We start from the raw sequence: 110400 nt of genomic DNA, 5'->3' as shown, positions 1-110400 counted from the left end.
TCAGTCGGCAAATTCTTCGGGCTCGCCGGCATCCGTGCGGGCTTCGTGCTCGCGTGTCCCGACCAGATCGTCGCGCTGCGCGACATGCTCGGCGCATGGACGGTCGGCGGCCCTGCCCGCCACGCGGTCGCCGCGGCATTCGCCGATCGCGCCTGGCAGGCCGCCGCCCGCGAACGGCTCGCGGCCGACGGCGAGCGGCTGGCCGCCCTGCTGCGCGCGCACGGCTTCGCGGTTCGCGCGACGCCGCTCTTCAGCTGGACCGACGACCCGCGCGCCGCGGCACTGCATGCGGCACTCGCGACACGCGGGGTCTGGACGCGGCACTTCCCGGCACCGTCGAGCGTGCGCGTCGGCATGCCGGGTAGCGAAGCGGAATGGCAGCGGCTCGGCGACGCGCTCGCGCACTGCGTGCCGACGCTGCGACAGGAGTCAGCATGAGTCCGCGCATGTGCATGTTCCACCGTCTGATGCCGGTCGCGATGCTGACCGCCCTTGCTTACGCGCCGCTCGTCCACGCCGACGTCACGACGCGCGACGACGCCGGCAATGCCGTTACGCTGCCGGCGCCCGCGCAGCGCGTGATCAGCCTCGCGCCTCATGCGACCGAGATGGTCTACGCGGCCGGCGGCGGAAAGAAGCTCGTCGGCACCGTCACGTACAGCGACTATCCGCCCGCCGCGCAAGCGATACCGCGCGTCGGCGACAACAAGGCGCTCGACCTCGAGCGGATCGCCGCGCTGAAGCCCGACCTGATCGTCGTCTGGCGGCATGGCAACGCCGAGCGGCAGACCGACGCGCTGCGCGCGCTGCACATCCCGCTGTTCTTCAGTGAGCCGAAGCATCTCGACGACGTATCGTCGTCGCTGCACCGGCTCGGCACGCTGCTCGGCACGCAACCGGCGGCCGATGCGGCCGCAGCCGCCTTTACGCGCGACATCGCGGCGCTGCGCACGCGTTACGCCACGCGCGCCCCCGTCACGATGTTCTTCCAGGTCTGGGATCGGCCGCTGATGACGCTCAATGGCACGCACCTGATCAACGAAGTGATCGAGCTGTGCGGCGGCCGCAACGTGTTCGCGTCGCTCAAGCCGCTCGTGCCGACCGTTACCGACGAGGCCGTGCTCGCGGCGAATCCGGAGGCGATCGTGACGACCAGTGCGGGCGCGTCGCGGACGGAAGAACCGCTGCCGAGCCTGGCGCGGTGGCGTACGTGGCCCGCGCTGACGGCCGTGGCGCGCAGCAACCTGTTCGCGATCGACGGCGACCTGCTGACGCGGCCGTCACCGCGGATCGCGCAGGGCGCGGCCGCGCTGTGCAAGGATCTCGATACCGCGCGGGCGCGGCGGCCGGCGCGCTGATTGCCGGCAACTTGCGCGCTCGTCGCGCGCGCACCTGCGCCCGATGCGTCCGCTATCCGAGACGGATTGACCGCGCGCCGCGTCGTTAGCCTGCAAACGTCCGCACGCCTATTCGTCCCAGTGCACCACTTCCCACGTTCGCGCAGCGGCATCCGCACGCAGCCAGACGACACCACCTGTCGGCACCGGCCGCGACAACAGCGTATCGAGCGGTACGCCCAGTACATGCGATGCAAACGCGCGGATCACGCCTGCATGCGTGACCGCCCATTGCGGCCGGTCGAACTGCGCCACTGCATCGGCCCGCCGTGCGACCCGCGCGGCAAACCGTGCAACGCTTTCGCCGCCATGCGCGCACGCATGCATCAGGTCGGCCGCCCACGCATCGAGCGCCGCGCGATCGATATCGTCCCAGCGCCGCATTTCCCACGCGCCGAAATCCATTTCCTGCCAGTCCGCATCGCGCTGCAGCGGCACGTCGCATGCGTGCGCGAGCCGCTCGGCAACCGACGCACAGCGCGTCAGCGGGCTCGTCCAGACCTGTTCGGGAAGCGGTGCGCAGAGTGCCGACAGATGTGCGCGCACGGCCTGCGCGCCGGCGTCGGCCGACGCGGCGAGCGGCACGTCGCTGCGTCCGTAGCAGATGCCCGGCTCGATGCCGACGGCCGGATGACGGATCAGGACGACGTCCATCCGAGCACCACGAGGTAGATCGCCAGTTCGCACAGTTGCTGCGCGAAGCCGAGACAGTCGCCCGTATAACCGCCGATCCGCTTCACGAAATAGCGGGCGGCACACGCGCGCACGAGCGCGAGCACCACGCATGCGACGATCCCCATGCGCCAGTCGGGCCAGAACAGCCAGGGCAACCCGAATAGCGCGGCGACGCACGCCGCGCGTGCGCCCATCCGTTGCGCGACCGGTTTCGCCTTGCCTTCGGGCCGCACGTAGTCGAGCGTCATCAGCAAGCTCACGGCCGCCGCGCGGCTCGCCGCGTGCGCGGCGATCATCGTCCACGCGGCACGCAACGGCAGCATGGACGCAAGCGCCTGCCATTTCAGTCCAAGCGAGATCACGAGCGCGACTGCGCCGAACGTGCCGATCCGCGAGTCGTGCATGATGCGCAGCACGTCGTCGCGCGTATAGGCGCCGCCGAACGCGTCGCAACTGTCGGCCAGGCCGTCCTCGTGAAAGGCGCCCGTTGCGAGCAGCGTGGCGGCCATCGACAGCCCGACCGCGATCGATGCGGGCAGCGCGCGCAGCGCAACGAGATACACGAGCGCGCCCCATGCGCCGACGCATGCGCCGACGAGCGGAAAATAACGCGCGGCCTGGTCGAGATCGCCGGCCGCGTAGCCGATCGCGCGCGGCACGGGCACGCGCGTGAAGTAGCCGAGCGCGACGAAGAAGTAGCGCAGCTCGGCCCGCACGCCGCGCGTGCGATCAGGCGTCACGATTGTCGACGCCGGCGGATTCGAAGCTCGCCATCTCCGTGAGAAACGCAGCCGCCGCACGCACGAGCGGCAGCGCGAGCGCCGCGCCGGTGCCTTCGCCGAGCCGCAGGTCGAGCGCGAGCAGCGGCTTCGCGCCGAAATGCTCGAGCATGCGCCGGTGCCCGGCCTCGTGCGACGTATGCGAGAACACGCAGTAGTCGCGCACGCCGGGCACGATGCGCTCGGCGACGAGCAGCGCGGCCGTCGCGATGAAGCCGTCGACGAGGATCGTCATCCGCGCACTCGCGGCCGCGAGATACGCGCCCGTCATCATCGCGATCTCGAAACCGCCGAACGTTGCGAGCACGTCGAGCGGCGCAATCGCGTGCGAGTGCCTGACGAGCGCACGGCCGAGCACTGCGCGCTTGTGCGCGAGGCCCTGGTCGTCGAGGCCCGTGCCGCGCCCGACGCAGGCGTCGACCGGCACGCTGAGCAGGCGGCTCATCAGGCACGCGGCCGACGACGTGTTCGCGATCCCCATCTCGCCGAAGCCGATCACGTTCGTGCCGAGCGACGCATGCAGGCGCACGCGCGCCGCGCCGGCCGCGAGTGCCGTCATTGCCTCGTCGCGCGTCATCGCCGGCTCCGCCGCGAAGTTGCGCGTGCCGCGCGCGACCGGCAGCGACACCAGCCGGTCGGACAGCGGCAACGGCGACGCGACGCCCGCATCGACGATCTCGAGCGTGCACTGCGCGACGCCCGAGAATGCGTTGATCGCCGCACCGCCGGCGAGGAAGTTCGCGACCATCTGTGCGGTCACCGCTTGCGGATAAGGACTCACGCCCTCGGCGGCAATCCCGTGATCGCCGGCAAACACGATCATCACGGGACGCTGCACGACCGGCCGCTCGGTGTGCTGGATCAGGCCGATCTGCAGCGCGATCGCCTCAAGCTGGCCGAGGCTGCCGGGCGGCTTGGTCTTGTGGTCGATCACGTGCTGCAGGCGCTTGCGCAGCACATCGTCGAGCGGCGCGATCGCGGGCGGGAAGGGGGTCGGGGTCGTCATCGAAAAGCCGTGTCGTTGGCGCGGCGTGCGTCGCGCATCGGAAAAGAAAAGGTCATTGTCGCTCGGGCCACGCCGGCAGCAGCGCATCGCGGCCGTTCTCGCGGATCAGCACCAGCGGATAACCGAACGCATCGCTCGCGCGCTCGGGCGTCAACACATCGTGCACGGGGCCGGCCCACGCGTGGCCGCGGCCGTCGAGCAACAGCGCATGCGTCGCGAAACGCCGCGCGAGATTCAGATCATGGCACGAGAACAGCACCGTGCGCGGGCCCGCGTCGAGCCATGCGGTCAGCGCGGTCAGGCAATCGATCTGGTGATGCAGGTCGAGATGCGCGAGCGGCTCGTCGAGCAGCATCAACGGCGCATCCTGGCACAGCGTCGCGGCCAGCGCGACGCGCTGGCGCTCGCCGCCCGACAGCGACAGCACGTCGCGCGACGCAAGCGCGGCCAGGTCGAATGTCGCCAGCGCGTCGCGCGCGGCTGCGCGGTCGCCATCACGCTCCCAGCCCCAGCCGCCGAGATAGGGAAAGCGGTTGAGCAGCACCGTGTCGAACACGGTCGCGCTGAATGCGTCGTGCAGTTGCTGCGGCATCAGCGCGCGGCGCTGCGCGAGCTGCTCGGGCGGCCATGCGGCAAGCGCCCGGCCGTCGATCTCGACCCGTCCGCCAGCCGGCGGCTGCAGCCCCGCGAGGGTCGCAAGCAGCGTCGTCTTGCCCGCGCCATTTGGCCCGGCGACGCACCAGATCTCGCCGGGACGGAACGCCCGCGTAAAACCGTCGAGCAGCGTGCGCGCGCCGGCCTTCAGCGTCAGGTCGACGGCCGCGTAGTTCATGTCGCCGGCAGTGGCGTGCAGTGCGGCCCCTGTCATCGCATCGGCCTCCTCAACAACATCCACAGAAACACCGGCACGCCGATCAACGCGGTCATCACGCCGACCGGCAGCTGCGCGGGCGCGATCGCGGTGCGTGCCAGCAGATCGGCGGCCATCACGCCGCCGCCGCCCGCAAGTATCGCGGCCGGCAGCAGCATCCGCTGGTCGTTGCCGAAGGCGAGCCGCAGTGCATGCGGCACGACGAGCCCGACGAAGCCGATCGTGCCGGCCGTCGTCACCGCGGCCGCGGCGGCCAGTGACGCAACGAGATAGATCCGCACGCGCAGGCGCGCAACGGGCACGCCGAGCGCGAGCGCGGTCGCATCGCCGCGCAGCAGCACGTTCAGTTGCGGCGCGGCCGGCAGCGCGACGCATGCGGCCAGCAACAGCGCGCCCCATGCGAACCACGGCGCCGTCACGCCGTTCAGGTCGCCCGTCAGCCAGAAGATGATCCCGCGCAACCGTGCATCGGGCGCGAGCGACAGCAGCAGCGTGACGAGCGCGCCCCACCCCGCCGCGATCACGACGCCCGTGAGCAGCAGCCGCGGCGACGCGTCGCGAGACTCGCCGCGCCACAGCTCGCGGCGTGCGAGACCGAGCACGAGCGCGACCGACACGAGCGAGCCGGCGAACGCCGATGCATCGACGAGCCACCACGCGCCGCCCGCGATCATCGCGACGAGCGCAAAGCCGGCCGCGCCGCCCGACACGCCGAGCACGTAGGGTTCCGCGAGCGGATTGCGCAACAGCACCTGCAGCAGCGCGCCGGCCAGCGCAAGCAGTGCGCCGCACGCGAAGCCCGCGAGCGCACGCGGCAGGCGCAGCGTGCGGACGATGTCGGCGAACAGCGCGTCGCCGCCATGCGGCACGAGCGACGCGAGCGCCTGCCATGGCGACATCGGCACGCTGCCGATCGACAGCGACGCGACGAACAGCAGCGCGACCGCCACGGCCAGCGCGGCCCAGATCGCGGTGGCGCGCGCGGCGCTCATGCCGCGCACGCCACCGCACACGACGTGCGGCGCGCTCGCTTGCGGCTGCCGGCCGGTCGTGACTCGAGCGTCGCGCGGACGATTGGGGTCAGCATCGAAGAAGATTCCGTGAAGCATTGCGCGCCCCGCTTCCCCGCAGGCCGCGCGTCACGAAGCCCGTGCGGGCTCCCCGTCTCGGCCGGTATCCGGGCTGGCGGCGGTCCGGCTCGCCTTCCCGCGCGATGACGCGCAGTGGCCCGCGCCTGCATGCGAAACCTGCACGCGAAACGCGCCCGAGCCGGCCTGCGTCATCGGACGCGGCCGCTTACCGTTGCGGGGGCAGCGCAGGTTGGCGGGCTTCCGGCGCCCGCGCCCTGCTTCCCGTTTAACCGCGCGTTCCACGCGCGAGCACCGAGGCGGCGCCAGTTTAGGAGCCGGTCGCGCGAGCGTCAAGGAAGCGTCCGGACACGCACGAGACGTGCTGATTCGCGGCAAGAAGCAGGGGTGTTACGACTGGAAACGTTACAGATGTCGGATTGCGCGTTATTCCGCGCTAAAATGCTGGGTCTTTAGAGGACGCAGCAAATGCTCAACGAACTCGAAACCCTATCTCAAAATATTGGCCGTCTGATTTCGCTGAACAAGCGCTATCACTCGGAACGGCTCGCGCTCGAGGAGCAGGTCGCGCAATTGCGCGCGGATGCGGACGCAGTCCGCACGGAACTCGCGCAACTGCGCGACGAACGCAATGCACTTGCGGCCGAGCGTGACACGCTGTCGGCAAAGATCGACGACGCCCAGGTGAAACTGAACGCGATTCTCGAAAAGCTGCCGCGCTCGAAAAGCGTGGAGCAAGCCGACAACCAGCTCGACCTGCTGGATGCGCAGGCGCGTACGGATGGCGATGACGCGGCCAGCCACGGAGAACATGCATGAGCACCAAGCAGATCGAAGTCTCGATTCTCGGTCAGGCCTATCGGCTCGCCTGTTCGGCCGAGACCGAAGCGGCGCTGCTCGAAGCGGTCGCGCGCGTCGACGCCGAAATGTCGAAAATCCGCTCGAACAGCTCGGTACGCGGCACCGATCGCATCGCCGTGATGGCGGCGCTGTCGCTGGCGTCCGAATTGCTGCGGCTGCAAACGAGCGTGCGGCACGGTGAAGCATTTCCGGCGGAGGAAATCCGTCGTACAATGCACCAGATGAACGAACAACTCGGCGCGGTGCTCGCACAGCACGAGACGCAGTAACGTTTGATCGATGCGTCGATTCCCCTTGATCTCGGCGATCAACGGTGGTCAAATTGGCGCAACGAAACACAGTTCAGTCAGCTTCCCTGCCTGGTTCGCCAAGGTCATATATTCCTTGAACCAATGCCATGTGCACGGTTGCGGAAATTTGTAGCACGGGCGCGCGCGTCACTCTGTCTGATGTACCCGAAGTGCTGCTAACTGCGACCAATTCTGAACCTCAGGTTCAGGATGCCGGCCTAGCGGCCAAGGCGGGGGCCTATCCAACGGCATCGGGCGAAGCCCGGTGCCGTTTTCTTTTGTAGCAGCCTCTTTCTGCGTCGATCACGATCCATGCAATACTGGCTGATGAAGTCCGAACCGGACGAAGCAAGCATCGACGATCTCGCCAACGCACCGCAGCGCTCGCTGCCGTGGACCGGCGTGCGCAATTATCAGGCGCGCAATTTCATGCGCGACACGATGAAGATCGGCGACGGCGTGCTGTTCTATCACTCGAGCTGCCCCGAGCCGGGCATCGCGGGGCTTGCCGAAGTGTCGTCGACGCCCTACCCCGATCCCACGCAGTTCGATCCGAAAAGCCCCTATTACGACCCGAAGTCGACTCGGGAAGCGCCGCGCTGGCTGCTCGTCGACGTGCGCTACGTAAAAAAATCGCCGCTCGTGCCGCTTGCCGCGCTGCGCGAACACGACGAACTCGCCGACATGCGCGTGCTCGCACGCGGCAATCGGCTGTCGATCACGCCCGTCACGCGCACCGAATGGCGATTCATCACCGAAAAGCTGATGAAGTAGGCGCACGCCAAAGGTCAAATCTGGTCAGTCCGCGCCGCCGCCACGGAACTCGCGGCACTTTCGCGCAGCCTAAGCAACCGCTGTCGGCCGATCGGGCCGGCTGTCGTTTTTTTCGTCGCGCGGGTCGCCCGCGTCGTGCGCGCGCAATCCGCGTGCACGCCCTCGCACAAGGAGTCCAACAATGACCAAGAAATCCGCACTCGCGCTGTCGCTCGCCCTTGCCGCCGCCGTTCCCGTCGCGCTGACGCTCGCGTCGTCCACCGCGCACGCGCAAACAGCCAACCCGCACTTTCCGGAGCCGGCAGGCGTGCTGTCGCTGTCGTCGCAAGCCAGCGCCGACGTGCCGCAGGACATCATCCACATCACGCTGTTCTACGAGCAGCAGGCCAAGGATCCGGGCAGCCTCACCGCGCAGTTGAACCAGCGTGCCGACGCAGCCCTGTCGCAGGCGAAGGGCGTATCGGGCGTCACAGCGCACACGGGCGCATTCTCCGTCTATCCGAGCACCGATCGCGACGGCAAGATCTCCGCATGGCGCGGCCGCACCGAGGTCGCACTCGAATCGCGCGATTTCGCGGCGGCGTCGAAGCTTGCGGGCCAGTTGTCGAACCTGATGCAGGTCGCGAACGTCGAGTTCTCGCTGTCGCCTGAAGCGCAGCGCGCGGCCGAGCAGAAGCTCACGACCGAGGCGATCAAGTCGTTCCGCGCCCGCGCGGACGAAGCCGCGAAGGCATTCGGTTACGGCAGCTACACGATCCGCGACGTGAACGTCGGCGGCGGCCGCAACGTGCAGCCGTACCCGCGCATGATGGCGATGGCCGCGGCACCGATGGACAGCGCGAAGATGAGCGCACCGATCGCGGTCGAAGGCGGCAAGGCCACCGTGTCGGTCACCGTCAACGGCTCGGTGCAGATGAAGTAACGCACAGCACGCGGCAGTCCGAAATGAAAAACGCCGGCCCTCGGGCCGGCGTTTTTCATGTGCGTGCGTGTTGTCGATGCAAACGTCGATGCACGCGCCAATCGCGCGTGCATCGGCATCGCATCATGCAGCGGCATGCGCCGCGCGGCGGCGATACGCCCAGACCATCAGCGCGATGCCCCCGAGGATCATCGGCAGCGACAGCCACTGCCCCATCGACAGGCCGAGCGCAAGCAGGCCGAGGAAGTCGTCGGGCTCGCGCGCGAACTCGACCGTGAAGCGTGCGAGGCCGTAGCCGATCAGGAACAGCGCGGAAATGGCCCCCATCGGCCGCGACTTGCGCGAGAAGAAGAACAGCGCGAAGAACAGCACGATGCCTTCGAGCGCGATTTCATAGAGCTGCGACGGATGGCGCGGCAGCATCTGGTATTGCATGAACACGTCGGCGAGATGCCATTTCTCGACGAGCTCCGGATGCTTCGGCAACCATGCCGCATCGTCGCGCATCGCACCCGGGAACAGCATCGCCCACGGTGCGGCCGGATCGGTCACGCGGCCCCACAGTTCACCGTTGATGAAGTTGCCGAGCCGCCCGGCCGCGAGCCCCGTCGGCACCATCGGCGCGACGAAATCGGTGACCTGCAGCCAGTGGCGCTTGCGCTGCCACGCGAACAGCACCATCGCGAGCGTCACGCCGAGGAAGCCGCCGTGAAACGACATGCCGCCTTCCCACACCTTGAACACGTCGAGCGGATGCGAGAAGTAGAAATCGGCCTTATAGAACAGCACATAGCCGAGCCGGCCGCCGAGCACGGTGCCGAGCACGCCGTAGAACATCATGTCGTCGATGTCCTTTGCGGTCCAGCCCTGCGCCGCGACGTGCGGCAGCTTCAGGCGGATCCGGCCGACGACGATCGCCGCGATGAAGCCGACGAGATACATGAGCCCGTACCAGCGCACGGCCAGCGGCCCGAGATGGATCGCAACGGGGTCGAAATTCGGGTGAATGATCATGGATTAGCGAAGAAGTTTTCGAATGCGGTACGGCCGTCGCAAACGCGCAGCACCGCGCTTTGGACGGCACCGGCGCGTCATCGTTCACGTCACGTGGCGAGGCCCTGCGCGCGCACGACGTCGATGAAGCCGGCCAGCACGGGGCTCACGTCGCCGGTGCGCCACACGAGGCCCGTCTCGACGACCGGCGCGTGACCGGCGAGCGGCCGGTAGACCACGCCGGTGCGCCGCAGGTTACGCAGCGATTGCGGCACCAGTGCGACGCCCATGCCGGCCGACACGAGGCTGACGATCGTCTGCATCTGGATCGCCTCCTGGCCGATGCGCGGGGTTTCCCCCGCCGCGCCGTAGCAGCCCGTAATGATGTCATAAAAGCCGGGCGCCAAACGACGCGGAAAGATCACGAGCGGCAACGCGGCGACCTCCGCGAGACGGACGGGCTCGTCCTCGGGCGCGTCGCTCATCGCGGCCGGCATCGCGATCACCAGCGGCTCGCGCACGACGGGCAGGTACGACAGCCCGGCCGCGTGGCGCGGCGGCACGGGCGGAATGACGAGCCCCGCGTCGATGCGGCCGGCGACGAGTTCGTCGATCTGCACGTCGCTCGTCGCCTCCGCAAGTTGCAGCCGCACCTGCGGATAGCGCGCGCCGAACGCGCGCAGCAGCGCAGGCAGCAGCCCGTAATCGGCGGTCGACACGAACGAGAGCGACAGCGAGCCGGCTTCGCCGCGCGCGAGCCGGCGCGCAAGCGGCGGCAACGCATCGGCGGATGCCAGCAGCCGGCGCACGTCGGGCAACAGCGCGGCCCCGACCGCCGTCAGCGCCACCGAGCGCTTGGTGCGCACGAACAGCGCGACGCCGAGCGCGTCCTCGAGCGCGCGAATCGCCTGCGACAGCGGCGGCTGCGTCATCGACAGGCGCTCGGCCGCGCGACCGAAATGGCGCTCGTCGGCGACGGTCGCGAAATAGCGCCACTGGCGCAGGTCGGGAGTCGGATCGGCCATGCCTCTCTCATTCGCAAAACGACTTAATAATCGACAAATAATATATTGGACATCCCAATCCGGAAACTCCATTCTTGATTGATCCGAACCGGCACGCCGCTCACCGGCACTGCCCAGACAACGATGGAGTCCCCCATGGCTTACAACCGTCGCTCGAAGCACATCACGCAAGGCGTGGCACGTTCGCCGAACCGCTCGATGTATTACGCACTCGGCTACCAGAAGGACGATTTCGACAAGCCGATGGTCGGCATCGCCAACGGCCATTCGACGATCACGCCGTGCAATTCCGGCCTGCAGCGCCTGTCGGACGCGGCCGTCGCGGCCGTAAAGGCGGCCGGCGCGAACCCGCAGATCTTCGGCACGCCGACGATTTCGGACGGCATGTCGATGGGCACCGAAGGCATGAAGTACTCGCTCGTGTCGCGCGAAGTGATCGCCGACTGCATCGAGACCTGCGTGCAGGGTCAATGGATGGACGGCGTGGTGGTCGTCGGCGGCTGCGACAAGAACATGCCGGGCGGGATGATCGCGCTCGCGCGCCTGAACGTGCCGGGCATCTACGTGTACGGCGGCACGATCCGCCCCGGCAACTGGAAAGGCCGGGACCTGACGATCGTGTCGTCGTTCGAGGCCGTCGGCGAATTCACCGCGGGCCGGATGTCGCAGGAGGATTTCGAAGGCGTCGAGCAGAACGCATGCCCGACGTCGGGTTCGTGCGGCGGGATGTACACCGCGAACACGATGAGTTCGTCGTTCGAGGCGCTCGGGATGTCGCTGCTGTACTCGTCGACGATGGCGAACCCCGACCAGGAGAAGGTCGATTCGGCCGCCGAATCGGCGCGCGTGCTCGTCGAAGCCGTGAAGCGCGACCTGAAGCCGCGCGACATCATCACGAAGGAATCGATCGAAAACGCGGTATCGGTGATCATGGCGACCGGCGGCTCGACCAATGCGGTGCTGCACTATCTCGCGATCGCGCACGCGGCCGAGGTCGACTGGACGATCGACGACTTCGAGCGCATCCGCAAGCGCGTGCCCGTGATCTGCGACCTGAAGCCGTCGGGGAAGTATGTCGCGACCGACCTGCATCGGGCCGGCGGGATTCCGCAGGTGCTGAAGATCCTGCTCGACGCGGGGCTGCTGCACGGCGACTGCATGACCATCACCGGCCGCACGATCGGCGACGAACTGAAGGACGTGCCGAGCGCGCCGCGCGCAGACCAGGACGTAATCTTCCCGATCGACCGCGCGCTGTACAAGGAAGGCCACCTTGCCATCCTGAAAGGCAATCTCGCGGAAGACGGCGCGGTCGCGAAGATCACCGGCCTGAAGAACCCGGTGATCACGGGCCCGGCACGCGTGTTCGACGACGAGCAGAGCGCGATGGATGCGATTCTCGGCGACCGGATCCGCGCAGGCGACATCCTCGTGCTGCGCTACCTCGGCCCGAAGGGCGGCCCCGGCATGCCGGAAATGCTCGCGCCGACGTCCGCGATCATCGGCAAGGGGCTCGGCGAATCGGTCGGCTTCATCACGGACGGCCGCTTCTCGGGCGGGACCTGGGGCATGGTGGTCGGCCACGTCGCGCCCGAGGCGTTCGTCGGCGGCACGATCGCGCTCGTGCAGGAAGGCGACTCGATCACGATCGACGCGCACCGGTTGATGCTGCAACTGAACGTCGACGACGCGGAACTCTCGCGCCGCCGCGCCGCATGGCAACAGCCGGCGCCGCGCTACACGCGCGGTGTGCTCGCGAAATTCGCCGCGCTGGCCCGGCCGGCAGACAAGGGCGCCGTCACGGGTTGACGCGGGCGCATCACAACATGCGACCCCGATAAACATGGCCGCCGGGGGAACGCGCAAAACGCGCTTTCCCTTTGCTTTTATAATGCGCGGACCATGTAGCCGGCCGTCCCCGCCGGCGGAGAACCGCATGAAACACACGATATTGCGCGCCCTGCTCGCCACGCTGCTGATCGGCAGCGGGGCGGCGGCGCGCGCCGACCAGGCCGACGGGCTCGCGCTTGCCCAGCGCAAGAACTGCATGGCCTGCCACGCGATCGGCAAGCCGCTGATGGGCCCGTCGTTCCACGACATCGCCGGCAAGTATGCGCCGCGCGGCGACGCCGTCGATTACCTTGCCCAGTCGATCGTGAAAGGCAGTGTCGGCGTATGGGGCAGCGTGCCGATGCCCGCCAATACCCAATTGACGAACACCGAAGCCCACACGCTCGCGCAATGGGTGCTGTCGGTGCGCTGAACCCGACGCCATGGACGGGGATAGCCGCCATGCCGAGCCGCACCGACAGACGGGCCTGCCCCGGCTGACCCTCGCCTCGCCGGCAGTTTCACCGGCACTTGCTGTAACCGCACTCCGCTTTTCGCCGGAACGCTCGCGCGCTCAACCGGAATGACCGGCGCGACGGCGTGCGATCTCTTCGTCGACCGCGTCGCGGACCCAGTCCATCACTTCGGTTTCCAGCGCCAGCGCCACTTCGCGCGTGATCTGGCCGACCAGCCAGGCTGAATGCTCGTGCAGCGCGTCGCGGCAGCGGGCCTCGATGGCGTCGCGCCCTTCCCCGGTCAGGTAGTTCGTCAGGCGATTGCGCAGACGCTCGGCGATGTGCTGTGCATCTTCCGGCGTCAGCCCGGCTGCGGCCTGCGCATCCGGTTGCGGCGCGGCGGCCGGTACGACGGCCTCGGGCATGTGCGCTTCACGCGCGTGCCCGGCTGCCTCATGCGCCATCGCGGCAAACGCATGCTGCGGCACATCGTCGTCGGCCAGCGACGAGCGCAGCGGCGCACTCATTGCCGCCGAGTCTTCGGCGACCACGTGCTCCGCGGCACCGGGTTCGGCCGGTGCGTCGGTCTCGCCCATCGCCGCCGCGGCAGCCGTCGCCACATCGCCCGGCAGTTCGACCGCCGGCACGTGCGGCGTCGGCACGGGCTCGACCACGACGCAATCGGGGTCAAGTTCACTTTGCGCTGAATCGGCCGGCGCCGCACCTGCGGTGTGCGGTGCGACCACGTCGGTGAGCACTGGAATCGGCGCGCCGGCGTGCGGCTGCGGTGCATCGGGCGCGGGCGAACGCGCCGGCACCGGCTTGCCCGGCACCAGCACGTCGGTCAGCGTCGGAATCGAGGATGAATCGGCTTCTGTCACGGGAACACTCCGTCGACGGTGGCGGCTAGCTGCCCTGCTTGTAGTTGTTCAGCGCGTATCCGCGATCGCGGTAGAACCGGTAGCGGTCGCGGCCCGCGGCGAGTTCGTCCGGCGCGTTGCCGACCACTTCGAGCAGGCGCTCGAAGCGGGCGAACTGCGCGGGCACGGCCGCGCCGAGGTTCAGCAGCACATGATGATGCGGTGCGCGGTCGAGATCCGCGGCCAGCACGATCGGCGTGGCGGCTGCGTGCTCGCTGTCGACACCGCAATGCGGGATGAAATCGAGCGGCGAAAACGTCCAGAGCTGCTCGTCGAGCGCGCGCAGGCGCGCGGGCTCGGCGAGCACGACGACCGGCTGCCCGGCCTGGTAGGCCTTGCGCAGCAGCCGGCACGCGTACGCGAGCGAATCGCCGACGTTCGAGTGGAAATCGATCCGCGTCATTGCCCGCGTACCCGCAGCGTCGTCAACACCGCCATCACTGGCCGGCGCGGTCGATCAGGAACTGCGCGAGCAACGGCACCGGACGGCCCGTCGCGCCCTTCGCCGCACCACCCTTCCATGCGGTGCCCGCGATGTCGAGGTGGGCCCACGGATAGTTCTCGGTGAAACGCGACAGGAAGCATGCGGCCGTCACGGCGCCGGCCGGGCGCCCGCCGATGTTCGCGAGATCCGCGAAGTTCGACTTCAGCTGATCCTGGTACTCGTCGTCGAGCGGCATGCGCCATGCCGGATCGTTCGCCTCGCGCGACGCGTCGAGCAGTTCGCCCGCGAGCGCGTCGTTCGTCGAGAACAGGCCGCTGTTGTGGCCGCCCAGCGCGATCACGCACGCGCCCGTCAGCGTTGCCACGTCGATCACCGCGGCCGGCTTGAAGCGCTCGGCATAGGTAAGCGCGTCGCACAGGATCAGGCGGCCTTCGGCGTCGGTGTTCAGCACCTCGATCGTCAGGCCCTTCATGCTGGTGACGATGTCGCCCGGCTTCGTCGCGTTGCCGCCCGGCATGTTCTCGCAGGTCGGCACGATCGCGACGACGTTGATCTTCAGGCCCATCTCCGCGACCGCACGCATCGTGCCGAGCACGGAACCGGCGCCGCACATGTCGTACTTCATCTCGTCCATGCCCTCGCCCGGCTTCAGCGAGATGCCGCCCGTGTCGAACGTGATGCCCTTGCCGACCAGCACGACCGGCGCGACCTTCGCGGCGGCGCCCTGGTAGTGCAGCACGATGAACTGCGGCGGCTCGACCGACGCGCGCGCGACCGACAGGAACGAGCCCATCTTCAGCGCCTGGATCTGCTTGAGCCCGAGCACTTCCGCCTTCAGGCCCCAATCCTTCGCGATCTTCTTCGCGGTATTGCCGAGGTAGGTCGGCGTGCAGACGTTGCCGGGCAGGTTGCCGAGGTCGCGGGTGAGATCCATCCCGTTCGCGAGCGCGACGGCCTGCTTGACCGCGACCTTCGCGGCCTTTTCGTCGGACGGATCGACGCTGAACACGACGCGCTTGAGCGTGTGCGACGCCGGTTCCGGCTTGCTCTTCATCTGCGTGAAGCGGTAGGTCTCGTTGCGCAGCGCGAGAATCGCCGCGCGCACGCCCCAGTCGGAGCTGCGCTCGTCGACCGGCAGCTGCGCGAGCGTGAACGTGACCTGGACGACCTTGGTCGCCAGCAGCGCGCGCCACGCGGCCGTGACCGCATCGTTATAGGCTTTCTGATTGAAAGCATCCTGCTTGCCGAGGCCGACGAGCAGCACGCGCGACGCGCCGATGCCCGACACTTCGTGCAGGAACAGCGTCTTGCCGCGCTTGCCGTCCATGTCGCCGGCCTTCACCACGCGCGAAATCAGCCCCTTGGTAGCCGTGTCGATGTCGAGCGCCGCGCCCGAAAGGGTCTGCGCCTCGAAGATGCCGAGCACGATGCAGTCGGACTTCCCGGTCAGGAACCCCTTCGCCTCGCCTTTGCTCCAATCACAGCCTTTTATGCTAAAGTCCATCGCGCTTGTCCTCGGATAAAATCTGGGCTAAGGATGAAAGCCGCAATTATCCGCTATTTTTCCCGTGGCGGCGCGAGCGCTCCTCCACGCGTGCGCAGCCTCCCGCCCTCTTCTCATCAAGAATGATCTTCGAACGCTCCCTCCAGCGCGAGCTTGCGTATACGGCTGGCGCCGTGTTCATGGTGCTGCTCACGATCATGCTCACGACGATGATGATCCGCATCGTCGGCTACGCCGCGTCCGGTGAAATCGATCCGCGGGACGTCCTCGTGCTGATCGGCCTCACCGTGATCGGCTACCTCGCCGTGATGCTCGTCGTTACGCTGTTCGTGTCGATCCTGTTCGTGCTGACCCGGTGGTACCGGGACTCCGAAATGGTCGTGTGGCTGGCGTCGGGCGTGAGCCTCACGCGCCTCATCAAGCCGATCGGCGTGTTTGCCGCGCCGATCGTGCTGCTGATCGCCTTCTTCGCGTTCGTCGGCTGGCCGTGGTCGAACCAGCAGAGCAAGATGATCAAGGCGCGCTTCCAGCAGCGCGACGAGATCTCGCTGCTCGCGCCGGGCCAGTTCCGCGAGTCGGCCTCGAACCACCGCGTGTTCTTCATCGAGAAGATGACGCCCGACCAGAGCAAGGTGCAGAACGTGTTCGTGACCTCGACCGAAAACGGCAAGGTCAACGTGGTCGTGTCGCAGACGGGGCACACGGAAACGCGCGACGGCAGCCGCTTCGTCGTCCTGGAGGACGGCCGCCGCTACGACGGCACGCCCGGCCAGCCGAACTTCAAGATCATGGAGTTCGAGCGCTACGGCGTGAAGATCACGAGCACCCCGGTCACCAACGTGCCGACCACCAACAGCACGCCGACGCCGGACCTGCTGCGCAACCCGACGCGCGACAACCTTGCGGAATTCGCGTGGCGCGCGGGGCTGCCGCTGATCGCGATCAACCTGATCGTGCTCGGCATCCCGCTGTCGTACCAGAACCCGCGCCGCAGCCGCACGATCAACCTGGTGATGGCCGTGCTGATCTACCTCACGTACTCGAACCTGCTGAACGTGGTGCAGTCGCAGATCGAGCAGGGCAAGCTGTCGTTCGGCGTCGGCCTGGTCGGCCTGCATCTGGTCGTCGCGGCGATCGTCGCCGTGATCTTCTGGTTGCGCGTGCGCAATCGTCCGCTGTTTACACGCGCGCTGTTCGGCCGCTCGGGAGCATGATCGATGCGGCTCTATGAAAAGTACTTCGCGCGACAGATCTACGTCACGTTCGTCTTCATCCTGTTCGCGTTCTCGGGCCTGTTCTTCTTCTTCGACCTGATCAGCGAACTGAACTCGGTCGGGCACGGCAACTACAAGTTCGGCTACGCGGTGCTGCGCGTCGCGCTGCAGACGCCGTCGCGCTTCTACGAAATCATCCCGGTCGCCGCACTGATCAGTGCGATCTACGTGTTCGCGCAGATGGCCGCGAACTCGGAATTCACGATCTTCCGCGTGTCGGGCCTCGCGACCAACCAGGCGTTGCGCTCGCTGTTGAAGATCGGCGTGCCGCTCGTGATCGTCACCTACCTGATCGGCGAATTCGTCGGCCCGTACGCCGACCAGCTGTCCGAACGCGTGCGGCTGCAGGCGCTCGGCGCGTCGGTGTCGTCGAACTTCCAGTCGGGCGTGTGGGTGAAGGACACGCTCGCGGCCCGCGAAAACGGCGAGCAGGTCACGCGCTTCGTCAACGTCGGCAGCCTGTCGCCCGATTCGACGATCAGCAACGTGCGCATCTACGAATTCGATTCGAAATTCCAGCTGCGGAACGTGCGGATCGCGCAAACGGGCCGCTACGAGCCGCCCGGCCACTGGCTGCTGAAGGGGGTCACCGAGACCGAGCTGACGCCGATCAAGCCGATCAGCGGCGAGCCGGCCGACGCGCTGAACCCCGTGTACCGGTCGCAACAGGTCTCGCTGCCCGAATACCGGCTGCGTTCGGACCTGACGCCGCAGATCCTGTCGGTGCTGCTCGTGTCGCCGGAGCGCATGTCGATCATCAACCTGTTCCGCTACATCCAGCACTTGCGCGAGAACCAGCAGGACACGCAGCGCTACGACATCGCGCTGTGGCGCAAGCTGCTGTATCCGTTCGCGGTGTTCGTGATGCTCGTGCTGTCGCTGCCGTTCGCGTACCTGCACACGCGTGCGGGCGTGGTCGGCGTGAAGGTGTTCGGCGGCATCATGCTCGGCATGAGCTTCCAGCTCCTCAATACGCTGTTCTCGCACATCGGCACGCTGAACACGTGGCCCGCGCCGCTCACCGCGGCAACGCCGGGCCTGATCTATCTCGCGCTCGGCCTGTTCGCGCTCAAGTGGGTCGACCGGCACTGAGCGCCGCGTCATGACGGAGGCTTCGACATGAGTTCGCACGGCATCGTCCTGTTCGGCCACGGCGCCCGCGACCCGCGCTGGGCCGAGCCGTTCGAGCGGCTCGCCGCGCGGCTGCGCGGCGCCCCCTCCCCCGCAGCCCACGTGTCGCTCGCGTTCCTCGAACTGATGACGCCGTCGCTCGGTGACGCGGTCGCCGCGCAGGTCGCGGCCGGCTGCTCGCACATCACCGTGGTGCCCGTGTTCTTCGGCCAGGGCGGCCATGTCCGCCGCGACCTGCCGCAGCTCGTCGACGCCTGCCGCGCCGCGCATCCCGGTGTCGAGATCCGCTGCGCGACAGCCGTCGGCGAAGACGACGGCGTGCTCGACGCGGTCGCGCGCTACTGCATCGACCAGATCGGCGACGACGCGTAAATCACGCTGTCACGGCCCCCAAAGAAAAAGCGCCGGCTTCCGCCAGCGCTTTTTTCGTTTGGGACTCCAGCCGGAATCCGCTCAGGCGGCATTGCGCAGCGGATCGCCCGCCTTTGCCTGCCCGGCACGCTCGGCGAACGCATCGCCGATCATCAACAGGCTCGGCTCCGCGGGATCGAGCCACGCCTGCGCGTCGCCCGCCGCCATCTGCGCGAGCGTCAGCGTCAGCGTGCGCTCGCGCGCGGTGCTGCACGCTTCGACGATCGCCACCGGCGTCGCCGGCGCGCGGCCCGCGTCGATCAGCTCCTGCGCGATGCCGGGCGCGCTGTCGCGGCCCATGTAGTAGACGATCGAATCGGCGCGCGCGGCTTCGCGGATCTCGTCGCTGCCCGGCGCGCGGCTGTGCGTCGCAAACGCAACGCTGCGCGACACGCCGCGCAACGTCAGCGAGCGCTTCAGCGTCGCCGCGCCGGCCAGCGCCGCGGTGATGCCCGGCACCACCTCGTAGTCGATGCCGGCCGCTTCCAGTGCACGCATTTCCTCTTCAGCGCGACCGAACAGCATCGGGTCGCCGCCCTTCAGCCGCACGACGCACGCGTGCTCGCGCGCCGCATCGACGATCTGCTTGTTGATGAAGTGCTGCGCGGTCGAGCGCTGCCCGCAGCGCTTGCCGACCGCGATCCGGCGCGCATTCGGCGCGTAGTCGAGCATCGCGGGCTCGACGAGCGCGTCGTGCAGCACGACGTCCGCCTGCCCGAGCAGCCGCGCGCCGCGCACCGTGATGAGGTCGGCCGCACCCGGCCCTGCTCCGATCAGATACACCTTGCCCATGTTTGTCGCTTCGCCTGGTTCCTGCTACGGCGGCGTCCGGCCCGCGCCGCCGTGAGACGGCGCGGCTCGCCGGTTATGCCGAGAATGCCCGGATCATGCCCGCGGCGACCGTGTGATGCGTCGCCTCGTCGATCAGCACGAACGCACCGGTGCCCGGATGCGCGTCGTACGTATCGCAGACGATCGGCTTTTGCAGCGTCAGCGCGACGCGGCCGATGTCGTTCATCTTCAGCTCGTGACGGTCGGTCGCGTGCGACAGCGTATGCACGTCGAGCACCTGCTTGACGCCACCGATCTTCGCGAACACCGTGCTGGTGGTCTGCTTCAGCAGGTACTTGCGCTGCAGCGACAGCGGCATCTCGTCGAACCAGCACAGATCGGCCTCGAGCTTCTTCGCCGGTGCGACCGGCTCGGCCGACGTGACGAACATGTCGCCGCGCGACACGTCGACGTCTTCCGCGAGGCGGATCGTCACGGCCTGGCCCGCGAATGCGTGCGGGACGGACGCGGTGCCGCCCGGCACCGGCGCGACGATCTCGGCGACCGTCGCCGTGCGGTTCGACGGCAGCACGACGATCTCGTCGCCGACCTTCACTTCGCCCGATTCGATACGGCCCATGTAGCCGCGGAAATCGTCGGCCGAACTGCCGTCCTGGCGCGCGACCCACTGCACCGGGAAGCGCAGCGCGTCATGCGCCTGCGTCTCGACCGGCAGCGATTCGAGCACGTCGAGCAGCGGCTCGCCCGCGTACCACGGCATGCGCTCGCTCGCGCCGACGATGTTGTCGCCCTTCAGCGCCGACACCGGCACGAAGCGCACGTCGCTCAGGCCGAGCTGCTTCGCGAGCGTGACGTAAGCGTCGCGGATCTCGTTGAAGCGCGCCTCGCTGTAGTCGACGAGGTCCATCTTGTTGATCGCGACGATCACGTGCTGCAGCGCGAGCAGCTTGACGATCGCGCTGTGGCGCTTGGTCTGCGGCAGCAGGTCCGCGACACCGTTCTCGATCGTCACGCGCGTCGCGTCGATCAGGATGATCGCCGCGTGCGCGGTCGATGCGCCCGTCACCATGTTGCGCGTGTACTGTTCGTGGCCCGGCGTATCGGCGATGATGAACTTGCGCTTCGCGGTCGCGAAGTAGCGGTACGCGACGTCGATCGTGATGCCCTGCTCGCGCTCGGCTTCGAGACCGTCGGTCAGCAGCGCGAGATCGAGCTCGTCGCCGACCGTGCGCTTGTTCTTCGCGCGCGACAGCGCGGACAGCTGGTCGGACAGCACGGCCTTGCTGTCGTACAGCAGGCGGCCGATCAGCGTGCTCTTGCCATCGTCGACGCTGCCCGCGGTGATGAAGCGCAGCACGCCGAGGTCTTCGTTGTTCTCGATGATGCTCATGATGTGAATGTCCTCGTGTGCTTCAGAAATAACCTTGCTTCTTGCGCTGTTCCATCGCGGCTTCGGACGCCTGGTCGTCCATCCGGGTCGCGCCGCGCTCGGTGATCTCGGTCACCGCCGTCTCGGCGATGATCTTCTCGACGTCGTCCGCGTCGCTCTCGACGGGGCACGTGCAGGAAATGTCGCCGACCGTGCGGAAGCGCACCTGCGCAAGCTCGCTCGTCTCGCCGTCGCGCATCGGCGTGAGCGGCGTGACGGGCACGAGCAGCCCGTTGCGGCGCACGATCTCGCGCTGGTGCGCGTAATAGATCGACGGCAGTTCGAGGTTCTCGCGCGCGATGTACTGCCACACGTCGAGTTCCGTCCAGTTCGAGATCGGGAACACGCGCAGGTGCTCGCCCTTGTGCAGGCGGGCGTTGTACAGGCTCCACAGTTCCGGGCGCTGCGCCTTCGGATCCCACTGGCCGAATTCGTCACGGAACGAGAAGATGCGTTCCTTCGCACGCGCCTTCTCTTCGTCGCGGCGCGCGCCGCCGATCAGCGCCGTGTAACCGTGCTGCTCGATCGTCTCGAGCAGCGTGACGGCCTGCGCGGCATTGCGCGAATCGGTTTCGCGGCGCAGCACGACCGTGCCGCGCTCGATCGAATCCTCGACGTGGCCGACGACCAGCTCGGCACCCAGCGCTTTCGCGCGGCGATCGCGGAAGTCGATCACTTCTTCATAGTTGTGGCCCGTGTCGATGTGCACGAGCGGGAACGGCAGCGTCGTCTTGCGGTTCGCGCCGAGGCCGAATGCCTTCAGTGCCAGATGCAGCACGACGACCGAATCCTTGCCGCCCGAGAACAACAGCGCCGGCTTGCTGCATTCGGCGACCAGTTCGCGCAGGATGTGGATCGACTCGGCTTCGAGCCAGTCGAGGTGGCCCATGCGGTTGTCGACACCGGCGGGCGGGGCAAAGGCGGATTGCTCGAGCGTCGTGCTCATGATTTCAGTCCTTCTCTTCTGGGTTCGTGCCGCCTGCTGTCGCGGGCGGCGCAATATTCAGTTTCTTGTCGGGCTTTCAGTGCGTGGTGCCGGCAACGGCTTCCACGGGAATCGGCGTGATCGTCGTGACGTGCAGCCCGCATTCCTTCGTATCGCGCGACTCCCACCACCAGCGGCCCGCGCGGCTGTCCTCGCCGGGGCGGATCGCCCGCGTACACGGCTCGCAGCCGATGCTCGGGTAGCCGCGCGCATGCAGCGGGTTCACCGGCACGTCAAACGCCTTAAGGTACGCCCACACGTCGCTTTCAGTCCAGTCGGCGAGCGGATTGTACTTCGCGATCCCGCGCGCTTCGTCCTGTTCTTCCTCGTGCAGCTCGGCACGCGTGACCGACTGCTCGCGGCGCTGGCCCGTGACCCACGCGCCGACGTCCGACAGCGCGCGGTTCAGCGGCTCGACCTTGCGGATGTGGCAGCACGACTTGCGCAGCTCGACGCTCTCGTAGAACGCGTTCAGGCCGTGCTCGGCGACGTACTGGTCGACCGCATCCTGCCGCGGATGGAACTGCTCGATCTCGTAGCCGTAGCGCTCGCGCACGCGATCGATCATGCCGAGCGTTTCCGCATGCAGGCGGCCCGTGTTCAGCGAGAAGATGCCGATTCGCACCCCCTTCGACAGGATCGCGTGCGTCAGCAGCATGTCTTCCGCCGCGAGGCTGCTCGCGAACTTCACCTTCTCGTGACGGGCGCCGATCTGCGCGAGCAGCGCGTCGAGGCGCTCGACCTTCGCGGCGAGTTCCGGCGTCAGCGCGGTGGCGGTCGCGGTGCTCATGCGCCCACCTTCGCTTCGGGCGCCGCGGCGCGGCGGCGGAACAGCGGTTCGGGCTGGTCGAACGCGCCCTGGTAACGCTGCGTGAATTCCGTGAACGCATTCAGCGCGTCGTGGATGTCCTTGTCGGCGCGCACCGCGAATGCGTCGAAGCCGCAACGCGACATGTACAGCAACTGGTCGCGCAGCACGTCGCCGATCGCGCGCAGTTCGCCCGTCCAGCCGTGGCGCTCGCGCAGCAGGCGCGCGATGCTGTAGCCGCGGCCGTCCGCGAAGCGCGGGAACTCGACGGCGACCAGCGAAATCGCGCCGAAATCGGCCACGAGGTCGGCCGGCTCGCTGTCCGGTGCGAGCCACACGCCGAGCTCGTCCTTCGTCTTCGCGGCGACGAGCGCCGCGCGCTCGGCCTGCCACAACGCGAACGGCACCAGCACCTTGCCGGCCGGCAACGCGTCGACCGCGGGCAGTGCGCCGTCTTCCGCCGCGCGCACGACCTGCCATGCATCGTCGATCACTGCGCGGTTCTTGATAATCGAAGCCATCTGCTAATTCCTTCTACCCGGTTGGTTACGCGTTCACTGCCTGGCGCGCCGCATACACGCGCTCCTTGAACGGCGCGATGCCGATGCGGTCGTACGTGTCGACGAAGCGCTCGCCGTCCACGCGCGATCCGACGAACGTGTCGATCAGCTTCGCGATCACGTCGGGCACTTCTTCCGCCGAGAACGACGGCCCGATCACGCGACCGAGGCGCGCGCCGTTCCGGCCCGTGCCCTGCTCGCCGCCGAGCGACACCTGGTACCACTCGGCACCGTCCTTGTCGACGCCGAGGATGCCGATGTTGCCGACGTGGTGGTGACCGCACGAGTTCATGCAACCGGAAATGTTCAGCGACAGGTCGCCGAGGTCGTACACATAGTCGAGATCGTCGAAACGCTGCTGGATCGCCAGCGCGATCGGGATCGACTTCGCGTTCGCGAGCGAGCAGAAGTCGCCGCCCGGGCACGCGATGATGTCGGTCAGCAAGCCGATGTTCGGCGTCGCGAAACCGGCTGCCTTCGCCTTTTCCCACACCGCGAACAGATCGCGCTTCTTCACGTTCGCGAGAATCAGGTTCTGCTCGTGCGACACGCGCAGCTCGCCGAACGAGTATGCGTCGGCCCAGTCGGCCACCAGCTCCATCTGCTGGTCGGTCGCATCGCCCGGCGCGACGCGGTGATCCTTCAACGACAGCGTGACGGCTGCATAGCCGGCCACCTTGTGCGGCGCGACGTTACGCTCGACCCAGCGCGCGAACGCCTTGTTCTCGAGCAGGTGCTGTTCGAACGATGCATCGGTATCGGCCAGCTTCTCGTAGACGGGCGGCTGGAAGTACTGCGACACGCGATCGACTTCCGCCTGCGTGAGCGTCGACGGGCCGTCCTTCAGGTGCTGCCACTCTTCCTCGACCTGCTGCGCGAACTTCGCGGGCGACAGCGCCTTCACGAGGATCTTGATGCGCGCCTTGTACAGGTTGTCGCGGCGGCCGTAGCGGTTGTACACGCGCAGCACGGCTTCGCAGTAGGTGAGCAGGTGCTGCCACGGCAGGTCTTCCTTGATCACCGCACCGATGATCGGGGTACGGCCGAGGCCGCCGCCCGCGAGGATGCTCGCGACCACTTCGCCCTGCGCGTTCTTCTTCAGGTACACGCCGAGGTCGTGGATCTGCACGGCCGCGCGGTCGTCCTTCGAGCCCGACACCGCGATCTTGAACTTGCGCGGCAGCCACGCGAATTCGGGATGGAACGTCGACCACTGACGCAGGATTTCCGACCACGGACGCGGATCGATCTCTTCGTCCTGGGCGACGCCCGCGAACTGGTCGGCCGTGATGTTGCGGATGCAGTTGCCCGACGTCTGGATGCCGTGCATCTGCACCGACGCGAGCTTCGCGAGGATCTCGGGCGTGTCTTCCAGCTCGATCCAGTTGAACTGGATGTTCGAGCGGGTCGAGAAGTGACCGTAGCCGCGGTCGTGTTCGCGGGCGATGCGCGCCAGCATCCGGAGCTGGTCGCTGCGCAGGTTGCCGTAAGGAATCGCGATGCGGTGCATGTACGCGTGACGCTGCATGTAGAGGCCGTTCTGCAGGCGCAGCGGACGGAACTCCTCTTCGCTCAACTCGCCCGACAGCCGGCGGCGCACCTGATCGCGGTACTGCGCGACACGCTCGTCGACGATCGTCTGGTCGTATTGGTCGTACTGATACATTCGGGGACCCCAGGGTTTTCGTGGTGACTGCGCGACGTCCTAGCCACGTCGCGCCCGAATCTCCGTTCCGCCGTCACGGCCACCATCCGCTGCCGGGTGGATTGCTAATGACGAAAACAGATATCCATATTTGAAAAACTCCGGTGAATCGTAATAAACTCGCCTTATATTTCAAACGACTAAAAAATTCTGTTGATATGCGGAAGGGTTATAAATGAACCTGCACCAATTTCGCTTCGTGCGCGAGGCCGTCCGGCAGAATTTCAATCTCACCGAGGCCGCCAAGGCGCTCTACACGTCGCAACCGGGGGTATCGAAGGCGATCATCGAGCTCGAGGACGAGCTGGGCGTCGAGATCTTCACGCGGCACGGCAAGCGCGTGCGCTCGCTCACGGAGCCCGGCAGGATCATCCTCGCGTCGGTCGAGCGGATTCTTCAGGAGGTTGAAAGCCTGAAAAGGGTCGGAAAAGATTATGCGGCACAGGATCAGGGCAACCTGACCATCGCCGCGACCCACACGCAGGCCCGCTACTCGCTGCCGGCCGCGATCGCCGAATTCAAGAAGCGCTTCCCGAAGGTGCACCTGTCGATCCTGCAGGGCAGCCCGACGCAGGTCGCCGAGATGGTGATCCACGACCAGGCCGATCTCGCGATCGCGACCGAGGCGATCTCCGACTACAAGGAACTCGTGTCGCTGCCCTGCTTCCAGTGGCACCACGCGGCCGTTGTACCGGCCGACCATCCGCTGCTCGAACGCAAGCCGGTCACGCTCGACGATCTCGCGCAGTATCCGCTGATCACGTATGACGATGCGTTCGCGGGCCGCAAGAAGATCAACCATGCGTTCGCGCTGCGCGGGCTGTCGCCGGACATCGTGCTCGAGGCGATCGACGCCGATGTGATCAAGACCTACGTCGAACTCGGCCTCGGCGTTGGCATCATGGCCGACATCGCGTTCAATCCCGAACGCGATCGCAACCTGCGGCTGATCCCGGTCGGCCACCTGTTCGGCAGCAACGTGACGCGCGTCGCGCTCAAGCAGGGTGCCTACCTGCGCGGCTATGTGTATACGCTCGTCGAACTGCTGTCGCCGACGCTGAACCGCAAGCTGATCGAACAGGCGCTCAAGGGCGAATCCGAATCGTACGAACTCTGAGCGGCATGTATAAACACGGGGGCGCACATCGCGCCCCTTTTTACTGTCCGACGGAGAATTCCGCATGACGCTTCCCGCCCTGTTGCGCTGCGCCGCCGGCGCCGCCCTCGTGCTGGCCTGCGCGGCCGCGCATGCCGACCTGAAGGTCGGCGTCGACCTGTCGTCGACCGGCCCGGCCGCCGCGATCGGCATCACGAGCAAGAACGCAATCCTGATGTGGCCGAAGACGATCGCCGGGCAACCGGTGCAGGTGACGGTGCTCGACGATGCGTCCGACCCGGGCACCGCGGTGCGCAACATCCGCAAGCTGGTCGACGAGGATCACGTCGACGTCGTGGTCGGGCCGAACATCACGCCGGCCGCCCTCGCGGCGCTCGATGCGGTGGCCGCCGGGCAGACGCCGATGATCACGCTGGTCGGCTCCGGCGCGATCGTCGAGCCGCAGGAAGGCGCGCGAACCTGGGCGTTCAAGATGGCGCAGAGCGACCGCGCGATGGCCGACGTGATGACGCGCTATATGGCGAACCACGGCGTGAAGACGGTCGGCTTCATCGGCTTCGCGGACAGCTACGGCGACAGCTGGCTGAACGAGTTCACGCGCTTCGCGGACCTGCGCAAGATCCGCGTGGTCGCGACCGAGCGCTTCAACCGCACCGACGCGAGCGTCACGGGCCAGGCGCTGAAGCTGATCGCGGCGAAGCCCGACGCGATTCTGGTCGCGGGCTCCGGCACGCCGGCCGTGCTGCCGCAGCGCACGCTGATCGAGCGCGGCTACAAGGGCCCGGTCTACCAGACGCACGGGATTGCGACGCCGGAATTCATCAAGCTCGGCGGCAAGGACGTCGACGGGACGCTGTTCCCGACCCAGCCGGTGGTCGTCGCGCGCACGCTGCCGGCCGATCATCCGGCCCGCCAGGCCGCGCTCGCGTTCGTCGACGCGTATGAGGCGAAGTACGGCGCCGGCACGGTCACGCAGTTCGCGGGCGACGCGGCGGGCGTCTACCCGCGCCTCGCCGACGCGGTCGGCCGCGCGCTGAAGGCCGCCCAGCCTGGCACACCCGCGTTCCGCGCGGCGCTGCGGCGCGAGCTGGAACGCGCGCACGAGCTCGTCGTGCCGAACGGCGTCGTCAACACGAGCGACAAGGATCATGTGGGGCTCGATCAGCGCGCGAGCGTGATGGGGATCGTCAAGCAGGGCCGGTTCGTCTACCTGAGCCAGTGACGTGTGCGCCGGACAACCGGGCAGCTTGCCCGGCGGCGGGATTTCGGACATAATCCGCGTTTCGCCGCGCACAATCGCATGCGCGGCCACGATCAAGCCCAGGTGGTGAAATTGGTAGACGCAGGGGACTCAAAATCCCCCGCCGCAAGGCGTGCCGGTTCGATTCCGGCCCTGGGCACCAGCATTCTCGCAGCGCAACGCGCTGCGCCTCCCGAAACCCGCGCAAGCTCGCCGCTTCGCGGGTTTTTTGTTTTTGCCGCGCGCGCCGCAACGCGTACCCCCGCGCAACAGTCCAAGCATCATGAGGATGCGCGGCACGGAGGCACGCCATGTCCATGCGCACGATTTCATCTCCGCTCTGCCGCCGCGCGCTCGCCGTGGCGCTGTCGCTCATGCTGGGCAGCTGCGACGTCCTGACCGCGCCGCCGGTGCCTGACTGGCCGGGCCCGCACGCGCCCTACCCGTTCCCGGACAGCATTCCGCATCGCACCGAATGAACGCGCGGGAGCGCCGCCCGCCGCTGTGCCTGGTCACTCAGGCCATCAACGCCCGCACGAAGTCGAGAAACACGCGCACCTTCGCGGAAACGAGATTGGACGCGTGGTGATATGCATAGAGCGGAAACGTTTCGTCCGCCCATTCCGGCAACAGCAGCACCAGCCGCCCGTCGGCAAGGATGTCGCGCGCATAGAGTTCCAGCAACTGCGCGATCCCCGCGCCGCCCAGGCACGCACCGAGCAGCATGCCCGTGTCGTTGACCATCAGCCGGCCGGCGGCATCGAACGGCACGACCTCCTTGCCGCGATGGAATTCCCATTCGAACGGCCGCCCCGTCACCGGATCGCGGATCAGCACGCAGCGATGCCCGTTCGCGAGATCCAGCGGGTGCCGCGGTTCGCCATGACGCGCGACATACGTCGCCGACGCGCAGGTGAGCACACGCGTTTCCAGCAGCAGCCGCGCACGGTATGACGACGGTTCGGGGATACCGAACCGCACCGCCACGTCGAACCCGTCGGCGACGAGGTCGCCCATCCGGTCGCGCACGCTCACCTCGACGGACAGGTCGGGAAAGCGGTCGAGGAATTCCGCCATCTTCGGCGCGAGCACGTAGTGGCCGAAAGTCGCGTCGACGTTGACGCGCAGCCGCCCCCTGACGCGCGCCTTCGACTGGCCGGCGTCGATCGCCGCGTCCTCGATGCCGGCCAGCAGCGGCGCGACCGCTTCATAGAAGCGCCGCCCTTCGTCGGTCAGCGTGATCGCGCGCGCCGTGCGGTTGAAGATCCGGATGCCGACGCGCTCCTCCAGCCGGGCGACCGCACGGCTCACCGCCGGTTGCGTCAACCCCATCGCCTCGCCGGCGCGCGCGAAGGTGCCGGCCTCGATCACCGCCGAGAGCACGCCGATACCGCTCAAAAGCCTGCTGTCGAATGCCATGAGACATACTTTCAGTCATTCTTGATCTGATCATTATTCATTATTTTTATTGACCGAGGAAGCCTACATTAGTCCTGTCGCCGGATCGCACGGCACTCGCGAATCAAGGAGCAGGACATGAGCACATCGGAACAGGTCGCCCTCGTCACGGGCTCGTCGCGCGGCATCGGCGCGGAAATCGCCCGCCGTCTGGCGCGCGACGGCTTCAAGGTCGTCGTGAACTATGCCGGCGGCGCCGGCCCGGCCCGGGAAGTGGTCGACTCGATCGTCGCCGACGGCGGCACAGCCGTCGCGGTACAGGCGGACGTCGTCGATCCCGCGGCCGTGGCCGCCCTGTTCGACGCGGCCGAGCAGGCATTCGGCCGTATCGACGTGGTCGTCAACAGCGCGGGCGTGATGAAGCTCGCCCCCCTCGCCGAGTTCGACGACGCGGCGTTCGACCAGACCGTCGCGATCAACCTGAAGGGAGCGTTCAACGTCAGCCGCGAGGCGGCGAAGCGCGTGCGCGACGGCGGCCGCATCGTCAACCTGACATCGAGCGTGATCGGCATGCGCCTGCCGACCTACGGCGTGTACATCGCGACCAAGGCGGCCGTCGAAGGCATGACGCAGGTGCTCGCGCAGGAGATGCGCGGCCGCGGCATCAGCGTGAACGCCGTCGCGCCAGGGCCGGTGGCAACCGAACTGTTCCTGCAGGGCAAGAGCGCCGAACACGTCGACCGGATGGCGAAGATGAATCCGCTGGAGCGGCTCGGCCAGCCCGCGGACATCGCCAGCGTCGTCGCGTTCCTCGCCGGCCCCGACGGCACGTGGGTCAACGGTCAGGTCTTGCGCGCCAACGGCGGCATGTGCTGACGGGCCGCCGGCCGCATCCCCCTCCTACCGGAGATCGATCATGAAGGAAGTCATTCTCGTCACGGGCGCGTCCAGCGGCTTCGGCCTGCTGACGGCCCAGGCGCTTGCCCGCGCCGGCCATACCGTCTACGCGTCGATGCGCGAAAGCACCGGCCGCAACGCGCCGCGCGTCGCCGCCATCGCAGCCTACGCGCAGGAACACGGCGTCGACCTGCGCACCGTCGAGCTCGACGTCGGCGACGGCACGTCGGTCAGCGCCGCCATCGATCGCGTGATCGCGGACAACGGCCGCCTCGACGTTATCGTCCACAACGCCGGCCACATGGTGTTCGGCCCGGCCGAAGCGTTCGCGCCCGAGCAGATCGCCCAGCTCTACGACATCAACGTCGTATCGACCCAGCGCGTCAACCGCGCGGCGCTGCCGCACCTGCGCCGCCAGGGCCGCGGCCTGCTCGTCTGGGTGTCGTCGTCGTCCGCGCGCGGCGGTACGCCGCCGTTCCTCGCCCCATACTTTGCCGCGAAGGCCGCGATGGATTCGCTCGCGGTGTCCTATGCGGCCGAACTCGCCCGCTGGGGCATCGAGACGTCGATCGTCGTGCCGGGCGCCTTCACCCAGGGCACGAATCACTTCGCCCACGCAGGCAAGCCGGCCGATGCGGCCGTACAGGCCGCGTACGAAGATGGCCCCTATGCGGGCGTCGCGGAGCAGGCACTGCAGGGCCTCGCCGCGCTCGAACCGGCGGACGCCGATGCCGGCACCGTCGCAACGGCGATTGCCGACATCGTCGCCGCGCCAGCCGGCAAGCGCCCGTACCGCGTGTTCGTCGATCCGTCGCAGGATGGCGCGGAAGAAGTGTTCCGCGTCGGCGACCGCATTCGCCGCGAGATGTTCAGGAACATCGGCCTCGCCGACCTGCTCGCGGCCCGCGTCGGCAGTTGATCCGCCGCGCGCCGGACACGCCGGCGCGCATCAGCCTGGCTCGCAGAACCCGAGGATCGCGTCGACGACCGCCGCCGGCGCCTCGCGCTGCGGAAAGTGGCCGACGCCATCCAGCACCTGCCGCGCGTAGCGCCCCGCAAAGAACCGCTCGCGCCCGGCCGAACTGTCCGGATGATTGCAGGTGTCCGCGCCGCCATGCAGCACGAGCGTCGGCAGCGCCAGCACCGGCGCGGGGTTCAGCCGCGCATCGTCGTCCGCATAGGCCCGCGTGCCTGGTGCGAATCCCCACCGATGCCGGTACGAACGCAGCACGACGTCGATCCAGTCGGGCCCGTCGAACGCCGCGGCGGCCGCGTCGAAATCGCTGTCGCGATACCAGCCCGGCGGCGACCACGTGTCCCACATCAAGCGGGCAAACGCGCGGCGATCGTCGCGCAACGCGTGCTCGCCGCGCGGCGTCGCCATGAACCAGTGATACCAGTAGTTGCGCGCCTGCTGCAGCGACAGCGGCTGACCGGGATCGTTGGTGCCGTACCCGACCGACAGCATCACGAGATGCGATGCGGCGCCATCGCGCAGCCCGCACGCGTTCGCGGCCGCCCGCGCGCCCCAGTCATGCCCGACCAGCACGGGCCGCTCGATGCCAAGGGCCTCGACGAAGTCGAGCAGGTCGCGTCCGAGGGCCGCGAGCTGGCCGCTGCGCGGCACGGATGGATCGCGAAAGCGGGTCGGCGCAAAACCGCGCAGCGCGGGCGCGAGCACCCGGTAGCCGCGCGCGGCGAGCGCCGCCGCCACGGCGTCCCAGCCGACCGGGCTGTCCGGCCAACCGTGCAGCAGCACGGCCACGCGCTCGCCGCGCGGGTTCCATTCGAGATAGGCAATGTCGAGCGACGCGGTCGTCGCATGCGCATAGGTCGTCATCGTGCACTCCGTTGGGTCGATCCGAGTGCACGATGGTAGGCCGGCATTTCATCACGATTCACGGAGTATCATTGCCAATTCTTCGAGTATTGCGTTGAGTTGATCCATGGAACCGCTGACCGATCCCGCATCGACCTCGCTCGACATCACGCTGCTGCGTACCTTCCTCGAAGTCGTCGACAGCCGCGGGTTCGCGCCGGCCGCGGAACGGCTCGCGCTGACGCCGTCCGCCGTCAGCGGTCACATCAAGCGGCTCGAACAGGCGGCCGGCACGGTGCTGCTCGCGCGCACGACCCGCCGCATCGCACTCACGCCGGCCGGCGATACGCTGTATGCGTACGCGCGCAACATCGTCGACATGGAGCGCGAAGTGCGCGCGAGGCTGCGCGGCGCACCGGCGCACGGGCGGCTGCGGGTCGGCGCGTCGGAGGATTTCGCGGGCGCGTGGCTGCCGCACGTGCTGCGCACGTTTCGCGACCGCCACCCGCGCACGTCGATCGAGCTGAAGGTCGGGATCACCGCGTCGCTGCTGCGCGAGCAGACGCTCGGCCGGCTCGACGTCGTGTTCGGCAAGCAATGCCGGCAGGTCGATACGCCGGGCGAACTGCTGTGGGAAGAACCGCTCGTGTGGGCGTTCGCGTCGGATCGCACGCTCGAAGCGAGCGGCGACGTGCCGCTCGCGCTGTTTCCGCAGCCGTGCGTCTATCGCGAAGCCGCCGTCGCGGCGCTCGCCGCTGCGCTACGGCCGTTTCGCGTGCTGTTCGAGAGCAGCAGCATGGCCGGCTGCGTGTCGGCCGCGCTCGCGGGCTTCGCGGTCACCGCGCTGGCGCGCAGCCAGCTGCGCGACGGCCTGCGCGAATGCGGGCCGCAGGACGGCCTGCCGGCGCTGCCGGCCGCGCGCTTCTACGCGTTCGCGGCGAAACCGGATGGCGCCGGCGCGGCGTTGATCGATGCGGTGCGGGACACCGGGCGCAGCCGGCAGTTCGCGGCGCTGCCCCGTTGAATCAGGCGCGACGGCGCGTGACGCAAACCGCTCGTGCCAGTCAGTCGCCCTCAGCGCCCTCCGCGCCTCTCGTCAGCGCGCTCGCCATCAGTTCCCCGAACCACTCGATGAACGCATTGAGCCGGCGCGAACGATGGCGCCGGTGCGGGTACACGGCCGACACGTCCATCGGCGCGGCGCGGTGGCCGGGCATCACGTCGACGAGTGCGCCGCTGTCGAGCAGATGCTCGACGTCGAAGCGCGGAATCTGGATCAGCCCCATCCCTGCGATGCAGCTGGCGATATAGGTTTCGGCGTTGTTGACGATCACGCGGCTCGGCAGCGCGAGCGTGTGCCTCTCACCGTCCGCGCAGTATTCCCAGTCGAGCTCGCGCCCAGTCGTCGGCGACGCATAGCCGATCGCCCAGTGTCCGTGCGCGAGCGCATCCGGATGCTCGGGCACGCCGCATTCGCGCAGGTAGCCGGGGCTCGCGCAGTTGATCAGCGTGAACTGGCCGAGCGGCCGCACGACGAGGCTGCTGTCCGCGAGCCGCCCGACGCGAATCGCACAATCGACGCCCTCCTGCACCAGGTCGATCGACCGATCGGTCGAGCCGAGCGACAGTTGCAGCTTCGGGTACCGGCGAAACAGCGACGGCAGCGCGGGCGCCACCATGCGGCGCGCGATCCGGCTCGGCACGTCGACGTTGAGCCGGCCGATCACGTCGCGGTCGCGGCGGCGGAACAGGCGGTCGAGTTCGTCGGCCTCCGCGAGCAGGCGTCGGCCGCGTTCGAGCAGTAGCGCGCCGTCGGCAGTCAGCTGCACCTGGCGCGTCGTGCGGTGCAAGAGGCGCGTGCCGAGCCCCGTCTCGAGCTGCTGGACGGCCGCCGACACGGTCGCGCGCGGCACGTCGAGCGCATGCGCGGCCTTGATGAAGCTGCCCATCTCGGCAACCTGCAGGAAGATTCTGACCTGATCCAGCTTGTCCATCGGCAGGGAACATAGGTTCGGACGATCGCCGCCGCCGGCCGCCGCGCGTCGCGGCAAGATCCGGCGGCACAGAGAAAACGGGCGCGCAGCCGCGAGGCCATGCGCCCGTCCATTGTCCACGCAAACGAGCCACTGCAGTGCGCCGCGCGGCCCGTTGCCGGTCGGTTACTTGGTCGTATAGCCGCCGTTGATCAGGATCGTCTGGCCGGTGATCCACCAGCCGTCGGTCACGAGATGGCGGATGAACGGCACGACATCCTCGATGTCGGTCAGGCCCGTCTTGCTGAACGGCGACAGCGCGGCCGCCGTCTTGTGATACGCGACCGCATCGGCGCCCTCGGCCGGGTAAAAGAACGGCGTGTCCATCGGGCCCGGCCCGACGGCCGTCACCGAGATCCCGCGTGCGCCGTATTCCTTCGACGCCGCGCGCGTGAAATGCTCGACGGGCGCCTTCGACCCTTCGTACGCCGCATAGAACGGCGTGAACGCGCCGAGCAGCGACGTCACGAGCGTGACGAGCTTGCCGTGATCCTCGAGGTGCCGCCCCGCTTCCTTGATGAAGAAGAACGCCGACTTGCTGTTGACCGCAAACATCTCGTCGTATTCGGCTTCGCTGATCTCGGTGAACGGCTTCTTCAGCACCTTGCCGACCGTGTTGATCGCAATGTCGATCTTGCCGAAGCGCTGCTTCGCGTCGTCGAACAGCTTCTCGACCGCGGCGGCCGTCGTCAGGTCGCCCTGGAACGTGGCAGCTTCCGCGCCGGCCGCGCGCACCGCGGCGGCCGTCTCCTCGGCCTGCGCCTGCGACGCCGCGCTGTTGTAGTGAATCGCCACCGCTTTCGCGCCGTGGCCCGCCAGATCCCGCGCGATCAGGCCGCCGAGATTCTTTGCGCCGCCTGCGATCAGGACGACCTTGTCTGCGAGCGTATGAGTTGCCACGGTTGACTCCTTTTCTCGTTGAACGAAGCTTGGAGTGTAGGCACGCGCGACGCACCGGTCAGCCGGTCGCGGCTGGATGGATTATCCAGAGAAACGATCCAATCGGAGCCGGGCAATGCAGCCTGCCGCACCGACAACCACGCCGGAATCTGCGATCGATTGCGTGAATGCCGCCCGGCTCAGCGCGCGTACAGCGCCGCGTCGATCTTGCCGAGCAGCCATTGCATGCCGGCCAGGTGCTGCTGGTCGTGGCTGCACAGGTAGTGGACAAGCCCGCGCATGGTCAGCGAGCCGTAGCCGTCGAACTCCCCGGTACGCGCGAACTGCTCGGGTGTGAGGCGCGACACGAGGTCCAGCGTCTCGCGCCGCGCTTCGCGGATCGCCGCGAGCACGTCGGATGCATACGCGTCGTTGTAGCGGCGCTCGATCGCGAGTGCGTCGCCATCGATCGACTCGAGCAGCGGCCGGTCCTCGTCGAGCATCCGCCGCAGCCGCACGTGATAGCCGTCGATCTCGATGTCGCGCACGTGGCAGAGCTGCCCAAGCGGCGAGAAGTGCTCGCTCGGGATCCCGGCCCAGTCATCGGGCGTCCAGCGCGCGTAGCCGTCGGGTACGGCCGCGAAATGGGCTTCGAGCAGACGGGGGAAATCGGCGAGTGCGTCGAGCGTCGTCGGATTCATGCGGGACTCCCTGTCGGATAGAGGCTGCGGCAGCCCTGGCACGGGCCTGCCGCAGCCGTTGCGTCACTTCACGCTGAAGCCGTACGCGCCCTGCGTGCGGTGCCCGTCGGCCGCGACGGCCACCCATTTCACCGTATAGGCACCCGTGCCGACCGCCGTGAGCGGTACCGTCATCCGCTTGCGGTTCGACGCGTCGATGCGCGCACGGCCGTCCGACACCGTCTTGCCCGCGCCGTCGACGACGACAATCGAGCTGAACGCCGGCTCCAGCGGCTCGGTGAAGTCGATCGCGACGGCGGCCGGTGCAGCGGCCACCGCCGCGCCGGCCGCCGGGTCGCTCTTCGCGAGATGCGCATGCGCGAACGCGGCCGACGAGACAGTCGCGGCGAGGACGACGGCGGCAGCCTTGCGGCCGAACGGGAACGAAGCGAAAGGCATGGACTTTCCGTGAAGAATGAACGGGCGCCGCGCCCCGCGCGGCGTACCGGCAGCTTACCAGCGCATGCGGGTTCATGCCGGCCGCGCGCCATCGCTTGATAGAATGCGCGCGCTATGGATCTCGAAAGCATTCTCTACACCCAGGGCTTCGGCTCGCGCCGCCAGTGCCGCGGCCTGATCGAAGCGGGCCGCGTCACCGTGGCGGGCGCCTGCGCGACCGACCCCGACGCCGCGTTCGACACCGACGGCCTCGTGTTCTCGGTCGACGATACGGCGTGGCCGTTCCACGCGCACGCCTATCTCGCACTCAACAAGCCGGCCGGCTACGAGTGTTCGCGCGATCCGCAACACCATGCGAGCATATTCAGCCTGCTGCCCGCACCGCTCGTCGCGCGCGGCGTGCAGTGCGTCGGACGGCTCGACCAGGACACGACGGGCCTGCTGCTGCTGTCCGACGACGGCCAGTTCGTGCACGCGTACACGTCGCCGAAGCGCAAGGTGCCGAAGACCTACGTGGCGACCGTGCGCCACCCGCTCGACGACATACAACTGCACGCGCTGCGCACCGGTGTACAGCTCCACGGCGAGCCGAAGCCGATCGCAGCGGTCGCGGCCGACGCACGCGACGGGCACTCGCTCGCGCTGACCGTCCTCGAAGGCAAGTATCACCAGGTCAAGCGCATGGTCGCGGCGGTGAGCAATCGCGTCGAAGCGCTGCATCGCGAAAGCATCGGCGGCTTCATGCTGCCGGGCGATCTCGCACCCGGCGCATGGCGGTGGCTCGACGACGCCGACCTGTCAGCACTGCGCAATCCCGTCAAAACCCTGTAAGGGAAAATCCGCACGACCGTTCGACGCGCGGCCGCATCTCGGCCGCAGATTCCCCCGCTATACTGAAATCACAAGCTGTACGAGCAGCGATGCAGGGGAGACATCATGAACATCAACCATTCTTTCGAACTGTCGTCCGTGATGATCGCGTTCGCGGTCGTCGGTGTCATCGTGATCGGCGGGCTGCTGGCCGCGATGCACATGAAGCACAAATACCATCCGAACCTGATTGGCGCGCTGATCGGCGCGCTGCTGTGCTTCCTGCTGATCGAGGCGTTACCGGCGCTGACCTGACGCGCTGCCCGGCGCGAGCGTTTGAAGGAAATCGTCTACGGTCGGATACCGCAACGTCACGCACAATTCGGCCTTGAGCCGTGCGTTGGACAGGCGTCGCGACTCGCGCATGAACGACAGCAGCGTCGGTTCGAGTTGGCGCTCGGCGTCCGCGCGGCTGACGCGTGGCGGCTTCGGCAGGCCGAGCACCTGCGCGACCCGGTCGAAATACTCCCCCATCCGCAGTTCGCTGTCGTCCGACGCGTGCACGGCGCGCGCCGGCTTGCCGCGTTCGGCCGCGCGGCGCAGGATCGCCGCGAGATCGTCCGCGTGGATGTGGTTCGTGTAGACGTCGTCGGCCGGTTCGAGCGCCGGTGTGCCGCGCTCGAGCCGCGCGACCGGCAGACGGTTCGCCGCGTAGATGCCCGGAATGCGCACGATGCGCGCGGACAGCACGCCGCGCACCGTCGCCGCGCGCAGTTGCCGCTCGGCCGACACGCGCCGGAACGCGCGCGGATTCGCGGGGCGCAGCGGGTGCGTTTCGTCGATGCGTGCGCCGCCGCAATCGCCGTATACGCCCGTCGTACTGGCGTAGACGAGCCTCGGCGCGCGAAGGCCGTCGGGTACAATACGCGCTGCCCGAACGGGCGCGCCGGCCTGTCGGGCAGCGGTGCGCAGCGTTCGGAGCCGGCCGACCGCCGGTGCCGGCGGCACCGGTGGCCGTCGCGCAGGCACGGTCGTTGCGGCAATCAGCGCACGCGTGCGGCGGTCGTCGCGGCCGTCGGACTGCGGCGGCGCGAGATGCAGGATCGTGCGGGCCAGACCCGCGAGGCGGCCGAGCGTCGCGCGGCGATCGAGGTCGCCGACGATCGGCGTCGCGCCCGCGGCACGCAGTTCGTCGCGGCGGGCCGGGTGGCTCGTCAGCGCGAAGATCCGCAGGTTGCGGCGCGTGTCGCGCCATTGCGCGATGCAGCGCATGCCGACGTCGCCGCAGCCGACGATCAGTGCGCGCGGCCGGCGCAGGATTCGAGTCGCGATCATGTTGGTTGCGAAATCAGTAGCCACCGCTGCGCGACGCGCAACGGGCTTGCATTGTAGCTGCCGTGCTCGACATGCACGGTCCCCACATTTTGTTCTAGTTTGGTTCTATGGCATTCAACGTCACTCTCAAGCAAAGCGGCCGGCAATTCCAGGTCGAGTCGGACGAAACCGTGCTGGCGGCCGCGCTGCGCCAGAACGTCCACCTGCCGTACGGCTGCAAGAACGGCGCGTGCGGCTCCTGCAAGGGCCAGATCGTGTCGGGCCAGATCGAACAGGGCCCGCACGCCGCGTCGGCACTGTCCAACGACGAGCGCACGCGCGGCCTCGCGCTGCTGTGCTGCTCCAAGGCGCAGTGCGATCTCGAGATCGACGTGCGCGAGATCGCCGGCGTCGACGGCGTGCAGGTCAAGAAGCTGCCGTGCCGGATCGCCGCGCTCGAACGCAAGGCCGACGACGTCATGGTCGTGAAGCTGCAGCTGCCCGCCAACGAACGCCTGCAGTATCTCGCGGGCCAGTACGTCGAGTTCATCCTGAAGGACGGCTCGCGCCGCAGCTACTCGATGGCGAACGCGCCGCACGAGGAAGGCCCGGTCGAGCTGCACATCCGCCACATGCCGGGCGGCAAGTTCACCGACCACGTGTTCGGCGCGATGAAGGAGCGCGACATCCTGCGCTTCGAAGGCCCGCTCGGCACCTTCTTCCTGCGCGAGGATTCCGACAAGCCGATCGTCCTGCTCGCATCGGGCACGGGCTTCGCGCCGATCAAGGCGATCATCGAGCACGTGAAGCACACGGGCATCGCGCGCCCGATGACGCTCTACTGGGGCGCGCGCCGCAAGAAGGACATCTACCTCGGCGAGCTCGCCGAGCAGTGGGCGCGCGAGATCCCGAATTTCAAGTACGTGCCGGTGCTCTCGGAGCCGGACGCCGGCGACCAGTGGACGGGCCGCACGGGCTTCGTCCATCGCGCGGTGATCGAGGACCTGCCCGATCTGTCGGGCCACCAGGTGTACGCCTGCGGCGCGCCGGTGATGGTCGAATCCGCGCAGCGCGACTTCACGCAGCACCACGCGCTGCCGGCCGACGAGTTCTACGCGGACTCGTTCACGAGCGCCGCCGATCTCGCGCATCCGGTCTGACACCCCGCACCCGCATCCCGCGCTGCGCACCGCGATGTCACATCCGTGGCATCGCGGCGGTTTACAGTGGGGCGCGGGATGCCTTATGCTTGCGCACATGAACTGCTTCCTGTCCGCCCTTCGACGTCGCCGCTCGCCGCTCCGCCCGGATGCCGCCGGCTCGTCACGGACTCGCGCGTAACCCCCGCACTGCTTCACCGGTTACGCACAAGCTGTTCGAACCCACCAGCCACGGCCTTCCGTGGCTTTTTTATTGCCTGTTTCCCTTTCAACGTCCGCTGGAGTCTGCTGCCATGCCCCTGAACGATTATCCGATCGACTCGCTGATGTACATCACGAACCGCCCCGACATCGTGTTTACGCACGGCAAGGGTTCGTGGCTCTACGATCACACGGGCAAGCGCTATCTGGACTTCATCCAGGGCTGGGCGGTCAACAGCCTCGGCCACTGCAACGACGGCATCGTCGAAGCGCTGAAGACGCAGGCGGAAAAACTGCTGAACCCGTCGCCCGCGTTCTACAACGAACCGATGGCGAAGCTCGCGGGCCTGCTCACGCAGCACAGCGTGTTCGACAAGGTGTTCTTCACGAACAGCGGCGCGGAGGCGAACGAAGGCGCGATCAAGCTCGCGCGCAAGTGGGGCCGCAAGTTCAAGAACGGTGCGTACGAGATCATCACGTTCGACCACAGCTTCCACGGCCGCACGCTCGCGACGATGTCGGCCAGCGGCAAGCCGGGCTGGGACACGATCTACGCGCCGCAGGTGCCGGGCTTCCCGAAGGCCGAGCTGAACGACATCAACTCGGTCGAGAAGCTGATCAACGACAAGACCGTCGCGGTGATGCTCGAGCCGATCCAGGGTGAAGGCGGCGTGATTCCGGCGACGCGCGAATTCATGCAGGCGCTGCGCGCGCTGACGAAGCAGCACAACCTGCTGCTGATCGTCGACGAAGTGCAAAGCGGCTGCGGCCGCGCGGGCACGCTGTTCGCGTACGAGCTGTCCGGCATCGAGCCGGACGTCATGACGCTCGCGAAAGGCATCGGCGGCGGCGCCCCGCTCGGCGCGCTGCTGTCGAAGGCCGAGGTCGCGGTGTTCGAGGCCGGCGACCAGGGCGGCACGTACAACGGCAACCCGCTGATGACGGCGGTCGGCTATTCGGTGATCTCGCAGCTCGTCGCGCCGGGCTTCCTCGAAGGCGTGCGTGCGCGCAGCGAATACCTGAAGCGCAGGCTGCTCGAGCTGTCGGAGGAGCGTGGCTTCGAAGGCGAACGCGGCGAAGGCCTGCTGCGCGCGCTGCTGCTCGGCAAGGACATCGGCCCGCAGATCGTCGAGAAGGCGCGCGACATGCAGCCCGACGGCCTGCTGCTGAACGCCGCGCGGCCGAACCTGCTGCGCTTCATGCCCGCACTGAACGTGACGACCGAGGAAATCGACCAGATGATGGCGATGCTGCGGTCGATTCTCGACACGCTCTGACGAGACCCTGCCGATGGATGCCGCCACCAATGCTGTCGCAATCCGCCCGTTCGAACGCGCCGACACCGATGCCGTGCTCGCGGTATGGCGCGACGCGTTCCCGCAGTACGAAGACGCGGACGCACCGCCGCACCGCGATCCGCTGCGATCAATCGAACTGAAGCTCGCGACGCAGCCGGAGCTGTTCTTCGTCGCGACCAGCGGCGCACGCGTGGTCGGCACGCTGATGGCGGGTTTCGACGGACATCGCGGCTGGCTCTACTCGTTCGGCGTATCGAACGACGCGCGGCGGCTCGGCATCGGCCGCGCACTGATCGCGCACGCGGAACGCGCGCTCGCCGCGCGCGGCTGCCTGAAGATCAACCTCCAGGTCCTGCCCGGCAATGACGACGCATGCCGCTTCTACGCAGCCCTCGGCTATCGCGTCGAGGAACGCATCTCGTTCGGCAAGACGCTGCCGGCCGCATGAAGCGAAGGCCGGCAGCCGGCCATCTCAGCGCGTGATCGGCCCCGCGCCCGGCAACGGATTGCCGAGCGCGTCGGTCGGCACGGCCTGCTGCTCGAACGCGGCGAAATACGCAGCCCACTGCGTGTCGCTCACGCGCACGATCAGCGCACCGTCCTGCCAGATGTCGTTGTGGTCGTTGTGGTCGTCGCCCGCGCGATGCAGGTAGTTCGCGCCGGTCGAGCCCTGGTTCATGTGCGTGTCGTGGATGCCGTTGCCTTCGGCATACGAGCGGCCGAACACGACGACGTCGAGCCCCTGCGACTGCGCGGCGCTCACGAGCCGCAGCAGCGACGGGATCGGCTCCTGATGCTCCGTGCCGTCCATCACGGCGCTCGCGCGCCAAGCGCCCGTTTCGTTCAGGATGTCGCTGCGCAGGTAGTCGAGCGCGGGCAGCGCGGCCTGCCCCGTCAGGTCCGTATAGCCTTCGGCCGCGGCCGCGAGCGTCTGCGTGATCGGGTGGTGGAAATCGTAGACGAGCTTGTAGTTCAGCAGGTCGTCCGCATCGCTGGTGCCGACGTTGATCGCGACGTCCCAGTCGCCTCCCGGCAGCGCCAGCGTCAGGTGGATGTGATACTGGATCTCGCTGCGGTGCGGCGAGCCCTTCAGCTTCGCCACCGATGTCACCTTCGCCTTCACGAAACCGTAGTCCAGACTCATGCGTGCTCTCCGTGTCCCGATGGGCCGTCCATGCTACGCGGCCCGTGTGTCGGTTTGCCGGCGACTGGCTGCCGGCGACTGGCTGCGGGCGACTGGCTGCGGGCGACCGGCAATGGACGACCGGCAACGGGCAGCCGCCCCATCGCTCCCGCGCCGCGTGCACGGCGCAACAGTCGAATGGAGTCGCGCCCGCCCGCACAAGTTCGACCCGAATCGCATGACACGAAAAAAAGGCTGTCACGGCATCCCGTGACAGCCTTTCGAAAGCCCGTGTGCGACGCGCCCGGCATCTGCCGTCGCGCGCCACCGGCCCCGCTCATTCACTCACTCATTCACCCAGGTACGCAGCCCGCACCTTCGGATCGTCGAGCATCTGCTTCGCGTCGCCTTCCATCGTGACCGTGCCCGAATCCATCACGTAGCCGCGGTCGGCCGCCTGCAGCGCGAGGCGTGCGTTCTGCTCGACCAGCAGCACCGTGATGCCCTCCTTCGAGATCTCGCGCACCACTTCGAAGATCTTCTCGACCATGATCGGCGACAGCCCCATCGACGGCTCGTCGAGCAGCAGCAGCTTCGGCTTGGAGAGGATCGCACGCGACATCGCCAGCATCTGCTGCTCGCCGCCCGACAGCGTGCCCGCGAGCTGCGTCGCACGCTCCTTCAGGCGCGGGAAGAAGCCGAACATCCGCTCGACGTCCTTCTTGATCTGCTCGTTGTCGTTGCGCAGGTACGCGCCCATCTGCATGTTCTCGATGATCGACATCCGCGCGAAGATCCCGCGGCCTTCCGGCACCATCGCGAGGCCGCGCTTGAGCAGTTCGTGCGACGGCACGCCCTTGATCGACTTGCCGTCGTACTCGATGTCGCCCGCCGAATACGGCTTGAGACCCGTGATCGCCTTCATCGTCGTGGTCTTGCCTGCGCCGTTCGCGCCGATCAGCGTCACGAGCTCGCCCTGGCGGACTTCCATGTCAACGCCCTTGACGGCCTGGATGCCGCCGTAGTTGACCTGCAAGCCCTTGATTTTCAACATTGCCGCTGCCATCAGTGCACCCCTGCGCCGAGATATGCCTCAATCACCTTCGGATTCTTCTGCACGTCCTGCGGCAGACCCTCGGCGATCACCTTGCCGTAATCGAGCACCGTCATCCGGTTGCACAGCCCCATCACGAGCTTCACGTCGTGCTCGATCAGGAGAATCGTGCGACCGTCCGAGCGGATCTTGTCGAGCAGGCGCGTGAGTTCGACCTTCTCGGTCGCGTTCATCCCGGCCGCCGGCTCGTCGAGCGCGAGCAGCTTCGGGTCGGTGGCCAGCGCACGCGCGATCTCGAGACGGCGCTGGTGGCCGTACGACAGGTTGCGCGACGTGTAGTCCGCGTACTGCAGCACGCCGACGTATTCGAGCAGCTCGATCGCGCGCTCCTTGATCTCGCGCTCTTCCTGGCGTTCGGCCGGCGTCTGGAACACCGCGCCGAGCAGCCCGTGCTTGGTGCGCACGTGGCGGCCCACCATCACGTTCTCCAGCGCCGTCATCCCGCCGAACAGGCGGATGTTCTGGAACGTGCGCGCAATGCCCGTCTTGGCGACCTGATGCACCGCCGTCGGCTTGTATTCCGTGCCGTCGAGCTTGAACTCGCCGGAGTCCGGCGTGTAAAGGCCCGTGATCACGTTAAAGAACGTCGTCTTGCCGGCGCCGTTCGGGCCGATCAGCCCATAGATCTCGCCTTCCTTGATCTCGAGGCCGACGTCGGACAGCGCCTGCAGGCCACCGAAGCGCTTGTTCACGCCTTTGACGGACAGTCGGATTTGTTTGTCGCTCATGTGTGTATCCCCAGTGTCCGTAGGTTAAGCGCGCACCGGCTTCTTGCTGGCGCGCTTCGCCAGTTTCGCGATCTTGTCCTCATGCTTCGGCGCGGGCCACAGGCCTTCCGAGCGGTACAGCATGATGACCACCATCGCGAGGCCGTACAGCGCCTGGCGGATCACTTCCGTATCGACGATGTCATGACCGAACAGCGCGTGCTGCAGCGGGCTCATCGTCGAACGCAGGAATTCCGGGAAGATCGCGAGCAGCACCGCGCCCAGGATCACGCCCGGGATGTGGCCCATGCCGCCGAGCACCACGCACGCGAGCACCACGATCGATTCCCAGAACGTGAACGACTCGGGCGACACGAAGCCCTGGAACGAGCCGAACATCGCGCCCGACAGGCCGCCGAACGACGCACCCATCGCGAATGCGAGCAGCTTCACGTTACGCGTGTTGATGCCCATTGCCTTCGCCGCGATCTCGTCTTCGCGGATCGCCGCCCATGCGCGGCCGATACGCGAATGCTGCAGGCGCGTACACACCCAGATCACCAGCAGCGAGCACAGCACGAACAGGTAGTAGTACATGTAGACCGACGGCAGCTGGATCCCGAACAGCGAGTGCGTCTGCGACAGGTTGAAGCCGCCGATGTGCACCGGATCGATGCCCGTGATCCCCTTCGGGCCGTTGGTGATGTTCACCGGACGGTCGAGGTTGTTCATGAAGATCCGGACGATTTCACCGAAGCCGAGCGTCACGATCGCCAGGTAGTCGCCGCGCAGGCGCAGCGTCGGCGCGCCGAGCAGGATCCCGAAGGTGGCCGCCAGCGCCATCGCGATCGGCACGATGATCAGGAACGGCACATGCAGCCCGTTCGGCGCGAGCGCCGCGATCCACTCGAACTGCGAGCTCAGGTGCGGCGAGCTCAACAAGGCCGCCGTGTACGCGCCCACTGCGTAGAACGCGATATAGCCCAAGTCGAGCAGGCCGGCAAAGCCGACCACCACGTTCAGGCCCAGCGCGAGCATCACGTACAGCATCGCGAAGTCAAGCACGCGGACCCAGTAGTTGCCGCCGGCCGAGCCGATGATGATCGGCGCGGCAATCACGAAGACAGCGGTCAGGATGCCGATGATGACGGTCTTGGCGACGTTGCGCTCTTCGACGAGCGACGTCGAGGATTCGATCGGTTGAATGGATGTCATGTTGTTTGCTCCCTTCCGTTACGCGCGATCCGCGACACGTTCGCCCAGCAGGCCGGACGGACGGAACACCAGCACGATGATCAGCACGATGAAGGCGAACACGTCCTGGTAGTTACTGCCGAATACGCCGCCCGTGAGGTTGCCGATGTAGCCGGCCCCGAGCTGCTCGATCAGGCCGAGCAGCACGCCGCCGACCATCGCACCGCCGAGGTTGCCGATCCCGCCCAGCACCGCGGCCGTGAATGCCTTCATGCCGGGGATGAAGCCCATGTAGAAGTGCACGTTGCCGTATTCGGACGCAATCATCACGCCGGCCAGCGCAGCAAGCGCGGAGCCGATCATGAACGTCGCGGAGATCACGAAGTTCGGGTTCACGCCCATCAGGCTCGCGGTGTTCGGGCTTTCGGCGATCGCGCGCATCGCGCGGCCGAGCTTGGTCTTGTGCACGAGCAGCAGCAGGCCGGCCATCACGATGAACGCCACCGCGATGATCACGATTTCAGTGACCGAGATCACGGCGCCGGGCGTCGTGTCGGTGGCCTTGATCACGTTGATCGGATCGGTCGGCAGCAATTGCGGGAACGGCAGCGGGTTGCGCGACCAGATGATCATCGCGGCGGTCTGCAGCAGGATCGACACGCCGATGGCGGTGATCAGCGGGGCGAGGCGCGGGGCGCGACGCAGCGGCCGGTAGGCGACCCGCTCGATCGTGAAGCCGACGAATGCACAGACGACTGCGGCGATGCCCAGGCCGATCGTCAGCGTCGCGACGTTGCCGAGTCCGGGAAAATGGTTCTGCAGCACGGTGATGGCCGACAGGGCGACCATCGCGCCGATCATCAGCACGTCGCCGTGCGCGAAGTTGATGATGCCGAGAATGCCGTACACCATCGTGTAGCCCAACGCGATGATGGCGTAGACACTGCCGAGCACCAGCCCGTTGAGAACCTGCTGGACGAAAATATCCATTTAAAGCTCCTTGGCCCGTGCTGCCGGAGGACGTTGCGCCCCGCGGGTAAGCGAGGAATCGCGCCTTCTCGGCGACACTGCGGGTACTAGTCGATACCGGTAAGGGTGGATCGTCCCGGCGCGCGCCGCCCGGCCTGTACGGCCGGACCTGCCGCCGGAGCGGATACAAAAACGGCACCGCACTGTTCCGGTGCCGTCATGAGTCCCGTCGCTAAATCGTCACGACATCGAGGACGGTGTTCGTAGCCTCCTTGAAGTCGTGGGGCAGCATGCCGAGACGGCCATCGTCCGGTTGCCCGGCATCCGTGCCTTTTTCCGTCCGGTGCGAGGCAAGCCCCGCACCCGGGCAGATCGGATTCCTTGCCGCGTTGCCTCGCAAGGCACCGCGAACGCCGCGCCCGACATTCGTCAGGACTGCGTCGGAATCCATCGTACGAACCAGACCGCACGCCGCGACATCGTTGCTCGCGGCAATGCGCTGTTTCGTCGAATCGAAATGAAAGGGGGCCGGCAGCATCGGCACGCTACCCGCATCGCCGGGCACCATGGCCGGCTTGCGTCGATCGGCGCGCGCGGTCGCTGTCGCGCCACGACCGGCGGCCTGCTGTATTGCAACCTGCGTGCCCGCTGCCTGACCGTTCGCCAGGCCAAGCGCGTTGATTTCCTCGATCGCCAAACGTGCCCCGTTTTCCTTGTCCTTGCCCAATTGCGCGATGCGGCACGCGAACGATGCCGCACGACCGGTTCCGGCGACGCGCACGCCACTGGCCGACGGTGCCGCGAATACCGCAGCCTCCCTCCCCGCCCCGCCGTCGCTCTTTTTGCTGCAACCGGCAAACATTGCAACCGGTGCGGCGACGGACATGGCGTTAGCCAACTTCGCATGCATTGATTGGTCTCCCGCGCCTTGCCAAAACCCGATTTCAAAGCCATTCCGGCCTGAAAACGGGCGCATTGTAACTCCATTTATAGGACGCCAATAATCCTGATTCGATGGGGTTTTCCTGCATTGCAACCAATTTTGAGAGACGCTTGAGCGCGCGCGGAGCAACCCGGTTGCACCATGGGTGCGAATAATGGTTGCGATTGCAATTCCGGCGGGCCAAAAAAAAGCGCGCCGGGAGGCGCGCTTCGGTGTTCCGTGGGTGCGATGCGTCAATCAGGCAGCGGGCGGCAGGTTCAACCCGCGCGGCAGCGGAAACGACACGTTTTCCTCGATGCCGTCGAGCGCGCGGACGTTGCGCACCCCGAGCTCGCGCAGCCGCGCGATCACGGCCTGGGCGAGCACTTCGGGCGCCGACGCGCCCGCCGTCACACCGATGCGGCGCTTGCCCGCGACCCATGCCGGATCGATCTGGTCGGGCGCATCGACCATGTACGCGTCCACACCGCGCTTCTCGGCCACTTCGCGCAGGCGGCTCGAATTCGAGCTGTTCGGGCTGCCGACGACGATCACGACATCGCACTGCGGCGCCATGAACTTCACCGCGTCCTGGCGGTTCTGCGTCGCGTAGCAGATGTCCTGCTTCTTCGGCTCGCGGATCTTCGGATACTTGGCCTTCAGCGCTCCGATGATCTCGGCTGCGTCGTCGACGGACAGCGTCGTCTGCGTGACGAGCGCGATGCGCTCGGGATCGGCGAGCTCGAGCTTCTGCACGTCCTCGACGCTCTCGACGAGATGCATGCCGCGTTCGACCTGCCCCATCGTGCCCTCGACTTCCGGATGGCCCTTGTGCCCGATCATGACGATGTCGACGCCGTCCTGGCGCATCTTCGCCACCTCGACGTGCACTTTCGTGACGAGCGGGCAGGTCGCATCGTAAATGCGCAACCCGCGCACGTCGGCCTCGTCGCGCACTGCCTTCGACACGCCATGTGCGCTGAAGATCACGGTATTGCCGGCCGGCACTTCCTCGAGTTCCTCGACGAAGATTGCGCCTTTCTTCTTCAGATCCTCGACCACGTACTTGTTGTGGACGATCTCGTGACGAACGTAGATGGGCGCACCGTGCATCGCGATTGCGCGCTCGACGATCTCGATCGCGCGATCGACGCCCGCGCAGAAGCCGCGCGGCTGGGCCAGCAGGATTTCGGCATCGGCTGCGACGGTCTGCCCGGACAGCGTATCGGTGGTGCTCATGATTACAGGATTCCGATGATTTTCACTTCGAACGTGAGCGCTTGGCCCGCGAGCGGATGATTGAAGTCGAACAGTGCCGAGGTCTCGCTGACTTCCTTCAGCACCCCCGCGTATCGGCCGCCGTCCGGCGCGTTGAACTCGATCAGTTCGCCCGGTGTGAAATCGTCGCCGACCATCCCGTTCTCTCGCAGCGTCGACAGCGTTACACGCTGGAGCATGTCGGGATTGCGGGGACCGAACCCCTGTTCGGGCGTTAGCTGAAAAGTCGAATGGTCGCCGACCCTGAGCCCGATCAGAATCTGTTCCAGCGACGGCGCCAGTTGCCCCGCGCCGAGCAGCAGCGTGGCCGGCTTGTCGGTGAAGGTGTTGACGATGTCGGCACCGTCGGCCAGTGCCAGCCGGTAATGCAACGTGACGTGGGAACCGGGCTTCACTTCGGATAGATCGATGAGGCTCATGAATTACTCGTTCAGTCGGCGCCCGATACGGCCGAAAGGCCCGGCGCAAAGCCAATATTGTAAGTCACCTGAGCGCGCAAGGCGGAAAGTGCGACGACGTCGCGCACACTGCCCGCCGCCATTGGAGTTTCAAGCATGCTGTCACCCTGCCTCGCCCTGCCGGCCGTCGAATGCCGCGACACCGCCGATCCGCCGGCCGATCCGCCCGGTCGCGTCCTCCCGATCCGCAAGCGCAAGCGCCGCCCGGGCGGCTGGCGGCCCGAGCGGCCGCGCGAGCGATTGCTGGAGCGCGGGCCGGCCGCGCTGACCGACGACGAACTGATTGCCTTGCTGCTCGGCACGGGCAAGCCCGGGCACGATGTATTCGTCACCGCCCGCGCGCTGGTCGGGCAGTTCAAGACGTTGCGCGGGCTGCTCGAGGCAACCACCGACGATTTCGAGGCGCACCCCGGCATCGGCCCCGCGCGTTCCGCGCGGCTGGTTGCGGTCATCGAGATCGCGCGACGCATGCTGAAGGAGAAGGCCCGCGAGAAGAAGCAGATCGATTCGCCCGGCGCGGTCGAGGACTATCTGCGGCTGGAGATCGGCGCGCGCCCGTACGAAGTGTTCGCGGCGGTATTCCTCGACGCGCGCCACGGCCTGATCGAAACGGAGGAAATCACGCGCGGCTCGCTGACGCGCATGGCCGTCTATCCGCGCGAAATCGTGCGCCGCGCGATGGCGCACAACGCCGCGGCGCTGATCGTCGCGCACAACCATCCGTCGGGCGCGGTGCAGCCAAGCGCGGAAGATCGCCGCCTGACCCGCGTGCTGCACGACGCGCTCGCCCTCGTCGACGTGCGGCTGCTCGATCACGTCGTTATCGGCACCAGCGATACTTTTTCGTTCGCACGGGCCGGTTGGTTGTAGACTGTGCGGTTGCGGCCCGCCTGAGGGCGTCGCAACGGTGAAGCGAAATTAGGTTTGATTTTTCTGAACTTTTTCTGCTAGAATCGCCGTCTGTCTTTTTTCCAACCAGTTCTAGCCATCGAAGGGCCTTGTCTGTAAGGGCTTCGGCGTTCTGAGTGCAGCCATGGATCACGTGGCGGTGCGATGGAACCTTCATCGGCGATCGAACCCCGAATTTAGCGTATTAGGAGTGCTCTCATGGCACGCGTATGCCAAGTAACTGGGAAAGCGCCGATGAGCGGCAACAACGTTTCCCACGCCAACAACAAGACGAAGCGCCGCTTCCTGCCGAACCTGCAAAACCGCCGGTTCTGGGTAGAGAGCGAAAACCGCTGGGTGCGCCTGCGCGTCTCGAACGCCGGCCTGCGCCTGATCGACAAGAACGGCATCGATTCCGTGCTCGCTGACCTGCGCGCACGCGGCGAAGCCTAAGCCCAAGGAGCACAATCATGGCAAAAGGCGCACGCGACAAGATCAAGCTTGAGTCGACCGCTGGTACGGGTCATTTCTACACGACCACGAAGAACAAGCGCAACATGCCGGAAAAGATGGCGATCAAGAAGTTCGATCCCGTCGTCCGCAAGCATGTGGAATACAAAGAAACCAAGATCAAGTAATCTCCGGTTTCTGCTAGCCTGACGGCGACCGAAAAGCCCCGCGCATGCGGGGCTTTTTGTTTTGCGCGCACGCTCCGGCGCGACGCGGTATGCTCTCCCCTTTCCGCGGCCACGGTCGCCGGAACGTACAAGATCAAAAGCGTAACGATGGAGATGCAGCATGAAATTCGACGTGGCGATCGTCGGCAGCGGCCTGGCAGGGCTGTCGGTCGCACTCAATCTGGCCAGCACGCGACGCGTCGCACTGATCGCGAAGCGGTCGATGATGGAGGGCGCGAGCGATAACGCGCAAGGCGGCATCGCGGCTGTCCTCGATTCGGCGGACAGCATCGAGAACCACGTCGACGACACGCTGGTCGCCGGTGGCGGCTTATGCGACGAAGGCGCGACGCGCTACATCGTCGAGCACGGCCGCGAAGCGATCGAATGGCTGATCTCGCAGGGCGTGCCGTTCACGAAGGACGACGCAGCCGAGCTCGGCTTCCACCTCACGCGCGAAGGCGGCCACAGCCACCGCCGGATCATCCACGCGGCCGACGCGACCGGCCATGCGGTGCTCGCGACGCTGTCGGCGCGTGCGCGCCAGCACCCGAACATCACGTTCTTCGAAAACCACCACGCGATCGACCTGATCACGTCGGACCGGCTCGGCCTGCCCGGCCGCCGCTGTCATGGCCTGTATGCGCTCGACGTCGACAACGACCGCACGATCACGATCGAAGCGCCGCATACGGTGCTCGCAACGGGCGGCGCCGGCAAGGTCTACCTGTACACGACGAATCCCGACACCGCGACCGGCGACGGCATCGCGATGGCGTGGCGCGCGGGCTGCCGCGTGTCGAACATGGAATTCATCCAGTTCCACCCGACCTGCCTGTTCCATCCATATGCGAAGTCGTTCCTGATTTCGGAGGCCGTGCGCGGCGAAGGCGGCCTGCTGAAGCTGCCCGACGGCACGCGTTTCATGCCCGCACACGATCCGCGCGCCGAACTCGCCCCGCGCGACATCGTCGCGCGCGCGATCGACTTCGAGATCAAGAAGCGCGGGATCGACTGCGTGTATCTCGACATCAGCCATCAGCCGGAAGCGTTCCTGCGCGAACACTTCCCGACGATCCACGCACGCTGCCTCGAATTCGGCATCGACATCGCGAAAGAGCCGATTCCGGTCGTGCCGGCCGCGCACTACACGTGCGGCGGCGTCGTCACCGACCTCGCCGGGCGCACCGATCTCGCAGGCCTGTATGCGGTCGGCGAAACGTCGTACACGGGGCTCCACGGCGCGAACCGGCTCGCAAGCAATTCGCTGCTTGAATGCCTCGTGATCGGCCGCGCGGCGGCCGAGGCGATCGAGGCGGCCGGCTTCGATGCCGAAACGCCGGCCACGCTGCCCGCGTGGGACGAAAGCCGCGTATCGGATGCGGACGAAGAGGTCGTCGTTGCACACAACTGGGACGAACTGCGCCGCCTGATGTGGAACTACGTCGGCATCGTGCGTACCGACAAGCGCCTCGAACGCGCGAAGCACCGGCTGTCGCTACTGCGCGACGAGATCCAGGAGTACTACGCGAACTTCCGCGTGACGCGCGACCTGCTCGAACTGCGCAACCTCGTCGACGTGGCGACGTTGATCGTGAAGAGCGCGCACTCGCGCCGCGAAAGCCGCGGGCTGCACTACAGCCGCGACTGGCCGAATTCGCTGCCGAAGGCACTGCCGAGCGTGCTGACTCCGCGCGCGCGTCGCTGAGCGGCACGCCCTCCCCGGCGGCCGCACAGGAAAAAAGCCGTTGGCGTTTGCGCGCCAACGGCTTTTTTGTCCGATCGATGGCGTTCGTTCAGTCGACGATCCGCATCGAATAGTCCGTCGCGCGTACGTCCTTCGTCAGCGCGCCGATCGAGATGCGGTCGACACCCGTTTCCGCGAACGCACGCACCGTATCGAGATTGACGCCGCCCGACACTTCGAGCACGGCCTTGCCGTTCGCCACGCGCACCGCTTCACGCATCATGTCGAGCGTGAAGTTGTCGAGCAGCACCGACTGCGCGCGATGCGCGAGCGCCGTATCGAGTTGCGCAAGCGTCTCGACTTCGACCTGCACGGGCACACCCGACTCCAGCGCGAACGCCGCATCGAGCGCCTCGCCGACGCCGCCTGCCGCTGCGATGTGGTTTTCCTTGATCAGAATGCCGTCGTACAGCGCGAGACGCTGGTTCTCGCCGCCGCCGACGCGCACCGCGTACTTCTGCGCGAGCCGCAAGCCCGGCAGCGTCTTGCGCGTATCGAGGATCTTTGCGCGCGTGCCTTCGACGCGATCGACGTAACGGCGCGTCGCGGTCGCGACGCCCGACAGCAGTTGCAGGAAGTTCAACCCGTTGCGCTCGGCCGTCAGCAGCGCGCGCGCTGGCCCTTCGAGTTCGCAGACGGTCGAATCGGGCGCCATCCGGTCGCCTTCACGATAACGCCACTGCACGACGATCGCCGGATCGATCCGGGCGATTACGGCCTCGAACCACGGCACGCCGCACAGCACGGCTTCCTCGCGCACGATGATGCGTGCACGGCGACGCTCGCCGGCCGGCACGAGCCGCCCGGTCTGGTCGCCGGTGCCGACGTCTTCTGCGATCGCATCGGCCACGTTGCGCGCGATCGCGTCGTCGAATGCCGCGCCATATTGCTCGCGGACGATGTCGAACAGCGGGGATACGGCCTGGCTCATGCAGCCCCCACGTTCGCAAACAATTGCTGATCGCGCTGCAGATCACCGCTCGCCTGTACGCGCTTCTTGTGCGCGGCCGCGAAATCGAGCATCCGGTCGATCGGCAGGCGTGCGCGCTCGCCGATCGCAGGATCGACGAAGATTTCGTTCTGACCGCGCTCGAGCACGTCGGCGAGGTTCGCGAGGCCGTTCATCGCCATCCACGGGCAATGTGCGCAGCTCTTGCAGGTGGCGCTGTTGCCGGCCGTCGGCGCGGCGATGAAGGTCTTGCCGGGCGCGGCAAGCTGCATCTTGTGCAGGATGCCGAGATCGGTCGCGACGATGAAGCGCGTCGCGTCGAGCTTGACCGCCGCGTCGATCAGCTGCGTGGTCGAGCCAACCACATCGGCCTGCGCGACGACGTTTTCCGGCGATTCGGGGTGGACGAGCACCTTCGCGTCCGGATATTCGGCGCGCAGCAGGTCGAGTTCGATGCCCTTGAATTCGTCGTGAACGAGGCACGAGCCTTGCCAGAGCAGCATGTCCGCGCCGGTCTTCTTCTGGATGTAGCTGCCGAGATGACGATCCGGTGCCCAGATGATCTTCTCGCCGCGCGCGTGCAGGTCGGCCACGATCTCGAGGCCGATCGACGACGTGACCATCCAGTCCGCGCGCGCCTTCACGGCGGCGCTGGTATTCGCATAGACGACGACCGTGCGATCGGGATGCGCGTCGCAGAACGCCGAGAATTCGTCGACCGGGCAGCCGAGGTCGAGCGAGCAGGTCGCGTCGAGGTCGGGCATCAGGATCCGCTTGTTCGGGCTCAGGATCTTCGCGGTTTCGCCCATGAAGCGCACGCCGGCGACGACCAGCGTCTGCGCGTCGTGATCGCGGCCGAAGCGGGCCATTTCGAGCGAATCGGCGACGCAGCCGCCCGTTTCGTCGGCGAGCGCCTGCAATTCGGCGTCGACGTAGTAGTGCGCGACCAGCACGGCCTTTTCACGCACGAGCAATGCCTTGATGCGCGCCTTCAGTGCAGCACGCTCTTCGGCGGACGGTGCGTCGGGCACCTTGGCCCATGCCTGCCCCACGCCGCACACGGTCCCTGCTGCGACGGGCCGGTCGTACTCGACGGGTTTGATCGTCGATTGCATCTCGATATCTCCTGTCGATCGGAGTTAGCGCTTCAGCGCTTACTCCGATCCCATGCTTCGCGGTCGATCGGAGCTAACGCTTCAGCACCAACTCCGATCCCATCCCCTGATCTCGCCCCGGAACAACACTTCCGCACTGCTCCAAGCCGCATACAAATCCGGCCTTACCGATCACCCTTCAAAAACCGGCGGCCCAAATAAAAAAACCCCGCCAACGCGGGGTTTTTGACGTCCTTAGATTCTAATCGATTTCGAATCAGGCGTAGCGGCGCAGGCGCGTCGCAAATTCCTGCAGCGCCTTGATGCCGCTTTGTTCTGCGCGATGGCACCAATCCTGTAATTGCGCGAGAAGCTGTTCGCGCGACGCGGTCGAACGATCCCAGATCGCGGCGAGATCCTGGCGCAGCTGGAAGTACGTTTGCAGCTTCTGGCTGTTCGCGAAGATTTCCGGCAGCAGCTTCTTCTGCGGCTCGTCGAGGCCGTCGGCATCCTTGTGGAACCACTTGCGCGCGCCACGCATCATCTGGTATCTCTCGCCGCCGATTTCCTTCAGGTGCGCGAGTTCCTGGCGGTACGCACGCTTCACGGCCTTGCCGTAGCGCGCCATCACTTCGTAGCGGTTCGACAGCACGGCCTGCAGCGTTTCCTGGTCGAGCACCGTCTTCGGCTTGTTCAGGCGCGGCGTCGGCGCAACCTTCTTCACCTTTGCAAGACCGAACGCCGACATGATGCGGATGTACATCCAGCCGATGTCGAACTCGTACCACTTGTTCGACAGCTTCGCCGAGGTCGCGAACGTGTGGTGGTTGTTGTGCAGCTCTTCGCCGCCGATCACGATGCCCCACGGGAACAGGTTCGTGCTCGCGTCTGCCGAGTTGAAGTTGCGATACCCCCAGAAGTGACCGAAGCCGTTGACGACGCCAGCCGCCCAGAACGGAATCCAGACCATCTGCACGGCCCACACGGTCAGGCCGATCACGCCGAACAGCGCGACGTCGATCACCATCATCATGCTGATGCCGAGAATCGGGTATTTCGAATAGAGATTGCGTTCGAGCCAGTCGTTCGGCGTGCCGTGACCGAACTTGCGCATCGTCTCTTCATTCTTCGCTTCCGCGCGATACAGCTCGGCGCCTTCGAGGAACACCTTCCAGATGCCGCGCGTCTGCGGGCTGTGCGGATCTTCCTCGGTCTCGCACTTCGCGTGGTGCTTGCGGTGAATCGCGGCCCACTGGCCCGTCAGCATGCCGGTCGTCATCCACAGCCAGAGGCGGAAGAAGTGGCTCGCGATCGGATGCAGCTCGAGCGCGCGGTGCGCCTGGCAGCGGTGCAGGTAGACCGTCACGCCGATGATCGTGACGTGCGTGACGGCGAGCGCAAACAACGCGACCTGCCACCACGAAAAATGCAGGAGCCCGTGGGAAAGAAAATCGAGCAGGGAATTCAACAAGGCAGTTACCCGTGAAGAGAGAGCGACGCCGGCCCGCGCCAAGCGTCAGAAAAATGAAAGCATACCGCGTGTAGACCAGAATTTTACTTCAACCGTTCCAAGTCTTTGTAAAAAATGAATATTTTCTTGCCCTGACGCAACAAGTGCAGTCCATGGGCGGACTCGGAAAGGCCCGCGATCCGGTTCCGGCCGCGGGGTCGATACGATCGGCGACCGGTATGTGCTACGCGGCCGGCGCGCGCCCGTCCACCGCGCCGTTGCCGGCCGCCGGATCGCGCCCCGCCGTCGCGCCCGCGGCGGGAAAGCCGTCGGGCAACCCGACGACGCGCACTTCGCGCTGCGGGAACGGAATCGAAATCCCGTGCTCGCCGAACAGCCGCCAGATGTTGCGGTTCACGGCCGAACGCACGCCGGACGTGCCTTTCGCCGAATCCTCGATCCAGAAACCGAGCTCCAGGTCGATCCCGTCTGCGCCGAAACTCACCAGATACGGGGTCGGAGCGGGCTCCGTCAGCACGCGCGGCACGCCCTTCGCGGCATCGGCAAGCAACGTGAGCGCATGCTCGACATCGCTCGTGTACGCCACCTGCACCGCGACCTTCGCGTAACCCCGCGTCAGGTACGACGACTGGTTCTGCACGACGTCCGTGATCAGCTTCTCGTTCGGAATCAGCGTCTCGTTGCCGTCGAGTCCGCGCACGACCGTGTAGCGTGTGCGGATCTGCGTGACGATGCCCTGCAGCCCGCCGACGCTGATCGCGTCGCCGAGCCGCAATGAGCGGTCGAGCAGGATGATGAAGCCCGACACGTAGTTGCTGGCGATCTTCTGCAGCCCGAAACCGAGGCCGACGCCCACCGCACCGCCGAACACGCCGAGCACCGTCACGTCGATCCCGACCAGCGACAGCCCGATCAGGATCGCCGCAAACACGAGCAGCGCGCGGCCGACCCGCGACAGCACGACCTTCAGGTTCGCGTCGAGCGTGCTCGCGCGCGTGAGGCGATCCTCGAGCACCGAGCCGAGCCACATCGCGACCATCAGCGTCACGCACACCCACAGCGCGCCGGAAATCACCGACAGCAGCGTGAGGTGCGCGTTGGCGACACGGAACTGCACGCTGTCGAGCCAGCCGAGCACGTCGCGCTGGATGCCGAGCACGGTCAGCACCATCGCGGCCCACACGACCGTCGACACGATCTTCTCGACGATCGACAGCCACGCATGCGTGTGGCCGTCGCGCGCGAACACGCGCCGCGCAAAGAAAAACAGCACGTAGATCAGCCCGATGCCGAACAGCGGCACGAGCGCGAGCGACAGCAGCGACGTCGACATGAACGGGTCGAACGCGAGCTGCGCGCCGCCCACGAAAATGCCGCCGAACAGCGGGAACAACGCGCGCTTCAGGCTGTGCGCGCCCGCGCCGGGCGCGCGTCCGGCCGCCCGGCGGCGCGCATCGATCCGGCCGTGCACGAAGCGCGCGGCCACCCACGCGAAGCACAGCGCCCCAATGAGGATCGCCGCCTGCCAGATCATCACCGGCTGGTGGAAATCGCGGATGACCGACGCCAGCCGGTGCGACAGCAGGCGGCTCTGCAGATTCTCCATCGTCCGTCCGGCCCGCCGTTACTGCGCAGCGCGCCGTTCGAGCACCGCGGCGAAGAAGCCATCGGTCGCGTGACGGTGCGGCCACAGCGACAGGTAGTCGCCCGTCTCGATCTCGATGCGCTGGTCATCCAGCACCTTCTGCGCCGGTACCAGCACGAACTCGGGATGGTCGGCCAGGAACTGTTCGACGATGCGTTCGTTCTCCGCATCGAGCACGCTGCAGGTGGCGTAGACAAGGCGGCCGCCCTTCTTCACCAGGCGTGCGGCGCTCGCGAGGATCGACGCCTGCTTCGGCGTCAGCTCGTCGATCGCCGTGCGCGTCTGGCGCCACTTCAGGTCCGGATTGCGGCGCAGCGTGCCGAGGCCGCTGCACGGCGCATCGACCAGCACGCGGTCGATCTTGCCGGCAAGCCGCTTGATCTTCGCGTCGTGCTCGCTGTCGATCAGCACGGGGTTCACGTTCGACAGCCCGCTGCGCGCGAGGCGAGGCTTCAGCTTCGCGAGGCGCTTCTCGGACACGTCGAACGCATAGAGGCGCCCGGTCGAGCGCATCATCGCGCCCAGCGCGAGCGTCTTGCCGCCCGCTCCAGCGCAGAAATCGACGACCATCTCGCCGCGGCGCGGCGCGACCAGCGAGCACAGCAGCTGGCTGCCTTCGTCCTGCACCTCGATCGCGCCTTCCTCGAACAGCTTCAGGCGCGTCAGCGCCGGCTTGCCGACCACGCGCACGCCGAACGGCGCGAACGGCGTCGCGCCCGCATCGATGCCGCTCACGCGCAGCGCTTCGATCACCTGGTCGCGCGTCGCCTTCTGGGCGTTGGCACGCAGGTCGAGCGGCGCCGGGTAGTTCAGCGCGGCCGCGAGCTGCGCGAGCTCGTCGGCGTCGAAACGGGCCGACAATGCCTGGTGGATCCAGTCGGGCAGGTTCGTGCGGATGCGCACCGGCAGGCTCGCGGGATCGATCTTCGATACGTGCTCGAGCCATGCGGACTCGGTGTCGGACAGGAACGGCTTCAGCGAATTGCGGCCGACCGTCTGCATCAGGCCGAGCAGCGTGAGGCGCCGCGCAGGCGTGCCCGTGCCGCTCTCGGCGAGGTGCGAAAACTCCATCTTCCGGCGCAGCACCGCGAATACGGCCTCGGCGATCACGCCGCGCTCGGCATGCCCGAGCTTCGGGTGCGCGCGGAAGAACCGGCTCGTCGTCGCGTCGGCGGGGCCGGCGAACTTCAGCACCTCGGCCAGCAAAGTCTCGGTCTGGCCGATCAGGAATCCGTGCAGTTTCATACGCCCTCACTCGTTTCGGTATGCGGTTGATCCGCGAAAATCCAGCGCGCCTCTTCCGGCGCCACCACTGCACGGCCGTTCTCGAGGCGCAGACGCCCCTCGATGAACCAGCGCACCGCGCGCGGATACAGCACATGCTCGACCGTCAGCACACGCTGCGCGAGCGCGGCGGCGTCGTCGCCCGCGCGCACGGGCACCGCGCCCTGCGCGACGATCGCGCCGCTGTCGAGCTCGGGAATCACGAAATGCACGCTCGCGCCATGCAGCGCGACACCCGCATCGAGCGCCTGCTGATGCGTGTGGATGCCCTTGAAGCTCGGCAGCAGCGACGGATGGATGTTCAGCAGCCGGCCTTCGTATCGTCTGACGAATGCGGGCGTGAGGATGCGCATGAAGCCGGCGAGGACAACGAGATCGGGGGCGAAACGGTCGATCTCGGCGGCGAGCGCCGCGTCGAAGCTGTCGCGGCCGTCGAACGACCGGTGGTCGACCACCGCCGTCGCCACCCCGTGCGACGCGGCAAAAGCCAGCCCGGCCGCATCGGGCCGGTTGGCGATCACGGCGGCAATCTCGGCCGGCCAGCGTTCCTGCGCGCACGCGCGGACGATGGCCTCCATGTTGCTGCCGCGACCGGAAATCAGGATCACGAGTTTTTTCATCCGCGAATTTTACCATTCGCCCCCGCGTTTCCCGCCTTCTCGGCCGCCGGCCCGCCCGAACGTTTATAATCTTCTGCTTTGCGGCATCCCACCGCCCATTCCCCCGACGCTGCATCCGCTATCGTGAAAGTCTTCCGCGGCCTGCCCAACGCCGAGAGCCGCGCCCCGTGCGCGCTGACGATCGGCAACTTCGACGGTGTCCATCGCGGCCACCAGGCCCTGCTCGCGCGCGTGCGCGCGGCAGCGGACGCGCGCGGCCTGCCCGTGTGCGTGATGACGTTCGAGCCGCACCCGCGCGAATTCTTCAACCCGGCCGGCGCGCCGCCGCGCATCGCGATGCTGCGCGACAAGCTCGAGGCGCTGCGCGATCACGGTGTCGACCGCGTGGTCGTCGAGCACTTCAACCACACGTTCGCGAGCCAGTCGCCGCAGGCGTTCGTCGAACGCACGCTGGTGAACGGGCTGCACACGCGCTGGATGATGGTCGGCGACGATTTCTGCTACGGCGCGAAGCGCGCAGGCACCTTCGACACGCTGAAGGCGGCCGGCGCGCAGTACGGCTTCGAGGTCGAGCAGATGGGTACGGTGGCCGGCAGCGACGGCACGCGCATCTCGAGCTCGGGCGTGCGCGCCGCGCTCGCGGCCGGCAACCTCGACGCGGCCGCGCAGGCGCTCGGCCACGGCTATGCGATCAGCGGCCACGTCGCGCACGGGCTGAAGCTCGGCCGCGACCTCGGCTTCCCGACGCTGAACCTGCCGATCGCACACAAGCGGCCGGCGCTCGCGGGCATCTTCGTCGTGCAGGTGCACGGCCTCGGCCCCGCCCCGCTGCCGGGCGTCGCCAGCCTCGGCCTGCGCCCGACCGTCGACGATTCGGGCCGCGTGCTGCTCGAAGTCCACCTGCTCGACTGGCACGGCGATGCGTACGGCAAGCTCATCCGCGTCGAATTCCTGAAGAAGCTGCGCGACGAGGCGAAATTCGACGATCTCGAGGCGCTGTCGCGCGCGATCGCGCTGGACGTCGCCAATGCGCGCGCGTACTTCATCGAGCGCGACCGTGCGCCGGGCAGCCGCGCCACGGGCTTCTCGACGTCGGCCACCGACCGAATTAGCTGATCCGGACGGCGGCGCCTGGCGCCGCACCCTCGCGCCGCTCACTCGCGCGCCTACCCGATTCACGACGCTCGCGCGTCCCCCGATTTAGATAGCGATCCCATCATGAGCAACAAGAAAGCCGATTCGAAACCGCAGGCCAAGTATCCGGTCAACCTGCTCGACACGCCGTTCCCGATGCGCGGCGACCTGCCCAAGCGCGAGCCGCAGTGGGTCAAGGAATGGGAAGAGCGCGGCCTCTACGAGAAGATCCGCGCGGCCAGCGCTGGCCGTCCGAAATTCATCCTGCACGACGGCCCGCCGTATGCGAACGGCGATATCCACCTCGGCCACGCCGTCAACAAGATCCTGAAGGACATCGTCGTCAAGTCGCGCAACATGGCCGGCTTCGATGCGCCGTACGTGCCCGGCTGGGATTGCCACGGGATGCCGATCGAGATCCAGATCGAGAAGCAGTTCGGCAAGTCGCTGCCGGCGGCCGAAGTGATGAGCAAGGCACGCGCGTACGCGACCGAGCAGATCGAGAAGCAGAAGGTCGGTTTCAAGCGTCTCGGCGTGCTCGGCGACTGGGCGAATCCGTACAAGACGATGAACTTCGTCAACGAGGCGGAAGAGATCCGCGCGCTCGGCAAGATCATCGAGAAGGGCTACGTATATCGCGGGCTGAAGCCGGTGAACTGGTGCTTCGACTGCGGCTCGGCGCTCGCCGAAGCGGAAGTCGAGTACAAGGACCGCACCGATCCGACGATCGACGTGATGTTCGCGTTCGCGGAACCGGAAAAGACCGCCCAGGCGTTCGGCCTGCCGGCACTGCCGCGCGCCGAAGGCGGCATCGTGATCTGGACCACCACGCCATGGACGATCCCGGCGAACCAGGCGCTGAACCTCCATCCGGAAATCGTCTACGCGCTGGTCGACACCGAGCGCGGGCTGCTGATCATCGCGGAAGAGCGCGTCGAAGCCTGCATGGCCGACTTCAAGCTGACGGGACGCGTCGTTGCGACCACGCCGGGCGTGAAGCTCGCGAACCTGCGCTTCCACCACCCGCTCGCGTCGGCCCACCCTGGCTACAAGCGCACCGCGCCCGTCTACCTCGGCGACTACGTGACGACCGACACCGGTACCGGTGTCGTGCACTCGTCGCCCGCGTACGGTATCGAAGACTTCGTGTCCTGCAAGGCGCACGGGATGACCGACTCGGACTTCATCAACCCGGTGATGGGCGACGGCCGCTATATCGAATCGCTGCCGCTGTTCGGCGGCCTGTCGATCTGGGACGCGAACCCGAAGATCGTCGACGCGCTGAACGCGGCCGGCTCGCTGCTGCGCAGCGAGAAGTACACGCACAGCTACATGCACTGCTGGCGCCACAAGACGCCGATCATCTACCGCGCGACGTCGCAGTGGTTCGCCGGCATGGACGTGACGCCGCGCGAAGGCGGCAAGACGTTGCGCGAAACGGCGCTCGAAGGCGTCGACGCGACCGCGTTCTACCCGTCGTGGGGCAAGCAGCGCCTGTTCAGCATGATCGCGAACCGTCCCGACTGGACGCTGTCGCGCCAGCGCCAGTGGGGCGTGCCGATGGCCTTCTTCGTGCACAAGGAAACCGGCGAGCTGCACCCGCGCACGCTCGAGCTGCTCGAGGAAGTCGCGAAGCGCGTCGAGCAGTCGGGCATCGAGGCGTGGCAGACGCTCGACCCGCGCGAGCTGATCGGCGACGACGCGAACCTGTACGAAAAGAACCGCGACACGCTCGACGTGTGGTTCGACTCGGGCACGACGCACTGGCACGTGCTGCGCGGCTCGCACAAGGATCAGCTGCAGTTCCCGGCCGACCTCTACCTCGAAGGCTCGGACCAGCATCGCGGCTGGTTCCACTCGTCGCTGCTCACGGCCTCGATGATCGATGGCCGCGCGCCGTACAAGGGCCTGCTCACGCACGGCTTCACGGTCGACGGCGAAGGCCGCAAGATGAGCAAGTCGCTCGGCAACGGCATCGACCCGCATGAAGTCGCGAACCGTCTCGGCGCGGAAATCATCCGCCTGTGGATCGCGTCGACCGACTATTCGGGCGAGCTCGCGATCTCCGAGGAAATCCTGAAGCGCGTGACGGAAGGCTATCGCCGCATCCGCAACACGCTGCGCTTCCTGCTCGCGAACCTGTCGGACTTCGACTTCGCGCAGCACGCGGTGCCGGTTGAGGAATGGCTCGAGATCGACCGCTATGCGGTCGCGTTCTCGCAGCAACTGCAGACGGAACTGCTCGGCCACTACGAGAAGTACGAATTCCACCCGGTCGTCGCGAAGCTGCAGACGTACTGCTCGGAAGATCTCGGCGGCTTCTACCTCGACGTGCTGAAGGACCGCCTGTACACGAGCGCGGCCGATTCGCGCGCCCGCCGCTCCGCGCAGACGGCGCTGTACCACCTGACGCACGGCCTGCTGCGCGTGCTCGCGCCGTTCCTGTCGTTCACGGCGGAAGAAGCATGGAAGGTGTTCCAGCCGGCCAGCGACACGATCTTCACGGAAACCTACTACGCGTACCCGGAAGTCGCCGGCTCGGCCGCGCTGATCGAGAAGTGGGCGCTGCTGCGCGATGTGCGCGGCAACGTGACGAAGGCGCTCGAGGAAGCGCGCACCGCGAACCGCATCGGTTCGTCGCTGCAGGCCGAAGTCGCCGTGCACGCGAGCGGCGCACGCTACGACGCGCTCACGAGCCTCGGCGACGATCTCAAGTTCGTGCTGATCACGTCGGCGGCGACGGTCGTCAAGGTCGACGACGAAGCGCAGGAAAGCGTCGACGTGGCCGCGTCGAAGTACCAGAAGTGCGAGCGCTGCTGGCACTACCGTGAAGATGTCGGCGCACACGCCGACCATCCGACGCTGTGCGGCCGCTGCTTCTCCAACCTGTTCGAAAACGGCGAAATCCGGAGCGCTGCTTAACTATGGCGAAAACCCTGTCGAAACCGGCCAGTGGCGCGCTTGCGCCCTGGCTCGGCATTTCGCTGATCGTGATCCTGTTCGACCAGCTGTCGAAGATCGCGATCCTGAAAACGTTCGTGTACGGCGCGCAGCACGAGCTGACGTCGTTCTTCAACCTCGTGCTGGTGTACAACCGCGGCGCCGCGTTCGGCTTCCTGTCGACCGCGGGCGGCTGGCAGCGCTGGGCGTTCACCGCGCTCGGCATCGCCGCGACGCTCGTGATCTGCTTCCTGTTGAAGCGTCACGGCCAGCAGCGGCTGTTCAGCCTGTCGCTCGCACTGATCCTCGGCGGCGCACTCGGCAACGTGATCGACCGGCTCGTCTACGGCCACGTGATCGACTTCCTCGATTTCCATCTCGGCGCCTGGCACTTCCCGGCGTTCAACCTCGCCGATTCCGCGATCACGGTCGGTGCAGTGCTGCTGATCTACGACGAACTGCGTCGCGTGCGCGGCTCGCGCTAAGCGCGCATACTCGGCGTCGACGGCCGGCTTCGCGCCGGCCGTTCCGTTCGACCCTTGGAGGCCTGAGTTGGCACACGCAGAACTTGCTGGAAAACACCTCGTTCTCGGCCTGACCGGCGGCATCGCCTGCTACAAGATCGCCGAGCTCACCCGGCTGCTCACGAAGGCCGGCGCGACCGTACAGGTCGCGATGACCGAAGCCGCCACCCAGTTCATCACGCCCGTCACGATGCAGGCGCTGTCGGGCCGGCCCGTCTATACGAGCCAGTGGGACGCGCGCATCGACAACAACATGGCGCACATCGACCTGTCGCGCGAAGCCGACGCGATCGTGATCGCACCCGCGTCGACGGATTTCCTCGCGAAGCTCGCGCACGGGTTCGCGGACGACCTGCTGTCGACGCTGTGCATCGCGCGCGATTGCCCGCTGCTCGTCGTTCCCGCGATGAACCGCCAGATGTGGCAGAACCCGGCCACGCAGCGCAACGCAGCGCAACTGCGCGCGGACGGCGTGTCGGTGCTCGGCCCGGATTCGGGTGCGCAGGCGTGCGGCGAAGTCGGCGACGGACGCATGCTCGAGCCCGAGGCGATCTATGAAGCGATCGTCGCGCACTTTGCGCCGAAGGTGCTTGCGCACCGGCGCGTGCTGATCACGGCCGGCCCGACGTTCGAACCGCTCGACCCGGTGCGCGGCCTCACGAACCGCTCGAGCGGCAAGATGGGCTTCGCGCTCGCGCGCGCCGCACAGCAGGCCGGCGCCGACGTGCATCTCGTCGCGGGGCCGGTGGCGCTCGACACGCCGTGGGGCGTGTACCGCCAGGACGTGCAGACGGCGCAGCAGATGTACGACGCGGTCATGCATGCCGTCGCCGATGCCGACATCTTCATCGCGGTGGCCGCGGTCGCCGACTGGCGCGTCGCCCAGCCGGCCGAGCACAAGATGAAGAAGACGGCCGACCACAAGGTGCCCGCACTGGCATTCGTCGAGAACCCCGACATCCTCGCGTCGGTCGCGGCACTGCCCGATCCGCCGTTCTGCGTCGGGTTCGCGGCCGAAAGCGGCGACCTCGACGTGCACGGCGACGAGAAGCGCAAACGCAAGAACGTGCCGCTGCTCGTCGGCAACCTCGGCCCGCTGACGTTCGGTCGCGACGACAACGAAGTCGTGCTGTTCGAGGCCGCCGGCCTCACGCGCCTGGCGCGCGCACCGAAGGACGAACTCGCGCACACGCTCGTCGCGGAAATCGCGAAGCGCGTGCCCGACAACCACCTGATCTGATCTCCCGCGCGGCAGCGCTCGCTGCCGCGCCCTTCCCGATCCATTCGACGACCGCATGAAACTCGACCTGAAGATTCTCGACGCGCGCATGCGCGACTACCTGCCCGCCTACGCGACCACCGGCAGCGCGGGCCTCGACCTGCGCGCGTGCCTCGATGCACCGGTCACGCTGCAGCCGGGCGAAACGACGCTCGTGCCGACCGGCCTCGCGATCCATCTCGCCGATCCCGGCTACGCGGCGCTGATCCTGCCGCGCTCGGGCCTCGGCCACAAGCATGGCATCGTGCTCGGCAACCTCGTCGGCCTGATCGATTCCGATTACCAGGGCCAACTGATGGTCTCGACGTGGAACCGCGGCCAGACCGAGTTCGTGCTGAACCCGTTCGAACGGCTCGCCCAGCTCGTGATCGTGCCGGTCGTGCAGGCGCAGTTCAACATCGTCGACGACTTCGCCGAAAGCGATCGTGGCGAGGGCGGCTTCGGCAGCACCGGCCGTCACTGAACGGCGCAACGAAAAAAGGGCCTCGCGGCCCTTTTTTCTTTTCCTCCGCCATCATTCCTTGACGGCTTGCACGATCCGCGCGGGCGTCAGGTCGCGCTGCCGCGCCTGCGCCACGATCGCGTAGATCACCATCGCGACCAGCACGCCGAGCAGCACGGCAGACGAACCGACCGTGCCGAGCGCGAGGCCACCCTTCGCAACCGGCTTCGTCAGCAGGTCACCGACCGTCGCGCCGAACGGACGCGTGAGCACGAACGCGGCCCAGAACAGCAGCACGCCCGAGATCCGCGTGAAATAGTGGGCAAGCACGATCACCGCGAGCAGCCCGCCGATCAGCAGCGCGCCGCCGCCGAAGCCGAGCCCCGAGCTGTCCGCGAGGAAATCGCCGAGCGCGGTGCCGAGCGTGTTCGAGAACAGGATCGCGATCCAGTACAGCAGTTCGACCTTGCGCGTGCGGATCAGGTCGACCGACAGCGATTCGCCGCTGAGGCGCCACACCGCGAAGATCGCCAGCAGGATCGCGACGAGGATCGACGAGCCGGCCGCATAGCCGAGGCCGAGCGTGCGGTCCATGAAGTCGGACATCGTCGTACCGGCCGTGCTCGTCGCGACGATCACGGCCCAGTAGATCGCCGGGCGATAGCGTGTCGTCCTGAGCTGCGCGCCCAGCGTCACGAGAAAGAAGCCGAACAACAGGATGGAACTCACCGCGTAGCCGACGTTCAACGTCATCGACAGCAGGTCGCCGCCGGTCTCGCCAAGCGTCGTCGCGCAGATCTTCATGATCCAGAACGCGAGCGTGATTTCGGGCAGTTTGTTCATTCGAACCCCTTTTTGCAGGAAAGCGGCGGGCCGGCGCGGGCCGGCCTGCCTTGCAGACAGGATCGAATGTAGTCGCCGCGGGCTTAACGGAACCTTAGCGAGCGGGAGAACGGAGCGGGCGGCCGCCCCGGCACCTTCAACGAGCGTGTTCGTGCCGGTAATGCAGCGCGTATGCGAGCGTGAGCAGCACGACGAACACGACGCCAACCACCATCGTCATCCGGAATTCGCGCGTGAACGCGGTCGTGAACAGGATCGCCGCGACGAGCACCGCACCGAGCAGGCTGCCGAACGGGTGCCCCCACATCCGGAACGCGAGCGCGGGGCCGCGATACCGCGAACGGAAGCGCAGGTGCGTGACGAAGATCATCAGCCACGTGAACAGCGCGCCGAACATCGCGATCGCCATCATCACGGTGAACGCGGTGTCGGGCGCCAGCGCGACCAGCACGGCCGCGACAGCGACGCCGCTCGTCGAGATCCACAGTGCCGCGCGTGGCACGCCGTTCGTGCCGAGCCGGCCGAACACCGCGGGCGCGAGCCGTGCGCGCGACAGGCTGAACATCATCCGCGTCGTCACGTAGAGCTGGCTGTTCATCGCCGACAGCGCCGCGATCAGCAGCACGAAGTTGATCACGCCCGCCGCATACGGCACGTGGGTCGCGGCCATCACCTTCACGAACGGGCTTTCGTCGGTGCCGGCCTGCGTCCACGGCACGATCGCGAGCATCAACGACAGCGTCAGCAGGTAGAACAGCACGAGCCGGAACACGGTCGAGCGGAACGCGCGCGTGACCGCGTGCTGCGGATCGCGCGCCTCGCCGGCCGCGATCGCGACGGCTTCGATGCTCATGTAGCTGAAGATCGCGACGATCACCGCGACCCAGGTGCCCCATGGCCCTTTCGGCATGAAGCCGCCGTGCACGGTGTAGTTCGCGAAACCGATGCCCGATGCGGCCGGTGCCGACCACACGAGATAGGCGCCGAGCAGGATGAACACGACGATCGCCGCGATCTTCAGCAGCGAGAACGCGTATTCGACCGTGCCGTACAGGGTGACGCTCGCGAGGTTCACGGCGATCAGCAGCGCAGAGAAGCCGATCACCCAGTACCAGCCGGGCACGGCCGGGAACCAGTACTTCATGAACACGGCGATCGCGCTGATCTCGGTGCCGATCGCAAACACGACCGCGAACCAGTACGCATAGCGCACCAGGAAGCCCGCGAGCGGGCCGACATAGTGCTCGGCATACGCGCCGAACGAGCCGGCCGTCGGATGCGCGACCGTCATTTCCGCGAGCGCACCCATCAGCAGCAGCGCGATCAGCGCGCCGATCGCATACGAGAGCAGCACGCTCGGGCCGGCGAGCCCGATCGCGAACCCGCTGCCGAGGAACAGCCCCGTGCCGATCGCGCCGCCGATCGCGATCATCGCCATCTGCCCTGACGTCAGCGCATGGCGCAAACCCTGTTCGCGCGCGACGATGTCGTCGAACGTCCGTTGTTGTGTCACTGCCTTGCCACTCCCCTGCACCACCATCGCGCCGCCGGCGCCAGATAAAACGAAACGGCGCGGAGAACTTCCCGCGCCGTTCGCATGAACAACGAATTATCGCTTACTCGACTTCGACCGTCTCTTCGTTCGGCTTGTGCGGCGGATTCGCCAGCTTGTCGAACGACAACTGCACCTTGTCGTTTTCGTCGACATCGACCGTCACGTGGCCGCCGTTGACGAGCTTGCCGAACAACAGCTCGTCGGCCAGCGCGCGACGGATCGTGTCCTGGATCAGCCGCTGCATCGGCCGCGCGCCCATCAGCGGGTCGAAGCCGTGCTTCGCGAGATGCTTGCGCAACGCGTCGGTGAAGAGCGCGTCGACCTTCTTCTCGTGCAGCTGTTCCTCGAGCTGGATCAGGAACTTGTCGACCACGCGCATGATGATTTCCTCATCGAGCGAGCGGAAGCTGATGATCGAATCCAGGCGGTTGCGGAACTCCGGCGTGAACAGACGCTTGATGTCGGTCATCTCGTCGCCCGTTTCGCGGCGCGTCGTGAAGCCGATCGTCGCCTTCTGCATCGACTCGGCGCCCGCGTTCGTCGTCATGATGATGATGACGTTGCGGAAATCCGCCTTGCGGCCGTTGTTGTCCGTCAGCGTGCCGTGGTCCATCACCTGCAGCAGCACGTTGAAGATGTCCGGATGCGCCTTCTCGATTTCGTCGAGCAGCAGCACGCAGTGCGGCTTCTTCGTGACGGCTTCGGTCAGCAGGCCGCCCTGGTCGAACCCGACGTAGCCCGGCGGCGCGCCGATCAGGCGGCTCACCGCATGACGCTCCATGTATTCCGACATGTCGAAGCGGATCAGCTCGATGCCGAGCGTGAACGCGAGCTGGCGCGCCACTTCGGTCTTGCCGACGCCCGTCGGGCCGGAGAACAGGAACGCACCGATCGGCTTGTCCATCTTGCCGAGCCCCGCGCGCGCCATCTTGATCGAGGCCGCCAGCGCGTCGATCGCCGGATCCTGGCCGAACACGACGCTCTTCAGGTCGCGGTCGAGCGTCTGCAGCTTGCTGCGGTCGTCCTGCGACACGCTCTGCGGCGGCACACGCGCAATCTTCGAGATGATTTCCTCGATCTCGCTCTTGCCGATCGTCTTCTTCTGCTTCGACTTCGGCAGGATGCGCTGGGCGGCACCCGCTTCGTCGATCACGTCGATCGCCTTGTCCGGCAGGTGACGGTCGGTGATGAAGCGCGCCGACAGTTCGGCCGCGGCCGACAGTGCGCCCGACGAATACTTGACGCCGTGATGCTCCTCGAAGCGCGACTTCAGCCCGCGCAGGATCGCGACGGTCTGCTCGACGGTCGGCTCCGTCACGTCGACCTTCTGGAAGCGCCGCGACAGCGCCGCATCCTTCTCGAAGATGCCGCGATACTCGGTGAAGGTCGTCGCGCCGATGCACTTCAGCACGCCCGACGACAGCGCCGGCTTCAGCAGGTTCGACGCATCGAGCGTGCCGCCCGACGCGGCGCCCGCGCCGATCAGCGTATGGATCTCGTCGATGAACAGGATCGCGTGCGGACGCTCCTTCAGCTCTTTCAGCACCGTCTTGAGACGTTGCTCGAAATCGCCGCGGTACTTGGTGCCCGCGAGCAGCGCGCCCATGTCGAGCGAGTAGACCTGCGCATTCGCGAGGATGTCCGGCACTTCACCGCGCGTGATGCGATAGGCGAGCCCTTCCGCGATCGCGGTCTTGCCGACGCCGGCCTCGCCGACGAGCAGCGGATTGTTCTTGCGGCGGCGGCACAGCACCTGGACCACGCGCTCGACCTCGGGCTCGCGACCGATCAGCGGGTCGATGCGGCCGTCCTTCGCCATCTGGTTCAGGTTCTGCGTGAATTGCGCGAGCGGCGTTTCCTTCTGCGCGTTCGCGTCTTCGCTTTCCGCGTTCGCGTCGGCCGACTTCGCGGCTTCGCCGCTGTTCGTCTTCGCGATGCCGTGCGAAATGAAGTTCACGACGTCGAGACGTGTGACGCCCTGCTGCTGCAGGTAGTAGACGGCGTGCGAATCCTTCTCGCCGAAGATCGCGACCAGCACGTTCGCGCCGGTGACTTCCTTCTTGCCGTTCGACGTCGACTGGACGTGCATGATCGCGCGCTGGATCACGCGCTGGAAACCGAGCGTCGGCTGGGTATCGACATCGTCGGTGCCCGGGACGGTAGGTGTGTTGTCGTGGATGAAATTGCGCAGGTTCTGACGCAGGTCCTCGATGTTTGCCGCGCACGCGCGCAACACCTCGGCTGCCGTCGGATTATCCAGCAGGGCCAGCAGCAGATGCTCGACCGTAATGAACTCATGGCGCGCCTGGCGTGCTTCCATGAACGCCATGTGCAGGCTGACTTCCAATTCCTGGGCAATCATGCTTCCTCCATCACGCACTGCAGCGGATGCCCGGCCTGCCGCGCATGGGTAACGACTTGCTCAACCTTGGTCGACGCGATGTCCCGCGTATAGACCCCACAAACCCCTCGCCCTTCGCGATGGACCTTCAGCATGATCTGCGTGGCCGTCTCGCGATCCTTCTTGAAATACTCCTGGACCACCATCACGACGAATTCCATCGGCGTGAAGTCGTCGTTCAGCAGCACCACCTTGTACATCGAAGGCGGCTTGAGCTTCTGCTGCTTGCGTTCCAGGACGGTGCTGTCCTGCTTGTCCGGGATAATCGCCATACACCCATTCTAAACAACTCGGACAGGCCCGCAATCCTGCCATTACCCGACCGACCGGCCGGCGCCCTCCCCGGAATCCCGGAACACGCGATCTTCTTCGCGCCATACGAAAGCCGGCTGCGGTGCCGGCTTTCACGCGTGGCGCGGAACACGAACCGTCAGGGGGAACCGCACCGGAACGTCGTATCCGCATCCAGTATCCCACAAGCCGGGACGACTCGAACGCGTGTCACTCGAGCCTGGTATATGAGCCGATTATGCGGCTTTTCAAGTCCTCGCGCTTGGCCGCGTGCTGCAAAGCAAAGCCGGAAAAACCCTGAAAATGGGTTCTTTACAACGACCCTCTAAACGTCTAAAAATTCCACTTGACACTCCAATAAAGAGCGCCAACAATCAAGCTGGCACTTTTTTCAATTTGCCGGTTGGCAAAACGAAAGAGGCCGAGGTGAGCTTGTGAGGGGGGAACGGCTGCATTTTCCGGTCGTTTAGCTTTTCGAGCGTGCTCGTGGTAAGTAGCAGCGACTGTGTGACAGGGGAAGTAGGAAATGGCAACTGGTATCGTTAAGTGGTTCAACGACGCGAAGGGCTTCGGTTTCATCACTCCCGATGAGGGCGGTGAGGATCTGTTTGCGCACTTCTCGGCTATCACCATGAATGGCTTCAAGACGCTGAAGGAAGGCCAGAAGGTGAGCTTTGACGTCGTTCAAGGACCGAAGGGCAAGCAAGCGTCGAACATCCAGGCCGCATAAGGGCATCGGATTTCGAACGAAGAAACCCGGCGCTATGCGCCGGGTTTCTTTTTTTTGAGGCCGGCCAATCGATAATCGATTGGCCGGCCTTTTCGTTCAATCCCGATAATTGAACACGTATTGTCTTGTCGTGCACGCAGATCGGATACTCATCCGGCACGTGAAACACATTCACCACTTCGTTACACGACCTTCAGCGTGCCCATCATGCCGAGATCCTCGTGTTCGAGAATGTGGCAATGAAACATGCGCTCGCCAGACATGTCTTGCATGACAAGAATCGTCACGGTTTCGCCACTGCGCACATTCACGGTATCACGCCATGCGCGGAACGGTTCGCTCGTGCGCGAGCCGTCCGACGCGCGCTCGATCACCTGGAACTGCGTGCCGTGCAGGTGGAACGGGTGATCCATGTCGGTGCCATTGCGGATCGTCCAGCGCTCGACGTCGCCACGGCGGCTCGTCAGCGTCGCGCGGTGCGGCGCATAGGTGTCGCCGTTGATCGTGAAGCGCATGCCCGCCGGGCGGCCGTGCGTCCCGCCCTTCATCATCGCGTCCATGTCCATCTCTTCGCCGAACGCGACCTCCTTGTGCGCGACCGGCTCGCCCAGCGGCGGCACCGCGCGCAGTGTCGCCGGCAGCACACGTGCAGCGGCCGGCGCGAACGCGACGTCGGCCAGGGCCAGCGCCGGATCGGGCGGCAGGCTGCCGTGTCCGTCATCGTGGGACATCGACATCTTGCGGCGGTCGTATTCGGCTGCCTGCAGCACCGCGCGCGACGCCCGATCGCCGGCGCGCACCAGCAACTCCGCCCGTTCGCCCGGCGCGATCAGCAGCGACGTGACGCGGCGCGGTGCGTCGAACAGCCCGCCGTCCGTGCCCGCGTGCTCGAACGCGCGGCCATCGTCGAACGCGACGCGCAGGTAGCGCGCGCTGCACGCGTTCCACACGCGCCAGCGCTCGTCGCCCGCGACGTCGATCCGCGGCCGGCGCGCACCGTTGACCAGCACGAACTGGCCCTCGCGGCCGTTCATCCAGTCCATCATGTCGTTCGGTGCAATCGTGCCGTCACGCGCAAGCTTCAGGTCCGACACGAACAGGTTGCGTTCGGGCCAGCCCACCAGCGGATCGTCCGCGGCGCGCACGACGAACGGGCCCGCGAGCCCGCGGAAGACCTGCTCGGCCGTCATCATGTGCGGATGCGGGTGATACCAGTAGGTGCCGGCGCTCCCCTTCGGCAGCGTGAAGCGGTACACCCGCGACGCGCCGGGCGCGACGGGATCGGACGGATTGCCGTCCTGGTCGGGCGGCACGGGCAAGCCGTGCCAGTGGATCGTCGACGGCTGCGGCAGCTTGTTCACGAACTTGATCTCGACCGTGTCGCCCTCGCGCACGTCGATCAGCGGACCGACGACGGGGCCCTGCGCGCCCGCGCCGAACTGCCAGAACGTGGTCGGCCGTGCACCATGCAGCATCGGGCGCGCCACGGGCTGCGCCACCAGCGTGGCCCGGAACGTACCGGGCTCGCGGCTTTCGTTCGCGAGCGTGCGCAGCGCCGCGAGCGGCGCGCCGGCCGGCAGCGCGTCGGCGGCCGCGAGCGCGGCCGGTGCGGACTTGCCGTGCTGCCCGTGACCCGCCATCCCTGACATGCCCGACATGCCGGGCATGTCGTCCATCGAATCCATGCCGGCCATGCCAGTGTGACCGGCATGCTGCGCCCACGCGGCACGCGCGAACAGCGACGCGGCCGCGACACCGATGGCACGCGACAGGAAGGTTCTCCGTATCATCAATCGTTCCTCGTTATCCATGCTGCGTCGCGCGGCCGCCGCGACGCCCGCGCCGGCCGGTTGAAGCGCCGATGCGCGACGCAAATCCTGATGCCCGCGTCATCATAACCGCAGGCCCATATCGAACAGCGCAACCGCCGGCCGGGCGGCGATACGCCGCAGGGCTCGACGACGCCGCGCCAGATTCGGCCCGTATCGACCGGCATCGCCGAGCGGCGCTGCACCGCCCTTCGCTCGCGATCGCAGCACCGCGCGACCCTGCCCCTTTCCGCCTCCGGGCGGTCGCCCGGCGCCTGCCGTACGGCCCCGCCGCAGTACCGGGCGCGCCAGCGATTCTAAAACCCGCCAATATTTCACGATGCGGAACAAGTCTCTGCGTTGTAAAAATTCGTGGTGCAGGGCACAAATTTCCCGTTTCGCGATGCCAAAAAACGTTCCGCAATACAAAATGAATCAAGTAAATATTTGTTTTAAAAAGAGAATTTTTGTTTAGTGAAGCTGTTCCACATGCACCATCCGAGCCGGTCGCGGACGTAGACTTTCTCCCATGCACTGACGCTTCGCCACGACGTTCGATACGGCACCCGGCGCAAGCAGCCAGTCGGGCCACAGTCGGCCGAACCGGCAGGCGGCACAACAGAATCGCTTGTGATCAGAAAGGGAGAACGGAAATGAAGGGATTTCGCTTTGGTTCAGCGCTCGGGTCGTTCTACATCCTGCCGGGTAACGGCGGCTGGGAAGCGACGTTCGGCAACGCCCTGCTCGGCGCATTCTCATGCCCCGAAGTGGCGGCCGACCACATCTCCCGCGGCGACTGCGAGCAACTGTCCGAACTGGATACGGCAACGCTCGAAGTACCGCACGAAATCGCCGAATGGGAAATCGTTCACGTCTGAATGGCAAGCCTGCAACGAAAAACGCCCCGGGCATCCGGGGCGTTTTCCTTTTGTAACGGGCGGCAGGCAACCATGCCCGCCGCGCCGGTACACGCATCGATTCGCGCGATCTCGCGGCCCGCGTCAGGCGACCGCGTCGACGATGCCGTTCAGCGTCGCGCTCGGGCGCATTGCCTGGCTCGTCAGGTCGACGTTCGGCCGATAGTAGCCGCCGATGGCCTGCGCCTTGCCCTGCGCGGCCGCCAGTTCTTCCAGGATGCGCGCTTCGTTGTCGGACAGCGCCTTCGCCACGCCTTCGAACTGCGCCTTCAGCGCGGCATCGTCGGTCTGCTCGGCCAGCGCCTGCGCCCAGTACAGGCACAGGTAGAAGTGGCTGCCGCGGTTGTCGAGGCCGCCGACCTTGCGCGCCGGCGACTTGTTCTCGTCCAGGAACTTGCCGGTCGCCTGGTCGAGCGTCTTCGCGAGCACGACCGCCTTCGGGTTCTGGTATGCGTTGCCGAGATGTTCGAGCGATGCCGCGAGCGCGAGGAATTCGCCGAGCGAATCCCAGCGCAGGAAGCCTTCCTCGACGAACTGCTGCACGTGCTTCGGCGCCGAACCGCCCGCCCCCGTTTCGAACATCCCGCCGCCGGCCATCAGCGGCACGATCGACAGCATCTTCGCGCTGGTGCCGAGTTCCATGATCGGGAACAGGTCGGTCAGGTAGTCGCGCAGCACGTTGCCGGTGACCGAGATCGTGTCCTTGCCCGCGCGGATGCGCTCGAGCGAGAAACGCGTCGCGTCGACCGGCGTCATCACGCGGATGTCGAGGCCGTTCGTGTCGTGATCCTTCAGGTAACGCTCGACCTTCGCGATGATCTGCGCGTCGTGCGCGCGCGCCGGATCGAGCCAGAACACGGCCGGTGCGCCGGTCGCGCGCGCGCGATTGACCGCGAGCTTGACCCAGTCCTGCACCGGTGCGTCCTTCGTCTGGCACATGCGCCAGATGTCGCCGGATTCCACGGCATGCTCGAGCAGCACGTTGCCCGCTTCGTCGGTGACGCGCACGACGCCGTCCGCCGGGATCAGGAACGTCTTGTCGTGCGAACCGTATTCTTCAGCCGCCTGCGCCATCAGGCCGACGTTCGGCACGCTGCCCATCGTGACCGGATCGAATGCGCCGTGCTGCTTGCAGTCCTCGATCACGGCCTGGTAGACACCTGCGTAGCAGCGGTCCGGAATCACGGCCTTCGCGTCGGACAGTTCGCCGTCCGGACCCCACATGCCGCCCGAGTCGCGGATCATCGCCGGCATCGATGCGTCGACGATCACGTCGCTCGGCACGTGCAGGTTCGTGATGCCCTTGTCCGAGTTGACCATCGCAAGGCGCGGACGCACCGCGTATTGGGCCTTGACGTCGGCTTCGATCGCTTCGCGCGTATCGGCCGGCAGATCCTTCAGGCGCGCGTACAGGTCGCCGATCCCGTTGTTCGGGTTGAAACCGAGTTGCGTCAGCACGTCCGCGTGCTTCGCGAGTGCGTCGCGGTAGAACACCGACACGAAGTGACCGAACAGGATCGGGTCCGAGACCTTCATCATGGTCGCCTTCAGGTGCACCGAGAACAGCACGTCCTGCGCCTTCGCATCGGCGATCTGCGCTTCGATGAAGCTGCGCAGCGCGTTGCGGCTCATCACCGAAGCGTCGATCACTTCACCGGCCTTCACGGCCGTCTTTTCCTTCAGCACCTTCTTCGCGCCGTCAGTCGTCGTGAGTTCGATCTTCACGCTGCCGGCATCGGCGATCAGCGCCGACTTCTCGCTGCCGTAGAAGTCGCCTTCGCTCATGTGCGCGACGTGCGCCTTCGACGTGGCCTTCCACGCACCCATCTTGTGCGGATGCTTGCGTGCGTAGTTCTTCACCGACAGCGGCGCGCGGCGGTCGGAGTTGCCTTCACGCAGCACCGGGTTCACCGCGCTGCCCTTGATCTTGTCGTAGCGCGCCTTGACCGCCTTCTCTTCGTCGGTCGACGGATCTTCCGGATACGCCGGCAGCGTGTAACCCTGCGCCTGCAGTTCGGCGATCGCGGCCTTGAGCTGCGGCACCGATGCGCTGATGTTCGGCAGCTTGATGATGTTCGCTTCCGGCTTCAGCGTGAGCTGGCCCAGTTCGGCCAGATCGTCGGAACCCTTCTGCTCGGGCGGCAGGACGTCGGCGAATGCCGCGATGATGCGGCCGGCGAGCGAGATGTCGCGCGTTTCAACGGCGACGCCGGACGAGCGCGTGAAAGCCTTGACGATCGGCAGCAGCGAATAGGTCGCGAGCGCGGGCGCTTCGTCGGTGAGGGTGTAGATGATCTTGGGCGAAGTGGACATGGTGGTCAAAGCATTGCTACGTGAATGTTGGACTGAGGAGCGCCGGCGGTAACCGGCGGGGAGCGACCGGGTGGGTCGCGAAAGGGGCGCGCCGGCTCAACCGGGCGGTGGTGTTGCGAGGGCCGTCATGTTCTACCTTGCAGGGCCTCCGGGCCGCATCGCGGCGCCGCGGCCCGCATGCCGGACCGCCCTGCCAACAAACCTGCCATCCACGAAACGCTCCGGCGCCGGCAGTCAGCGCCGGGGCGGCCGGCAATCTCGCCGGCCCACCCCGGAAGGGGACTTACATGTTCTCGATCAGCACTTCGCCGAAGCCCGAGCACGACACCTGCGTCGCACCTTCCATCAGGCGCGCGAAGTCGTACGTCACGCGCTTCTGCAGGATCGACTTCTCCATCGAGGCGATAATCGTGTCGGCTGCTTCCGTCCAGCCGAGGTGGCGCAGCATCATTTCCGCCGACAGGATCTCGGAACCGGGGTTCACGTAATCCTTGCCCGCGTACTTCGGCGCGGTGCCGTGCGTCGCTTCGAACATCGCGACCGAATCCGACAGGTTCGCTCCCGGCGCGATCCCGATGCCGCCGACCTGCGCGGCCAGCGCATCGGAGATGTAGTCGCCGTTCAGGTTCAGCGTGGCGATCACGTCGTATTCGGCCGGGCGCAGCAGGATCTGCTGCAGGAACGCATCGGCGATCGAATCCTTGATCACGATCTCATTGCCCGTCTTCGGGTTCTTCACGCGCATCCACGGGCCGCCGTCGATCAGCTCGCCGCCGAATTCCTTCTGTGCAAGCGCGTAGCCGGCGTCACGGAACAGGCCTTCCGTGAACTTCATGATGTTGCCCTTGTGCACCAGCGTGACCGACTTGCGATCGTTGTCGATCGCGTACTGGATCGCCTTGCGCACGAGACGCTCGGTGCCTTCGGTCGACACGGGCTTGACGCCGATCCCCGAGGTTTCCGGGAAGCGGATCTTCTTCACGCCCATCTCGTCCTGCAGGAACTTGATCACCTTCTTCGCCTGCTCGGAGCCCGCGGCCCATTCGATGCCTGCGTAGATGTCTTCCGAGTTCTCGCGGAAGATCACCATGTCGATCTTTTGCGGCTCGCGCACCGGCGACGGCACGCCCTTGAAGTACTGCACCGGGCGCAGGCACACGTACAGGTCGAGTTCCTGGCGCAGCGCGACGTTCAGCGAGCGGATGCCGCCGCCGACCGGGGTCGTGAGCGGCCCCTTGATCGACACCACGTATTCCTTGAGCACCTGCAGCGTTTCGTCCGGGAGCCACACGTCCGGGCCGTACACCTTCGTCGCCTTCTCGCCTGCGAAAATCTCCATCCAGTGGATCTTGCGCTTGCCCTTGTAGGCATGCGCGACCGCCGCGTCGACGACCTTGATCATGACCGGCGTGATATCGAAGCCCGTACCGTCGCCTTCGATATAGGGAATGATCGGCTGATCGGAAACGTTGAGCGAGAAGTCCTTGTTGACGGTGATCTTGTCACCGCCTTCCGGAACCTTGATGTGCTGATACGGCATGATCGACTCCAGTGACGTGGCTGAGCAGGTGATGCTGGTCGAAGCTGCGCGCGCGGCGGGGGCGCGGCATGGCCACCCCGTGACGGCAACAGCGAGCCGCTATTCTAGCGCCCCAACCGGGCACTTCGGCATGAAGCGCGGCACTGCGTATCAAGACCCCACTTATGTCTTATATAAGACAGAGGACTTGCCGTTCCGTATTATGCATTAAGATTCCGCCATTTGCCATAGACCGCCCGCCCCCGCTTCCCGCGGCCCGCCGGGCGAGCGCCCCGCCATGAACCTGATCGCCCTCAACAAGCCGTTCGGCACGATTTGCCAGTTTTCCGCGCACGAGACGCGCCCGTCGCTCGGCGACTGGGTAAAAACGCCCGGCGTCTACGCAGCGGGCCGGCTGGACGCGGACAGCGAGGGACTGCTGCTGCTCACCGACGACGGCACGCTGCAGGCGCGCATCGCCGAGCCGCGCCACAAACTCGTCAAGCGCTACTGGGCGCAGGTCGAGGGCGCGCCCGGCCCCGCCGACCTGAAAGCGCTCGCGCGCGGCGTCGACCTCGGCGACTACGTGACGCGTCCGTGCCGCGCCGAATTCATCGAACCGCCCGGCGCGCTGTGGCCGCGCAACCCGCCGATCCGCTATCGGGCCGCGATCCCGACGACGTGGATCGAGCTGGCGATCACCGAGGGCAAGAACCGGCAGGTGCGCCGGATGACGGCAGCCGTCGGCTTCCCGACGTTGCGCCTGGTGCGCGTCGGCATCGGTGCGCTGGACATATTCGCGCTCGGCATTGCACCGGGAGAAACAATCGCGCTGTCGCCGCGCGCGCCGTGGGACGGTTTCGCGCCCGCCGGATGACGAATTCGGGGCGAGCGAATTTTTCGTCATCTTTTTCGTCAACCGGCCGCGAAGATCGTGCGTTAAACCACGCAGATGCCAACCTTAGCTATCCGGCATTGGCAGCCGAGCCGTGTTTGCGTCACGAAAGCGACGTTTTTATCGAATACGATTCGGCGCCCGCAGCGCAATGAGAAATTTCTCGAAGCGTCTGTCAACCGAAAGGTGGATGGCACCGTTAGACGACATGACTCCTATTGCCGGGTCATTTGGTTAATTAACTAAAGCTGAGGAACACAACATGAACAAACTGATCGCCGCTCTGGTCGCTGGCCTCTTCGCAACGGCTGCTTTCGCACAAGCATCGGCTCCGGAAGCTGCTCCGGCTGCTGCTGAAGCTGCTTCGGCACCGGCTAAGCACGCTGCCAAGAAGCACCACGCTGCCAAGAAGCACCACAAGGCATCGAAGAAGGCTGCAGCAAGCGACGCAGCAGCACCGGCAGCTGCTTCGAACTAAGTAAGCTTGCTGTAATAACGCAGTCAAGAACACGCAGTCTTGCCGTTCTTACGGCGTTGAAAGGCAGATCACCGCAAGGCGATCTGCCTTTTTCTTTTTTGTGCCCGCCGGCGCGCATCGCGTACCATGCGGGTCTTGTTTTCCAGATAGGAGCCTTGCTGTGCAATTCTCCCTGCGCTCGTCGCTCGGCCGCCTTGCGCGCGCCGCCGTGTTTCCCGCCGCGCTCGCCGTCCTCGCGATCGGCATGCAGGCCGCCAGCGCGCAAGTGCCGCCCGGCGCCAAGCAGCCGAGCGAATTCCCGCGCGTGAAGCTGCGCGCCGGCATGTACGTGATCGACGCGGCCGTCGCCGCGAACGACCCCGACCGCGAACAGGGGCTGATGTACCGTTCGCAGCTCGCGCCGAACGAAGGCATGCTGTTCGTGTTCAACGAGAACGCCGTGCACTGCTTCTGGATGAAAAACACGCTGATCCCGCTGTCGATCGCGTTCATCCGCGCGGACGGCACGATCACCGACATCGACGAGATGAAGGCCGAGACGACCGACAACCACTGCCCGCGCAACAACGGCGTCTATGCACTCGAAATGAGCAAGGGCTGGTTCGCGGCGAAGGGCATCAAGCCCGGCATGAAGCTCGAAGGCCTGCCGAAGGCCCAGTAACGGCCATCGGCGCGGCGTCGCGCCGCGCACCGACCGAAGCCGGCCGCCCGTTGCGCGCCGGCTTTTTTTTCGCCCGCCCGTGGTGGCGCCCGACTTGATTCCGCCGGTGCCGGCCGCATCTGCAAAAGCCACGCGCAAGCGCTATCCTTTAAGTCTCGCTTGTCCATTCCGGGCCTGCCCCGCCGGCCCGCTTACGATCCGAACCTAAGGAGGTTCACGTGCCCCGCAAAACCCCCATCGAGCGCTATCGCAATATCGGGATCAGCGCTCACATCGATGCCGGCAAGACCACGACGACCGAGCGCATCCTGTTTTACACCGGCGTGAGCCACAAGATCGGTGAAGTGCACGACGGCGCGGCCACGATGGACTGGATGGAGCAGGAGCAGGAACGCGGCATCACGATCACGTCGGCGGCGACCACGGCCTTCTGGAAAGGCATGGCCGGCAACTATCCGGAGCACCGGATCAACATCATCGATACGCCCGGGCACGTCGACTTCACGATCGAGGTCGAGCGCTCGATGCGCGTGCTCGATGGCGCGTGCATGGTTTACGACTCGGTCGGCGGCGTGCAGCCGCAGTCCGAAACCGTCTGGCGCCAGGCCAACAAATACAAGGTGCCGCGTATCGCGTTCGTCAACAAGATGGACCGCATCGGCGCCGATTTCTTCCGCGTGCAGCGGCAGATCGGCGAGCGCCTGAAAGGTGTCGCCGTGCCGATCCAGATTCCGATCGGCGCGGAAGATCATTTCCAGGGCGTCGTCGATCTCGTGAAGATGAAGGCGATCGTGTGGGACGACGAAAGCCAGGGCGTGAAGTTCACGTACGAGGACATCCCCGCGAACCTCGTCGAGCTCGCGCACGAATGGCGCGAAAAGATGGTCGAGGCCGCGGCGGAAGCGACCGAGGAACTGCTCGAGAAGTATCTGCACGACCATGAATCGCTGACCGAAGACGAGATCAAGGCCGCGCTGCGCAAGCGCACGATCGCGAACGAGATCGTGCCGATGCTGTGCGGCAGCGCGTTCAAGAACAAGGGCGTGCAGGCGATGCTCGACGCGGTGATCGATTACCTGCCGTCGCCGGTCGACGTGCCGGCGATCCTCGGCCACGACTTCGCCGATCCGGAAAAGCCGGCGGAACGTCATCCGAGCGACGACGAGCCGTTCTCGGCGCTCGCGTTCAAGATCATGACCGACCCGTTCGTCGGCCAGCTGATCTTCTTCCGCGTGTATTCGGGCGTCGTCGAATCCGGCGACACGGTGCTCAACGCGACCAAGGACAAGAAGGAACGGCTCGGCCGGATCCTGCAGATGCACGCGAACGAGCGCAAGGAAATCAAGGAAGTGCGCGCGGGCGACATCGCGGCGGCCGTCGGCCTGAAGGAAGCGACCACCGGCGACACGCTGTGCGATCCCGCGAAGCCGATCATCCTCGAGAAGATGGAATTCCCGGAACCGGTGATCTCGCAGGCCGTCGAGCCGAAGACGAAGGCCGACCAGGAAAAGATGGGCCTCGCGCTGAACCGCCTTGCGCAGGAAGATCCGTCGTTCCGCGTGCAGACCGACGAAGAGTCCGGCCAGACGATCATTTCGGGGATGGGCGAGCTTCACCTCGAAATCCTGGTCGACCGGATGAAGCGCGAATTCGGCGTCGAAGCAACGGTCGGCAAGCCGCAGGTCGCGTATCGCGAAACGGTGCGCACGACGGCGTCCGACATCGAGGGCAAGTTCGTCAAGCAGTCGGGTGGTCGCGGCCAGTACGGCCACGCGGTGATCACGCTCGAGCCGAACCCCGGCAAGGGCTACGAGTTCCTCGACGAGATCAAGGGCGGCGTGATTCCGCGCGAATTCATCCCGGCTGTCGACAAGGGCATCACCGAAACGCTGAAGAGCGGCGTGCTGGCAGGCTACCCGGTCGTCGACGTGAAGGTGCACCTGACGTTCGGCTCGTACCACGACGTCGACTCGAACGAAAACGCGTTCCGGATGGCCGGCTCGATGGCGTTCAAGGAAGCGATGCGCAAGGCGAAGCCCGTGCTGCTCGAGCCGATGATGGCCGTCGAGGTCGAGACGCCCGAGGAATTCATGGGCAACGTGATGGGCGACCTGTCGAGCCGACGCGGCATCGTGCAGGGGATGGAGGACATCGCGGGCGGGGGCGGCAAGCTCGTGCGCGCCGAAGTGCCGCTCGCGGAAATGTTCGGCTATTCGACGTCGCTGCGTTCGGCCACGCAGGGCCGCGCGACCTACACGATGGAGTTCAAGCACTACGCGGAAACACCGGCCAACGTATCGGAAGGCGTGATCAGCGCAAAAGTGAAGTGAGCGCGGGGCGATCTCTCGCCCCGTCGCATGCACGCAAAGGCCTGTCCGGAACCGGACGGGCCTTTTTTCATTCGGCGCGCGCAGCGCTCGCGGCTTTTTGTTCGACACGCCAGGCATTTTTTTCGCGTGCCACAATGCATCGCGATTCGTCAGATGGAACCCGCCCGATGCCGCCCACCCCTGCCCTGCGCCGACTGCTGATGCTCTACGCCGGCCTGATCGCCGCGAACGCCGCCGTCTGGCTGTGGGCGCTCGCGGTACTGCGCGATCATCCGCTGCTGCTCGGCACCGCGGCGATCGCTTATGGGCTCGGGCTGCGTCATGCAGTCGACGCCGACCACATCGCCGCGATCGACGTCGCGACGCGCAAGCTGATGCAGGAAGGCCAGCGTCCGGTGAGCGTCGGTCTGTTCTTCTCGCTCGGTCATTCGACGATCGTGATCGCAGCAACGCTCGGCATCGCGTTGACCGCGTTCGCGTTGCGCGACCGGTTCGATGCATTCCGCGAGATCGGCGGCACGATCGGCACGGCGGTATCGGCCAGCTTCCTGCTCGTGCTCGCATGCGTGAACCTGGTGATCCTGCGCGACGTGTGGCGGCGCTATCGCGGCACGCACGGGCACGCGCACGATGCCGCGCATGTGCATCGTCCTGCCGGGCTCGTGTCCCGGCTGCTGCGTCCGCTGTTCCGGTTCGTGTCGAAGAGCTGGCACATGTATCCGGTCGGCCTGCTGTTCGGGCTAGGTTTCGATACTGCAACCGAAATCGGCCTGCTCGCGATCGCCGCCGCACAGGCGAGCCAGGGGCTGCCGGTCTATACGGTCATGCTGTTTCCCGCGCTTTTCACCGCCGGCATGACGCTCATCGACTCGACCGACAACGTGCTGATGATTCACGCGTACGGCTGGGCGATGGACGATCCGCAGCGCAAGCTGCTCTACAACGCGAGCATCACGTTCGTGTCGGCGGCCGTCGCACTGGCGATCGGCGGGATCGAGGCGGCCGGCCTGCTGGCCGACAAGTTGTCGCTGACGGGCCCCGTGCGCGACGCGCTCGATGCGCTCGGCGAACGCTTCGGCTCGATCGGCTACGGCATCGTCGCACTGTTCCTCGTCTGCTGGATCGCGTCGATCCTGTTCCACCGCTGGCAGCGTGCGGCCGATGCGCCTGCGCGCTGAACTTAGCTCAGACGTTTCATTCCGGAAACAAAACTCCCCCAAAGACGTCGCATGCACCGTCGCGCGCCTGCGCGCGCCTTGCGCTACGGGCTCAAGCTGCCGGTGGCACGGATCTCGCAGATAGGGATTCGCAAGGCGGGCCCGCAGGCCGTTCTGCAATCGCGGCCGGCGTCCAGCGCCGGCCCGATGGCAATCGGCTTCAGACAGGACTACGAACCTTTACCGCCCCCCTGCACCACACGTAGATAGCCGCGCGGCGACGAGGCATCGCGCGCATGGGGAGGCCATGATGCTCAAGACGAAACAACCGTTCCGTACGCCGGGACGGCGCTATCGCGCAACCTTGCTCGCCGCGGCCGCATTCGCGTGCTGCTGCTCGTATGCCGTCGCACAAGACGCGACACCTGACTCCACGCCCGATGCAGTTGCCAGCGCGGACGCCATCATGATGCTGGTCGACGACGCTTCGCCGTGCGCAGCCAATCCGGCTGCGTGCGCGGTGCACGTCTTCGCCGGCGGGCATGTCGGCAGTAGCGGCGCGGGCTCGAACGGCAATGGCGGCGGCAGCCCGGGTAGCGGAAATGGCAATGGCGGCGGCAGCGGCAACAACGGGAACGGTGCCGTCGGACCTGCTGGCGTCGGCGGATCGACAAGCGGGACTTCCGGTGGCACGAGCGGCTCGGGTCGCGGAGGCAACGCGTCTGGCAACGGTGGTACGGGTGGAGGTTCTTCCGGGAGCGGCACCTCCGGGGGCGGTACTTCCGGTGGTGGCACTTCTGGGGGCGGCACTTCCGGGGGCGGCACTTCCGGGGGCGGCACTTCCGGTGGTGGCACTTCCGGTGGTGGCACTTCCGGTGGTGGCACTTCCGGGGGCGGTACTTCCGGTGGTGGCACTTCTGGGGGCGGTACTTCCGGTGGTGGCACTTCTGGGGGCGGTACTTCGGGCGGTGGCGGTCACGGCGGACATGGTGGCCACGGCGGTGGCGGTGGCGGTGGCGACGGTGACGGCGGTGGCCACGGCAACGGTGGCGGCCATGGCGACGGTGATGGCGGCGGTCACGGCAATGGTGGCGGCCATGGCGACGGTGATGGCGGCGGTCATGGCAACGGCGGTGGCCACGGCAACGGTGATGGCGGCAGTCACGGCAATGGTGGCGGCCATGGCGACGGCGATGGCGGCGGTCACGGCAACGGTGGCGGCCATGGCGACGGTGATGGCGGCGGTCACGGCAACGGTGGTGGCCACGGCAACGGTGACGGCGGCGGTCACGGCAACGGTGGTGGCCACGGCAACGGTGATGGCGGCGGTCATGGCAACGGCGGCGGTCACGGTAATGGCGGCGGTCACGGCAATGGAAACGGGAACGCCGGCGCCGGCAATGGCGGTGGCGCTGGCGGCAACGGTGGCCAAGGCGGTAGTGGCGGCAACGGCGGTTCGGGTAACGGCGGCGGTACTGGTGGCAACGGCGGCCACGGCAATGGCGGCGGCAACGGCAATGGACACGGGAATGCCGGCGCCGGCAATGGCGGAGCCAACGGCGTCGGCAATGGCCATGGCACCGGGAACGGCACTGGCGGCGGTCACGGCAACAGCGGATCGTCCGGAGGCAACCACTGACCGGCCGCGTTGCCCGGCCGGGTGTCGTCAGAGCATCTCGAGCGCGCGCTTGCTGCGTGGCGGACGGAAGTACGCGTCAAGCTGCGCGCGCTCGCCATCGCTGAACCTGAAATCGAGCGCAGCCCGGTTGTCGCGCACGTGTTCGACCCGCGACGCCTTCGGGATCGCGAACACCCCCGGCTGCGCGAGCACCCACGCGAGCGCGACGCGCATCACCGACACGCCGTGCCGCCGCGCGATCTCGTCGAGCGGCGAGCGCTTCGGCAATCGCCCGTGATCGACCGGGCTGTACGCCATCGCCGGCATCCGGTGCCCGGCAAGCCACGGCAGCAGGTCGAACTCCGGGCCGCGCCGCGCGATGTTGTAGAGGATCTGGTTGGTCGCGCATGCGCCACCGCCCGCGTCATCGACGAGTTCGGCCATGTCGGCCGTATCGAAGTTGCTGACACCCCAGTGACGGATCTTGCCCGCGCGCTGCAGCGCTTCAAAGCCTTCGACCGTCTCCTCGAGCGGCACCGAGCCGCGCCAGTGCAGCAGATACAGGTCGAGGCGATCGGTACGCAGGCGCTTGAGGCTCGCATCGCACGCGGCGACGACGCCACGCCGGCTCGCGTGGTGCGGATACACCTTGCTGACGAGGAACACGTCGTCGCGCAGGCCTGAGAGCGCCTCGCCAACCAGTTCCTCGGTCGCACCGTCGCCGTACATCTCGGCCGTATCGACCAGCGTCATCCCAAGCGCGATGCCTTCGCGCAGCGCGGCAATCTCGTCCGCGCGCCGGGCCGGCCGCTCGCCCATTTCCCACGTGCCCAGGCCAAGCTTCGGAATCGTCTCGCCGTCCGGCAGGACGACCGTGGCAATCGTGTCTGTCATGCGTTCCTCGTTGCGGATTCGTGGCCGCGTGCCGCGGCCCAGGCATGGAATACGACGCATCAGTGTAGTCAATCGGCGCGCAATTCACCTATTGCACGGCAAAAACCGGCTATAACGGCGCCACGTGATGACTTAGAATGGCCGCAACCTGATCGATACGCACTCCATGAAGGCATCCACGGACGACCGCTGGCAAGACCTGCGCCCCGACCCCGACAACGACACGCCGCTTTACCTGCAGCTCGCCCGCAAGCTCGGCGACGCGATCCACGACAACCGCTGGACGGCCGGTGAGGCATTGCCCTCCGAGCGCGTGCTGTCCGATGCGCTCGGCGTATCGCGCATCACCGCGCGCAAGGCGATCGCGCTGCTTGTCGAGCAGGGCCTGATTCGCCGCACGCAGGGCGCCGGCAACTTCATCCAGCCGCGCTACGAGGATCCGCTGTCGCGGCTGTCGAGCTTCAGCGAAATGCTCGAACGACGCGGCTTCAAGCCGAGCTCGCAATGGCTCGCACGCGAGATCCAGCCGGCAAACCGCGACGAGGTGATCCAGCTCGGGCTGTCGCCGGCCGCATCGGTCACGCGCCTGAAGCGCCTGCGCCTCGCCGACGGCATCGTGATGGCCGTCGAGAATTCGACGTTCCCCGCAACGCTGATCCCCGATCCGCAGGCGATCGGTGGTTCGCTGTACAGCTATCTCGAAGCACGCGGCACGCCGATCGTGCGCGCGCTGCAGCATTTCCGCGCGGTCAACGCGACCGACGAGATCGCCGAGCAGATGGGCATCGCACCGCACGACGCGCTGCTGCTGATCACGCGAATCGGCTATACGTCGGACCAGCGCGCGATCGAACTGACCGATACCTACTGCCGCAACGACTACTACGACTTCGTCGTCGAACTGCGCAAGTAACGCCAGCCGCCAGCCGCGCCGCCGGCGTTCACAGCCAGCGCGCGTCGTCGGTGCCGAGCGGCACGGGCGGGCGCGCAAGCGACGGCGGTGTGGCCGACAGCCGCTCGGCCGGCCGCACCACGTCGAGCATGCCGAACGGCGACACGATGCGCTCGATCCGGTCGCTTACGTCGGTGCGCGCGAAATCGGGCGCCAGCAAGCCGTCCGGCACGATGCCGAACGACTGCAGCCAGCGCCCCGTCTGCGCGAGCGACAACCGCACGTGCCAGCTTCCCCCTTCGCGGGTCCGGCGTGCCAGCGCGATCATCGCGCCGAACGCCGCGAGATAACCCGTTGCATGATCGAGCGCCTGGCACGGCAGGTGGCGTGGCCCGTCCGCGTGCGCGGCCCGCTGCTCCTGCCACGCGATCCCGCTCGCCGATTGCACGAGGCTGTCGAAGCCGCGCCGCTGCGCCCACGGCCCCGCGTGCCCGTACGCGGATATCGACACGTACACGATGCCGGGCCGGCGCGCCGCCAGCGCCTGCGGCCCGAAGCCGCGCGCGGCAAGCGCGCCGGGCCGGTACGACTGCAGGAACACATCCGCGTCGCGTGCGAGCGCGTACAGCGTATCGACGCCGGCCGCGTCGCGCAGGTCGATCCACGTCGAACGCTTGCCACGCCCGTTGTCGATCACGAGCGGCGCAATGTTCGGCAGATGCGGGCCGTTGACGAGCAGCGTCTGCGCGCCGTGCGACGCCAGCGTGCGGCCCGCGACCGGCCCCGCGATGATGCGCGTGATATCGAGCACGCGCACCCCTGCGAGCGGCTGGCCGGCTTCGCCGCGGCCGATCGGCTCCACCGGCGCGTCGCCGATCCGCTCGATCTCGAACAGCGGCAGCGACGCGATCGCGCACGCCTGCTCGTGTGACGCCCACTCGTCAGGTGTTCTGATCAATGCAGCGCACAGGCCGGCCTCGGCCAGCGCGGTATCGAGTGCCGTGCCCTCCCGCGTGCGGATCGCCGCGGCGACATCGTCCCGCTGCGCGCCGCAGCCGAGCACGTCGAGAATCCCGTGCAGGTGATGCGGGAAGTTCGCGTGCAACTGGATCCAGCGCCCGTCGCCCGTCTCGAAGAAGCCCGTCACCGGATGGCGCAACTCCGGCGGCGGGCCGTCGTCCACGCGCAGGTAGCGTTCGCTGCGGAACGCGACGAGCGCGTCGCGCACCGATACCTCGACCAATTGCGCGACGCCGGTACGAAGCCGGTGGCATTCGGCCGCCGCGAGCCCGGCTGCCGCGATCGTCGCCGCAGCCAGCGTGCCGACCCGGAAGGTCGACGGCAGCGTCGGGTCCTGCCCCGTCACGGTCGTGCGGGCCAGCGCGTCGGGGGCGCCGTGTGCGAGCCGCCACAGATGCGTCAACGCGAGTTCGGGTGTCATGGCGGGATGGACGGCGGGGGAGACAAGATCGAGTCTAGAATTCGCGACAGCCGCAAGCAATCCTGATTGCGCGAATCAGCACAACACGCATGGTCGCAGCGCGAACATGTTTCCTACGCCCCCGGCAGCAGCGGCCCGGATGACATGTCCCGGCGCGCAGGAAGCCACCGGCATCCCCGGTGCTGGCGTGAGCCCGTTCCATGCACGCGCGAACCGCGGCCTGCTGCGCTCGTTGCCGGAAGACGATACCAGGCACCGCTCAACCACGCGGACGCAGTGCGGCTGCTCGCGCGCCGCCGTGCCGACACGAACGCTCGCGCGGCGGCGCCGAACGTTCGCTCGGCCAGGGCGTGCCGAAGTCTGGCTCGCCGATCACGCAGATTGCCGCAGGCCGCCCGGCAGGCCGGATCGCGCACGCGCTCGAACAATCTGCGGACAGAAAGCCGATCCAGCCCGGGCGTGCTACGTCGGCAGCGATGCGGGCGCGTGACGCCGGCCTTCGCGCCAGGCGACGAGCGGCTGCCACCACGCCTGCGCGGCGCGCATGACCGGCACCTCGAGCGGACCGAACGCGAACGCCGCGCCGTGCGGCCCCGCACTGACCCACACGCGCATGCCGGGCATGAGCATCAGCGAATCGCCGGCGCCGAGCCAGTGATCGTCGGGCCGGCCCTCGATCGTCACCCAGACCTCGCCGTCGGCCACCTCCAGCGCGGTGCGATCGACGATCCGCCACCGTCCGGCGGGCTCGTCGCCATCGATCACGTAAAGTCGCAGTTCGCGCATGGCAGCCTCCTGGTCGCACGGGTCCGATGGCACCAGTATTCCGGACAGTGACAGCACACGGACAGATACGGCTGCAGACACTTTCGACTGAACTGTACTGGTCACTCGACGAGGACGGGCATCCGCCGGCCGGACTTTGCGCCGTCCTTGCGCCGAACCGGCACGAAGCGATGGCTTTCCCTACAATGTCGGCTGTCCCGCGCCACCACCCTGCCCTCATGTTCCAGCGCCCGCCTGCCGCCGCTCCCGGCGAAAAGAACCTCACCGTGATGCTCTGGCTCGTTGCGACGGGCTTCTTCATGCAGACCCTCGATTCGACGATCGTGAACACGGCGCTGCCGTCGATGGCTGCGAGCCTCGGCGAGTCGCCGCTGCGCATGCAGTCGGTCGTGATCGCGTACTCGCTGACGATGGCGGTGATGATCCCCGTGTCGGGCTGGCTCGCCGATACGTTCGGCACGCGGCGCGTGTTCTTCAGCGCGATCCTGGTGTTCTCGCTCGGCTCGCTGCTGTGCGCGAACGCGCATACGCTGACGCAGCTCGTCGCGTTCCGCGTCGTGCAGGGGGTCGGGGGCGCGATGCTGCTGCCGGTCGGGCGACTCGCGGTACTGCGCACGTTCCCGGCCGAACGCTACCTGCCCGCGCTGTCGTTCGTCGCGATTCCCGGCCTGATCGGCCCGCTGATCGGGCCCACGCTCGGCGGCTGGCTCGTGAAGATCGCGTCGTGGCACTGGATCTTCCTGATCAACGTGCCGGTCGGCGTCGCAGGCTGCGTCGCGACCTTCTATTCGATGCCCGATTCGCGCAACCCGGCGGTCGGCCGCTTCGACCTGAAGGGCTATCTGCTGCTGACGATCGGCATGGTCGCGATCTCGCTGTCGCTCGACGGGCTCGCCGATCTCGGGATGCAGCACGCGGCCGTGCTCGTGCTGCTGATCCTGAGCCTCGCGTGCTTCGTCGCGTACGGGCTGTATGCGGTGCGCGCGCCGCAACCGATCTTCTCGCTGGAGCTGTTCCGGATCCATACGTTCAGCGTCGGGCTGCTCGGCAACCTGTTCGCGCGGATCGGCAGCGGCGCGATGCCGTACCTGATCCCGCTGCTGCTGCAGGTGAGCCTCGGCTACTCGGCATTCGAGGCCGGGCTGATGATGCTGCCGGTGGCGGCGGCCGGGATGTTCTCGAAGCGGATCATCACGCGCCTGATCACGCGGCACGGCTATCGCAAGGTGCTGCTCGCGAACACCATCATGGTCGGCGTGATGATGGCGAGCTTCGCACTGATGCGCGACACGGTGCCCGTCTGGGTGAAGGTCGTGCATCTCGCGCTGTTCGGCGGCTTCAACTCGATGCAGTTCACCGCGATGAACACGCTGACGCTGAAGGATCTCGGCACGGGCGGCGCGAGCAGCGGCAACAGCCTGTTCTCGCTCGTGCAGATGCTGTCGATGAGCCTCGGCGTCACGGTCGCGGGCGCGCTGCTCGCGACGTTTACGGGCATGCTGCGCACCGTGACGCCGAGCAACACGCTGCCGGCGTTCCATGCAACATTCATCTGCGTCGGAATCATCACGGCCGCATCCGCGTGGATCTTCGCGCAGCTCGCGCCCGAGATCCGCAGCACCGCGCGCAAGACCGACCCGTCCGAGCGCGCGTGACGCGCGGCGCGCGCCGAACCGGGTCGGTGCGCACCATTGCGGTGCAGCGCGGCCCTGCGATGCGGCTGCGATGCCCGGCGGCTCGACCGCGACGCGCCGCCGCACGGGGTACGATGCCGTGCACGCTTCTTGCTCGCCTATTCTCTAGGTAAACTGGCAGTCTTCCTTCGGCCGACATCATGAGCATGATCGAAATCGATCCCCCCGGCTTTCAGCCGCCCCGCCCCGTCGCCGGCGACGACGGGAACCGGCGCACCGTGCTGTACGGCGGCTACACCGTATTCAGCGTGTTCCAGCCCGTTTTCTCGGTGTCGCACCGCCGCGCGATCGGCTATCACGCGTCGCTGCGTGCGCACGACGAGGAAAGCCGCCAGGTGGCGTCGCACGAAGTGTTCACGCAGGCGGCACGGCGCGGCGACCTGCTCGAGCTCGGCCGGCTCGCCGAATCGCTGCATCTCGGCAACTTCCACGCGTTCGACAGCCATGACGAATGGCTCTTCCTGAGCCTGCATCCGGCCGCGCTGATGGACACCGTCTACAGCGACGCCATGCTCGCGAACCTGAAGGCGCTCGGGCTGCCGCCGCATCGCGTGGTGCTCGAGGTGCCCGAGCAGGCGGGCGGCGAGACGCCGCGCTACGCGGCGATCGTCGACGGGCTGCGCAAGGCCGGCTTCCTGATCGCGCTCGTCGGGTTCGGTGCGAAGCATTCGAACATCGACCGCGTGTGGCACCTGCATCCCGACATCGTCACGCTCGACCGCGGCATCCTCGCGCAGGCGAGCGAGCACTCGCATCTCGAACGCGTGCTGCCGGGGCTCGTGTCGCTGCTGCACGAATCCGGCCAGCTCGTGCTGATGGGCGGGCTCGCGACCGAGCGCGACGCGCTGATCGCACTGGAGTGCGACGTCGATTTCGTGCAGGGCCAGTACTTCGCGGGGCCGAGCGTCGAACCGGTGCAGCCGCAGGCCGCTGCAGGCTGCATGGATACGCTGTCGGCCGCGTTGCGGCTGCGCGTCGCGGAACGCGAGCGCACGCAGGCGGAACGGCTTGCACCGTACGTCGCGGCGCTCGAGGAAGCGAGCCGCAAGCTCGGTGCGGGCGCGCCGCTCACCGACGCGGCAGCCGTCGTGCTCGGGCTGCCCGAGACAGCGCGCTGCTTCCTGCTCGACGCGTCGGGTCGCCAGATCGGCGACAACGTGCTCGCACGCGGCAGCGTATCGCAGCGCGCCAAGCGCTTCCGGCCGCTGCTGCACTCCGAAGGCGCGAGCTGGGAACGGCGCCCATACTTCATCGACGCGATGCGCGCACCGGGCCGCGTGCACCTGACACCGCCCTACCTGTCGATCAACGAGGCGCACCTGTGCGTGACCGCGTCGATCGCCGCGCCGGTCGCGACCGGCATGCAGGTGCTCTGCGTCGACATCAACTGGGAAGCGGCACTCAACCGCGAATGAGCGCGCCGTGGCGCCGCGCTCACGCGGCGGCGGCCTTGCGCACGATCAGCCGGTGCACGCGCTTGCCGGACGACGCGCTGACGACCTCGTGCTCGTCGATCACCTGCGTGCCCGCGCCGAGCGCCGCCCGCATCCGCGCCGAATCGAGCGGCGTGTAGAGGCGGCCGCGCTCGTCGCGCAACGCGCCGTTTCCGGCCACCCGCCAGCTCAGGTACAACGTGCCGCCCGGCATCAGGAGCTCGGCCAGCCGCGTGGCGGCGGCCGCCGCGTCCGCCTGTTCGAGATGCATGACGACCGTTTCGCACAGCACGTTGCGAAACGCGCCGGCCGGCACGCCGGCCAACATCGGCAGCGCGGCCAGTTCGAAGGTCAGGTCCGGATGGCGGCGCCGCGCCTCGTCGAGCAGCGCGGCGCTCGCGTCGTAGCCGCGCACGTCGAAGCCGCGCGACGCGAGCCACGCCGTATCGCGCCCGGCTCCGCAGCCGACGTCCGCGGTCGGCCCCGGCGAGAAATGCTGCTCCAGCAGCGCGTACATGTCGTCGTGCGCAGCCTGGTCGAGCCAGTCCTGCGCGAATTGCGCGGCATGGGCGTCGTAGGCGTCGAGAGTCGGGCGATCCACCATGGTGACAGCTCCGCAGAGGCGTCGTATGACGCACCCCGCATCTTAGCCCTTGCACACCCCGTGCGGCATCACGGACGCTCACTCTGTGCGACGGGTTGCGCCCCCCCCTATGCGGCCCGCACGTCGCCCGCGCGCGACAACTGCGCGCTCAGCTCGGCCCACAGCGCATCGCCGCGCCACGCCGGGCGCGCCGCCGCGCGTTCCGCGTCGTGCACGAGCGCGCACAGTCGCGCATTGACGGGCGCCTGCGCGCCGAAGTGCGCGGCCAGCCGCACGACCTCGCCGTTGATCCACTCGACTTCCGTCGCACGCTGCGCCGCGAGATCGTCGGACATCGACGAACGCGCGAGCGGGTCGATCGCGAGCATCCGGCCGCCGAGCACGCGGAACGCGGCATCGGGCAAGTCGAGTACGGCCGGGATCCACGCGGCCGGCAACGGCGTCAACCGCGCGGGCCGGATCGCGGCCAGCGCCAGCCAGTGCAGCGCTTCGCGCTGCGCAAGCGCGACGCAGCGCCGGTACGCACGTTGCGCGAGTTCGTCGCGCAGCGCCAGGTTCGCGAGCGCGTTGACCGCGTTGTTCAGGTTGAGCAGCAGCTTCGCCCATTGCACGGCCCGCATGTCGCGATGCAGCGCGAGCGGCAGCCCGGCGCGCGCGAATGCGCCGGCGAACGGCTGCAGCGCGGGGGACGCGTCGGCCGCCAGCGCGCCGGCCGAGCCCTGGTGAAACGCACCGGGCCCGCGCTCGATCACGTTGAACGGCACCATGCCGGCCAGCACGGTCGCCTGCGGCAGCGCCTCGCGCAACACGTCGGCGTTGTGCAGGCCGTTCTGGAAGCTGATCACGACCGTACCGGGCCGCAGCACGCCGGCGAGCTGCGCCGCGGCGTCATGCGTCGCGACCGATTTCACCGCCACGAGCACGAGCCGCGCGGCCGCCGCAGCCGCCGGATCGATCGTGAATACGACATCGGCCGGGGCGAGCGTCGCGCGATAGCCGCTCTGGTCGGTCAGCGTCAGCCCGTACCGATGAATTGCGTCGCCGATCCGTGCGCGGCCGACGAGCGTCACATTCGCGCCGGCCGCCACGAGCCGTCCGCCGAGATAGCAGCCGACTGTGCCCGCGCCGAACACGCAGACCGGTGCTTCAGACATGCGAATGCGCGCCACCGTGCACGGGACCGGCCCGCCGCTCGACTTCGCGGCGCACGTCGCCGCGCAGCCCCGCGAAGAACGCGACCTCGGCGACGACAAACAGCGGCCCGATCATCAACCCGACCAGATCGTCGACGAATGCGGGCTTGCGCCCTTCGAACCAGTGCCCGACGAACTGGACGATCCAGCCGACGACGAATGCGCCGATGCCGATCGCGAGCCATTGCGCGGTCGGCAGCAACGCCAGCGCTTGCGCGGCCCACAGGCCCAGTGCGAGCAGCGCGGTCATCACGATCCCGAACCGCAGGTCGAGCCGCAGGTAGAACAGCGCGAACGCGACGGCCAGCAGCAGCGCCGGCGACAGCGCAATGCCGGCCAGCATCCCGAGCGCCGGCCGCGACAGCAGCACCTCGACCGCGAATACGATCATCGGGATCCCGACCAGATGCGTCGCGATGTTGCGCGCGTCGCGGTGGTAGGCCGCATACTGGGAAAGATGGTCTTCGAGCGTCTTCATCGCGTCTCCTGGTCGGTGGTTGAGCGCTATGATGCGCGTCACGCCCGAGAACCTCTGTCAACTACCCGACATCGCGTGCCCATGCCCTCCTCGCTCGCCCCGTACCTGCCGCAGATCGAAGCGAACCCGTGGTTCGCCGCACTGCCGCCCGCGTTGCGCGCGGACCTGCTCGCCCACGCGGCGCTGCGCCGGCTGCCGGCCGGCCATGCGCTGTTCCGGCGCGGCGACCCGCCGTGCGGGCTGTACGCGGTACTGACCGGTTCACTCACGATAGGTGCGGTCGACGCGCAGGGCAAGGAAGCGCTGCTGACGGTGGCCGAGCCTGTCACCTGGTTCGGTGAAATCGCGCTATTCGACGGCCAGCCGCGCACACACGATGCGATCGCACTCGACGACGCGCTGCTGCTGCACATCCCGCAGGCCGCGCTGCTCGTGATCCTCGACGCGACGCCGCAATACTGGCGGCAATTCGCGCTGCTGATGGCGCAGAAGCTGCGCCTGAGCTTCCTGACCGTCGAATCGATGAGCGTGATGCCGGCCGCGCAGCGGCTCGCTGCCCGCCTGCTGATGATCGCCGACGGCTACGGCGGGATCAGCGCCGGCCGCACCCGCATCCGGCTGTCGCAGGAAAAGCTCGCGGCCATGCTGTCGCTCACGCGGCAGACCACCAACCAGTTGCTGAAGGCGCTGCAGGCCGACGGCGTCGTACGGCTGCACGTCGGCGAGATCGAGCTCGTCGACATCGACGCGCTGCGGCATGCGAGCGGGTTGCCCGACGGCGCGCGCTGAGCCCCGGCGCGACCATCGCGCAGCCTCCCCGCCGTCACCGCGTTGCGCTATCGTGGCGGCTCGTCCGTCCACCTGCCCTCACCGCCTTGAGCACATCGACCGCCTCCCCTTCCTCCCGCCACCCTTGGCCAGTGTTCGTCGCGTTCCTGCGGCTCGGCCTCACCTCGTTCGGCGGCCCGGTCGCGCATCTCGGCTACTTCCGCACCGAATTCGTCACGCGGCGCCGCTGGCTCACCGAGCGCACGTACGCGGATCTCGTCGGGCTGTGCCAGTTCCTGCCGGGGCCTGCGAGCAGCCAGGTCGGGATGGCGATCGGCCTCGCGCGCGCCGGCTACGCGGGCATGTTCGCCGCGTGGCTCGGCTTCACGCTGCCGTCGGCGCTGCTGATGATGTTGTTCGCACTCGGTGTGCACGCGACAGGGGCGCCGATCGAAGCCGGTGCATTGCACGGGCTGCGCATCGTGTCGGTCGCCGTGATCGCGCAAGCGGTGTGGGGCATGGCACGTACGCTGTGCCCGGATGCGCGCCGCGTCACGCTGATGGCCGCGGCCGCCTGCGTCGCGCTGCTCGCGCCGGCCGCGTGGGCGCAGGTTGCCGTGATCGTCGGGGCCGGACTGGTCGGCCTCGTGCTGCTGCCGCAGCCGGCGCGCGACGCCCACGATCCGTTGCCGCTGCACGTGTCGCCTCGCGCGGGCGTGCTGTGGCTCGCGGTGTTCGCCGCGCTCCTCGTCGTACTGCCGTTTGCGGCCCGCGCGCTGCGCTCCGACACGCTCGCCGTCGTCGATGCGTTCTTCCGCACGGGCGCGCTCGTATTCGGCGGCGGGCACGTGGTGCTGCCGCTGCTGCAGGCGGCCGTGGTCGCGCCCGGCTGGGTCGGCGATGCGGCGTTCCTGGCCGGGTATGGCGTCGCGCAGGCCGTACCGGGGCCGCTGTTCACGTTCTCGGCATTCCTCGGCGCGTCGCTGCGCAACGCGCCGAACGGCTGGCTCGGCGGCACGATCGCGCTCGTGTCGATCTTCGCGCCGTCGTTCCTGCTGGTGGCCGGCACCGCGCCGTTCTGGGAGCGCCTGCGCCGCAGCACGCGGATGCAGGCCGCGCTCGCGGGCGTGAACGCCGCTGTCGTCGGACTGCTGCTCGCCGCGCTCTATCACCCGGTCTGGACCGACACGATCGTGGCGCCGCGCGATCTGGCCGCCGCGCTCGTCGCATTCGTCGCGCTGGTGTTCTGGCGCCTGCCGCCGTGGGCCGTCGTGATCGCGAGCGCGGCGCTCGGCTGGGGGCTCGGCATGCTGGCCTGACCGCGCACGCGCAGCCTGTTCCAGTGAGCCAAAAACAAAAAAGCCCTCGTTTCGAGGGCTTTTTTGCTGGTTGCCGCGCGCCGTAGCGGCGCGCAGGCGCCGGACCTTACGCGAAGTTCTTCGCTGCGAAGTCCCAGTTCACGATGTTCCAGAACGCTTCGACGAACTTCGGGCGTGCGTTGCGGTAGTCGATGTAGTACGCGTGTTCCCACACGTCGATCGTCAGCAGTGCCTTGTCTGCGGTCGTCAGCGGCGTTGCTGCGTTGCTCGTCGACACGATGTCGAGCGAACCGTCAGCCTTCTTCACGAGCCATGCCCAGCCCGAACCGAACGTGCCGACTGCAGCCTTCGTGAACGCTTCCTTGAATGCGTCGTACGAACCCCACTTTGCGTTGATCGCGTCGCCCAGCGCGCCCGTCGGTGCGCCGCCGCCGTTCGGCGACAGGCTGTTCCAGAAGAACGTGTGGTTCCAGATTTGCGCGGCGTTGTTGAAGATGCCGCCCGACGACTTCTTCACGATCTCTTCCAGCGACAGGTTTTCGAATTCCGTGCCCGGGATCAGATTGTTCAGGTTCGTCACATAAGCCTGATGATGCTTGCCGTAGTGGTACTGGATCGTCTCGAGCGAGATGGTCGGCGCGAGTGCGTCTTCAGCGTACGGGAGCGGCGGGAGCGTATGAGCCATGGCGATTCCTTCGTTGAGTATGTAGGGAGGCTGTGTTGGATGCTGCCGAGCGTCCGATTGTAGGCGAGGACGAATAACCCCGCAAACTCACGGGCCATTTATCCGCGGTATGCGGAAAAGCGATGTTGGCGCATCATCCGGCAGGACGAGCCAGCGAGGCGCAGCATCCGTTCCCGTACACGATGCGTCCGTTGCGGCGGCCGGCGTGCCGCTCGCGCCGCTTACATCAGATCGTATCGGTCAGCCGCGGCTGCACGTCGGCGAGCGACACGTCGGCCGAGCCTTCCGCAAGATGCACGGTCAGGCGGCGCTGCGGCTTCAGCGCGTTCGGCGTGCGCACCGCGCGGCCCGTCTGTGTATCGATCAGCGCCGCATAGCCGCGCTCGAGCGTGCGCTGCGGGCTCAACACCTCGAGCCTTGCCGCACAGGCTGACACGCGAGCCGTGTCGCGTTCGTGACGGCGCTGCAAGGCCAGCGCAAGACGCTGCGACAGCCCCGCGAGCGCCTGGCGCGCCTGCGACGGATCGGGCCGCGCGCGCTGCCAGCGCAGTTGCGCGAGCGCGAAACGCGCGCGCGCGTCGCGCACCGGCCGCGACGCCGCCGACGCAAGCCGCACCGCGAGCTGCTCGACGTGCGTGCGCTGCCGCTGCAGCCGCTCGGCCGGGCTCACCAGCCGGCGGGCGAGCCAGTCGAGCTGCTGCGCGCGCTGTTCGAGCCGGCGTTCCATGCCGCGCGCGAGCGCACGCTGGCGCTCGCCGACCTCGCGCAGCAGCAGCGCACGCTGCGGGCTCGCGAGCTCGGCCGCGCCGGTCGGCGTCGGCGCACGCACGTCGGCCGCGAAGTCCGCGATCGTGAAATCGGTTTCGTGCCCGACGCCGCTGACGACCGGCAATTCGCTCGCCGCGATCGCGCGCGCCAGCGCCTCGTCATTGAACGACCACAGATCCTCGATCGAGCCGCCGCCGCGACAGACCAGCAGCACGTCCACCTCGCGGCGTGCATTCGCGGTCTCGACGGCCGTGACGAGCTTTTCCGCGGAACCGGCGCCCTGCACCGGCGCCGGATAGACGATCACCGGGATGTGCGGCGCGCGGCGGGCAAGCGTGGTCAGCACGTCGCGCAGCGCGGCTGCCTGCAGCGACGTGACGATGCCGATCGCGCGCGGGTGGGCCGGCAGCGGCCGCTTGCGCTCGGGCGCGAAGAGCCCCTCGCTCTCGAGCTGCGCCTTCAGCCGCAGGAATGCCTCGTACAGGCGCCCCTGCCCGGTGCGCCGCACGGCTTCGACGTTGAGCTGCACTTCGCCGCGCGGCTCGTACATCGTGACAACCGCGCGCACCTCGATGCGGTCGCCTTCGCGCGGCGTGAATTCCGCGTATTGCGCACGGCCGCGGAACATCACGCAGCGCATCTGCGCCTGCTGGTCCTTGATCGAGAAATACCAGTGGCCGCTCGCGGCGCGCGTGAAATTCGACACTTCGCCCGAAATCCACAGCAGCGGAAACGAGCGCTCGAGCATCGTCGATATCGCGCGATTGAGCGCCGAAACGGGTATCACTTCGTCGCCGCCGCGGGTCGCGCCCGGTGCGGCAAATGGGGAGTCGGAAGGCATGGACGGTCGGATGAATGCTGGCGGCGACACGATAGTCCGACACGCGCGCGACGTCCAGCGCCGGGCGCATGCACCGCGACGCGTGGAAGGTGTCCACACTTTGGCAATCGTCGGTCTAAAACGCGTGAAAACCGTGAAAAACCCCAGACAATTCGCAGTAACACATTGATTTTTATATATTTTTAAAGCTTTCGGAATGATTCTCATCCGATTCGAGGCCCACCCGGCGGGCGTTTGACGCCATCGAGAGCGGAGTTCTTCACAGAGTTATCCACAAGCCGTCGCGATCCGTCCCCGCGGACTGCGCCGGCCGGTCGAGCTTGCCGCGCCCGCCCGCGGCGCGCTAGAGTGCCGCCTTCCGCAGACCCCGCGGCTCGCGCCGCCCAACGGAGAATCCGCCTTGACGAATCCGTCCCACGCCGCGGCGCACGACGTGCCGCGCCCGGCCCGATGAGCGCGCCCGACGGCCCGCTTGCCCGGCTCGAAGCGCGCCTGACACGCGAATGGCAGCGCCGCGGCGCGCTCGCGTGGGCGCTCACGCCGTTCGCATGCGTGTTCGGCCTGTGTGCGGCGCTGCGGCGCACCGCCTACGCACAGGGCTGGAAGAAGCCGGTCGACGTCGGCGTGCCCGTCGTCGTGGTCGGAAACGTGACCGTCGGCGGCACCGGCAAGACGCCGACGGTGATCGCCCTCGTCGACGCGTTGCGGGCGGCCGGCTTCACGCCCGGCATCGTGTCGCGCGGCTACGGCGCGAACGTGAAGGTGCCGACCGCCGTCACGCCCGCGTCGCGCGCCAGCGTGGGCGGCGACGAACCGCTCCTGATCGCACGCCGCACCGGCGCACCCGTCTGGGTATGCCCCGATCGCGTCGCGGCCGCGCAGGCGCTGCGCGCCGCGCACCCGGACGTCGACGTGATCGTCAGCGACGACGGCCTGCAGCACTACCGCCTCGCGCGCACGGTCGAACTCGTCGTGTTCGACCACCGGCTCGGCGGCAACGGCTTCCTGCTGCCGGCCGGGCCGTTGCGCGAGCCGCTGTCGCGGCACCGCGATGCCACGCTCGTCAACGATCCGTACAGCGGCGCGCTGCCGCCGTGGCCCGACACCTATTCGCTCGCGCTCACGCCGGGCGCCGCGTGGCACCTCGACCAGCCCGCGCTGCGCCGCCCGCTGTCGCAATTCGCGAACGAGCGCGTGCTCGCCGCGGCCGGCATCGGCGCGCCGGAACGCTTCTTCGCGACGCTGCGCGCGGCCGGTCTCACGCCCGCGACGCGCGCGCTGCCCGACCACTATGCGTTCGCCGACAATCCATTCGTCGACGATGCCGTCGATGCGATCCTGATCACCGAGAAGGATGCAGTAAAATTGGGCGCTTCCTGGCGCGACGCTCGACTGTGGGTCGTCCCCGTCGAAGCCGCGCTCGACCCTCGCCTCATTGCCCTCGTTGTGGAGAAACTCCGTGGACGCTCGCCTGCTTGAAATCCTTGTGTGCCCTATCTGCAAAGGCCCGCTCCACTATGACCGTGCCGCGCAGGAACTGATCTGCAACGCGGACAAGCTCGCCTACCCGATCCGCGACGGCATCCCCGTGATGCTGGTCGACGAAGCGCGCCAGACCGTCGAAGGCACGCCGGTCGACCCGGCCGGCCGCTAAGCCGCCCGGCCCGAGCCGCGGCCCATCCGCGGCCAGGGTGCCGAACCCCGCCGGGCGACCCGTGCCAGACGCGTCGCCCGCTCCGCTCTTCTCACCGCGCCTCCCCGATGACTCACCCGCCCCCCTTCATCGCCGTCATTCCCGCCCGGCTCGCGTCGACGCGGCTCCCGAACAAGCCGCTCGCCGACCTCGGCGGCAAGCCGATGGTCGTGCGCGTCGCCGAGCGCGCGCGTGAAGCGGGCGCGCAGCAGGTGCTCGTCGCGTCCGACGCGCAGAGCGTGCTCGATGCGGCACGCGATCACGGCTTCGAAGCGGTGCTGACGCGCGCCGACCATCCGTCCGGCACCGACCGGCTCGCGGAAGTCGCGGCGACGTTCGGGTGGAGCGACGACACCGTCGTCGTCAACGTGCAGGGCGACGAGCCGCTGATCGACCCGGTGCTCGTGCGCGACGTAGCGTCGCACCTCGCCGCGCATCCGGCGTGCGCGATTGCGACGGCCGCCCACCCGATCCACGACGCGGCCGACGTGTTCAACCCGAACGTCGTGAAGGTCGCGCTCGACGCACAGAGCGTCGCGCTGTACTTCTCGCGCGCGCCGATTCCGTGGAGCCGGGACGCGTACCAGCCGCACTGGCCCGACGTCGCAGCCATGCCTGGACCGGCTTTCCCGGTCTACCGGCACATCGGCCTCTATGCGTATCGCGCGCGTTTCCTGCGCACGTATCCGACGCTCGCGCAGGCGCCGATCGAACAGGCCGAGCAGCTCGAACAGCTGCGCGCGCTCTGGCACGGCGAGCGCATCGCAGTGCTGATCACCGAGTCCGCGCCCGAAGCCGGAATCGACACGCCGGCCGATCTCGCACGCGTGCAGGCCCTTTTTCAGCCGGGTTCAAAATAACCCGTGGCATAATCAGGCGATTGTGCGAGCCGTCCGCGACCAGCGCGTCCTCGCTTGACCCCGCCCGCGGCCCTGCCGGCAGCCGCGCGTCGCTCAACCCGACGCGCCGCATCAGACCGGTCCGCCGCGCGCCAGGCAAGCCCCGCGCACCTCGTCGCCAGCGCTTTTCGCATCTCGCCACACGAATCTACATACTGGAGATATCACCATGCGTTTGATCCTGTTGGGCGCGCCCGGCGCGGGAAAGGGCACCCAGGCAAACTTCATCAAGGAAAAATTCGGCATCCCGCAAATCTCGACGGGCGACATGCTGCGCGCGGCCGTGAAGGCCGGCACGCCGCTCGGCGTCGAGGCGAAGGGCTACATGGACGCCGGCAAGCTCGTGCCGGACGCGCTGATCATCGGCCTCGTCAAGGAACGCCTGAAGGAATCCGACTGCGCGAACGGCTATCTGTTCGACGGTTTCCCGCGCACGATCGCGCAGGCTGACGCGATGAAGGAAGCCGGCGTCGCGATCGACTACGTGCTCGAGATCGACGTGCCGTTCTCGGAAATCATCGAGCGCATGAGCGGCCGCCGCACGCACCCGGCATCGGGCCGCACGTACCACGTCAAGTTCAACCCGCCGAAGGTCGAAGGCCACGACGACGTGACGGGCGAGCCGCTGATCCAGCGCGACGACGACAAGGAAGAAACCGTCAAGAAACGTCTCGAAGTGTACGAAGCGCAGACCAAGCCGCTGATCACGTACTACGGCGACTGGGCCCAGCGCGGTGCGGAAAACGGCCTGAAGGCTCCGCAGTATCGCAAGATCTCGGGCCTCGGCAGCGTCGATGAAATCCGCGAGCGCGCGTTTGACGCACTGAAGTAAGCAGCGCGTCGCGCTCCCGCAAGCCGCCCTTTCCGGGCGGCTTTTTTTTTGCCCGGGCGAAATCCGTACGACCGTTCCGGTCTCGCCGCCGCGCGAGGGCGCGCCGTACAATCGGTCGGGTGCCGGCGCCCCTGTTACCGGCGCCCCGGCATTTCAACCGATCGCGCGGCATCGAGCCAGGCAACCGCTTCGCGCGCAACCGCAACAGGCGCCGGAGCGCCAACGGCGGTCGACAACGGAGGCAGTCATGGAAATTCGCGGCAACGTGTTTCTGATCACGGGCGGCGCCTCGGGCCTCGGCGCCGGCACCGCACGGATGCTCACGCAGGCAGGCGGCACGGTCGTGCTCGCCGACCTGAACGACGCGGCGGGCACGGCGCTCGCGACCGAGCTGGGCGGCATCTTCGTGCACTGCGACGTGTCGAGCGAAGCCGACGCGCAGGCGGCCGTCGGCGCGGCGACGCGCACCGGCACGCTGCGCGGCCTCGTGAACTGCGCGGGCATCGCGCCTGCCGCGAAGACTGTCGGCAAGGACGGTGCGCATCCGCTCGACGTGTTCGCGAAGACGATCAACGTGAACCTCGTCGGCACGTTCAACATGATCCGGCTCGCGGCCGCCGCGATGGCCGCCACCGCGCCGACCGCGGACGGCGAGCGCGGCGTGATCGTCAGCACCGCGTCGGTTGCCGCATTCGACGGACAGATCGGCCAGGCCGCATACGCGGCGTCGAAAGCCGGTGTGGCGGGCATGACGCTGCCGATAGCACGCGACCTGTCGCGCAACGGCATCCGCGTGATGACGATCGCACCCGGCCTGTTCGAGACGCCGATGCTGCTCGGCATGCCGCAGGACGTCCAGGACGCGCTCGGCGCGATGGTGCCGTTCCCGCCGCGGCTCGGCAAACCGGCCGAATACGCGCTGCTGGTGCGGCAGATCGTCGAGAATCCGATGCTCAACGGCGAAGTGATCCGCCTCGACGGCGCGATCCGGATGCAGCCGAAATAGGCACGCAAAAAAACGCCCGCATCGCGGGCGTTTTTTCATTCAGGGTTCCGGCAGCGCCGCAGTGGCTCAGTCCTCGCCGTCGCGCTGCATCCGCTGCCGCAATTCGGTCACCTGCGACTCGACGACGGTTGCGTCGTCCGCGTCCGGCCGCTCGCCGAGATACTGCTCGAGATCCTCGAGCGCGGGGCGCAGGTAATCGAGCCGCGCATACGCGAAACCGCGGTCGCGGACTTCGTCGAGGTGCTCGGGCAGCAGGATCACGAGCCGCTGCTGCACCGCCAGCAGCCGCTGCCAGCGTTCCGTCTGAAGATAGATCGTCTTCAGGTTGCGCAGCATCCGCGCGATGATCTCGCGGCTCGTCGCCGGCTGCAGCAGCGCGCGCAACGCACTGTCGACCGCACCGGCTGCACGCGCGACGTACGGCTCGAGCATCTCGACCATCTCGGCTTCGGACAGCGAATGCCCGTTGGCCGGATCGATGATCAGGTCGCCGTCCGGCAGCGTGACGCGCAGCAGGAAATGGCCGGGGAACGATACGCCGCGCGCCGGCACGCCGACCTGCTCGGCGAGTTCCAGGTACAGCACCGACAGCGAGATCGGGATCCCGCGCCGCCGCTTCAGCACGGCGTTCAGGTGGCTGTTATCGGGGTCGTAGTAATCGTTGTGATTACACGCGAAGCCGAGCTCGCGGAAGAAGAAATCGTTCAGCGCGGCAACGCGGCCCTTCAGGTCCGCGTCGTCGGCGAACCGCCGGCGCAACCGCGCCGCCAGCATGTCGAGTTCGGCCAGCGTGCCCTGCAGGTCGAGGTCGGGATATGCGTCCTGCGCCAGCGACAGCGCCGCTTCCGTGACGGGCAGGCTGTCATCGTCTGCCACGAGCGTGCTGAAGTAGTCGAGGACGCGGGTCATTGCGGTCGTCACTTGGCGCGCCTTCTGAAATAAGCGTATTTGAAGCCCATCACCCACAACATACCGAAATATAGTGCAGCGAACACCACGAGGCACGCGGCCATCAGTGCGATGCGATCGAGCGGCTGCGCACGCATCCCGGTCCAGTCGAAGCTGATCGACAGCCAGTGCATCAGGCCCGCGAGCACGAGCGTCGCGCCGATCAACTGCACGAAGAAGCGCAGCCAGCCCGGCGACGGCTGGTAAATGCCGCGCTTGCGCAGCCCGATGAACAGCAGCAGCGAGTTCAGGCACGCGCCGACGCCGATGCTCAGCGTCAGGCCTGCATGACCGATCAGCGGCACGAACACGTAGTTCGAGATCTGCGTGACGATCAGCACGCCGATCGCGATCTTCACGGGCGTCTTGATGTCCTGCTTCGCGTAGAAGCCCGGCGCGAGGATCTTGATCAGGATGATGCCGACGAGGCCGATCCCGTAGGTCGCCAGCGCGCGCGCGACCATCGTGACGGTATGCGCGTCGAACTTGCCATAGTTGAAGAGGGTCGCGGTGAGCGGCGTCGCGAAGAAGAACAGCGCGAGCGCGCTCGGCGCCGCGAGCAGGAACGTGACGCGCAGCCCCCAGTCGAGCAGCGCCGAATACTCGTGCGAATCGGCGTCGACGTGCGCCTTCGACAGGCTCGGCAGCAGGATCGTGCCGAGCGCGACGCCGAGCAGCGCCGTCGGGAATTCCATCAGGCGGTCGGCGTAGTTGATCCACGACACGGCACCCTGCCCGAGCCGCGACGCAATATTGGTGTTGATGATCAGCGACAGTTGCGCGACCGACACGGCGAACGTCGCGGGCACCATCTTCGCGAGCACGCGCTTCACGCCCGGGTGGCGCAGCGCGCGCAGCGGGTTCAGACCGATCAGCGGCACCATGTCGATCTTCTTCAGGCCCGGCAACTGCACCAGGAACTGCAGCACGCCGCCGACGATGACGGCCCATGCAAGCGCGAACACCGGCACCTTCAGGTGCGGCGCGACGAACACGGCCGCCGCGATGAACGCGACGTTGAGCAGCACCGGCGCGAACGCGGGCAGCGAGAAGCTCTTGTACGTGTTCAGCACGCCGGACGCGAGCGTCGTTAGCGAGATGAACACGATGTACGGGAACATGATCCGCGTCATCGTGACCGCGAGCGGGAACGCCTGCCCGTCGGTGTGCAGGCCGGACGCGACCGCGAACACGACCCACGATGCGCCGGCGATCCCGACAACCGACAGCACGGCAAGTGCCCACGCCAGCACGGTGGACATCGCGTCGACGAGCGCCTTCGTCGCGTCGTGCCCCTGCTGGTTCTTGAACTCGGCGAGGATCGGCACGAACGCCTGCGAGAACGCGCCTTCGGCAGACAGGCGGCGCAGCAGGTTCGGGATACGGAAGGCGACGTAGAACGCGTCAGTGTATTGACTGGCGCCGAACGCACGGGCGATCAGCGTCTCGCGGGCCAGTCCGGTCACGCGCGACAGCAGCGTGAAGCCGCTGACCGTCAGCAGGGCTCGGAATAGATTCATGGGGCGCTTATTATACGGACGTTGCGTGGCCCGGCCAGCGGCCGATGCCGAAAAGCACACGAGCCGCCGGCGCCCCGTCCGGCGGGAGTCACGTTAAACTTGCCACTCGCTTGATTTTGTTGCTATAATCGCCGGTTTCTGGGCTCGTACATGCACGGCAACTGCCGTTTTCATGTCCCGGCCTCGGTTAAAATCACCGTTTTTTTATGCGCCCCTGGGCAATCGTTCTCAGGGGACGGATCGAAAAGCAGCGCTTGGCCGTCAGGCTCCAAGCTCTGGAAACAGGACAGGATAAGGAACCGTCATGGCTAACTCCGCACAAGCACGCAAGCGCGCCCGCCAGGCCGCGAAGGCAAACTCGCACAACTCGGCGCTGCGCTCGAAATTCCGTACCGCGATCAAGGCTGTTCGCAAGGCTGTCGACGCCGGCGACCAGGCAAAGGCTGCAGAGCTGTTCAAGTCTGCCGTCAAGACGATCGACACGATCGCCGACAAGAAGATCGTTCACAAGAACAAGGCCGCTCGCAGCAAGAGCCGCCTCGCCGCAGCCGTCAAGGGTCTGCAGGCAGCAGCGTAAATCCGGTGCGCCCGCTCACGCGGGCGTTCCTGTTTCCTGCGATCGCAAAAAAGCCCGCCTAGGCGGGCTTTTTTGTCGTCTGTCGCCGGCGCATGATGCGAGCCGACGACACCTTGCCAGGGCGGGCGCCGCAGGCGCCCTCGCCCGGGGTCAGCATTACTTCTTCGCGTCGTAGTCCGGCAGTTCGCACGCCTCGGTGACAACGAGGTTGTTGTCCTTCGCGAAATTCAACACGAAATCGAAAGCCATCGGCTCGACGTCGCGCAGCCGGGAATCGAGGATCACGCATTTCAGGTCGCCGAGCATCGTCGGACGCACATAGAGCGAATACTTGAGACGCGCGTTCGGCCCGCTCGCCCCCGGCCCGAAGCAGGCCATCACACCGGCCAGACGTTCCGACCAGTCGCTCGGGCGAAACTTTTTCCCGTCTTTCGTGATGCCCTGGATGAAGAATTCGGTCGGAGGGGTTTCAGCCATGTGGTTACCCAAGTGACGGCCCGGCGATGTCCAGGCAACGGCGCCTGGATACGCGAACACAAAGCTGAAACGGACGGCAGCACAAGCACTCCGGTATCCCGAAAACGGGACGTCGACGCGCGCCGCCGGCGGACTGCACCGGATTTGTGCAGCGCACGGCTTGTGTCCGGCAGAGCGCGAGGAGGCTTGCCTGCCGGGCTGGAGAAAACTTTTGGATTATACCGCAGCGCGCCATCGCGCGCCGTCCCGACACCCCTCCTCCTGCACCGCCTGTCGTGCGCGGCGATCCCGCCCCGCTTCTTTCCACGGCTCGTCAAAGCACAGAAAATCCTTTATGCTGCTTTGAGTTATCCACACCCGACGGCGGCGCCGTCCGGCCTTGCTGCCGGATGCAACCCGCCGTATCTCGCTTCATGACCGCCAAAACCATTCGTCACTACCTGCAGTTCAAGGATTTCTCGCTGGAAGACTACGAGTACGTGCTCGAACGCACGGGTATCCTGAAGCGCAAGTTCAAGAACTACGAGACCTATCACCCGCTGCACGACCGCACGCTCGCGATGATCTTCGAGAAAAGCTCGACGCGTACGCGCCTGTCGTTCGAGGCCGGGATCTTCCAGCTCGGCGGCCACGCCGTGTTCATGAGCACGCGCGACACGCAGCTCGGCCGCGGCGAGCCCGTCGAGGATTCCGCGCAGGTCATCTCGCGGATGGTCGACATCATCATGATCCGCACGTTCGAGCAGGACGTGATCACGCGCTTCGCGGAGAACTCCCGCGTGCCGGTGATCAACGGCCTGACCAACGATTACCACCCGTGCCAGGTGCTCGCCGACATCTTCACGTACTACGAGCACCGCGGCCCGATCGCCGGCAAGACGGTCGCGTGGGTCGGCGATGCGAACAACATGCTGTACACGTGGATCGAAGCTGCGCAGATCCTCGGCTTCAAGCTGCGCCTGTCCACACCGCCCGGCTACGCGCTCGACATGAAGCTCGTGTCGCCCGACAGCGCGCCGTTCTACGAGGTGTTCGACGATCCGAACGAAGCGTGCAAGGGCGCCGATCTCGTGACGACCGACGTGTGGACGAGCATGGGGTTCGAAGCCGAGAACGAAGCGCGGATGAAGGCGTTCGCCGACTGGTGCGTCGACGAGGAAATGATGGGCCACGCGAACCCGGACGCCCTCTTCATGCACTGCCTGCCTGCGCACCGCGGCGAAGAAGTGACGGCCGGCGTGATCGACGGCCCGCAGAGCGTCGTGTGGGACGAAGCGGAAAACCGCCTGCACGTGCAGAAGGCGCTGATGGAGTTCCTGCTGCTCGGCCGCCTCAAGCACTGACGCGCCGGCATCCGGCCATCCATGAAAAAAGCGCCGATCGACGATCGGCGCTTTTTGTTCGGGCGCACGAAAAGCAGCGCGGAACCCGTGTTACAGGCAGACCGGCTCGGGCTCGAGTTCGATGCCGAATTGCGCGTGCACGTCGGCCTGGATCGCCCGCGCCAGCGCGAGCACGTCGGCGCCCGTCGCGCCGCCGCGATTGACGAGCACGAGCGCCTGGCGGTCGTGCACGGCCGCCGTACCTAACGCGCGCCCCTTCCAGCCGCAGCGGTCGATCAACCAGCCGGCCGCGAGCTTGACCTGCCCGTCCGGCTGCGGATACGACACGACCTCGGGCACGCGGGCGCGCAGCGCATCGAATTGCGCGGCATCGATCACCGGATTCTTGAAGAAACTGCCCGCGTTGCCGAGCACGAGCGGATCGGGCAGCTTCGCGCGGCGGATCGCGACGACGGCGTCGAACACGTCGCGCGGCGTCGCCGCATCGGGCGCGATGCCGTGTGCGTCGAGTTCCCGCGTGACGTCCGCGTAGCCGAGCCGCGGCGCCCACTGCTTCGGCAGCCGGAACGTCACCGCTACGATCGCAAACCGGCCGCGCCCTTCCCGCTTGAAAAAGCTGTCGCGATAGCCGAACGCGCAGCGCGCGGCGTCGAATCGCTCGCTGCGCCCCGTCGCCAGCTCGACCGCGACCAGCGAGTCGAAGTACGCCTTCATCTCGAGGCCGTACGCGCCGATGTTCTGGATCGGCGCGGCGCCGACCGTGCCCGGAATCAGCGCGAGGTTCTCGAGACCCGGCATCCCGTGCTCGAGCGTCCATGCGACAAATGCGTGCCAGTTCTCGCCGCCGCCGGCCTCGACGTACCACGCGTCGTCATCCTCGCGCACGACGCGGCGGCCCGCGATCTCGTCGAGCAGCACGAGGCCGTCGAAATCGCGCGTGAACACGACGTTGCTGCCGCCGCCGAGCACGAGCTGCGGCAGGTTCGCGACGCGCGGGTCGCGATGGAGCGCCTCGAACTGCGACGCATGCGTGATGCGCGCGGCAAGGCGCGCGGTCGCGGCGATGCCGAACGTATTGTGCGCGGCGAGCGGATGGTCGGGGAGCAGCGACAGGGCGGAATCGTCAGGAGGCATCGGCATTCGCGGTCACGTCCGCCCGGGCGGCACGCGGCCGGTCTTGGGCAAACGGAGGGGCATCGGTAAAATGGCAAACAGTCCGCAATTATAGCGAGTGCCCGCGCGTGAGCCGGGTGCCCGCATCTCAAGGGAGAATGCCATGCCATCGTTCGACGTCGTTTCCGAAGCGAACATGATCGAAGTGAAGAACGCCATCGAGCAGTCGAACAAGGAAATTTCGACGCGCTTCGACTTCAAGGGCTCCGACTCGCGCGTCGAGCAGAAGGAGCGCGAGCTGACGCTGTTCGCCGATGACGATTTCAAGCTCGGCCAGGTCAAGGACGTGCTGATCAGCAAGCTGGCCAAGCGCAACGTCGACGTGCGCTTCCTCGACTACGGCAAGGTCGAGAAGATCGGCGGCGACAAGGTCAAGCAGATCGTCACCGTGAAGAAAGGCGTGACCGGCGATCTCGCGAAAAAGATCGTGCGGCTCGTGAAGGACAGCAAGATCAAGGTGCAGGCGAGCATCCAGGGCGACGCGGTGCGCGTGGCCGGCACGAAGCGCGACGACCTGCAGAGCGTGATCGCGATGCTGCGCAAGGACGTGACCGACACGCCGCTCGACTTCAACAACTTCCGCGACTGATCGCCGGACGATCCGTCACATCATCGCGCCGGGCCCCGCACACGCGGAGCGCCCGGCATGCGGCAGGCGCCGCACCTGCTCAGGCTTTCCCGCCGTCCTGCGCGCCGCTGTCCGCGGCCGCCTTCTTCTTGTCGCCGATGCGGCTCTCCTGCCCCGCCAGCAGCTTCGAAATGTTGCCGCGGTGACGCCACACGAGCAGCACGCTCATCGCGAGCACGGCCCACGCAACCGGGTTGTGGCCCGTGCCGAACAGGAACACGTCGAACACCGGCGCAAACACGGCCGCCACCAGCGCCGCGAGCGACGAATAGCGGAAGAAGAACGCGACGATCAGCCAGGTCAGCGCGGTCGCGAGCCCGAGCACCGGGTGCACGGCGAGCAGCACGCCGGCCGCGGTCGCGACGCCCTTGCCGCCCTGGAAGCGGAAGAACACCGGATACAGGTGGCCAAGGAACACGGCGATCGCGACCCATGCGACCGCGACGTCGGGCAGGCCGAAGCGCCGTGCGAGCCAGACGGCAATCCAGCCCTTGAACGCATCGCCGACGAGCGTCAGGATCGCGGCTTTCTTGTTGCCGCTGCGCAGCACGTTGGTCGCGCCGGGATTCTTCGACCCGTACGAACGCGGGTCGGCCAGGCCCATTGCGCCGCTGACGACGACGGCGAACGACACCGAACCGATCAGGTAGGCAACGAGGGCGGCGAGCAGGATCTGCATGCGGAGGACTCTTCTTTCAACGTATCGATAAAGGGACGGCTGCGCGCGGCAAGCCGAAACGGCGCCCATTCTACCGAACGCGCGCAGGCTGCCACGAAGGTGAAACCCTCAGTCGACACTGGCGCACTGCACGGACTGCGCGCCGAGCAGCGACGTGAGCACGGCCGGCGCGAGGCTGACGAGGTAGCCGCGACGGCCGCCGTTCAGGTAGATCGTCGGCAGCTCGAGGATCGTCGCCTCGACGTAGACGGGCATCGCCTTGCGCGTGCCGAACGGCGACGTGCCGCCGACGAGATAGCCCGAATGACGGTTCGCGACCTCGGGCTTGCACGGCTCGACGCGCTTCGCGCCGATCTGCCGCGCAAGGTTCTTCGTCGATACGGTGCGATCGCCGTGCATCAGCACGATCAGCGGCTTCGCATGTTCATCTTCCATCACGAGCGTCTTCACGACGCTGTGCTCGTCGACGCCGAGCTGGCGCGCCGATTCGCCGGTGCCGCCATGCTCGACGTAGTCGTACGGATGCTCGCCGAACGCGACGCCATGGCGGCGCAACAGCTGGGTCGCGGGGGTTTCGGACACGTGTCTGGATTTGCTCATGGCGGCATTTTAATGGCGA

At 67.1% G+C, this 110400-nt stretch carries 110 protein-coding genes, 1 tRNA gene, 1 other RNA gene and 1 riboswitch (1 of these 113 cut by a window edge); of the genes, 54 read left to right on the top strand and 58 right to left on the bottom strand.

The features are described from left to right. Positions 1-438 carry the 3' portion of a threonine-phosphate decarboxylase CobD gene (cobD, locus tag B7G54_RS22910; RefSeq protein ID WP_085041154.1) on the top strand. The gene continues 582 nt to the left of window position 1, outside the view, so 438 of the gene's 1020 nt are visible here — the last part of the coding sequence; its start codon lies off the left edge, out of view; the stop codon is at positions 436-438. Continuing rightward, positions 435-1358, top strand: coding sequence for a cobalamin-binding protein (locus B7G54_RS22905; protein ID WP_085041153.1), 924 nt, complete (start codon positions 435-437; stop codon positions 1356-1358). Before cobD ends, B7G54_RS22905 begins: the two co-directional genes overlap by 4 nt. 108 nt (positions 1359-1466) lie before the next feature. On the opposite strand, the gene cobC is transcribed toward B7G54_RS22905, so the two are convergent. The 5 genes from cobC to B7G54_RS22880 are packed head-to-tail and all read right to left on the bottom strand — an operon-like array spanning position 1467 to position 5837. After that, positions 1467-2051, bottom strand: coding sequence for an alpha-ribazole phosphatase (gene cobC / locus B7G54_RS22900; RefSeq protein WP_085041152.1), 585 nt, complete (start codon positions 2049-2051; stop codon positions 1467-1469). Next, positions 2036-2812: an adenosylcobinamide-GDP ribazoletransferase gene (locus tag B7G54_RS22895; RefSeq protein WP_085041151.1), complete on the bottom strand. Its 777-nt coding sequence runs from the start codon at positions 2810-2812 to the stop codon at positions 2036-2038. The genes cobC and B7G54_RS22895 overlap by 16 nt, the downstream gene beginning before the upstream one ends. Further along, the gene (gene cobT, locus B7G54_RS22890) at positions 2802-3857 is read right to left on the bottom strand and encodes a nicotinate-nucleotide--dimethylbenzimidazole phosphoribosyltransferase (RefSeq protein ID WP_085041150.1); all 1056 of its coding nucleotides are present in this window, start codon (positions 3855-3857) and stop codon (positions 2802-2804) included. The genes B7G54_RS22895 and cobT overlap by 11 nt, the downstream gene beginning before the upstream one ends. Positions 3858-3909: 52 nt before the next feature. Further along, positions 3910-4725, bottom strand: a complete 816-nt coding sequence (locus B7G54_RS22885; RefSeq protein WP_085041149.1) for an ABC transporter ATP-binding protein — start codon at positions 4723-4725, stop codon at positions 3910-3912. Further along, entirely contained in the window at positions 4722-5837 is a 1116-nt protein-coding gene (locus B7G54_RS22880) for a FecCD family ABC transporter permease (RefSeq protein WP_085041148.1), read from the bottom strand. The genes B7G54_RS22885 and B7G54_RS22880 overlap by 4 nt, the downstream gene beginning before the upstream one ends. Before the next feature lie 42 nt (positions 5838-5879). Further along, positions 5880-6130: riboswitch (cobalamin riboswitch) on the bottom strand. A 154-nt stretch (positions 6131-6284) separates the two neighbouring features. On the opposite strand from B7G54_RS22880, the gene B7G54_RS22875 reads away from it, so the two are divergent. From B7G54_RS22875 to B7G54_RS22855, 5 genes are all read left to right on the top strand, one after another. Next, entirely contained in the window at positions 6285-6635 is a 351-nt protein-coding gene (locus tag B7G54_RS22875; RefSeq protein WP_085041147.1) for an ATPase, read from the top strand. Beyond that, on the top strand, positions 6632-6946 hold the full coding sequence (locus B7G54_RS22870) for a cell division protein ZapA (protein ID WP_011352906.1): 315 nt from the start codon (positions 6632-6634) through the stop codon (positions 6944-6946). The genes B7G54_RS22875 and B7G54_RS22870 overlap by 4 nt, the downstream gene beginning before the upstream one ends. Positions 6947-7026: 80 nt before the next feature. Then, positions 7027-7208: non-coding RNA, 6S RNA (ssrS, locus tag B7G54_RS22865), on the top strand. A gap of 71 nt (positions 7209-7279) precedes the next feature. Then, entirely contained in the window at positions 7280-7741 is a 462-nt protein-coding gene (locus tag B7G54_RS22860) for an EVE domain-containing protein (protein ID WP_085041146.1), read from the top strand. 181 nt (positions 7742-7922) lie between these two features. Then, positions 7923-8663, top strand: a complete 741-nt coding sequence (locus tag B7G54_RS22855; protein WP_085041145.1) for an SIMPL domain-containing protein — start codon at positions 7923-7925, stop codon at positions 8661-8663. A gap of 123 nt (positions 8664-8786) precedes the next feature. On the opposite strand, the gene lgt is transcribed toward B7G54_RS22855, so the two are convergent. Continuing rightward, positions 8787-9677, bottom strand: a complete 891-nt coding sequence (gene lgt, locus B7G54_RS22850) for a prolipoprotein diacylglyceryl transferase (RefSeq protein ID WP_085041144.1) — start codon at positions 9675-9677, stop codon at positions 8787-8789. Positions 9678-9766: 89 nt separating this feature from the next. Beyond that, complete coding sequence (locus tag B7G54_RS22845; RefSeq protein ID WP_085041143.1) at positions 9767-10681, bottom strand: LysR family transcriptional regulator; 915 nt, start codon at positions 10679-10681, stop codon at positions 9767-9769. A 135-nt stretch (positions 10682-10816) separates the two neighbouring features. Here B7G54_RS22845 and ilvD point away from each other — a divergent pair, with 135 nt between their 5' ends. Beyond that, positions 10817-12490, top strand: a complete 1674-nt coding sequence (ilvD, locus tag B7G54_RS22840) for a dihydroxy-acid dehydratase (RefSeq protein WP_085041142.1) — start codon at positions 10817-10819, stop codon at positions 12488-12490. A gap of 127 nt (positions 12491-12617) precedes the next feature. Next, positions 12618-12944 (top strand): c-type cytochrome, encoded by a 327-nt coding sequence (locus B7G54_RS22835; RefSeq protein WP_085041141.1) that lies wholly within the window; start codon positions 12618-12620, stop codon positions 12942-12944. Positions 12945-13085: 141 nt separating this feature from the next. Here the strand turns inward: B7G54_RS22835 and B7G54_RS22830 are convergent, their stop codons facing one another. The 3 genes from B7G54_RS22830 to B7G54_RS22820 are packed head-to-tail and all read right to left on the bottom strand — an operon-like array spanning position 13086 to position 15835. Next, positions 13086-13847, bottom strand: coding sequence for a DUF2486 family protein (locus B7G54_RS22830; RefSeq protein ID WP_085041140.1), 762 nt, complete (start codon positions 13845-13847; stop codon positions 13086-13088). A gap of 25 nt (positions 13848-13872) precedes the next feature. Continuing rightward, positions 13873-14289, bottom strand: coding sequence for a DNA polymerase III subunit chi (locus B7G54_RS22825; RefSeq protein ID WP_085041139.1), 417 nt, complete (start codon positions 14287-14289; stop codon positions 13873-13875). 34 nt (positions 14290-14323) lie between these two features. Further along, entirely contained in the window at positions 14324-15835 is a 1512-nt protein-coding gene (locus B7G54_RS22820) for a leucyl aminopeptidase (RefSeq protein WP_085041138.1), read from the bottom strand. A gap of 122 nt (positions 15836-15957) precedes the next feature. On the opposite strand from B7G54_RS22820, the gene lptF reads away from it, so the two are divergent. The 3 genes from lptF to B7G54_RS22805 are packed head-to-tail and all read left to right on the top strand — an operon-like array spanning position 15958 to position 18612. After that, on the top strand, positions 15958-17049 hold the full coding sequence (gene lptF / locus B7G54_RS22815) for an LPS export ABC transporter permease LptF (protein ID WP_085041137.1): 1092 nt from the start codon (positions 15958-15960) through the stop codon (positions 17047-17049). A 3-nt stretch (positions 17050-17052) separates the two neighbouring features. Beyond that, entirely contained in the window at positions 17053-18201 is a 1149-nt protein-coding gene (gene lptG, locus B7G54_RS22810; protein WP_085041136.1) for an LPS export ABC transporter permease LptG, read from the top strand. A gap of 27 nt (positions 18202-18228) precedes the next feature. Further along, positions 18229-18612 (top strand): sirohydrochlorin chelatase, encoded by a 384-nt coding sequence (locus B7G54_RS22805; RefSeq protein ID WP_085041135.1) that lies wholly within the window; start codon positions 18229-18231, stop codon positions 18610-18612. 81 nt (positions 18613-18693) lie between these two features. Here the strand turns inward: B7G54_RS22805 and cobA are convergent, their stop codons facing one another. The 6 genes from cobA to B7G54_RS22775 form a co-directional block, all read right to left on the bottom strand. Next, positions 18694-19443, bottom strand: a complete 750-nt coding sequence (cobA, locus tag B7G54_RS22800; RefSeq protein ID WP_085041134.1) for a uroporphyrinogen-III C-methyltransferase — start codon at positions 19441-19443, stop codon at positions 18694-18696. A 73-nt stretch (positions 19444-19516) separates the two neighbouring features. Next, a complete protein-coding gene (locus B7G54_RS22795) occupies positions 19517-20833 on the bottom strand; it encodes a sulfate adenylyltransferase subunit 1 (protein WP_085041133.1) in 1317 nt (438 codons plus the stop codon). A 22-nt stretch (positions 20834-20855) separates the two neighbouring features. Further along, on the bottom strand, positions 20856-21818 hold the full coding sequence (gene cysD, locus B7G54_RS22790) for a sulfate adenylyltransferase subunit CysD (protein ID WP_085041132.1): 963 nt from the start codon (positions 21816-21818) through the stop codon (positions 20856-20858). Positions 21819-21894: 76 nt separating this feature from the next. Further along, positions 21895-22647, bottom strand: a complete 753-nt coding sequence (locus B7G54_RS22785) for a phosphoadenylyl-sulfate reductase (RefSeq protein WP_085041131.1) — start codon at positions 22645-22647, stop codon at positions 21895-21897. Beyond that, positions 22644-23186 carry a DUF934 domain-containing protein gene (locus tag B7G54_RS22780; RefSeq protein ID WP_085041130.1) on the bottom strand — a complete coding sequence of 181 codons (543 nt, stop codon included), beginning with the start codon at positions 23184-23186 and terminating at the stop codon, positions 22644-22646. The genes B7G54_RS22785 and B7G54_RS22780 overlap by 4 nt, the downstream gene beginning before the upstream one ends. Before the next feature lie 25 nt (positions 23187-23211). Further along, positions 23212-24891 carry a nitrite/sulfite reductase gene (locus B7G54_RS22775; protein WP_085041129.1) on the bottom strand — a complete coding sequence of 560 codons (1680 nt, stop codon included), beginning with the start codon at positions 24889-24891 and terminating at the stop codon, positions 23212-23214. Between the two features lie 214 nt (positions 24892-25105). Between B7G54_RS22775 and B7G54_RS22770 the strand changes: the two genes are divergently transcribed. From B7G54_RS22770 to B7G54_RS39125, 4 genes are all read left to right on the top strand, one after another. Beyond that, positions 25106-26047: a CysB family HTH-type transcriptional regulator gene (locus B7G54_RS22770; protein ID WP_085041128.1), complete on the top strand. Its 942-nt coding sequence runs from the start codon at positions 25106-25108 to the stop codon at positions 26045-26047. Positions 26048-26111: 64 nt separating this feature from the next. After that, the gene (locus tag B7G54_RS22765; RefSeq protein WP_085041127.1) at positions 26112-27269 is read left to right on the top strand and encodes an ABC transporter substrate-binding protein; all 1158 of its coding nucleotides are present in this window, start codon (positions 26112-26114) and stop codon (positions 27267-27269) included. A 96-nt stretch (positions 27270-27365) separates the two neighbouring features. Next, positions 27366-27450 (top strand) — tRNA-Leu (locus B7G54_RS22760). A 148-nt stretch (positions 27451-27598) separates the two neighbouring features. Further along, positions 27599-27766, top strand: a complete 168-nt coding sequence (locus B7G54_RS39125; protein WP_165765603.1) for a YdgH/BhsA/McbA family protein — start codon at positions 27599-27601, stop codon at positions 27764-27766. Between the two features lie 37 nt (positions 27767-27803). Here B7G54_RS39125 and B7G54_RS22755 read toward each other — a convergent pair whose 3' ends face one another. Next, a complete protein-coding gene (locus tag B7G54_RS22755; RefSeq protein WP_085041126.1) occupies positions 27804-28706 on the bottom strand; it encodes a LysR family transcriptional regulator in 903 nt (300 codons plus the stop codon). Between the two features lie 117 nt (positions 28707-28823). On the opposite strand from B7G54_RS22755, the gene B7G54_RS22750 reads away from it, so the two are divergent. Continuing rightward, positions 28824-29561: an SDR family oxidoreductase gene (locus B7G54_RS22750; RefSeq protein ID WP_085041125.1), complete on the top strand. Its 738-nt coding sequence runs from the start codon at positions 28824-28826 to the stop codon at positions 29559-29561. Between the two features lie 40 nt (positions 29562-29601). Next, the gene (locus B7G54_RS22745; protein ID WP_085041124.1) at positions 29602-30501 is read left to right on the top strand and encodes an SDR family oxidoreductase; all 900 of its coding nucleotides are present in this window, start codon (positions 29602-29604) and stop codon (positions 30499-30501) included. Between the two features lie 30 nt (positions 30502-30531). On the opposite strand, the gene B7G54_RS22740 is transcribed toward B7G54_RS22745, so the two are convergent. Next, on the bottom strand, positions 30532-31422 hold the full coding sequence (locus B7G54_RS22740) for an alpha/beta fold hydrolase (RefSeq protein WP_085041123.1): 891 nt from the start codon (positions 31420-31422) through the stop codon (positions 30532-30534). Positions 31423-31528: 106 nt separating this feature from the next. On the opposite strand from B7G54_RS22740, the gene B7G54_RS22735 reads away from it, so the two are divergent. Beyond that, a complete protein-coding gene (locus B7G54_RS22735) occupies positions 31529-32425 on the top strand; it encodes a LysR family transcriptional regulator (RefSeq protein ID WP_085041122.1) in 897 nt (298 codons plus the stop codon). A 40-nt stretch (positions 32426-32465) separates the two neighbouring features. On the opposite strand, the gene B7G54_RS22730 is transcribed toward B7G54_RS22735, so the two are convergent. The 4 genes from B7G54_RS22730 to copC all read right to left on the bottom strand — a co-directional run bounded on the left by B7G54_RS22730 (position 32466) and on the right by copC (position 35452). Next, positions 32466-33395, bottom strand: coding sequence for a LysR family transcriptional regulator (locus tag B7G54_RS22730; RefSeq protein ID WP_085041121.1), 930 nt, complete (start codon positions 33393-33395; stop codon positions 32466-32468). A 165-nt stretch (positions 33396-33560) separates the two neighbouring features. Further along, entirely contained in the window at positions 33561-34334 is a 774-nt protein-coding gene (locus tag B7G54_RS22725) for an SDR family oxidoreductase (RefSeq protein WP_034186294.1), read from the bottom strand. 179 nt (positions 34335-34513) lie between these two features. Next, entirely contained in the window at positions 34514-35014 is a 501-nt protein-coding gene (locus B7G54_RS22720; protein ID WP_085041120.1) for a DinB family protein, read from the bottom strand. A 63-nt stretch (positions 35015-35077) separates the two neighbouring features. Next, positions 35078-35452, bottom strand: a complete 375-nt coding sequence (gene copC / locus B7G54_RS22715) for a copper homeostasis periplasmic binding protein CopC (RefSeq protein ID WP_085041119.1) — start codon at positions 35450-35452, stop codon at positions 35078-35080. A gap of 114 nt (positions 35453-35566) precedes the next feature. Between copC and B7G54_RS22710 the strand changes: the two genes are divergently transcribed. Both B7G54_RS22710 and B7G54_RS22705 read left to right on the top strand, forming a co-directional pair. Further along, positions 35567-36283 carry a pseudouridine synthase gene (locus tag B7G54_RS22710; RefSeq protein ID WP_085041118.1) on the top strand — a complete coding sequence of 239 codons (717 nt, stop codon included), beginning with the start codon at positions 35567-35569 and terminating at the stop codon, positions 36281-36283. 105 nt (positions 36284-36388) lie between these two features. After that, complete coding sequence (locus B7G54_RS22705) at positions 36389-36577, top strand: hypothetical protein (RefSeq protein ID WP_085041117.1); 189 nt, start codon at positions 36389-36391, stop codon at positions 36575-36577. Here the strand turns inward: B7G54_RS22705 and B7G54_RS22700 are convergent. After that, entirely contained in the window at positions 36560-37597 is a 1038-nt protein-coding gene (locus tag B7G54_RS22700) for an NAD-dependent epimerase/dehydratase family protein (RefSeq protein WP_085041116.1), read from the bottom strand. The two genes, B7G54_RS22705 and B7G54_RS22700, sit on opposite strands and share 18 nt — an antisense overlap. A gap of 107 nt (positions 37598-37704) precedes the next feature. Between B7G54_RS22700 and B7G54_RS22695 the strand changes: the two genes are divergently transcribed. The 3 genes from B7G54_RS22695 (at position 37705) to B7G54_RS22685 (ending at position 40683) form a co-directional block, all read left to right on the top strand. Further along, complete coding sequence (locus tag B7G54_RS22695) at positions 37705-38736, top strand: CDP-6-deoxy-delta-3,4-glucoseen reductase (RefSeq protein ID WP_085041115.1); 1032 nt, start codon at positions 37705-37707, stop codon at positions 38734-38736. Between the two features lie 293 nt (positions 38737-39029). Further along, positions 39030-40214, top strand: a complete 1185-nt coding sequence (locus tag B7G54_RS22690) for an acetylornithine transaminase (protein ID WP_085041114.1) — start codon at positions 39030-39032, stop codon at positions 40212-40214. A 13-nt stretch (positions 40215-40227) separates the two neighbouring features. Then, on the top strand, positions 40228-40683 hold the full coding sequence (locus B7G54_RS22685; protein ID WP_085041113.1) for a GNAT family acetyltransferase: 456 nt from the start codon (positions 40228-40230) through the stop codon (positions 40681-40683). Between the two features lie 24 nt (positions 40684-40707). Here the strand turns inward: B7G54_RS22685 and B7G54_RS22680 are convergent, their stop codons facing one another. The 8 genes from B7G54_RS22680 to B7G54_RS22645 all read right to left on the bottom strand — a co-directional run bounded on the left by B7G54_RS22680 (position 40708) and on the right by B7G54_RS22645 (position 47961). Next, the gene (locus B7G54_RS22680; RefSeq protein ID WP_085041112.1) at positions 40708-41379 is read right to left on the bottom strand and encodes a DUF2278 family protein; all 672 of its coding nucleotides are present in this window, start codon (positions 41377-41379) and stop codon (positions 40708-40710) included. A gap of 328 nt (positions 41380-41707) precedes the next feature. Continuing rightward, complete coding sequence (locus B7G54_RS22675; protein ID WP_059233416.1) at positions 41708-42424, bottom strand: ABC transporter ATP-binding protein; 717 nt, start codon at positions 42422-42424, stop codon at positions 41708-41710. Continuing rightward, positions 42424-43200, bottom strand: coding sequence for an ABC transporter ATP-binding protein (locus B7G54_RS22670; protein WP_011352945.1), 777 nt, complete (start codon positions 43198-43200; stop codon positions 42424-42426). Before B7G54_RS22670 ends, B7G54_RS22675 begins: the two co-directional genes overlap by 1 nt. Positions 43201-43224: 24 nt before the next feature. Next, positions 43225-44394 carry an ABC transporter permease subunit gene (locus tag B7G54_RS22665; RefSeq protein ID WP_085041111.1) on the bottom strand — a complete coding sequence of 390 codons (1170 nt, stop codon included), beginning with the start codon at positions 44392-44394 and terminating at the stop codon, positions 43225-43227. 18 nt (positions 44395-44412) lie between these two features. Next, the gene (locus B7G54_RS22660) at positions 44413-45363 is read right to left on the bottom strand and encodes a branched-chain amino acid ABC transporter permease (RefSeq protein ID WP_011352947.1); all 951 of its coding nucleotides are present in this window, start codon (positions 45361-45363) and stop codon (positions 44413-44415) included. Positions 45364-45574: 211 nt separating this feature from the next. Continuing rightward, entirely contained in the window at positions 45575-46318 is a 744-nt protein-coding gene (locus B7G54_RS22655) for an amino acid-binding protein (protein WP_175130492.1), read from the bottom strand. A 204-nt stretch (positions 46319-46522) separates the two neighbouring features. Further along, positions 46523-47503 carry a 4-hydroxy-3-methylbut-2-enyl diphosphate reductase gene (gene ispH, locus B7G54_RS22650; RefSeq protein ID WP_011352949.1) on the bottom strand — a complete coding sequence of 327 codons (981 nt, stop codon included), beginning with the start codon at positions 47501-47503 and terminating at the stop codon, positions 46523-46525. Positions 47504-47505: 2 nt separating this feature from the next. Then, positions 47506-47961 (bottom strand): FKBP-type peptidyl-prolyl cis-trans isomerase, encoded by a 456-nt coding sequence (locus tag B7G54_RS22645; protein WP_027786673.1) that lies wholly within the window; start codon positions 47959-47961, stop codon positions 47506-47508. A gap of 135 nt (positions 47962-48096) precedes the next feature. Here B7G54_RS22645 and radC point away from each other — a divergent pair, with 135 nt between their 5' ends. The 4 genes from radC (at position 48097) to nadB (ending at position 51273) form a co-directional block, all read left to right on the top strand. Next, the gene (gene radC, locus B7G54_RS22640; RefSeq protein WP_085041109.1) at positions 48097-48870 is read left to right on the top strand and encodes a RadC family protein; all 774 of its coding nucleotides are present in this window, start codon (positions 48097-48099) and stop codon (positions 48868-48870) included. Positions 48871-49107: 237 nt separating this feature from the next. Beyond that, complete coding sequence (gene rpmB / locus B7G54_RS22635; RefSeq protein ID WP_004186391.1) at positions 49108-49341, top strand: 50S ribosomal protein L28; 234 nt, start codon at positions 49108-49110, stop codon at positions 49339-49341. 17 nt (positions 49342-49358) lie between these two features. Then, positions 49359-49526: a 50S ribosomal protein L33 gene (gene rpmG / locus B7G54_RS22630; RefSeq protein WP_006478046.1), complete on the top strand. Its 168-nt coding sequence runs from the start codon at positions 49359-49361 to the stop codon at positions 49524-49526. 160 nt (positions 49527-49686) lie between these two features. After that, a complete protein-coding gene (nadB, locus tag B7G54_RS22625; protein ID WP_046544591.1) occupies positions 49687-51273 on the top strand; it encodes an L-aspartate oxidase in 1587 nt (528 codons plus the stop codon). Positions 51274-51361: 88 nt separating this feature from the next. Here the strand turns inward: nadB and nadC are convergent, their stop codons facing one another. From nadC to purN, 6 genes are all read right to left on the bottom strand, one after another. Further along, positions 51362-52243 carry a carboxylating nicotinate-nucleotide diphosphorylase gene (gene nadC, locus B7G54_RS22620; protein WP_085041108.1) on the bottom strand — a complete coding sequence of 294 codons (882 nt, stop codon included), beginning with the start codon at positions 52241-52243 and terminating at the stop codon, positions 51362-51364. Next, entirely contained in the window at positions 52240-53376 is a 1137-nt protein-coding gene (gene nadA / locus B7G54_RS22615; protein ID WP_085041107.1) for a quinolinate synthase NadA, read from the bottom strand. Before nadA ends, nadC begins: the two co-directional genes overlap by 4 nt. Before the next feature lie 256 nt (positions 53377-53632). After that, positions 53633-54826, bottom strand: a complete 1194-nt coding sequence (locus B7G54_RS22610) for a DesA family fatty acid desaturase (protein ID WP_085041106.1) — start codon at positions 54824-54826, stop codon at positions 53633-53635. Positions 54827-55049: 223 nt separating this feature from the next. Beyond that, positions 55050-56432 carry a mechanosensitive ion channel family protein gene (locus B7G54_RS22605; protein ID WP_085041105.1) on the bottom strand — a complete coding sequence of 461 codons (1383 nt, stop codon included), beginning with the start codon at positions 56430-56432 and terminating at the stop codon, positions 55050-55052. 18 nt (positions 56433-56450) lie between these two features. Further along, positions 56451-57716, bottom strand: a complete 1266-nt coding sequence (locus tag B7G54_RS22600; RefSeq protein ID WP_085041104.1) for an RsmB/NOP family class I SAM-dependent RNA methyltransferase — start codon at positions 57714-57716, stop codon at positions 56451-56453. Next, positions 57713-58375 (bottom strand): phosphoribosylglycinamide formyltransferase, encoded by a 663-nt coding sequence (gene purN, locus B7G54_RS22595; protein WP_011352958.1) that lies wholly within the window; start codon positions 58373-58375, stop codon positions 57713-57715. The genes B7G54_RS22600 and purN overlap by 4 nt, the downstream gene beginning before the upstream one ends. Before the next feature lie 123 nt (positions 58376-58498). On the opposite strand from purN, the gene B7G54_RS22590 reads away from it, so the two are divergent. The 5 genes from B7G54_RS22590 to dut all read left to right on the top strand — a co-directional run bounded on the left by B7G54_RS22590 (position 58499) and on the right by dut (position 64715). After that, positions 58499-59491 carry a bifunctional riboflavin kinase/FAD synthetase gene (locus B7G54_RS22590; RefSeq protein ID WP_085041103.1) on the top strand — a complete coding sequence of 331 codons (993 nt, stop codon included), beginning with the start codon at positions 58499-58501 and terminating at the stop codon, positions 59489-59491. A gap of 102 nt (positions 59492-59593) precedes the next feature. Then, positions 59594-62431, top strand: coding sequence for an isoleucine--tRNA ligase (ileS, locus tag B7G54_RS22585; protein WP_085041102.1), 2838 nt, complete (start codon positions 59594-59596; stop codon positions 62429-62431). Positions 62432-62433: 2 nt separating this feature from the next. Continuing rightward, on the top strand, positions 62434-62934 hold the full coding sequence (lspA, locus tag B7G54_RS22580) for a signal peptidase II (protein ID WP_085041101.1): 501 nt from the start codon (positions 62434-62436) through the stop codon (positions 62932-62934). Positions 62935-63001: 67 nt separating this feature from the next. Then, positions 63002-64213, top strand: a complete 1212-nt coding sequence (coaBC, locus tag B7G54_RS22575; RefSeq protein WP_085041100.1) for a bifunctional phosphopantothenoylcysteine decarboxylase/phosphopantothenate--cysteine ligase CoaBC — start codon at positions 63002-63004, stop codon at positions 64211-64213. 55 nt (positions 64214-64268) lie between these two features. Then, a complete protein-coding gene (gene dut, locus B7G54_RS22570) occupies positions 64269-64715 on the top strand; it encodes a dUTP diphosphatase (protein ID WP_021160741.1) in 447 nt (148 codons plus the stop codon). Between the two features lie 51 nt (positions 64716-64766). On the opposite strand, the gene B7G54_RS22565 is transcribed toward dut, so the two are convergent. The 4 genes from B7G54_RS22565 to clpS form a co-directional block, all read right to left on the bottom strand. Continuing rightward, complete coding sequence (locus B7G54_RS22565) at positions 64767-65537, bottom strand: COG4705 family protein (protein ID WP_085041099.1); 771 nt, start codon at positions 65535-65537, stop codon at positions 64767-64769. A 136-nt stretch (positions 65538-65673) separates the two neighbouring features. After that, complete coding sequence (locus tag B7G54_RS22560) at positions 65674-67077, bottom strand: amino acid permease (protein WP_085041098.1); 1404 nt, start codon at positions 67075-67077, stop codon at positions 65674-65676. A gap of 76 nt (positions 67078-67153) precedes the next feature. Next, positions 67154-69454 carry an ATP-dependent Clp protease ATP-binding subunit ClpA gene (gene clpA, locus B7G54_RS22555; protein ID WP_085041097.1) on the bottom strand — a complete coding sequence of 767 codons (2301 nt, stop codon included), beginning with the start codon at positions 69452-69454 and terminating at the stop codon, positions 67154-67156. After that, the gene (gene clpS / locus B7G54_RS22550; RefSeq protein ID WP_006398529.1) at positions 69451-69765 is read right to left on the bottom strand and encodes an ATP-dependent Clp protease adapter ClpS; all 315 of its coding nucleotides are present in this window, start codon (positions 69763-69765) and stop codon (positions 69451-69453) included. Before clpS ends, clpA begins: the two co-directional genes overlap by 4 nt. Before the next feature lie 545 nt (positions 69766-70310). Here clpS and B7G54_RS22540 point away from each other — a divergent pair. After that, complete coding sequence (locus tag B7G54_RS22540; RefSeq protein ID WP_006478030.1) at positions 70311-70514, top strand: cold-shock protein; 204 nt, start codon at positions 70311-70313, stop codon at positions 70512-70514. Between the two features lie 182 nt (positions 70515-70696). Here the strand turns inward: B7G54_RS22540 and B7G54_RS22535 are convergent, their stop codons facing one another. Then, on the bottom strand, positions 70697-72304 hold the full coding sequence (locus tag B7G54_RS22535) for a multicopper oxidase family protein (protein WP_085041213.1): 1608 nt from the start codon (positions 72302-72304) through the stop codon (positions 70697-70699). Between the two features lie 671 nt (positions 72305-72975). Here B7G54_RS22535 and B7G54_RS22530 point away from each other — a divergent pair. Then, positions 72976-73200, top strand: a complete 225-nt coding sequence (locus tag B7G54_RS22530) for a hypothetical protein (protein ID WP_006490888.1) — start codon at positions 72976-72978, stop codon at positions 73198-73200. A 123-nt stretch (positions 73201-73323) separates the two neighbouring features. On the opposite strand, the gene B7G54_RS22525 is transcribed toward B7G54_RS22530, so the two are convergent. Both B7G54_RS22525 and icd read right to left on the bottom strand, forming a co-directional pair. Continuing rightward, the gene (locus B7G54_RS22525) at positions 73324-75552 is read right to left on the bottom strand and encodes an NADP-dependent isocitrate dehydrogenase (RefSeq protein WP_085041096.1); all 2229 of its coding nucleotides are present in this window, start codon (positions 75550-75552) and stop codon (positions 73324-73326) included. 283 nt (positions 75553-75835) lie between these two features. After that, positions 75836-77092, bottom strand: coding sequence for an NADP-dependent isocitrate dehydrogenase (gene icd / locus B7G54_RS22520; protein WP_034178829.1), 1257 nt, complete (start codon positions 77090-77092; stop codon positions 75836-75838). Between the two features lie 277 nt (positions 77093-77369). On the opposite strand from icd, the gene B7G54_RS22510 reads away from it, so the two are divergent. From B7G54_RS22510 to B7G54_RS39805, 6 genes are all read left to right on the top strand, one after another. Then, positions 77370-77948 carry a pseudouridine synthase gene (locus B7G54_RS22510; RefSeq protein WP_085041095.1) on the top strand — a complete coding sequence of 193 codons (579 nt, stop codon included), beginning with the start codon at positions 77370-77372 and terminating at the stop codon, positions 77946-77948. A 280-nt stretch (positions 77949-78228) separates the two neighbouring features. After that, positions 78229-78444 (top strand): hypothetical protein, encoded by a 216-nt coding sequence (locus B7G54_RS22505; RefSeq protein WP_011352970.1) that lies wholly within the window; start codon positions 78229-78231, stop codon positions 78442-78444. 160 nt (positions 78445-78604) lie between these two features. Further along, positions 78605-79105, top strand: coding sequence for a DUF192 domain-containing protein (locus B7G54_RS22500; RefSeq protein WP_085041094.1), 501 nt, complete (start codon positions 78605-78607; stop codon positions 79103-79105). 218 nt (positions 79106-79323) lie between these two features. After that, positions 79324-81435 (top strand): elongation factor G, encoded by a 2112-nt coding sequence (gene fusA, locus B7G54_RS22495; protein WP_085041093.1) that lies wholly within the window; start codon positions 79324-79326, stop codon positions 81433-81435. Positions 81436-81602: 167 nt separating this feature from the next. Then, positions 81603-82613: a HoxN/HupN/NixA family nickel/cobalt transporter gene (locus B7G54_RS22490; RefSeq protein WP_175130493.1), complete on the top strand. Its 1011-nt coding sequence runs from the start codon at positions 81603-81605 to the stop codon at positions 82611-82613. Positions 82614-82902: 289 nt separating this feature from the next. Continuing rightward, on the top strand, positions 82903-84231 hold the full coding sequence (locus tag B7G54_RS39805) for a hypothetical protein (RefSeq protein WP_085041212.1): 1329 nt from the start codon (positions 82903-82905) through the stop codon (positions 84229-84231). A gap of 27 nt (positions 84232-84258) precedes the next feature. Here B7G54_RS39805 and B7G54_RS22480 read toward each other — a convergent pair whose 3' ends face one another. Beyond that, positions 84259-85104, bottom strand: a complete 846-nt coding sequence (locus B7G54_RS22480; protein WP_085041091.1) for an aldo/keto reductase — start codon at positions 85102-85104, stop codon at positions 84259-84261. Positions 85105-85270: 166 nt separating this feature from the next. Here B7G54_RS22480 and B7G54_RS22475 point away from each other — a divergent pair, with 166 nt between their 5' ends. Then, on the top strand, positions 85271-86017 hold the full coding sequence (locus tag B7G54_RS22475) for a GntR family transcriptional regulator (RefSeq protein WP_011352976.1): 747 nt from the start codon (positions 85271-85273) through the stop codon (positions 86015-86017). Positions 86018-86045: 28 nt separating this feature from the next. Here B7G54_RS22475 and B7G54_RS22470 read toward each other — a convergent pair whose 3' ends face one another. Both B7G54_RS22470 and B7G54_RS22465 read right to left on the bottom strand, forming a co-directional pair. Then, positions 86046-87437, bottom strand: coding sequence for a CoA transferase (locus tag B7G54_RS22470; RefSeq protein WP_085041090.1), 1392 nt, complete (start codon positions 87435-87437; stop codon positions 86046-86048). Positions 87438-87899: 462 nt separating this feature from the next. Beyond that, positions 87900-88223: a DUF2917 domain-containing protein gene (locus tag B7G54_RS22465; RefSeq protein ID WP_085041089.1), complete on the bottom strand. Its 324-nt coding sequence runs from the start codon at positions 88221-88223 to the stop codon at positions 87900-87902. 218 nt (positions 88224-88441) lie between these two features. Here B7G54_RS22465 and mdtD point away from each other — a divergent pair, with 218 nt between their 5' ends. Continuing rightward, the gene (gene mdtD, locus B7G54_RS22455; RefSeq protein ID WP_085041088.1) at positions 88442-89878 is read left to right on the top strand and encodes a multidrug transporter subunit MdtD; all 1437 of its coding nucleotides are present in this window, start codon (positions 88442-88444) and stop codon (positions 89876-89878) included. A 179-nt stretch (positions 89879-90057) separates the two neighbouring features. After that, positions 90058-91332 (top strand): EAL domain-containing protein, encoded by a 1275-nt coding sequence (locus B7G54_RS22450; protein ID WP_085041087.1) that lies wholly within the window; start codon positions 90058-90060, stop codon positions 91330-91332. A 19-nt stretch (positions 91333-91351) separates the two neighbouring features. Here the strand turns inward: B7G54_RS22450 and B7G54_RS22445 are convergent, their stop codons facing one another. From B7G54_RS22445 to B7G54_RS22435, 3 genes are all read right to left on the bottom strand, one after another. After that, positions 91352-91954, bottom strand: coding sequence for a class I SAM-dependent methyltransferase (locus tag B7G54_RS22445; protein WP_085041086.1), 603 nt, complete (start codon positions 91952-91954; stop codon positions 91352-91354). Positions 91955-92061: 107 nt separating this feature from the next. Continuing rightward, on the bottom strand, positions 92062-93108 hold the full coding sequence (locus B7G54_RS22440) for a 2-dehydropantoate 2-reductase (RefSeq protein ID WP_085041211.1): 1047 nt from the start codon (positions 93106-93108) through the stop codon (positions 92062-92064). Beyond that, the gene (locus B7G54_RS22435) at positions 93101-93625 is read right to left on the bottom strand and encodes an Mpo1 family 2-hydroxy fatty acid dioxygenase (protein ID WP_085041085.1); all 525 of its coding nucleotides are present in this window, start codon (positions 93623-93625) and stop codon (positions 93101-93103) included. The genes B7G54_RS22440 and B7G54_RS22435 overlap by 8 nt, the downstream gene beginning before the upstream one ends. Before the next feature lie 81 nt (positions 93626-93706). Between B7G54_RS22435 and B7G54_RS22430 the strand changes: the two genes are divergently transcribed. Both B7G54_RS22430 and chrA read left to right on the top strand, forming a co-directional pair. After that, positions 93707-94414 (top strand): Crp/Fnr family transcriptional regulator, encoded by a 708-nt coding sequence (locus tag B7G54_RS22430; RefSeq protein ID WP_085041084.1) that lies wholly within the window; start codon positions 93707-93709, stop codon positions 94412-94414. Positions 94415-94500: 86 nt separating this feature from the next. Next, positions 94501-95712: a chromate efflux transporter gene (chrA, locus tag B7G54_RS22425; RefSeq protein ID WP_085041083.1), complete on the top strand. Its 1212-nt coding sequence runs from the start codon at positions 94501-94503 to the stop codon at positions 95710-95712. A gap of 106 nt (positions 95713-95818) precedes the next feature. Here the strand turns inward: chrA and sodB are convergent, their stop codons facing one another. Both sodB and xseA read right to left on the bottom strand, forming a co-directional pair. Next, positions 95819-96397 carry a superoxide dismutase [Fe] gene (gene sodB, locus B7G54_RS22420; RefSeq protein WP_011352986.1) on the bottom strand — a complete coding sequence of 193 codons (579 nt, stop codon included), beginning with the start codon at positions 96395-96397 and terminating at the stop codon, positions 95819-95821. Positions 96398-96623: 226 nt separating this feature from the next. Beyond that, positions 96624-98006, bottom strand: coding sequence for an exodeoxyribonuclease VII large subunit (gene xseA / locus B7G54_RS22415; RefSeq protein ID WP_085041082.1), 1383 nt, complete (start codon positions 98004-98006; stop codon positions 96624-96626). A 450-nt stretch (positions 98007-98456) separates the two neighbouring features. On the opposite strand from xseA, the gene lpxK reads away from it, so the two are divergent. The 5 genes from lpxK (at position 98457) to B7G54_RS22390 (ending at position 102436) form a co-directional block, all read left to right on the top strand. Beyond that, positions 98457-99485, top strand: coding sequence for a tetraacyldisaccharide 4'-kinase (gene lpxK, locus B7G54_RS22410; RefSeq protein WP_085041081.1), 1029 nt, complete (start codon positions 98457-98459; stop codon positions 99483-99485). Continuing rightward, on the top strand, positions 99466-99660 hold the full coding sequence (locus tag B7G54_RS22405) for a Trm112 family protein (RefSeq protein ID WP_010090898.1): 195 nt from the start codon (positions 99466-99468) through the stop codon (positions 99658-99660). The genes lpxK and B7G54_RS22405 overlap by 20 nt, the downstream gene beginning before the upstream one ends. A gap of 107 nt (positions 99661-99767) precedes the next feature. Then, a complete protein-coding gene (gene kdsB / locus B7G54_RS22400) occupies positions 99768-100559 on the top strand; it encodes a 3-deoxy-manno-octulosonate cytidylyltransferase (RefSeq protein ID WP_085041080.1) in 792 nt (263 codons plus the stop codon). Between the two features lie 208 nt (positions 100560-100767). Continuing rightward, a complete protein-coding gene (gene adk, locus B7G54_RS22395) occupies positions 100768-101430 on the top strand; it encodes an adenylate kinase (protein ID WP_085041079.1) in 663 nt (220 codons plus the stop codon). A gap of 247 nt (positions 101431-101677) precedes the next feature. Next, on the top strand, positions 101678-102436 hold the full coding sequence (locus B7G54_RS22390; RefSeq protein WP_085041078.1) for an SDR family NAD(P)-dependent oxidoreductase: 759 nt from the start codon (positions 101678-101680) through the stop codon (positions 102434-102436). A gap of 66 nt (positions 102437-102502) precedes the next feature. On the opposite strand, the gene B7G54_RS22385 is transcribed toward B7G54_RS22390, so the two are convergent. Both B7G54_RS22385 and murJ read right to left on the bottom strand, forming a co-directional pair. Then, a complete protein-coding gene (locus B7G54_RS22385; protein WP_085041077.1) occupies positions 102503-103345 on the bottom strand; it encodes a SirB1 family protein in 843 nt (280 codons plus the stop codon). A gap of 8 nt (positions 103346-103353) precedes the next feature. Next, the gene (gene murJ, locus B7G54_RS22380) at positions 103354-104904 is read right to left on the bottom strand and encodes a murein biosynthesis integral membrane protein MurJ (protein WP_085041076.1); all 1551 of its coding nucleotides are present in this window, start codon (positions 104902-104904) and stop codon (positions 103354-103356) included. A 304-nt stretch (positions 104905-105208) separates the two neighbouring features. On the opposite strand from murJ, the gene rpsT reads away from it, so the two are divergent. Further along, entirely contained in the window at positions 105209-105481 is a 273-nt protein-coding gene (gene rpsT / locus B7G54_RS22375) for a 30S ribosomal protein S20 (protein ID WP_039368270.1), read from the top strand. A gap of 156 nt (positions 105482-105637) precedes the next feature. Here the strand turns inward: rpsT and B7G54_RS22370 are convergent, their stop codons facing one another. Beyond that, positions 105638-105958, bottom strand: coding sequence for a DUF3579 domain-containing protein (locus B7G54_RS22370; RefSeq protein ID WP_021162567.1), 321 nt, complete (start codon positions 105956-105958; stop codon positions 105638-105640). Positions 105959-106371: 413 nt separating this feature from the next. Between B7G54_RS22370 and argF the strand changes: the two genes are divergently transcribed. Beyond that, a complete protein-coding gene (gene argF / locus B7G54_RS22360) occupies positions 106372-107301 on the top strand; it encodes an ornithine carbamoyltransferase (protein ID WP_085041210.1) in 930 nt (309 codons plus the stop codon). A 90-nt stretch (positions 107302-107391) separates the two neighbouring features. On the opposite strand, the gene murB is transcribed toward argF, so the two are convergent. Continuing rightward, positions 107392-108441, bottom strand: a complete 1050-nt coding sequence (gene murB, locus B7G54_RS22355) for a UDP-N-acetylmuramate dehydrogenase (RefSeq protein ID WP_085041075.1) — start codon at positions 108439-108441, stop codon at positions 107392-107394. A gap of 136 nt (positions 108442-108577) precedes the next feature. Between murB and B7G54_RS22350 the strand changes: the two genes are divergently transcribed. Further along, the gene (locus B7G54_RS22350; protein WP_085041074.1) at positions 108578-109063 is read left to right on the top strand and encodes a YajQ family cyclic di-GMP-binding protein; all 486 of its coding nucleotides are present in this window, start codon (positions 108578-108580) and stop codon (positions 109061-109063) included. A gap of 79 nt (positions 109064-109142) precedes the next feature. Here the strand turns inward: B7G54_RS22350 and plsY are convergent, their stop codons facing one another. Both plsY and ybaK read right to left on the bottom strand, forming a co-directional pair. Further along, positions 109143-109781 carry a glycerol-3-phosphate 1-O-acyltransferase PlsY gene (gene plsY, locus B7G54_RS22345; RefSeq protein ID WP_085041073.1) on the bottom strand — a complete coding sequence of 213 codons (639 nt, stop codon included), beginning with the start codon at positions 109779-109781 and terminating at the stop codon, positions 109143-109145. Positions 109782-109889: 108 nt separating this feature from the next. Beyond that, complete coding sequence (gene ybaK / locus B7G54_RS22340) at positions 109890-110381, bottom strand: Cys-tRNA(Pro) deacylase (protein ID WP_085041072.1); 492 nt, start codon at positions 110379-110381, stop codon at positions 109890-109892. Positions 110382-110400 lie beyond the last annotated feature (19 nt).

The sequence above is a fragment of the Burkholderia puraquae genome, assembly GCF_002099195.1.
Classification (GTDB): domain Bacteria; phylum Pseudomonadota; class Gammaproteobacteria; order Burkholderiales; family Burkholderiaceae; genus Burkholderia; species Burkholderia puraquae.
The sequence above is the reverse complement of the archived record's forward strand: the minus strand, read 5'-3'. Positions and strand labels throughout refer to the sequence as shown.

Excerpts from the sequence above, each read along its gene's own strand:
- nadB (WP_046544591.1), top strand. The coding sequence starts at position 49,687 with ATGAAATTCGACGTGGCGATCGTCGGCAGCGGCCTGGCAGGGCTGTCG.
- B7G54_RS22885 (WP_085041149.1), bottom strand. The coding sequence starts at position 4,725 with ATGACAGGGGCCGCACTGCACGCCACTGCCGGCGACATGAACTACGCG.
- ispH (WP_011352949.1), bottom strand. The coding sequence starts at position 47,503 with ATGAGCACCACCGATACGCTGTCCGGGCAGACCGTCGCAGCCGATGCC.
- B7G54_RS39805 (WP_085041212.1), top strand. The coding sequence starts at position 82,903 with ATGCTCAAGACGAAACAACCGTTCCGTACGCCGGGACGGCGCTATCGC.
- purN (WP_011352958.1), bottom strand. The coding sequence starts at position 58,375 with ATGAAAAAACTCGTGATCCTGATTTCCGGTCGCGGCAGCAACATGGAG.
- B7G54_RS22795 (WP_085041133.1), bottom strand. The coding sequence starts at position 20,833 with ATGAGCATCATCGAGAACAACGAAGACCTCGGCGTGCTGCGCTTCATC.
- B7G54_RS22685 (WP_085041113.1), top strand. The coding sequence starts at position 40,228 with ATGGATGCCGCCACCAATGCTGTCGCAATCCGCCCGTTCGAACGCGCC.
- B7G54_RS22750 (WP_085041125.1), top strand. The coding sequence starts at position 28,824 with ATGAGCACATCGGAACAGGTCGCCCTCGTCACGGGCTCGTCGCGCGGC.
- B7G54_RS22430 (WP_085041084.1), top strand. The coding sequence starts at position 93,707 with ATGCCCTCCTCGCTCGCCCCGTACCTGCCGCAGATCGAAGCGAACCCG.
- B7G54_RS22805 (WP_085041135.1), top strand. The coding sequence starts at position 18,229 with ATGAGTTCGCACGGCATCGTCCTGTTCGGCCACGGCGCCCGCGACCCG.
- clpA (WP_085041097.1), bottom strand. The coding sequence starts at position 69,454 with ATGATTGCCCAGGAATTGGAAGTCAGCCTGCACATGGCGTTCATGGAA.
- B7G54_RS22565 (WP_085041099.1), bottom strand. The coding sequence starts at position 65,537 with ATGAACAAACTGCCCGAAATCACGCTCGCGTTCTGGATCATGAAGATC.
- B7G54_RS22385 (WP_085041077.1), bottom strand. The coding sequence starts at position 103,345 with ATGACCCGCGTCCTCGACTACTTCAGCACGCTCGTGGCAGACGATGAC.
- B7G54_RS22505 (WP_011352970.1), top strand. The coding sequence starts at position 78,229 with ATGAACAAACTGATCGCCGCTCTGGTCGCTGGCCTCTTCGCAACGGCT.
- plsY (WP_085041073.1), bottom strand. The coding sequence starts at position 109,781 with ATGCAGATCCTGCTCGCCGCCCTCGTTGCCTACCTGATCGGTTCGGTG.
- B7G54_RS22540 (WP_006478030.1), top strand. The coding sequence starts at position 70,311 with ATGGCAACTGGTATCGTTAAGTGGTTCAACGACGCGAAGGGCTTCGGT.
- B7G54_RS22530 (WP_006490888.1), top strand. The coding sequence starts at position 72,976 with ATGAAGGGATTTCGCTTTGGTTCAGCGCTCGGGTCGTTCTACATCCTG.
- cobT (WP_085041150.1), bottom strand. The coding sequence starts at position 3,857 with ATGACGACCCCGACCCCCTTCCCGCCCGCGATCGCGCCGCTCGACGAT.
- B7G54_RS22860 (WP_085041146.1), top strand. The coding sequence starts at position 7,280 with ATGCAATACTGGCTGATGAAGTCCGAACCGGACGAAGCAAGCATCGAC.
- B7G54_RS22695 (WP_085041115.1), top strand. The coding sequence starts at position 37,705 with ATGGCATTCAACGTCACTCTCAAGCAAAGCGGCCGGCAATTCCAGGTC.
- B7G54_RS22605 (WP_085041105.1), bottom strand. The coding sequence starts at position 56,432 with ATGGAGAATCTGCAGAGCCGCCTGCTGTCGCACCGGCTGGCGTCGGTC.
- copC (WP_085041119.1), bottom strand. The coding sequence starts at position 35,452 with ATGCCTTTCGCTTCGTTCCCGTTCGGCCGCAAGGCTGCCGCCGTCGTC.
- B7G54_RS22350 (WP_085041074.1), top strand. The coding sequence starts at position 108,578 with ATGCCATCGTTCGACGTCGTTTCCGAAGCGAACATGATCGAAGTGAAG.
- clpS (WP_006398529.1), bottom strand. The coding sequence starts at position 69,765 with ATGGCGATTATCCCGGACAAGCAGGACAGCACCGTCCTGGAACGCAAG.
- B7G54_RS22670 (WP_011352945.1), bottom strand. The coding sequence starts at position 43,200 with ATGAGCGACAAACAAATCCGACTGTCCGTCAAAGGCGTGAACAAGCGC.
- nadC (WP_085041108.1), bottom strand. The coding sequence starts at position 52,243 with ATGAGCCAGGCCGTATCCCCGCTGTTCGACATCGTCCGCGAGCAATAT.
- B7G54_RS22435 (WP_085041085.1), bottom strand. The coding sequence starts at position 93,625 with ATGAAGACGCTCGAAGACCATCTTTCCCAGTATGCGGCCTACCACCGC.
- B7G54_RS22710 (WP_085041118.1), top strand. The coding sequence starts at position 35,567 with ATGGATCTCGAAAGCATTCTCTACACCCAGGGCTTCGGCTCGCGCCGC.
- B7G54_RS22600 (WP_085041104.1), bottom strand. The coding sequence starts at position 57,716 with ATGAAACTGCACGGATTCCTGATCGGCCAGACCGAGACTTTGCTGGCC.
- xseA (WP_085041082.1), bottom strand. The coding sequence starts at position 98,006 with ATGCCTTCCGACTCCCCATTTGCCGCACCGGGCGCGACCCGCGGCGGC.
- rpmB (WP_004186391.1), top strand. The coding sequence starts at position 49,108 with ATGGCACGCGTATGCCAAGTAACTGGGAAAGCGCCGATGAGCGGCAAC.
- adk (WP_085041079.1), top strand. The coding sequence starts at position 100,768 with ATGCGTTTGATCCTGTTGGGCGCGCCCGGCGCGGGAAAGGGCACCCAG.
- cobC (WP_085041152.1), bottom strand. The coding sequence starts at position 2,051 with ATGGACGTCGTCCTGATCCGTCATCCGGCCGTCGGCATCGAGCCGGGC.
- B7G54_RS22720 (WP_085041120.1), bottom strand. The coding sequence starts at position 35,014 with ATGAATCCGACGACGCTCGACGCACTCGCCGATTTCCCCCGTCTGCTC.
- B7G54_RS22705 (WP_085041117.1), top strand. The coding sequence starts at position 36,389 with ATGAACATCAACCATTCTTTCGAACTGTCGTCCGTGATGATCGCGTTC.
- B7G54_RS22785 (WP_085041131.1), bottom strand. The coding sequence starts at position 22,647 with ATGAGCACCGCGACCGCCACCGCGCTGACGCCGGAACTCGCCGCGAAG.
- radC (WP_085041109.1), top strand. The coding sequence starts at position 48,097 with ATGCTGTCACCCTGCCTCGCCCTGCCGGCCGTCGAATGCCGCGACACC.
- argF (WP_085041210.1), top strand. The coding sequence starts at position 106,372 with ATGACCGCCAAAACCATTCGTCACTACCTGCAGTTCAAGGATTTCTCG.
- cysD (WP_085041132.1), bottom strand. The coding sequence starts at position 21,818 with ATGAGCACGACGCTCGAGCAATCCGCCTTTGCCCCGCCCGCCGGTGTC.
- B7G54_RS22730 (WP_085041121.1), bottom strand. The coding sequence starts at position 33,395 with ATGGACAAGCTGGATCAGGTCAGAATCTTCCTGCAGGTTGCCGAGATG.
- B7G54_RS22825 (WP_085041139.1), bottom strand. The coding sequence starts at position 14,289 with ATGACGCGGATCGATTTCCACTCGAACGTCGGCGATTCGCTCGCGTAC.
- B7G54_RS22820 (WP_085041138.1), bottom strand. The coding sequence starts at position 15,835 with ATGGACTTTAGCATAAAAGGCTGTGATTGGAGCAAAGGCGAGGCGAAG.
- lptG (WP_085041136.1), top strand. The coding sequence starts at position 17,053 with ATGCGGCTCTATGAAAAGTACTTCGCGCGACAGATCTACGTCACGTTC.
- lpxK (WP_085041081.1), top strand. The coding sequence starts at position 98,457 with ATGAGCGCGCCCGACGGCCCGCTTGCCCGGCTCGAAGCGCGCCTGACA.
- B7G54_RS22445 (WP_085041086.1), bottom strand. The coding sequence starts at position 91,954 with ATGGTGGATCGCCCGACTCTCGACGCCTACGACGCCCATGCCGCGCAA.
- B7G54_RS22680 (WP_085041112.1), bottom strand. The coding sequence starts at position 41,379 with ATGAGTCTGGACTACGGTTTCGTGAAGGCGAAGGTGACATCGGTGGCG.
- B7G54_RS22510 (WP_085041095.1), top strand. The coding sequence starts at position 77,370 with ATGAACCTGATCGCCCTCAACAAGCCGTTCGGCACGATTTGCCAGTTT.
- dut (WP_021160741.1), top strand. The coding sequence starts at position 64,269 with ATGAAACTCGACCTGAAGATTCTCGACGCGCGCATGCGCGACTACCTG.
- B7G54_RS22740 (WP_085041123.1), bottom strand. The coding sequence starts at position 31,422 with ATGACGACCTATGCGCATGCGACGACCGCGTCGCTCGACATTGCCTAT.
- B7G54_RS22660 (WP_011352947.1), bottom strand. The coding sequence starts at position 45,363 with ATGGATATTTTCGTCCAGCAGGTTCTCAACGGGCTGGTGCTCGGCAGT.
- mdtD (WP_085041088.1), top strand. The coding sequence starts at position 88,442 with ATGTTCCAGCGCCCGCCTGCCGCCGCTCCCGGCGAAAAGAACCTCACC.
- B7G54_RS22905 (WP_085041153.1), top strand. The coding sequence starts at position 435 with ATGAGTCCGCGCATGTGCATGTTCCACCGTCTGATGCCGGTCGCGATG.
- B7G54_RS22875 (WP_085041147.1), top strand. The coding sequence starts at position 6,285 with ATGCTCAACGAACTCGAAACCCTATCTCAAAATATTGGCCGTCTGATT.
- B7G54_RS22700 (WP_085041116.1), bottom strand. The coding sequence starts at position 37,597 with ATGATCGCGACTCGAATCCTGCGCCGGCCGCGCGCACTGATCGTCGGC.
- B7G54_RS22735 (WP_085041122.1), top strand. The coding sequence starts at position 31,529 with ATGGAACCGCTGACCGATCCCGCATCGACCTCGCTCGACATCACGCTG.
- sodB (WP_011352986.1), bottom strand. The coding sequence starts at position 96,397 with ATGGCTCATACGCTCCCGCCGCTCCCGTACGCTGAAGACGCACTCGCG.
- B7G54_RS22645 (WP_027786673.1), bottom strand. The coding sequence starts at position 47,961 with ATGAGCCTCATCGATCTATCCGAAGTGAAGCCCGGTTCCCACGTCACG.
- B7G54_RS22835 (WP_085041141.1), top strand. The coding sequence starts at position 12,618 with ATGAAACACACGATATTGCGCGCCCTGCTCGCCACGCTGCTGATCGGC.
- B7G54_RS22855 (WP_085041145.1), top strand. The coding sequence starts at position 7,923 with ATGACCAAGAAATCCGCACTCGCGCTGTCGCTCGCCCTTGCCGCCGCC.
- B7G54_RS22755 (WP_085041126.1), bottom strand. The coding sequence starts at position 28,706 with ATGGCATTCGACAGCAGGCTTTTGAGCGGTATCGGCGTGCTCTCGGCG.
- murJ (WP_085041076.1), bottom strand. The coding sequence starts at position 104,904 with ATGAATCTATTCCGAGCCCTGCTGACGGTCAGCGGCTTCACGCTGCTG.
- B7G54_RS22440 (WP_085041211.1), bottom strand. The coding sequence starts at position 93,108 with ATGTCTGAAGCACCGGTCTGCGTGTTCGGCGCGGGCACAGTCGGCTGC.
- B7G54_RS22525 (WP_085041096.1), bottom strand. The coding sequence starts at position 75,552 with ATGTCCACTTCGCCCAAGATCATCTACACCCTCACCGACGAAGCGCCC.
- B7G54_RS22480 (WP_085041091.1), bottom strand. The coding sequence starts at position 85,104 with ATGACAGACACGATTGCCACGGTCGTCCTGCCGGACGGCGAGACGATT.
- B7G54_RS22690 (WP_085041114.1), top strand. The coding sequence starts at position 39,030 with ATGCCCCTGAACGATTATCCGATCGACTCGCTGATGTACATCACGAAC.
- B7G54_RS22770 (WP_085041128.1), top strand. The coding sequence starts at position 25,106 with ATGAACCTGCACCAATTTCGCTTCGTGCGCGAGGCCGTCCGGCAGAAT.
- lgt (WP_085041144.1), bottom strand. The coding sequence starts at position 9,677 with ATGATCATTCACCCGAATTTCGACCCCGTTGCGATCCATCTCGGGCCG.
- B7G54_RS22775 (WP_085041129.1), bottom strand. The coding sequence starts at position 24,891 with ATGTATCAGTACGACCAATACGACCAGACGATCGTCGACGAGCGTGTC.
- B7G54_RS22745 (WP_085041124.1), top strand. The coding sequence starts at position 29,602 with ATGAAGGAAGTCATTCTCGTCACGGGCGCGTCCAGCGGCTTCGGCCTG.
- B7G54_RS22470 (WP_085041090.1), bottom strand. The coding sequence starts at position 87,437 with ATGACACCCGAACTCGCGTTGACGCATCTGTGGCGGCTCGCACACGGC.
- B7G54_RS39125 (WP_165765603.1), top strand. The coding sequence starts at position 27,599 with ATGTCCATGCGCACGATTTCATCTCCGCTCTGCCGCCGCGCGCTCGCC.
- B7G54_RS22765 (WP_085041127.1), top strand. The coding sequence starts at position 26,112 with ATGACGCTTCCCGCCCTGTTGCGCTGCGCCGCCGGCGCCGCCCTCGTG.
- B7G54_RS22390 (WP_085041078.1), top strand. The coding sequence starts at position 101,678 with ATGGAAATTCGCGGCAACGTGTTTCTGATCACGGGCGGCGCCTCGGGC.
- nadA (WP_085041107.1), bottom strand. The coding sequence starts at position 53,376 with ATGCAATCGACGATCAAACCCGTCGAGTACGACCGGCCCGTCGCAGCA.
- murB (WP_085041075.1), bottom strand. The coding sequence starts at position 108,441 with ATGCCGATGCCTCCTGACGATTCCGCCCTGTCGCTGCTCCCCGACCAT.
- B7G54_RS22535 (WP_085041213.1), bottom strand. The coding sequence starts at position 72,304 with ATGATACGGAGAACCTTCCTGTCGCGTGCCATCGGTGTCGCGGCCGCG.
- ileS (WP_085041102.1), top strand. The coding sequence starts at position 59,594 with ATGAGCAACAAGAAAGCCGATTCGAAACCGCAGGCCAAGTATCCGGTC.
- lptF (WP_085041137.1), top strand. The coding sequence starts at position 15,958 with ATGATCTTCGAACGCTCCCTCCAGCGCGAGCTTGCGTATACGGCTGGC.
- lspA (WP_085041101.1), top strand. The coding sequence starts at position 62,434 with ATGGCGAAAACCCTGTCGAAACCGGCCAGTGGCGCGCTTGCGCCCTGG.
- B7G54_RS22475 (WP_011352976.1), top strand. The coding sequence starts at position 85,271 with ATGAAGGCATCCACGGACGACCGCTGGCAAGACCTGCGCCCCGACCCC.
- B7G54_RS22490 (WP_175130493.1), top strand. The coding sequence starts at position 81,603 with ATGCCGCCCACCCCTGCCCTGCGCCGACTGCTGATGCTCTACGCCGGC.
- ybaK (WP_085041072.1), bottom strand. The coding sequence starts at position 110,381 with ATGAGCAAATCCAGACACGTGTCCGAAACCCCCGCGACCCAGCTGTTG.
- B7G54_RS22870 (WP_011352906.1), top strand. The coding sequence starts at position 6,632 with ATGAGCACCAAGCAGATCGAAGTCTCGATTCTCGGTCAGGCCTATCGG.
- rpsT (WP_039368270.1), top strand. The coding sequence starts at position 105,209 with ATGGCTAACTCCGCACAAGCACGCAAGCGCGCCCGCCAGGCCGCGAAG.
- B7G54_RS22655 (WP_175130492.1), bottom strand. The coding sequence starts at position 46,318 with ATGCGCCCGTTTTCAGGCCGGAATGGCTTTGAAATCGGGTTTTGGCAA.
- B7G54_RS22675 (WP_059233416.1), bottom strand. The coding sequence starts at position 42,424 with ATGGCAGCGGCAATGTTGAAAATCAAGGGCTTGCAGGTCAACTACGGC.
- B7G54_RS22880 (WP_085041148.1), bottom strand. The coding sequence starts at position 5,837 with ATGCTTCACGGAATCTTCTTCGATGCTGACCCCAATCGTCCGCGCGAC.
- B7G54_RS22560 (WP_085041098.1), bottom strand. The coding sequence starts at position 67,077 with ATGGTGGTGCAGGGGAGTGGCAAGGCAGTGACACAACAACGGACGTTC.
- B7G54_RS22450 (WP_085041087.1), top strand. The coding sequence starts at position 90,058 with ATGAGCATGATCGAAATCGATCCCCCCGGCTTTCAGCCGCCCCGCCCC.
- kdsB (WP_085041080.1), top strand. The coding sequence starts at position 99,768 with ATGACTCACCCGCCCCCCTTCATCGCCGTCATTCCCGCCCGGCTCGCG.
- cobA (WP_085041134.1), bottom strand. The coding sequence starts at position 19,443 with ATGGGCAAGGTGTATCTGATCGGAGCAGGGCCGGGTGCGGCCGACCTC.
- B7G54_RS22370 (WP_021162567.1), bottom strand. The coding sequence starts at position 105,958 with ATGGCTGAAACCCCTCCGACCGAATTCTTCATCCAGGGCATCACGAAA.
- rpmG (WP_006478046.1), top strand. The coding sequence starts at position 49,359 with ATGGCAAAAGGCGCACGCGACAAGATCAAGCTTGAGTCGACCGCTGGT.
- icd (WP_034178829.1), bottom strand. The coding sequence starts at position 77,092 with ATGCCGTATCAGCACATCAAGGTTCCGGAAGGCGGTGACAAGATCACC.
- B7G54_RS22465 (WP_085041089.1), bottom strand. The coding sequence starts at position 88,223 with ATGCGCGAACTGCGACTTTACGTGATCGATGGCGACGAGCCCGCCGGA.
- ilvD (WP_085041142.1), top strand. The coding sequence starts at position 10,817 with ATGGCTTACAACCGTCGCTCGAAGCACATCACGCAAGGCGTGGCACGT.
- B7G54_RS22780 (WP_085041130.1), bottom strand. The coding sequence starts at position 23,186 with ATGGCTTCGATTATCAAGAACCGCGCAGTGATCGACGATGCATGGCAG.
- B7G54_RS22665 (WP_085041111.1), bottom strand. The coding sequence starts at position 44,394 with ATGACATCCATTCAACCGATCGAATCCTCGACGTCGCTCGTCGAAGAG.
- B7G54_RS22845 (WP_085041143.1), bottom strand. The coding sequence starts at position 10,681 with ATGGCCGATCCGACTCCCGACCTGCGCCAGTGGCGCTATTTCGCGACC.